General features: G+C 67.6%; 114 protein-coding genes, 3 tRNA genes and 1 other RNA gene (1 of these 118 cut by a window edge). 63 read left to right on the forward strand and 55 right to left on the reverse strand.

The window, feature by feature from the left end; genetic code table 11:
* From EGK76_RS08075 to EGK76_RS08110, 9 genes are all read right to left on the reverse strand, one after another.
* A partial coding sequence (locus tag EGK76_RS08075) for a hypothetical protein (RefSeq protein WP_148087426.1) occupies positions 1-290 on the reverse strand: 290 nt, incomplete at its 3' end.
* The gene (mshL, locus tag EGK76_RS08080) at positions 287-2,002 is read right to left on the reverse strand and encodes a pilus (MSHA type) biogenesis protein MshL (RefSeq protein ID WP_123832388.1); all 1,716 of its coding nucleotides are present in this window, start codon (positions 2,000-2,002) and stop codon (positions 287-289) included. The genes EGK76_RS08075 and mshL, both read right to left, overlap by 4 nt.
* Positions 2,003-2,055: 53 nt before the next feature.
* Positions 2,056-2,841 carry a type II secretion system protein gene (locus tag EGK76_RS08085; protein ID WP_158613467.1) on the reverse strand — a complete coding sequence of 262 codons (786 nt, stop codon included), beginning with the start codon at positions 2,839-2,841 and terminating at the stop codon, positions 2,056-2,058.
* On the reverse strand, positions 2,801-3,418 hold the full coding sequence (locus EGK76_RS15375; protein ID WP_158613468.1) for a hypothetical protein: 618 nt from the start codon (positions 3,416-3,418) through the stop codon (positions 2,801-2,803). The genes EGK76_RS08085 and EGK76_RS15375 overlap by 41 nt, the downstream gene beginning before the upstream one ends.
* Complete coding sequence (locus EGK76_RS08090) at positions 3,415-3,942, reverse strand: hypothetical protein (RefSeq protein ID WP_123832270.1); 528 nt, start codon at positions 3,940-3,942, stop codon at positions 3,415-3,417. Before EGK76_RS08090 ends, EGK76_RS15375 begins: the two co-directional genes overlap by 4 nt.
* Positions 3,939-5,375: a hypothetical protein gene (locus tag EGK76_RS08095; RefSeq protein ID WP_123832271.1), complete on the reverse strand. Its 1,437-nt coding sequence runs from the start codon at positions 5,373-5,375 to the stop codon at positions 3,939-3,941. The genes EGK76_RS08090 and EGK76_RS08095 overlap by 4 nt, the downstream gene beginning before the upstream one ends.
* Positions 5,372-5,920 (reverse strand): hypothetical protein, encoded by a 549-nt coding sequence (locus tag EGK76_RS08100; RefSeq protein WP_123832272.1) that lies wholly within the window; start codon positions 5,918-5,920, stop codon positions 5,372-5,374. Before EGK76_RS08100 ends, EGK76_RS08095 begins: the two co-directional genes overlap by 4 nt.
* 4 nt (positions 5,921-5,924) lie before the next feature.
* A complete protein-coding gene (locus tag EGK76_RS08105) occupies positions 5,925-6,758 on the reverse strand; it encodes a prepilin-type N-terminal cleavage/methylation domain-containing protein (RefSeq protein WP_123832273.1) in 834 nt (277 codons plus the stop codon).
* 154 nt (positions 6,759-6,912) lie between these two features.
* Positions 6,913-7,695, reverse strand: a complete 783-nt coding sequence (locus tag EGK76_RS08110) for a BTAD domain-containing putative transcriptional regulator (RefSeq protein WP_123832274.1) — start codon at positions 7,693-7,695, stop codon at positions 6,913-6,915.
* Positions 7,696-7,946: 251 nt separating this feature from the next.
* On the opposite strand from EGK76_RS08110, the gene EGK76_RS08115 reads away from it, so the two are divergent.
* Positions 7,947-10,562 carry a serine/threonine-protein kinase gene (locus EGK76_RS08115; RefSeq protein ID WP_158613469.1) on the forward strand — a complete coding sequence of 872 codons (2,616 nt, stop codon included), beginning with the start codon at positions 7,947-7,949 and terminating at the stop codon, positions 10,560-10,562.
* Positions 10,563-11,001: 439 nt separating this feature from the next.
* Here EGK76_RS08115 and EGK76_RS08120 read toward each other — a convergent pair.
* Positions 11,002-11,092 (reverse strand) — tRNA-Ser (locus tag EGK76_RS08120).
* A 110-nt stretch (positions 11,093-11,202) separates the two neighbouring features.
* On the opposite strand from EGK76_RS08120, the gene EGK76_RS08125 reads away from it, so the two are divergent.
* The gene (locus EGK76_RS08125; RefSeq protein ID WP_096300431.1) at positions 11,203-11,613 is read left to right on the forward strand and encodes a DUF6165 family protein; all 411 of its coding nucleotides are present in this window, start codon (positions 11,203-11,205) and stop codon (positions 11,611-11,613) included.
* On the opposite strand, the gene EGK76_RS08130 is transcribed toward EGK76_RS08125, so the two are convergent.
* Both EGK76_RS08130 and EGK76_RS08135 read right to left on the reverse strand, forming a co-directional pair.
* The gene (locus EGK76_RS08130; RefSeq protein WP_123832276.1) at positions 11,586-11,984 is read right to left on the reverse strand and encodes a hypothetical protein; all 399 of its coding nucleotides are present in this window, start codon (positions 11,982-11,984) and stop codon (positions 11,586-11,588) included. The two genes, EGK76_RS08125 and EGK76_RS08130, sit on opposite strands and share 28 nt — an antisense overlap.
* The gene (locus EGK76_RS08135) at positions 11,984-13,084 is read right to left on the reverse strand and encodes a glycosyltransferase family 9 protein (protein ID WP_233580235.1); all 1,101 of its coding nucleotides are present in this window, start codon (positions 13,082-13,084) and stop codon (positions 11,984-11,986) included. Before EGK76_RS08135 ends, EGK76_RS08130 begins: the two co-directional genes overlap by 1 nt.
* A 32-nt stretch (positions 13,085-13,116) precedes the next feature.
* Here EGK76_RS08135 and EGK76_RS08140 point away from each other — a divergent pair, with 32 nt between their 5' ends.
* From EGK76_RS08140 to EGK76_RS08185, 10 genes are all read left to right on the forward strand, one after another.
* Positions 13,117-13,887: a 3-deoxy-D-manno-octulosonic acid kinase gene (locus EGK76_RS08140; RefSeq protein WP_123832277.1), complete on the forward strand. Its 771-nt coding sequence runs from the start codon at positions 13,117-13,119 to the stop codon at positions 13,885-13,887.
* Positions 13,887-14,657, forward strand: a complete 771-nt coding sequence (locus EGK76_RS08145; protein ID WP_123832278.1) for an MBL fold metallo-hydrolase — start codon at positions 13,887-13,889, stop codon at positions 14,655-14,657. Before EGK76_RS08140 ends, EGK76_RS08145 begins: the two co-directional genes overlap by 1 nt.
* Entirely contained in the window at positions 14,654-15,676 is a 1,023-nt protein-coding gene (moaA, locus tag EGK76_RS08150; RefSeq protein WP_123832279.1) for a GTP 3',8-cyclase MoaA, read from the forward strand. The genes EGK76_RS08145 and moaA overlap by 4 nt, the downstream gene beginning before the upstream one ends.
* Positions 15,677-16,066: 390 nt before the next feature.
* On the forward strand, positions 16,067-16,582 hold the full coding sequence (gene moaC, locus EGK76_RS08155; RefSeq protein ID WP_123832280.1) for a cyclic pyranopterin monophosphate synthase MoaC: 516 nt from the start codon (positions 16,067-16,069) through the stop codon (positions 16,580-16,582).
* Entirely contained in the window at positions 16,579-16,821 is a 243-nt protein-coding gene (locus EGK76_RS08160; protein ID WP_123832281.1) for a MoaD/ThiS family protein, read from the forward strand. The genes moaC and EGK76_RS08160 overlap by 4 nt, the downstream gene beginning before the upstream one ends.
* 1 nt (position 16,822) lies before the next feature.
* Positions 16,823-17,266, forward strand: a complete 444-nt coding sequence (locus EGK76_RS08165; protein ID WP_123832282.1) for a molybdenum cofactor biosynthesis protein MoaE — start codon at positions 16,823-16,825, stop codon at positions 17,264-17,266.
* Positions 17,263-18,279, forward strand: a complete 1,017-nt coding sequence (locus EGK76_RS08170; RefSeq protein WP_123832283.1) for a gluconolaconase — start codon at positions 17,263-17,265, stop codon at positions 18,277-18,279. The genes EGK76_RS08165 and EGK76_RS08170 overlap by 4 nt, the downstream gene beginning before the upstream one ends.
* On the forward strand, positions 18,269-18,823 hold the full coding sequence (locus tag EGK76_RS08175) for a hypothetical protein (protein WP_096297702.1): 555 nt from the start codon (positions 18,269-18,271) through the stop codon (positions 18,821-18,823). The genes EGK76_RS08170 and EGK76_RS08175 overlap by 11 nt, the downstream gene beginning before the upstream one ends.
* A 100-nt stretch (positions 18,824-18,923) precedes the next feature.
* An RNA gene (ffs, locus tag EGK76_RS08180) (signal recognition particle sRNA small type) lies at positions 18,924-19,020 on the forward strand.
* Positions 19,021-19,617: 597 nt separating this feature from the next.
* Complete coding sequence (locus EGK76_RS08185) at positions 19,618-20,358, forward strand: LysR family transcriptional regulator (protein ID WP_199730885.1); 741 nt, start codon at positions 19,618-19,620, stop codon at positions 20,356-20,358.
* 343 nt (positions 20,359-20,701) lie between these two features.
* Here the strand turns inward: EGK76_RS08185 and EGK76_RS08190 are convergent, their stop codons facing one another.
* The gene (locus EGK76_RS08190; RefSeq protein ID WP_199730886.1) at positions 20,702-22,276 is read right to left on the reverse strand and encodes an amidohydrolase; all 1,575 of its coding nucleotides are present in this window, start codon (positions 22,274-22,276) and stop codon (positions 20,702-20,704) included.
* Between the two features lie 465 nt (positions 22,277-22,741).
* Between EGK76_RS08190 and EGK76_RS08195 the strand changes: the two genes are divergently transcribed.
* The 11 genes from EGK76_RS08195 (at position 22,742) to EGK76_RS08240 (ending at position 32,100) form a co-directional block, all read left to right on the forward strand.
* Complete coding sequence (locus EGK76_RS08195) at positions 22,742-22,939, forward strand: hypothetical protein (RefSeq protein ID WP_123832285.1); 198 nt, start codon at positions 22,742-22,744, stop codon at positions 22,937-22,939.
* A gap of 149 nt (positions 22,940-23,088) precedes the next feature.
* Positions 23,089-24,468, forward strand: coding sequence for a radical SAM protein (locus tag EGK76_RS08200; protein ID WP_123832286.1), 1,380 nt, complete (start codon positions 23,089-23,091; stop codon positions 24,466-24,468).
* On the forward strand, positions 24,465-25,358 hold the full coding sequence (locus EGK76_RS08205) for a hypothetical protein (RefSeq protein ID WP_158613470.1): 894 nt from the start codon (positions 24,465-24,467) through the stop codon (positions 25,356-25,358). The genes EGK76_RS08200 and EGK76_RS08205 overlap by 4 nt, the downstream gene beginning before the upstream one ends.
* Before the next feature lie 7 nt (positions 25,359-25,365).
* The gene (locus EGK76_RS08210; protein ID WP_123832288.1) at positions 25,366-26,031 is read left to right on the forward strand and encodes a hypothetical protein; all 666 of its coding nucleotides are present in this window, start codon (positions 25,366-25,368) and stop codon (positions 26,029-26,031) included.
* A 132-nt stretch (positions 26,032-26,163) separates the two neighbouring features.
* The gene (locus EGK76_RS15380) at positions 26,164-26,313 is read left to right on the forward strand and encodes a hypothetical protein (protein WP_158613471.1); all 150 of its coding nucleotides are present in this window, start codon (positions 26,164-26,166) and stop codon (positions 26,311-26,313) included.
* Between the two features lie 130 nt (positions 26,314-26,443).
* On the forward strand, positions 26,444-27,133 hold the full coding sequence (locus EGK76_RS08215) for a hypothetical protein (protein ID WP_123832289.1): 690 nt from the start codon (positions 26,444-26,446) through the stop codon (positions 27,131-27,133).
* Between the two features lie 42 nt (positions 27,134-27,175).
* Positions 27,176-28,165, forward strand: coding sequence for a hypothetical protein (locus EGK76_RS08220; protein WP_123832290.1), 990 nt, complete (start codon positions 27,176-27,178; stop codon positions 28,163-28,165).
* Between the two features lie 10 nt (positions 28,166-28,175).
* Positions 28,176-29,207 (forward strand): TraB/GumN family protein, encoded by a 1,032-nt coding sequence (locus EGK76_RS08225; RefSeq protein ID WP_123832291.1) that lies wholly within the window; start codon positions 28,176-28,178, stop codon positions 29,205-29,207.
* Positions 29,208-29,255: 48 nt separating this feature from the next.
* Positions 29,256-29,903: a hypothetical protein gene (locus tag EGK76_RS08230; protein ID WP_123832292.1), complete on the forward strand. Its 648-nt coding sequence runs from the start codon at positions 29,256-29,258 to the stop codon at positions 29,901-29,903.
* The gene (locus EGK76_RS08235) at positions 29,866-31,794 is read left to right on the forward strand and encodes an ABC transporter transmembrane domain-containing protein (RefSeq protein WP_233580226.1); all 1,929 of its coding nucleotides are present in this window, start codon (positions 29,866-29,868) and stop codon (positions 31,792-31,794) included. Before EGK76_RS08230 ends, EGK76_RS08235 begins: the two co-directional genes overlap by 38 nt.
* A gap of 30 nt (positions 31,795-31,824) precedes the next feature.
* Positions 31,825-32,100 carry a hypothetical protein gene (locus EGK76_RS08240; RefSeq protein ID WP_123832293.1) on the forward strand — a complete coding sequence of 92 codons (276 nt, stop codon included), beginning with the start codon at positions 31,825-31,827 and terminating at the stop codon, positions 32,098-32,100.
* A gap of 376 nt (positions 32,101-32,476) precedes the next feature.
* Here the strand turns inward: EGK76_RS08240 and EGK76_RS15785 are convergent, their stop codons facing one another.
* The 4 genes from EGK76_RS15785 to EGK76_RS08260 form a co-directional block, all read right to left on the reverse strand.
* The gene (locus tag EGK76_RS15785) at positions 32,477-32,713 is read right to left on the reverse strand and encodes an NYN domain-containing protein (RefSeq protein ID WP_343205621.1); all 237 of its coding nucleotides are present in this window, start codon (positions 32,711-32,713) and stop codon (positions 32,477-32,479) included.
* A 107-nt stretch (positions 32,714-32,820) separates the two neighbouring features.
* Positions 32,821-33,471: a site-specific integrase gene (locus tag EGK76_RS08250; protein WP_123832294.1), complete on the reverse strand. Its 651-nt coding sequence runs from the start codon at positions 33,469-33,471 to the stop codon at positions 32,821-32,823.
* A gap of 400 nt (positions 33,472-33,871) precedes the next feature.
* Positions 33,872-34,219: a DUF6538 domain-containing protein gene (locus EGK76_RS08255; RefSeq protein WP_148087427.1), complete on the reverse strand. Its 348-nt coding sequence runs from the start codon at positions 34,217-34,219 to the stop codon at positions 33,872-33,874.
* Positions 34,220-34,300: 81 nt separating this feature from the next.
* Positions 34,301-34,393 (reverse strand) — tRNA-Ser (locus EGK76_RS08260).
* A 122-nt stretch (positions 34,394-34,515) separates the two neighbouring features.
* Here EGK76_RS08260 and dnaX point away from each other — a divergent pair.
* From dnaX to EGK76_RS08280, 4 genes are read left to right on the forward strand one after another with little or no spacing between them, the layout of a single operon-like run.
* The gene (gene dnaX, locus EGK76_RS08265; protein ID WP_123832296.1) at positions 34,516-36,309 is read left to right on the forward strand and encodes a DNA polymerase III subunit gamma/tau; all 1,794 of its coding nucleotides are present in this window, start codon (positions 34,516-34,518) and stop codon (positions 36,307-36,309) included.
* Positions 36,309-36,629, forward strand: coding sequence for a YbaB/EbfC family nucleoid-associated protein (locus tag EGK76_RS08270; RefSeq protein WP_233580227.1), 321 nt, complete (start codon positions 36,309-36,311; stop codon positions 36,627-36,629). The genes dnaX and EGK76_RS08270 overlap by 1 nt, the downstream gene beginning before the upstream one ends.
* A 25-nt stretch (positions 36,630-36,654) precedes the next feature.
* The gene (gene recR, locus EGK76_RS08275; protein WP_096297725.1) at positions 36,655-37,245 is read left to right on the forward strand and encodes a recombination mediator RecR; all 591 of its coding nucleotides are present in this window, start codon (positions 36,655-36,657) and stop codon (positions 37,243-37,245) included.
* Between the two features lie 38 nt (positions 37,246-37,283).
* Positions 37,284-37,634 (forward strand): histidine triad nucleotide-binding protein, encoded by a 351-nt coding sequence (locus EGK76_RS08280; RefSeq protein WP_123832298.1) that lies wholly within the window; start codon positions 37,284-37,286, stop codon positions 37,632-37,634.
* A gap of 46 nt (positions 37,635-37,680) precedes the next feature.
* Here the strand turns inward: EGK76_RS08280 and EGK76_RS08285 are convergent, their stop codons facing one another.
* From EGK76_RS08285 to EGK76_RS08300, 4 genes are read right to left on the reverse strand one after another with little or no spacing between them, the layout of a single operon-like run.
* Complete coding sequence (locus tag EGK76_RS08285) at positions 37,681-38,169, reverse strand: Slp family lipoprotein (protein ID WP_096297729.1); 489 nt, start codon at positions 38,167-38,169, stop codon at positions 37,681-37,683.
* Entirely contained in the window at positions 38,166-40,106 is a 1,941-nt protein-coding gene (locus tag EGK76_RS08290) for a DUF3488 and transglutaminase-like domain-containing protein (RefSeq protein WP_179948158.1), read from the reverse strand. Before EGK76_RS08290 ends, EGK76_RS08285 begins: the two co-directional genes overlap by 4 nt.
* On the reverse strand, positions 40,106-41,062 hold the full coding sequence (locus EGK76_RS08295) for a DUF58 domain-containing protein (RefSeq protein WP_179948240.1): 957 nt from the start codon (positions 41,060-41,062) through the stop codon (positions 40,106-40,108). Before EGK76_RS08295 ends, EGK76_RS08290 begins: the two co-directional genes overlap by 1 nt.
* Positions 41,059-42,006 carry a MoxR family ATPase gene (locus EGK76_RS08300; RefSeq protein WP_123832299.1) on the reverse strand — a complete coding sequence of 316 codons (948 nt, stop codon included), beginning with the start codon at positions 42,004-42,006 and terminating at the stop codon, positions 41,059-41,061. The genes EGK76_RS08295 and EGK76_RS08300 overlap by 4 nt, the downstream gene beginning before the upstream one ends.
* A 54-nt stretch (positions 42,007-42,060) precedes the next feature.
* Between EGK76_RS08300 and EGK76_RS08305 the strand changes: the two genes are divergently transcribed.
* On the forward strand, positions 42,061-43,923 hold the full coding sequence (locus tag EGK76_RS08305) for a glycosyltransferase family 39 protein (RefSeq protein WP_233580228.1): 1,863 nt from the start codon (positions 42,061-42,063) through the stop codon (positions 43,921-43,923).
* On the opposite strand, the gene EGK76_RS08310 is transcribed toward EGK76_RS08305, so the two are convergent.
* Positions 43,924-44,502: a Maf family nucleotide pyrophosphatase gene (locus EGK76_RS08310; RefSeq protein WP_123832301.1), complete on the reverse strand. Its 579-nt coding sequence runs from the start codon at positions 44,500-44,502 to the stop codon at positions 43,924-43,926.
* Positions 44,499-44,852 (reverse strand): hypothetical protein, encoded by a 354-nt coding sequence (locus EGK76_RS08315; protein WP_123832302.1) that lies wholly within the window; start codon positions 44,850-44,852, stop codon positions 44,499-44,501. The genes EGK76_RS08310 and EGK76_RS08315 overlap by 4 nt, the downstream gene beginning before the upstream one ends.
* Before the next feature lie 134 nt (positions 44,853-44,986).
* Here EGK76_RS08315 and EGK76_RS08320 point away from each other — a divergent pair, with 134 nt between their 5' ends.
* From EGK76_RS08320 to EGK76_RS08335, 4 genes are all read left to right on the forward strand, one after another.
* Positions 44,987-45,505: a YceD family protein gene (locus tag EGK76_RS08320; RefSeq protein WP_096297741.1), complete on the forward strand. Its 519-nt coding sequence runs from the start codon at positions 44,987-44,989 to the stop codon at positions 45,503-45,505.
* A 20-nt stretch (positions 45,506-45,525) separates the two neighbouring features.
* Positions 45,526-45,720, forward strand: a complete 195-nt coding sequence (gene rpmF / locus EGK76_RS08325; protein WP_096297743.1) for a 50S ribosomal protein L32 — start codon at positions 45,526-45,528, stop codon at positions 45,718-45,720.
* 135 nt (positions 45,721-45,855) lie between these two features.
* Positions 45,856-46,839, forward strand: a complete 984-nt coding sequence (locus tag EGK76_RS08330; RefSeq protein WP_096297745.1) for a beta-ketoacyl-ACP synthase III — start codon at positions 45,856-45,858, stop codon at positions 46,837-46,839.
* 80 nt (positions 46,840-46,919) lie between these two features.
* The gene (locus EGK76_RS08335) at positions 46,920-47,711 is read left to right on the forward strand and encodes a serine/threonine protein phosphatase (protein WP_123832303.1); all 792 of its coding nucleotides are present in this window, start codon (positions 46,920-46,922) and stop codon (positions 47,709-47,711) included.
* A 139-nt stretch (positions 47,712-47,850) separates the two neighbouring features.
* Here EGK76_RS08335 and EGK76_RS08340 read toward each other — a convergent pair whose 3' ends face one another.
* Positions 47,851-48,399, reverse strand: a complete 549-nt coding sequence (locus EGK76_RS08340; RefSeq protein WP_123832304.1) for a hypothetical protein — start codon at positions 48,397-48,399, stop codon at positions 47,851-47,853.
* 287 nt (positions 48,400-48,686) lie between these two features.
* Between EGK76_RS08340 and fabD the strand changes: the two genes are divergently transcribed.
* From fabD to fabF, 4 genes are all read left to right on the forward strand, one after another.
* Positions 48,687-49,634 carry an ACP S-malonyltransferase gene (fabD, locus tag EGK76_RS08345; protein WP_123832305.1) on the forward strand — a complete coding sequence of 316 codons (948 nt, stop codon included), beginning with the start codon at positions 48,687-48,689 and terminating at the stop codon, positions 49,632-49,634.
* Between the two features lie 106 nt (positions 49,635-49,740).
* Entirely contained in the window at positions 49,741-50,484 is a 744-nt protein-coding gene (gene fabG, locus EGK76_RS08350; protein ID WP_123832306.1) for a 3-oxoacyl-ACP reductase FabG, read from the forward strand.
* A gap of 131 nt (positions 50,485-50,615) precedes the next feature.
* Positions 50,616-50,855, forward strand: coding sequence for an acyl carrier protein (gene acpP / locus EGK76_RS08355; protein WP_096297753.1), 240 nt, complete (start codon positions 50,616-50,618; stop codon positions 50,853-50,855).
* 151 nt (positions 50,856-51,006) lie between these two features.
* The gene (gene fabF / locus EGK76_RS08360; RefSeq protein WP_096297755.1) at positions 51,007-52,248 is read left to right on the forward strand and encodes a beta-ketoacyl-ACP synthase II; all 1,242 of its coding nucleotides are present in this window, start codon (positions 51,007-51,009) and stop codon (positions 52,246-52,248) included.
* Between the two features lie 258 nt (positions 52,249-52,506).
* On the opposite strand, the gene cysS is transcribed toward fabF, so the two are convergent.
* Positions 52,507-53,874 (reverse strand): cysteine--tRNA ligase, encoded by a 1,368-nt coding sequence (cysS, locus tag EGK76_RS08365; protein ID WP_123832307.1) that lies wholly within the window; start codon positions 53,872-53,874, stop codon positions 52,507-52,509.
* 274 nt (positions 53,875-54,148) lie between these two features.
* Between cysS and EGK76_RS08370 the strand changes: the two genes are divergently transcribed.
* The 8 genes from EGK76_RS08370 to EGK76_RS08405 all read left to right on the forward strand — a co-directional run bounded on the left by EGK76_RS08370 (position 54,149) and on the right by EGK76_RS08405 (position 62,281).
* Positions 54,149-54,520 carry a hypothetical protein gene (locus tag EGK76_RS08370; RefSeq protein WP_342744057.1) on the forward strand — a complete coding sequence of 124 codons (372 nt, stop codon included), beginning with the start codon at positions 54,149-54,151 and terminating at the stop codon, positions 54,518-54,520.
* A 288-nt stretch (positions 54,521-54,808) separates the two neighbouring features.
* Positions 54,809-55,819 carry an N-acetylornithine carbamoyltransferase gene (locus EGK76_RS08375; RefSeq protein WP_096297759.1) on the forward strand — a complete coding sequence of 337 codons (1,011 nt, stop codon included), beginning with the start codon at positions 54,809-54,811 and terminating at the stop codon, positions 55,817-55,819.
* Positions 55,820-55,870: 51 nt separating this feature from the next.
* Positions 55,871-57,076, forward strand: a complete 1,206-nt coding sequence (locus EGK76_RS08380) for an argininosuccinate synthase (RefSeq protein ID WP_096297761.1) — start codon at positions 55,871-55,873, stop codon at positions 57,074-57,076.
* 143 nt (positions 57,077-57,219) lie between these two features.
* Positions 57,220-58,335 carry an acetylornithine deacetylase gene (locus EGK76_RS08385; protein ID WP_123832308.1) on the forward strand — a complete coding sequence of 372 codons (1,116 nt, stop codon included), beginning with the start codon at positions 57,220-57,222 and terminating at the stop codon, positions 58,333-58,335.
* 52 nt (positions 58,336-58,387) lie between these two features.
* The gene (locus EGK76_RS08390; RefSeq protein ID WP_096297765.1) at positions 58,388-59,713 is read left to right on the forward strand and encodes an acetylglutamate kinase; all 1,326 of its coding nucleotides are present in this window, start codon (positions 58,388-58,390) and stop codon (positions 59,711-59,713) included.
* Between the two features lie 10 nt (positions 59,714-59,723).
* A complete protein-coding gene (gene argC / locus EGK76_RS08395) occupies positions 59,724-60,674 on the forward strand; it encodes an N-acetyl-gamma-glutamyl-phosphate reductase (protein WP_123832309.1) in 951 nt (316 codons plus the stop codon).
* A 48-nt stretch (positions 60,675-60,722) separates the two neighbouring features.
* Positions 60,723-62,018, forward strand: a complete 1,296-nt coding sequence (gene argH, locus EGK76_RS08400; RefSeq protein WP_123832310.1) for an argininosuccinate lyase — start codon at positions 60,723-60,725, stop codon at positions 62,016-62,018.
* The gene (locus EGK76_RS08405; protein WP_123832311.1) at positions 62,015-62,281 is read left to right on the forward strand and encodes a YciI family protein; all 267 of its coding nucleotides are present in this window, start codon (positions 62,015-62,017) and stop codon (positions 62,279-62,281) included. Before argH ends, EGK76_RS08405 begins: the two co-directional genes overlap by 4 nt.
* Before the next feature lie 87 nt (positions 62,282-62,368).
* Here EGK76_RS08405 and pgaD read toward each other — a convergent pair whose 3' ends face one another.
* From pgaD to EGK76_RS08435, 6 genes are all read right to left on the reverse strand, one after another.
* Positions 62,369-62,809, reverse strand: coding sequence for a poly-beta-1,6-N-acetyl-D-glucosamine biosynthesis protein PgaD (pgaD, locus tag EGK76_RS08410; protein WP_158613472.1), 441 nt, complete (start codon positions 62,807-62,809; stop codon positions 62,369-62,371).
* The gene (gene pgaC / locus EGK76_RS08415) at positions 62,806-64,065 is read right to left on the reverse strand and encodes a poly-beta-1,6-N-acetyl-D-glucosamine synthase (protein ID WP_096297774.1); all 1,260 of its coding nucleotides are present in this window, start codon (positions 64,063-64,065) and stop codon (positions 62,806-62,808) included. The genes pgaD and pgaC overlap by 4 nt, the downstream gene beginning before the upstream one ends.
* Positions 64,066-64,067: 2 nt before the next feature.
* Positions 64,068-65,957, reverse strand: a complete 1,890-nt coding sequence (pgaB, locus tag EGK76_RS08420; protein WP_123832313.1) for a poly-beta-1,6-N-acetyl-D-glucosamine N-deacetylase PgaB — start codon at positions 65,955-65,957, stop codon at positions 64,068-64,070.
* Positions 65,957-68,002, reverse strand: a complete 2,046-nt coding sequence (gene pgaA / locus EGK76_RS08425; RefSeq protein ID WP_158613473.1) for a poly-beta-1,6 N-acetyl-D-glucosamine export porin PgaA — start codon at positions 68,000-68,002, stop codon at positions 65,957-65,959. Before pgaA ends, pgaB begins: the two co-directional genes overlap by 1 nt.
* A 195-nt stretch (positions 68,003-68,197) precedes the next feature.
* The gene (locus EGK76_RS08430; RefSeq protein WP_123832315.1) at positions 68,198-69,418 is read right to left on the reverse strand and encodes an MFS transporter; all 1,221 of its coding nucleotides are present in this window, start codon (positions 69,416-69,418) and stop codon (positions 68,198-68,200) included.
* Between the two features lie 102 nt (positions 69,419-69,520).
* Positions 69,521-69,597, reverse strand: a tRNA-Pro gene (locus EGK76_RS08435).
* 186 nt (positions 69,598-69,783) lie between these two features.
* On the opposite strand from EGK76_RS08435, the gene cydD reads away from it, so the two are divergent.
* The 5 genes from cydD (at position 69,784) to EGK76_RS08460 (ending at position 77,181) form a co-directional block, all read left to right on the forward strand.
* Complete coding sequence (cydD, locus tag EGK76_RS08440) at positions 69,784-71,562, forward strand: thiol reductant ABC exporter subunit CydD (protein WP_123832316.1); 1,779 nt, start codon at positions 69,784-69,786, stop codon at positions 71,560-71,562.
* Positions 71,559-73,235, forward strand: a complete 1,677-nt coding sequence (gene cydC / locus EGK76_RS08445; RefSeq protein WP_123832317.1) for a thiol reductant ABC exporter subunit CydC — start codon at positions 71,559-71,561, stop codon at positions 73,233-73,235. Before cydD ends, cydC begins: the two co-directional genes overlap by 4 nt.
* 129 nt (positions 73,236-73,364) lie before the next feature.
* The gene (gene hisS / locus EGK76_RS08450; protein WP_123832318.1) at positions 73,365-74,753 is read left to right on the forward strand and encodes a histidine--tRNA ligase; all 1,389 of its coding nucleotides are present in this window, start codon (positions 73,365-73,367) and stop codon (positions 74,751-74,753) included.
* Positions 74,754-74,890: 137 nt separating this feature from the next.
* Complete coding sequence (locus tag EGK76_RS08455) at positions 74,891-76,822, forward strand: aromatic amino acid lyase (protein ID WP_123832319.1); 1,932 nt, start codon at positions 74,891-74,893, stop codon at positions 76,820-76,822.
* Positions 76,819-77,181, forward strand: coding sequence for a hypothetical protein (locus EGK76_RS08460; protein ID WP_096297786.1), 363 nt, complete (start codon positions 76,819-76,821; stop codon positions 77,179-77,181). The genes EGK76_RS08455 and EGK76_RS08460 overlap by 4 nt, the downstream gene beginning before the upstream one ends.
* A 74-nt stretch (positions 77,182-77,255) precedes the next feature.
* On the opposite strand, the gene EGK76_RS08465 is transcribed toward EGK76_RS08460, so the two are convergent.
* Complete coding sequence (locus EGK76_RS08465) at positions 77,256-77,579, reverse strand: tetratricopeptide repeat protein (protein ID WP_096297788.1); 324 nt, start codon at positions 77,577-77,579, stop codon at positions 77,256-77,258.
* Positions 77,580-77,582: 3 nt separating this feature from the next.
* Positions 77,583-78,194: a hypothetical protein gene (locus tag EGK76_RS08470; RefSeq protein ID WP_123832320.1), complete on the reverse strand. Its 612-nt coding sequence runs from the start codon at positions 78,192-78,194 to the stop codon at positions 77,583-77,585.
* On the opposite strand from EGK76_RS08470, the gene EGK76_RS08475 reads away from it, so the two are divergent.
* From EGK76_RS08475 to EGK76_RS08525, 11 genes are all read left to right on the forward strand, one after another.
* Entirely contained in the window at positions 78,186-78,860 is a 675-nt protein-coding gene (locus tag EGK76_RS08475) for a hypothetical protein (protein WP_123832321.1), read from the forward strand. The two genes, EGK76_RS08470 and EGK76_RS08475, sit on opposite strands and share 9 nt — an antisense overlap.
* 118 nt (positions 78,861-78,978) lie before the next feature.
* Positions 78,979-79,281, forward strand: a complete 303-nt coding sequence (locus EGK76_RS08480; RefSeq protein WP_233580237.1) for a YerC/YecD family TrpR-related protein — start codon at positions 78,979-78,981, stop codon at positions 79,279-79,281.
* A gap of 10 nt (positions 79,282-79,291) precedes the next feature.
* Positions 79,292-80,206: an ATP phosphoribosyltransferase gene (gene hisG, locus EGK76_RS08485; RefSeq protein WP_096297794.1), complete on the forward strand. Its 915-nt coding sequence runs from the start codon at positions 79,292-79,294 to the stop codon at positions 80,204-80,206.
* Positions 80,203-81,543, forward strand: a complete 1,341-nt coding sequence (hisD, locus tag EGK76_RS08490; protein ID WP_123832322.1) for a histidinol dehydrogenase — start codon at positions 80,203-80,205, stop codon at positions 81,541-81,543. The genes hisG and hisD overlap by 4 nt, the downstream gene beginning before the upstream one ends.
* Positions 81,540-82,622: a histidinol-phosphate transaminase gene (hisC, locus tag EGK76_RS08495; RefSeq protein ID WP_123832323.1), complete on the forward strand. Its 1,083-nt coding sequence runs from the start codon at positions 81,540-81,542 to the stop codon at positions 82,620-82,622. Before hisD ends, hisC begins: the two co-directional genes overlap by 4 nt.
* Positions 82,619-83,704: a bifunctional histidinol-phosphatase/imidazoleglycerol-phosphate dehydratase HisB gene (gene hisB, locus EGK76_RS08500; protein ID WP_123832324.1), complete on the forward strand. Its 1,086-nt coding sequence runs from the start codon at positions 82,619-82,621 to the stop codon at positions 83,702-83,704. Before hisC ends, hisB begins: the two co-directional genes overlap by 4 nt.
* Positions 83,704-84,303, forward strand: a complete 600-nt coding sequence (hisH, locus tag EGK76_RS08505) for an imidazole glycerol phosphate synthase subunit HisH (protein ID WP_199730887.1) — start codon at positions 83,704-83,706, stop codon at positions 84,301-84,303. Before hisB ends, hisH begins: the two co-directional genes overlap by 1 nt.
* Before the next feature lie 3 nt (positions 84,304-84,306).
* Positions 84,307-85,044 (forward strand): 1-(5-phosphoribosyl)-5-[(5-phosphoribosylamino)methylideneamino]imidazole-4-carboxamide isomerase, encoded by a 738-nt coding sequence (hisA, locus tag EGK76_RS08510; protein ID WP_123832326.1) that lies wholly within the window; start codon positions 84,307-84,309, stop codon positions 85,042-85,044.
* Entirely contained in the window at positions 85,038-85,811 is a 774-nt protein-coding gene (gene hisF / locus EGK76_RS08515) for an imidazole glycerol phosphate synthase subunit HisF (protein WP_096297805.1), read from the forward strand. Before hisA ends, hisF begins: the two co-directional genes overlap by 7 nt.
* Positions 85,808-86,437 (forward strand): bifunctional phosphoribosyl-AMP cyclohydrolase/phosphoribosyl-ATP diphosphatase HisIE, encoded by a 630-nt coding sequence (gene hisIE, locus EGK76_RS08520; RefSeq protein WP_096297807.1) that lies wholly within the window; start codon positions 85,808-85,810, stop codon positions 86,435-86,437. The genes hisF and hisIE overlap by 4 nt, the downstream gene beginning before the upstream one ends.
* 55 nt (positions 86,438-86,492) lie before the next feature.
* On the forward strand, positions 86,493-87,167 hold the full coding sequence (locus EGK76_RS08525; RefSeq protein ID WP_096297809.1) for a GGDEF domain-containing protein: 675 nt from the start codon (positions 86,493-86,495) through the stop codon (positions 87,165-87,167).
* Positions 87,168-87,200: 33 nt separating this feature from the next.
* On the opposite strand, the gene EGK76_RS08530 is transcribed toward EGK76_RS08525, so the two are convergent.
* The 3 genes from EGK76_RS08530 to xseA form a co-directional block, all read right to left on the reverse strand.
* Complete coding sequence (locus EGK76_RS08530) at positions 87,201-88,670, reverse strand: aldehyde dehydrogenase family protein (protein ID WP_096297810.1); 1,470 nt, start codon at positions 88,668-88,670, stop codon at positions 87,201-87,203.
* Between the two features lie 38 nt (positions 88,671-88,708).
* Complete coding sequence (locus EGK76_RS08535; protein ID WP_096297812.1) at positions 88,709-90,358, reverse strand: acetolactate synthase large subunit; 1,650 nt, start codon at positions 90,356-90,358, stop codon at positions 88,709-88,711.
* 196 nt (positions 90,359-90,554) lie between these two features.
* Positions 90,555-91,925: an exodeoxyribonuclease VII large subunit gene (gene xseA, locus EGK76_RS08540; RefSeq protein WP_123832327.1), complete on the reverse strand. Its 1,371-nt coding sequence runs from the start codon at positions 91,923-91,925 to the stop codon at positions 90,555-90,557.
* 338 nt (positions 91,926-92,263) lie between these two features.
* On the opposite strand from xseA, the gene EGK76_RS08545 reads away from it, so the two are divergent.
* Positions 92,264-92,803, forward strand: a complete 540-nt coding sequence (locus tag EGK76_RS08545) for a copper chaperone PCu(A)C (protein ID WP_096297816.1) — start codon at positions 92,264-92,266, stop codon at positions 92,801-92,803.
* A gap of 186 nt (positions 92,804-92,989) precedes the next feature.
* Here EGK76_RS08545 and EGK76_RS08550 read toward each other — a convergent pair whose 3' ends face one another.
* Both EGK76_RS08550 and EGK76_RS08555 read right to left on the reverse strand, forming a co-directional pair.
* Positions 92,990-93,565 carry a response regulator transcription factor gene (locus EGK76_RS08550; protein ID WP_096297818.1) on the reverse strand — a complete coding sequence of 192 codons (576 nt, stop codon included), beginning with the start codon at positions 93,563-93,565 and terminating at the stop codon, positions 92,990-92,992.
* Positions 93,562-94,800: an ATP-binding protein gene (locus EGK76_RS08555; RefSeq protein ID WP_123832328.1), complete on the reverse strand. Its 1,239-nt coding sequence runs from the start codon at positions 94,798-94,800 to the stop codon at positions 93,562-93,564. The genes EGK76_RS08550 and EGK76_RS08555 overlap by 4 nt, the downstream gene beginning before the upstream one ends.
* Before the next feature lie 112 nt (positions 94,801-94,912).
* On the opposite strand from EGK76_RS08555, the gene ispG reads away from it, so the two are divergent.
* Complete coding sequence (gene ispG, locus EGK76_RS08560; protein ID WP_096297822.1) at positions 94,913-96,205, forward strand: flavodoxin-dependent (E)-4-hydroxy-3-methylbut-2-enyl-diphosphate synthase; 1,293 nt, start codon at positions 94,913-94,915, stop codon at positions 96,203-96,205.
* Positions 96,198-96,911 (forward strand): phosphatase PAP2 family protein, encoded by a 714-nt coding sequence (locus EGK76_RS08565; protein ID WP_123832329.1) that lies wholly within the window; start codon positions 96,198-96,200, stop codon positions 96,909-96,911. Before ispG ends, EGK76_RS08565 begins: the two co-directional genes overlap by 8 nt.
* Positions 96,912-97,077: 166 nt before the next feature.
* Here EGK76_RS08565 and EGK76_RS08570 read toward each other — a convergent pair whose 3' ends face one another.
* From EGK76_RS08570 to asnS, 17 genes are all read right to left on the reverse strand, one after another.
* On the reverse strand, positions 97,078-97,635 hold the full coding sequence (locus EGK76_RS08570; protein ID WP_158613474.1) for a DUF2939 domain-containing protein: 558 nt from the start codon (positions 97,633-97,635) through the stop codon (positions 97,078-97,080).
* An 82-nt stretch (positions 97,636-97,717) separates the two neighbouring features.
* On the reverse strand, positions 97,718-98,404 hold the full coding sequence (locus EGK76_RS08575; protein WP_123832331.1) for a DUF2461 domain-containing protein: 687 nt from the start codon (positions 98,402-98,404) through the stop codon (positions 97,718-97,720).
* Positions 98,401-99,870 (reverse strand): exodeoxyribonuclease I, encoded by a 1,470-nt coding sequence (gene sbcB / locus EGK76_RS08580; RefSeq protein WP_123832332.1) that lies wholly within the window; start codon positions 99,868-99,870, stop codon positions 98,401-98,403. The genes EGK76_RS08575 and sbcB overlap by 4 nt, the downstream gene beginning before the upstream one ends.
* A gap of 79 nt (positions 99,871-99,949) precedes the next feature.
* The gene (locus EGK76_RS08585; RefSeq protein ID WP_096297831.1) at positions 99,950-101,329 is read right to left on the reverse strand and encodes an NAD(P)/FAD-dependent oxidoreductase; all 1,380 of its coding nucleotides are present in this window, start codon (positions 101,327-101,329) and stop codon (positions 99,950-99,952) included.
* A complete protein-coding gene (gene kynU, locus EGK76_RS08590; protein ID WP_096297833.1) occupies positions 101,326-102,603 on the reverse strand; it encodes a kynureninase in 1,278 nt (425 codons plus the stop codon). The genes EGK76_RS08585 and kynU overlap by 4 nt, the downstream gene beginning before the upstream one ends.
* 61 nt (positions 102,604-102,664) lie before the next feature.
* Complete coding sequence (locus EGK76_RS08595; protein WP_123832333.1) at positions 102,665-103,675, reverse strand: amidohydrolase family protein; 1,011 nt, start codon at positions 103,673-103,675, stop codon at positions 102,665-102,667.
* A gap of 56 nt (positions 103,676-103,731) precedes the next feature.
* Complete coding sequence (locus tag EGK76_RS08600) at positions 103,732-104,361, reverse strand: hypothetical protein (RefSeq protein ID WP_123832334.1); 630 nt, start codon at positions 104,359-104,361, stop codon at positions 103,732-103,734.
* A gap of 31 nt (positions 104,362-104,392) precedes the next feature.
* The gene (locus tag EGK76_RS08605; protein ID WP_096297837.1) at positions 104,393-104,941 is read right to left on the reverse strand and encodes a 3-hydroxyanthranilate 3,4-dioxygenase; all 549 of its coding nucleotides are present in this window, start codon (positions 104,939-104,941) and stop codon (positions 104,393-104,395) included.
* Positions 104,942-104,945: 4 nt separating this feature from the next.
* Entirely contained in the window at positions 104,946-105,488 is a 543-nt protein-coding gene (locus tag EGK76_RS08610) for a RidA family protein (RefSeq protein ID WP_096297838.1), read from the reverse strand.
* On the reverse strand, positions 105,481-106,155 hold the full coding sequence (gene can, locus EGK76_RS08615; protein WP_096297840.1) for a carbonate dehydratase: 675 nt from the start codon (positions 106,153-106,155) through the stop codon (positions 105,481-105,483). Before can ends, EGK76_RS08610 begins: the two co-directional genes overlap by 8 nt.
* Before the next feature lie 7 nt (positions 106,156-106,162).
* Positions 106,163-107,590, reverse strand: a complete 1,428-nt coding sequence (locus EGK76_RS08620) for an aldehyde dehydrogenase (RefSeq protein ID WP_123832335.1) — start codon at positions 107,588-107,590, stop codon at positions 106,163-106,165.
* 32 nt (positions 107,591-107,622) lie between these two features.
* Positions 107,623-108,432 carry a DNA-formamidopyrimidine glycosylase family protein gene (locus tag EGK76_RS08625; RefSeq protein WP_123832336.1) on the reverse strand — a complete coding sequence of 270 codons (810 nt, stop codon included), beginning with the start codon at positions 108,430-108,432 and terminating at the stop codon, positions 107,623-107,625.
* Between the two features lie 38 nt (positions 108,433-108,470).
* Positions 108,471-109,256: an SDR family oxidoreductase gene (locus EGK76_RS08630; RefSeq protein WP_123832337.1), complete on the reverse strand. Its 786-nt coding sequence runs from the start codon at positions 109,254-109,256 to the stop codon at positions 108,471-108,473.
* Positions 109,257-109,259: 3 nt separating this feature from the next.
* Positions 109,260-109,898: an FMN-binding negative transcriptional regulator gene (locus tag EGK76_RS08635; protein WP_123832338.1), complete on the reverse strand. Its 639-nt coding sequence runs from the start codon at positions 109,896-109,898 to the stop codon at positions 109,260-109,262.
* Between the two features lie 13 nt (positions 109,899-109,911).
* Positions 109,912-110,211 carry a hypothetical protein gene (locus EGK76_RS08640; RefSeq protein ID WP_096297848.1) on the reverse strand — a complete coding sequence of 100 codons (300 nt, stop codon included), beginning with the start codon at positions 110,209-110,211 and terminating at the stop codon, positions 109,912-109,914.
* A 14-nt stretch (positions 110,212-110,225) separates the two neighbouring features.
* Positions 110,226-110,528 (reverse strand): hypothetical protein, encoded by a 303-nt coding sequence (locus EGK76_RS08645; protein WP_096297850.1) that lies wholly within the window; start codon positions 110,526-110,528, stop codon positions 110,226-110,228.
* Between the two features lie 115 nt (positions 110,529-110,643).
* Positions 110,644-110,899, reverse strand: partial view of an asparagine--tRNA ligase gene (asnS, locus tag EGK76_RS08650; RefSeq protein WP_123832339.1) — the 3' portion only. The gene runs 1,142 nt beyond the window's last position; 256 of the gene's 1,398 nt are visible here — the last part of the coding sequence; the start codon falls outside the window, past its right edge — the gene reads right to left on this strand; the stop codon is at positions 110,644-110,646.

Below are 110,899 nucleotides of genomic sequence, written 5' to 3' on the forward strand. Positions count from 1 at the left end.
TCACCCCTTGCGTCGTCTTCGAGCAGGTCGACCAGTGTCAACGCTTCGGCGGGTGCCTCGACGGGCCGTGCAACCGACGGCTGACCGAAATGCTGGGGCTCGGTCGGTGCAGCGACGTTCGTGACCGTAGCCGCGACAAAGGCCAGCGGGGTCGCCAACAGCGCGCCGGTCGCCAGCAATACAGAGCCTCGCCGCCATGACGACTGCCGCGCCCACCACAGCGGCAGCGGCGGGGCGCTGTCCGGCCTCGCGGCGCCCTGTGAGCGCAGTGCGTCGTAGATCAGGCTCATATCACCTTGACTCGCAACACCAGCACCAACTCGCGAGTGCTTTGTTGGGTGCTGCGCGCCCCGAACAGCTTGCCGAGCAGCGGCACGTCCGACAGCAGCGGCACACCGTTGTCGCCGAGGTTCGCGGTCTGGTCGATCAGTCCACCCAGCAGGACCGTATCGCCATCGCGCAGGTTGAGCGTGGTGGTGATGCCCTTGACGTTGATGATCGGTAGCGTGACTGCATTCCCGTTGGGGAACTCCTGGAGTTGCAGGCTGCCTGGCACGACTTCGGTCTGCATGGGATGCACCAGCAGTTCTACTGAGCCGTTCTCGTGCACCATCGGCGCCACCCCGATGACGACGCCCGAGAACAGCGAGTCGGTCTGGATGTCCGATGACGTATTGAAGCCGTTACCGCCGCTGGAGACGTTGGTGGTGGACTTGGTGACGTATCGGATGTTCGAGCCGACGGAGAGGTAGGCCGGACTGCCGTTGCGCACGCGCACACTCGGGTTTGACAACACCTTGACGTTGCCGAAGCTTCGCAGCGCGCTGAGGGCGGCGGAGAAAGTGTCGGTGGCGTAGCTCAGACCCAGGCCGCGACCCACGGTCGAGCCCAGCGTCTGCCCAGGGAAGATGATGTTGCGCGCCTGGTCGCCGAGCCGGCTGTTGCGGTCGTATGGCAACAGATTCGGAGAGGTATCGGTGCCGGGCGTCGGCACGATGCTGCCGGGGCTGCTGCCATACAGACCCGCCACGCGTTCGCGAAGCACCTGCCAGTCCACCCCGTACTGGAAGTTGTCGTTGAGCGAAACGTCCAGGATCTGTGCTTCGACCAATACCTGGCGACGCATTTTCAGCGTGGTGTGGCTGATCAGTTCTTCCACGGCACGGACCTGGGAAGGACGCGCGCGCACGAACAGCGTCCCCGAACCCGCGTCGAGGCTGTAGCGCGCGGTTTCGGGCGGCGGCGGATCGTCGGGGCCGCGTGGCGCTGCGGCAGCCTGGTCGGCCCCCAGGATCACCTGCAGAGAAGCATCGAGCTGTTTGAAGGGGTCGTTGTCCTTTCCAACGCTGCCGGTCATCGTCAGCGTGCCGCGCAGCGACTGGCCACCACCGCTGGCTTCCATGCCCGCGCCGAACACATCGCCACCGGTTGCCAGATCGATGGATGTCGCCGAGTCGAGCATGTCCACGTTGAAGATGCGCTCGCGCATCTGTCCGACCACCAGCGCGCCGCCACGTGTCTCTCCATGGAGGTCGAACGCATCGAGGATGTGGTTGTACACCTCGCGCGCACTGACGTTCCGGAGGTGAAGGTTGGTGCGCTGTCGTTGCTCGAGTACCCGCGGATCGACGATCAGGTTCATTTTCAGCTCGTCGGCGAGCGCCCACAGCAGCTGGCCCACATCGGCATTGAACATGCTGATGCTGACCACGCTGTTCTCCAGCGGGTCATAGACCGGGGCAACCGGTGTGGCATCGGGGGTACGCTCGAATGAGCGCTCTATCTCGGCACGCAGCTGATCCTGTTGATTGGCGAACTTTGCCGATTCCTCGGCAATCAACTGCCGCGTGCGCTCCAGTGCCATGTGCTCGGTGGGCGGCAGTTCGCTGGCGCTGCGCGGCGGCGAATGCGCGCAAGCGGCCAGCGACAGCGTGATCGCGCAAAGCAGTGCGGTCCTTGCGGGGCGGGTGCGCGGGTGGGCGTAGCGGGGCGTGGGCGTCATTTTGGGGCGTGCCTTGGCAGGTGCGATCGCGTCGCGGGTGGAATACGGATGTGTCATCGGCTTGCCGTCAGCAGCCAGCCGAGGAGAGCGGCCGGGCTTTCCGCCACGACCACATCGTCAAAAAGCGGGGTCGTGGGCTGGCCGGGTGCGGCAACGCACAGACCGGTACCGGCGGCGAAGGCGGCATGGATGCCGTCGAAGTTCGCAAAGGTGCCGCCCGCCCCGTCGCGGTTTGTCGCCGGGGCAACCAGGACGAGGGCAGGATTGACCGGGCTGCCAGAGCAGCTCGGGCCAGCGGGATCCGCAGTGAAGTAATGCGGCTGGCTGGTCGTGGTTATCGTTGCGGCGCGCGAGAGCGCGGCTACAAGGCCTCCCGTGCCTTCCAGGTCCGGTACATCCACCGAGGCGCGCCCGGGCGCAACCAGATCCGTGCTCGCCCCGCGGCGCACGCCGTAGCGCAGCCGCGCCCCGCGCTCGGGTATCTCCAGGCCGAGAGCTTCGTAAGGCAACCAGCCGACATTGACGCTCGGACCGCATGCGCCACCGCCGGCTTCACGACCGACATCCCCCCAGGTGGTGGTGTCGGGACACGGCAGGCGGCGGTTGCGCAAGGCGAACGCGCGGAGCGCCAGACGCGCTGACTCGGCGTGCGCCTGGGCGGCATTGTGCTGGCGGGCCTGGGCCACGCTGTCGAAGCTCGATGTCATGGCCAGGGCCAGCACGCCGAGGACGGCCAGTACGACCGCCAGCTCGACGAGCGTGAAACCCCTGGCGCCGCTGATGGGCCGTGCACGCATGTCACTGCGCCCGTCCCGCTGCCGCCGCGCCGACCGGGGCAACGTTGTATTGCACCTGAGCCTGCAGCGCCTGCAACTCCACGATGATCTGGGCGGTGCGCTGATCGCGGAGCGGAGATTCGGGCTGCTGGGTCGACTCGGCCAGCTCCAGCGCCAGCTGCTGCGCGCGCCGGGCAACTTTGAGGTTGTCACGGAGTGCGTCGAGTTTGACGTCGGGCGGGGTCTGGCCACTGGCTTCCAGCGCGTCGAGCTGGACCATAAGGTCGTCCACGGCCTGGACATTCCGCTGCGCCTGTACGCGGATGGTGGCGATGGCAGCGACCGGGTCGGCAAAGTCGGTAGCTGGCATCGCACCGGTCAACGGAGTGAGGCCCACAGCCGAGCCCGCGCCCCCTGGGGTTCCCGACGTGGTCGTCGCGCCCTGCAGCCATGGCGGGGTGTCCTCGGGCGCAGCGGCGGGCGCAGCAGGCTGTACCGCCGCGTCAACCACAGAAGGCGCATCGATCGGAGCAGGTGGCGCGTCCTCGCCAGTCGCGAGGCCGCGCATGGTGAGCACGAGTGCGAGGCCCAGCGCGATTGCTCCGAGGGTCCACAGCAGCGGCCGATAGCGCGGATTCATCGCGCGCCCCCCGCCGTGAATGGCGAGCGCACGCGGCGATCGACCCGCTCGCCGTCCGGTCGCTGCAGGCGCACACCATCCGCATCGATCGAGCGGACGCGTGAGCCATCGTCGAGTCGCGAGCCCACGCGGACATGTTGCCCGTCAACGATCGCGCTGCGGCGGCCATCCGTGCTCATCACCAGGGTGACGTCCAGGGCTGCGGTGGCGGGGCCCGGGCCGATGGCGCCATAGGCGGCCGGCGACGCCATGCCCGGCTCGGACACGGGCTCGATACGGGCCGCTGGTAGTGCCACCAGCGGCTCGCGCGTACCGGGCATGCCAGTCGGACGCATCGAGGCGATCTGCGCCTGCACGCTGCGGTTGCGTTCGATGGACGTGCGCAATCCGATCATTTCCATGGTCTCGTCCGCATCTCCGCCCAGGTGCAGCACGGCCGGCTTGACGACGACCATCGTGGCCAACCACCCGGTCACCGCCAGCCACAGTGCAAGTGCGGCGGCCGCGATGAATTTCGCCTTCATGCCCCGGCCTCCGGCAGCGGCGCGTGTTCGCGCCTGATCAGATAAGAGAAGAACCCACTGGATGCGCGGCCGTTGGCGCCTTCTCCTTGCGGGTCCAGCGGCTGCGGGTCGAAGCCGGCACGTCGCAGACGATCGACAAACGTCGGCACCTGCATGCCTGGAGTACCGCGCTGGGGGTCGACGACCCCGTCCACACGCAGGGTGTAGCCCTGCGAAGCGGGGGCGGCAGCTGCGCCGCCTCTCATCTGGTTCATCGCCGCCGAATCCATTCCAGCGTTGAATCCGGTTGCCACATCGGCCGTCGGCTCCAGCCGCACCCGCAGGATGCGTACCTCGTCGCGCGAGGCAGCGCGCACGAGCGCCAGGCTGGTCGCGGGATCGGCACCTGACTGCAGGCGGGCGGCGCGCTCAACGAACGTCAGAGTCGCCGGAAAGTCGCTGTCCACGCCGGCCTGGTCGGCCAACGCGTCGATGCGCGCCTGCATCTGCGCGATGTCGGCATGCAATTGATCGGCGCGGGAATCGGCCTCACTCGCACTCATCGCCCAGCGGGTCGCCAGAGCTCCGAGTACCAGCGCGAACACCAGGGACGCGGCACTCGCCAGCGGCAGCACGCGTTCGGCGAGGTAGGCCACGCGGCTGGCGACTGGGTTGACAGCAATTGCCGGACTGGCAACCGACTGCATCCAACCGAAGCCGCTGCGATACTCGTGACCGGCTTCGTCCACCACGCGGCGTACGGGTACGGTGTTGATCTTGAGCCCGCTACGCGCCGCGAAGATTTCGCGCAGCGTGTCGTCAGCCCAAGGGGCGTCGTCCTCCGGCTTGCGCACCAGCACCGGGCACCAGCGCATCACCAGCGGTTCCAGCGTGTCCTGCCCACCTGCCACGTCTTCGGCGAACTGCTCGGCCAGTGCGCCGACCGTCATCGCGAGGTCGGTCGGATCGTCGCTGAATGCCAGCGAGGTCCGGTAGAGCATGTCGTGCCGCAGCATGGCCAGCACGGTGATCGAGCGTCCCGACTGCATGACCAGGCCCTGGCCGGGCTTGAGCGCGGCCCATGCCAGCGACGTCGAAGGCACGAGCAGACAATGGTCTGGCTGCCCTTCGGCCCAGGCATAGGTCTGTTGCCAAAGATCCAGCGCAATCGCCGTGAACAGCGTCTGGTAACCGCCACCCATCGTGCGTGTCTTGTGGATCAGGATCTTGCTTTCACTGTCGATCAGGCCGTCCGAACGCAGCCGTTTCTCGATAAGGGCGACCGCATGCGCCGGGCTGCCCTCCAGCGATACGACGTTGCTGACCGCATTACCGAAATCACTGATCACCACCGCGGCGCGCTGCAGTTTGGGACGCACTGCACTGCGTGTCAGGTGCTGGCCATCGAACACCAGCCATTCGTCCTGCTGCTGGATCACACACAATTGGCTCATGGGAGGTTGACTCCGGTGTCCGGAATGGCGGCGACGTCGCGTCCGGTCTTGAACAGCAGGCTGCCGCGCAAGGTCACTGACAGGGGGGCGGCTTGGCGGTCGGTCAAGGTCGGCACGTGGAACAGGCCTTCGTCAGGATTCGTGACCGACAGTTCGAAGGCCTCGGCCCCGAACATCCGGTCGTGCGAGCGCAGCACCGTGGCGAGCAGCGGCAAGGCTTCCTCACGGCTGACCTGGGTCTGCCTCAGGCTGATCAGCCGCTCGCCCCAATCTTCCGGCGACAGCCCCTGCAGACGCGCGGCCTGCAGGAGCTGACGCGCCGATTCGGCGTATTCCACGCGCAGACGCGCCTCCTGTTCCAGCACCTGCGTTTCGGCAAGCAGGCGGTTGCTGTCACCGAGCCGCGCATAGGCTTCGGCCAGGCCGGATCGGGCGTTGACGAACCAAGCTGCAGCGATCACGAGAGCCGTGAGAGTTGCCGCAAACAGCAACAGCGAGGCGCGGCGTGAATCGCGCAGCTGCTGGAACAGCGAGGACGCGTGCATGGTCTTACTGGTTCATTTTGTAGTTGGCGACGACGGTCATGACCTGGTCGTCGTCGGATGCGGTTCCCATCGCTTCGGCGCTGGCCGCCGCGCTCATCGAGCCGGTGTTGTTGCCACCCCATTCCGTGCCGATGGCCGCCGCGGAGGTTGCGCCGCCCGAGGCCGTGGCGTTGCGGGTCAGTCCGGTTACGTACTGGCGGAACGCGCCGTTGGCCGCGTCGGGCTTGCCGTCGATCATCTGGTCCAGTGCGCGTGCAAGGTCCGGCGTAAGGCCGGTGATGATCATCGAGTTACCCGACCCATGCGGGCTTCCGGGGCGGTTCCAACCGAAGCAGACGCGGATTTCCTGAGGATTTCCGTTCGTGTCCAGATACGCGTAACGGTCCTCCTTGCCCTCGCCGCGTCCCGGCGGCAGGGTGATACCCGCCTTGCGCACCATGTCGCGCAGGTCGAAGTCGCTGCCCGACTGGTGAGTACGGCTGAAGCCCGTCGTGGTGGGCACCGGATCGCTGCCCGAGCAGATCATGTCGGGCTCGGCGGTTCCTGTCATGTCACCGCCGGAGAATGTGCTGCCGGTGGCGAAGCTTCGGCCGTTGACCATCAGCTGCGGTGCGGCCTGATTGTCGGCGAAGGGCGCGCCGTAGCGCTGGTGATAGTTGTTGTAGGTCACCACCCACTGATCAATGAACTTCTGTTTGATTCGGGTGTACTCGGCGTTGCGCTGAACGTCGCGTCCGATCATGACCGCGCCAAGGATGACGCCGATGATGACCAGGACGACGGCCATTTCAACCAGCGTAAAGCCGCCCTGCTGGCGGCGGTTGAGTCGTGCTTGCATGTTGGATCCCCTGGAGGTGGCGAGCTGCCGCCGGACGGTCCGGGCGGTCGCAGGGCGGCAACTTAAGCAGGGGGTGTAAGCGGCGCGTAATCGCACCGTAAGAAGATCGTCTTCGGGCCGGGAGAGCTACACCGGCCAGACGTCACGAGGTTGGCTAACCTCTCGAAGCCCGCATCAATTCCGTGTGAAGAGCCCTGGTTTCGGCGCTCGGCGGACATCCCAGCTGGCGCAGCAGGGTGCGCTCGAGCTCGCTGTAGAGGTGCGATGCTTCATGAATCGCGCCATCGCTGGCCAGGATCACCATCAGCGCGCGGTGATGGGCTTCGTTCCAGCCGTCGATTCGGATGATGCGCCACCCCAGGTCGATGGCGTCCTGTCGGCGGCCCAGGGCGAACAGGCGGTCCCGAAGACGACACATCATTCTCAGTTCGCGGCGTAGATAGTGGTCGCGAGTGAACGAGAGCCACTCTTCGAATTCGGCGCTGTCGGCAACCGAGATTCCTTCGAGGAACAGGCCTCGATGACGCCAGCCCGTTTCGAGAAGTCGCTCGACCAGATCGCCTTCTTCGACGATGAGCGGATCCAGCACGTCGATGTCGAAAAGCTCGCAACACTGGTCAGCCGGAATCAAGCCGATCGAGTGCTTGTCTGTACGCAGGACGTCGCATAGTCCGAGCGCCGTGAACACCTGCTGCAGACTGTTAAGGACCTGGCGCAGGTTCGTTCGTGCAGGGGCGCTGGCGAGGTCTGGCCACAGCAAGCCCGCCAACTGCTCCCTGGAGTGGCTTCGGCCGCGCTCCACAGCGAGGTAGCCCAGCAGCGCCCAGCCCTTCCGGTATTGCAGATGCACGTCCACGCCGGTCCGGTCGGGCAGGCTGCCGACGCCGAGTAAGCGGAGATGCGGGATCTGTGGGAGCCCGGAAGATGGAGACTTCATCGCGAGGCATTACTTAGGTTGTGAGCGCGACGCGGGCGCACGATGCCAAGCATACAGCGCGTTCCAGTGGGCGTTCCTGGAGACGCCGGAGAGCCGGGGTTGGTAGCGGCACCCTACGCGAAATGGGGGCGGACCGACAACGCGAGGTCTGAAGGGCGCGGCTAGAATGCCCGGAAGTGCTAGGGGAAGCGGCAATGGGGAGGGATTGGGACGCAGGTCAGGACGCGACCGCAGGTCTACCGGGCGCGGCGGTGCGCCCGGCAATCGCGTTGGATGGCGAAAACGTGGGGCCGTATCGGCTGGTCTCGCTGCTCGGTCGGGGCGGCATGGGAGAGGTCTATGTGGCCACGCAAGAGACGCCGGTTCGGCGGTCGGTCGCACTGAAGCTGCTGCGTGCGCGTCGACTTGACGCGCGTTCCCTGGCGCATTTCGAGATAGAACGTCAGCTCCTCGCACAGATGAGGCATCCGGCGATCGCTCAGATCTTCGATGCCGGTACGACCGCTGACGGGCGGCCGTATTCGGCTATGGAACTCGTCGATGGTTGCACGATTACCGAATACTGCGCACAAGAGTATTTGTCGTTGCGAGCGCGCCTGCACTTGTTCGTGCGGGTATGCGAAGGTGTGCAGCATGCACACCAGAAGGGCGTGGTGCATCGCGATCTAAAGCCCGGCAATATCCTGGTAGCCAAGATCGACGGTCGGGCGCTACCAAAGATTATCGACTTCGGTATCGCGTCGATGAACTCGGGTGGCGCTTCCGAGGATTCCGGCGCCGTGGGCACGCCGGCGTACATGAGTCCCGAGCAGGCGTCGTCAGATGACGTCGATACCCGCAGCGACATCTACTCTCTGGGGGTGCTGCTTCATGAGTTGCTCTGTGGCCGCCGCCCGGACCCGCTGACACCGCATCCTCATCGGCCATCAGAGAAGTTCCTGAAGCTCCCAGCGGCTGACCAGAGAGGCATCTCGGCTGCGATGGCTGTAAAGCCGCGAATGCTGCGCAGAGTGCTGGTGCAGGAGCTCGATTGGGTCGTAGCGAAAGCAACCGCGCGGGATCGTGCGCTGCGTTATGCAACCGCAGCAGAGCTGGCTGATGACCTTCTTCGCTTCCTCGACGGCACGCCAATGGCGGCAGTGCCGCCAAGCCGAGCATATCGGTGGGGCAAATTTGCCCGACGACACCGGGTGGGCATTGCAGTCGCATGCGTGGTGACTCTGGCTCTGCTGTCTGGTCTGGGCATTTCGCTGTACGGATTGGCGCAGGCGCACAGCCAACAATTGCTCGCTGAGGAGCGAGCTCGCCAGCTTGAGGTGGTTTCAAGATTTCAACGCTCAATGTTGGAGGATCTGGACATCGAGGCGATGGGGGCCAGTCTGAGCGCGGCCATGCGTGAGCAGATCGGCCGGCGAGCGCCGGATAACGCTGACGCATCCGAGCGGGTGCTTGCCCAGCTAGGACCCGCGGACCTGGCGCGGAGCATGATCGATACCAGCTTGCTTGCACGTGCCGAACATGCAATCAGTCAGGACTTCTCGCAGCAGGCATTGCTCGCAACCGATCTGCTTGAATCGGTGGCGCGCGTACGCGCCAAACTCGGTATGCAGGTGGAGGCAGCAGGAACCTATGGGATGGTTGCTGAGGCTCTGGAGAGGCTGTCGGGTGCGAGTGCGCCGGCAGCTCTGCAGGCCCGTTTGAGCCAGATCCAGGAGTTGACCCTGGCCGGGAGGGCTCACAGTCAAGCGGCCGCCGACCTGCAAGAGCGGTTGCGTCCAGCGATGGATGCGCTTCGTCCGGAGAACCCGATGAGAATCCGGTTTGATTTCGACGAGGCAGTCATTCAGACCCTTGACGACGAGCAGGCCAGGCGGTCCCGGTTGGACGACCTTCTGGAGCGAAGCACGCGTGCACTTGGGGCCGAAGCAGCCCTCACGATGGAAATCGCAAATAGCTTGGCAATCCATCTCGTGCGTATAGGAGAGCGCAGGGTGGCCAGCGAGATGTTGGAGCGGCTGATGCTGGCGCATGGACGTCTTTACGGGGGCTTGCACCCCAAGACCCGGGAGATCAAGCAGAATCTCGCAATAGTCAGAGTCCAAACGGGAGATAGCGCCGGCGCAATTGCGTTGCAGCGCGAGATTGTCGACGACGACGCTCGTCGTCTGGGCAGCGAACATCCTACGGCGCTGGCTGCGCGGGGCCATCTTGCGAACATGCTGGATGCAGGGGGGCAATCTGAAGAGGCACTCTCCTTGTCCAACGTGCTCGTCCAAGACAACAAACGGATAATGGGTGAAGGCCACGAGCAGACCATTCGCAGTCAGCTCAACAACGCTAGTTTCCTTGCGCGGGCCGGGCGATTCGAGGAGGCGCTGCATCTGCAGACACGGGTCATAGAACTGCGGACTCGTATCCAAGGGGCAGTCCATCCCGACACGCTTTTCGTGATCGTGAATCAAGCCGCCACGATGCATCAGGCAGGTCGAACGGCCGATGCATTGCTTCGGTTGAACCAGATGATTCCCCAGGTCCGTGTTGCGCTGGGCGAAGCGCATCCAACAGCACAGATGGCGCTGGATATCTGCGCGATGATCGCCCGTGAAAGCGGAGACGCTGGGCTGGAGACCGAGTCACTCTCCACGTTGCTTGATTGGCGGTCCCGTGCCCAGGGATCGAGCGATTCGAAGACTGTGGAGACTGCCTGGCGACTTTCGCGGGCATTACGGAAGGCCGGTGAGGGGGGGGCGGCACAGAACGTGTGGAATTCTTACGTCCAGCCGTTGTTGGATCTGACGTCTGGCGCGCGAACGCCAGCACAGCAGCGCTTGGTTGAGGTCATTCTCGATAGCCAAGATGCGGCTTAGCGAGCACTCGCTTGGGCCGCAGCCTCCCAGTTGAGGGCCTTGCGGCGACGTCAGTGATGAAGCTGAGGGTTCTCTCGGCGCATGAAACAGTCTTTACGGTCCGTGCTCGGCGGAGTCCGTGTCCGTCCCGGCGTTATATCTCGCGAAGGCGCACCGCCACCGAGCTGCCCTGCCGGCACGGCCATGGTGCATTGCGTTCCCCATAGTCACCAGCCCATACCGGTAAGGGCGGTATCGAAACGCCCTTGGGTGCACTCGGACAAGTCGCGCGTCCCTGCGCCAGACATGAAGCTGGCTCGCATCACGGCACGTCCTGGCCCCCGGCGTCTTACACGGGGCTGCGCGCATTCCTGCATATGTCGCTCGTCGGGTCCCGCGTAGGGAACAAAAAAAAGCCACCTCGAAAGGTGGCTTTTTTCCGGCCGTTCAGGCCTGTATCTGGCGGAGAGGGGGGGATTCGAACCCCCGAGGCGCTATAAACGCCTGCCTGATTTCGAGTCAGGTACATTCAACCGCTCTGCCACCTCTCCGCGGTCCCGCTCGCCTCGCGGCGTCCGGGGTGGCAATCATACGGGCGCGCCGTGCGGCCGACAAGCGCGGCGTTACACTGGGCGGCCTGTCCGTGTCGCGGGTGCCGCCGATGTCCGAAATTTCAGTCCCTGTCTCCTATGGCGAGCTCCTGGACAAGATCTCGATCCTGCAGATCAAGTCCGAGCGGATGGAGGATCCGGTCAAGCTGGCCAACGTCCGCAACGAACTCTCCGCGCTGGAGCAGGCGTGGATGGCCCACCCCGCGGCCGGCCACGACATCGGCCGCCTGCGCGCCGAGCTCAAGGCCGTCAACGAGCGGCTGTGGGACATCGAGGACGCGGTGCGGGTCAAGGAGCGCGCCGGCGAGTTCGACGACGCCTTCGTGCAGCTCGCGCGCAGCGTGTACTTCGAGAACGACGAGCGCGCCCGCATCAAGAAGGCGATCAATCTGGCGCTGGGGTCGGCCTACGTCGAGGAAAAATCCTATTCCGATTACCGCGGTGGATCCGCCGCGTCCTGACTGCGCGTGGCCGGGCCTGTGCGACGCGCCTTGTGCTCGATGTATTCGTCCATGCGGCTGAGCAGTCTCCACCACTCGCTGCCGTCCTCGCGGAAGGTGCGCACGGCGCCGGCGCGCACCAGGATGCGGCGCAGCTCGTCGTCCTCGAAGCCGCCCAGGTGCTTGCGCAGCACTTCGAACGAACGGTCGGTGTAACCGCGATGGCCGAGGAAATGTCGGGCGGTGTCCTCGGCGGCGAACTCGGTCTTGTGCTCGGTGCGCAGGCGCTCGAGCTGCTGCGCGTGCAGCTGGCGGTTGAGCAGGAAGCTGACCCCGCCGCCGACGACCGCGCCGACGAGGGTGGCGAGCAGGCCGGCGAGCAGGGGATCCATCAACCCGTCTCCAGTTCCGCGCGCCGGCGTTCGAATGCGGCGATCGCGTCGTCCACCGTGACCAGGGACATCACCTCGTCGAACTCGATCTTGGTGCCCCACTTGAGGTCCGCAGCCGGCTTGCCCAGATAGCGGCGCGCGGCATCGTCATAGCGGTCCACGCAGAAGCGGCGGTCCGAATACGGGCCGCTGCGCGCCGGGTTGCTGGCCGCGTGCAGCCCCAGCACCTTGGTGCCCATCGCGTTGGCGATATGCATGGGCCCCGAATCCGGCGTGACCAGCAGTTGCGCGCGCGACAGCAAGGCCGGCAGCTGCTTGAGTGTGTCCTTGCCGACCAGATCGAGCGCCTCGTGGCGCATCGCCGCGAGGATCGCATCGGATGTCTGCCGTTCCAGCTCGCTGCGCCCTCCGCACAGCACCACGCGCCAGCCGGCGTCCGCGGCGTGGTCGGCGAGGGCGGCGTAACGATCGGGATACCAGTTGCGGCGCACGTGGCTCGAACACGGGGAGATCATCAGTACCGGGCGGCCATCGTCGGGCCACTGCGCGCGCGCCCAGTCGAACGCGTCCTGCGGAACCGGCATGTCCCAGACCACTTCGTTCTGGCGCAGTCCAAGCGGCTCGCAGAAGCTGCTGAGCGCATCGAGCACGTGGATGCCGGGGCGGTCGGGGATACGCTGGTTGATGAACAGGCCATGCAGATCCTTCGAGCGCGCGGCATCGAAGCCGATCCGCTGCCGGGCCGGAATGAAGGCCGACAGCAGGTTCGCCCGCGCCGCGACCTGCATCTGCAGCAGGGCGTCGAACCGGCGCGCAGGCCCGAGGCGGGAGCGCAGCTCGCCGCGCACCGCGCGCATGCCGGCCAGTCCGCTCTTCTTGTCGTAGATCACGAAGTCCACGTCCGGCAGGCCGTCCAGCAGCCGGTGCTCTCCCTTGCCGATCACCCAGGTCAGCGCGACCTGGGGCCAGGCGGCCCGCAAGGTATGGATCAGCGGCAAGACATGGGTCACATCGCCGAGCGCGGACAGACGCAGCAGACAGATCGAGCGCGGCCCCCCGCGCGGCGACTCGACTGCGGCAGAGGGGGCGGAACCGGGCAGGGCAGTCGTCAAGGCTTGGTAGACTCGCTTCTATGAGCAGATTCGATCCCGCCGAGAGTCTGACGCCGATTCCGGCGGGCGGCCGCGCGGGCGACCATGCGGGGGAATACGGCGCCATTCTGTTCGACGGCACGCAGCTGCGGCAAGCCGATCCGCGCTGGTTCGATCCTGCGCTGTGGGGCGAGCGGGCGCAGCGGGTCGACGGATCGGGACGCGGCGGCGCGTGGTTCATCGACGCCTCGCACGGCCCCTGCGTGCTGCGCCAGTACCTGCGCGGCGGCCTGGTGGGGCGCTTCAACCGCGAGCAGCACCTGTGGCGCGGGACCGGTCATGTGCGCAGCTTCGTCGAGTTCCGGCTGTTGCGCGAGCTGCTGCGGCGCGGCCTGCCGGTTCCGCAGCCGATCGCCGCGAGCTATCTGAGGCGCGGCCTGGGTTATCGGGCGTGGATCCTGATGGAGCGGCTGGCGGATGTGCGGTCGCTGGCCGATCACATGGCCGATTCGCCTGCCGATGCCCCGCTCGAGCAGACCGGGCGGCTGATCGCCCGGTTCCACCGGGTCGGCCTCGATCATGCCGATCTCAACGCCCACAACATTCTTTTCGACGGCGTCGGCAAGGGCTGGTTGATCGATTTCGACCGCGGGCGCCTGCGCATTCCCGAGACCCGTTGGCGCGAACGCAACCTCGCGAGGCTCAAGCGCTCGTTGCTGAAACTGCGCGGTGCCCGCGAAGTTTCCGCGGTGGAGGCGGATTTCGCGCGCCTGCGCCGGTCCTACGACGCGCTGTGGAGCAGGGGCATCTGATGGCCGGCCGGGAAGAGTGGGTCCTGCGTTTCCAGGGCGTCGGCAGTGCCTCCGCTGTCGCGCTGGGCTCGCCAATGGCCACGATCGAGCGCGATGGCGCGCCATGGCTGACGATCGACTGTGGCGCCGAAGGGCTGACCGCGTACCTGGGCCACTACGGCGAGGCGCCGCGCGCGCTGTTCGTCACCCATGTGCACCTCGACCATGTAGCAGGCTTCGAACGGCTGTTCGTCGACAGTTATTTCGATCCCGCGCGTCGCGGCCGCACCCCGGTCTACGTGCCCGCGTCGGTGGTGCCGCTGCTGCACCGGCGGGTCGGCGATTACCCGAACGTGCTGGCCGAAGGCGGTGCCAACTTCTGGGACGCATTCCGGCTGATCCCGGTCGGGGAGGCGTTCTGGCACGACGGCGTCCGCCTGGAGGTGTTTCCGGTGCGCCACCACTGGCCCGAGACCGCCTACGGCCTGCGCCTGCCGGGAAGCCTGACCTGGAGCGGCGATACACGCCCGATCCCGGAAATGCTCGCGCGCTTTGCCGATCGCAGCGAACTCATCGCGCACGACTGCGGCCTGCTCGGCAATCCCTCTCACAGTGGCATCGACGACCTCGAGCGCGAGTACGCGCCGGAGCTGCTCGCGCGCTGCGTGCTCTATCACTATGCGTCGGCGGCCGATGGCGAGGCGCTGGAAGCGCGCGGCCATCGCATCGCCCGGCCCGGCGCGCGTTTCGCGCTGTCTGCACCGCTGGTGCCGCAGCATCCGGCCCGATGAGCGCGCTCCCCCATCTGCCGCAGGCGCCGCTGGATCGCCTGGGTCGGCCGCTCCACGATCTGCGCCTGTCGGTCATCGAAGCCTGCAACTTCCGCTGCGGCTACTGCATGCCGGCCGATCGCGTGCCCGACGACTACGGCTACGACCGGGCGGCTCGCCTGTCCTTCGACGAGATCGAAACGCTGGTGCGCGGCTTCGCCCGTCTCGGCATGCACAAGCTGCGCGTGACCGGCGGCGAACCGCTGCTGCGAAAGGGGCTGCCGACGCTCGTCGAGCGCCTGGCGAAGGTCCCGGGCATCGAGGATCTGGCGATGACCACCAACGCATCGCTGCTCGCGCGGCATGCGCAGGCGCTGCGGGATGCCGGGCTGCAGCGCCTGACGATCAGTCTCGATGCGCTCGATCCGGCGCTGTTCCGCGAACTGTCGGGCCGGCGCGGCAAGATCGACGACGTGCTCGAAGGCGTCGCCGCCGCCGAGCGTGCCGGATTCGGCTCGATCAAGTTCAACTGCGTCGTGCAGCGCGGCGTCAACGACCACGAGGTCGAGCGCATGGCCGGGCATTTCCGCAACAGCGGTCACGTGCTGCGCTTCATCGAATACATGGACGTCGGTACCTGCAACGGCTGGGACCGCGCGAGGGTGGTGCCGTCGCGCGAACTGCATGCACGTATCCACGCGAGGTGGCCGCTGCGCGCACTGGACGCGAACTATCGCGGCGAAGTGGCGCAGCGCCACGCCTATGCCGACGGCGCTGGCGAGATCGGCTTCATCAGCTCGGTGACCGCGCCGTTCTGCGGCGATTGCCAGCGCGCCCGCGTATCCGCCGACGGCAGCCTGTATACCTGCCTGTTCTCGGGCGACGGGCAACCGATGCGCGGTTGGCTGGCCGAGGGCGAGGGCGCCTTCGCAGCGCGGCTGTCGGAGGCGTGGTCGCGCCGCGCGGATCGTTACAGCGAGTTGCGCGGCAGCGCGCGCGGGTCGCGCAAGCCGGTCGAGATGTTTCTGGTCGGGGGCTGAGCCCGTCGCGGCGCCGCGTCGTACGTGTCTTCCACGCTGGCCGCCTTGCCCGACCCTGGGCGTGCGCTACTTCGCCGAAGCGACAGCCCGATCGCCGAAGCTTTGCGCGGGCCGGCGTCCTGGCTGCCGGCCTCGCCGGAAGCGCACTGTCGGCAGGGCTTGTTGCAGCGTCCGGCGTGTCCCCGGGCGGGCGCGGTGTGTGCGCCGCCTCGCAGCCGGCGTCGTCTACGTCCTTCCGCGGCCACGCATGCTGGCAGTGTTGCGCGCGCCTGATGAAGCGGTTCGTGGCGGGATCTCAAGGGGGCGTCTGCTGTCGCGCCATGGCCCATCAAGGGACGGCCGACAGCGGGGCCGGTAACATCTGGGCCTCCGCATTCCAAGCGCAGGCGCATGGCCCGCAACAGAACACCAGCGCGCACCGCGCTCACCCACATCGATGCCGAAGGACGCCCGACGATGGTCGACGTGTCCGGCAAGGCCACCACGGCGCGCGCCGCGAGCGCCCAGTGCCGGGTGCGGTTTCCGGCGGACATCGCCGCGCAGCTGCACGCCAATGGTCTGCGCAGTGCCAAGGGCGGCATCGTCGATACCGCGATCATCGCCGGCACGATGGCGGTCAAGCGCACCCACGAGCTGATTCCGTTCTGTCATCCGCTGCCGATCGATGGCGTGCGCATCGCGATCGACTGGCATGGCGAACGCGAATTGCGCATCGAATGCACCGTCAGGACGACGCATCGCACCGGCGTGGAGATGGAGGCGCTGACCGGCGCCACGATCGCCGCGCTGACGATCTACGACATGTGCAAGGCGCTTTCGCACGCGATCGTGCTCGGCCCGGCGAAGCTGGTGGGTAAACGCGGCGGCAAGCGCGATGTGGGCACGGTAGCGGGAGAGACGCGATGACCGAGGTACGCCTGCTGTACTTCGCCAGCCTGCGCGACGCCGCCGGACAGGGCGAGGAAGCCTGGTCCACCGACGCGCCCGACCTGCGGGCGCTCTATGCCGAACTGCAGGCGCGTCACGGCTTTCCGCTGCCGGTCGAACAGCTGCGCGTGGCGGTCGACGGCACTTTCGCGCGCTGGAGCGACGCGGTGCGTAGCGGCAGCGAGATCGCCTTCATTCCCCCGGTCAGCGGAGGCTGAAATGGACGAGCGTGATTTCTGGCTGGCCGATGCGCCGGTCGACCTGGTGCTCCTGCGTCGTCGCGTGGAACACGAACGCGCGGGCGCGTTCGCAAGCTTCGAGGGCTGGGTACGCAACCACAACGAGGGCCGGCCCGTGCTGGGCCTGCGCTACGAGTCCTATGTCGCGCTGGCGGAAGCAGAGGGCGCGAAAGTCGTGGCCGAGGCCCGCGAGCGTTTCGCGCTGTGCGCTGCGGTGTGCGTGCACCGGATCGGCGATCTGGCGATCGGCGACATGGCGGTGTGGGTCGGCGTGAGCGCGCCGCACCGTGGCGCCGCCTTCGATGCCTGCCGCTACATCATCGACGAGATCAAGGATCGCGTGCCGATCTGGAAGCACGAGCGCTATGCCGATGGCGACGCGGGCTGGCTGCACCCCGAACCGGTGCGGGGCGATCGGGCATGACGCGCGGCGCGCTGTTGGCCTTCGTGCTCGCCGCGCTGACGACGGGCGCGCAGGCGCAGCCCAGCCTGCTGGTGGGCAACAAATCCGCAGACACGGTGTGGGCGCTGGACCGGGCAAGCGGTGCGCGCATTGCCGAATACGCAACAGGGCCCGCGCCGCACGAGATCGCGGTGTCTGCCGATGGTCGATCCGCCGTGGTGACGACTTACGGCCACAAGAGCGCAAGCCACAGTCTGGCGGTGATCGATCTCGTCAGCGGCAGCACACGCACCATCGATCTCGGTGCTCACGGGCGCCCGCACGGGCTGCAATTGCTCGCCGACGGCACCGCGCTGGTCACCACCGAGGCCAGCGGGGCGCTGCTGCGCGTGGATGTCGGGCAGGGTGAGGTGATCGGTGTCGCCGATGTCGGCGAAGGCCTGGGCCACATGGTCGCGGTCTCCCGCGATGGCGCAGCGGCCTACGTCAGCAAGATCCGTACGGGCACGGTGGTGCGGTTGGACCTGGCATCGATGCGCGCGACCACGGAGCGACGCGCGGGCGCCGGCGCCGAGGGCATCGCCGTGGCGCCCGATGGGCGCGTGTGGGTGACCAACCGCGCGGACGACACGGTGACCGTGCACCATCCCGACTCGCTGGAGTTGCTCGCTACGCTGCCGAGCAGTGGCTTCCCGATCCGCGTCGTGTTCACGCCGGATGGCCGCCATGCACTGGTCACCAATGCGACTGCGGCGACGTTGTCGGTGTTCGATGCCGCGACGCATGCCGCGGTGGCGACGGTCGCGCTCGCGCCACCGGACGCGGCGCTGCAGGACACCTTGCTCGGCAGCGGGCCTTTGCCGATCGGGGCGGTCGTCGATCCGCTGCAGCCGCGCGCCTATGTCGCGATCAGCGGCGCGGATCGGGTTGCCGTCATCGATACCCGCGACTGGCGCGTACTCGCGTACTGGACGACAGGGCGCGAGCCGGATGCCCTGGCCGTCGTGCCCGGAGAGTCTCCGCGTGATCCGTGAGTTCGCGCTCTTCGCTGCGACGGTGCTGCTGACGGCGTGCGCGTCCTCGCCGCCGCCAGCGGTACTGCCGTCGCCCGCTCCACAGGGCGCCGTCGGTGCGTCGCTGATCCAGCCGGCCAGCGGGAGCCGGCGCATGGACCTCGCGCGCAATCGGCGCTTCATCCATCCCAACCTCGAGACGTCGACCTTGCCGGCTTATCCGGCGGACTTGCTGGCGTTGCGACTCGCGCCGGTGGTGGTCTGCGTCGATGCGGTGATCGATGTCGCCGGAATGGTGTCCGCCGCGAAGGTGCGCAGGGATGACGACTGCGCGCCGCCGGTCGGTCTCGATACCGCCGCCTTCGAAGCCTCGGCGCTGCAGGCGGTGCGCAGCTGGAGCTACGCGCCGGCGCTGTTATGCGAGGCGCCGCCGGACTTCGACGGCGACGACGCCTGTCAGGCGGACGACGCGGTGGAGACGCCAACCGCGGTGCGCCTGTCCTATGCGTTCCGCTTCAGCCAGCAGGCGGGTGCGCCGCAGGTGGAGCGAGTGGGCGGGCGATGAGTCGCGGCCGATAGGCGCCGCGCCGCGGGCCTGCTAAACTCCGCGTCCCGCTGAACCGGTGGGGTCGGGCCGATGCCCGACGTGTGTCTCCATGGTGGCCCCGTCGGCCCCTCGCGACGCTAGATCGAAAATCCCGCCAGGGCCGGAAGGCAGCAACGGTATCGGTCGATGCGGGTGCCGAGGTCAGTCGGCGGGGCCATCACCTTGTCTGCAGCCGTGTCCCTATCGCAGGCCGGCATGGATGGGGGTATCGGCGCGGCCCCCTCCGGAACGCCTTCTCTCCGTCTTTGCACGGACTCGCCTCACCGGCCGCAATGCACGTTTGCGCCTGACGCGGCTGAGAGCATCACGCAGTCCGCTCGGTCGTCATCGCACGGGGTTGGATGCCTGATGATCGTCCAGCTCGGGGCAGGTGCTTGAGCCGGCCCGCACGCGCAAGGCGAAGCGCGACAGATGAAAGCGTCGGCGGCATTCGCGTTTGATGAGCCTGCGGAACTCGCCGCGGACGGGTTCCAGCCATGTCCTGCCCACAGCCCCGGATCCAAGAAACACTCATGAGTCCAGGGAATGTCCTGTTCTCGCGGAGGGAGGGCCGCCAGACAGGCAGCTCCCGCAAAACGCTGCTGCGTGGCCGCACATCGCCGGCGCCCGCCTGTCAGCGGCCCTGATGCAATCATGGCCCCCGACCCCGCCGTTGATCGGGGCAGGCCGTCGGCAAATACAATGCCGGTCAAGCCTGACGATGGATAGCGTCACAAGGCGCATATCTGTGGGGCGATATCAGGAACAGCAGAATGGACACCGGGGACCTGAGGGCGTTCGTCGAAGTGGCCGATGCGGGAGGCATCTCCGCCGCCGCCCGGAGGATGGGCGTCTCGAAATCGATCATCAGTTGGGCCCTGAGCAGGCTCGAACAGGATCTCGGTGTCCAGTTGCTGGCCCGTACCACGCGTGGCGCAAGTCTCACCGAGGCAGGGCGGATATTCCGCGGTCATGCCCAAAAAGCGTGCGCGGAGATCGAAGCGGCGCAGGACATCATCCAGTCCCGGGACGAACTTCGCGGTCAGCTGCGGATCGCGGCCCCGCTGACGTTTGGCCCGACCCACATTGCGCCCCTGCTGGCGCGGATGGCACGAGAGCACCCTGATCTGCACATCCACGCGACCTACTCCGACAGTTACATCGATATAGTTTCGGAAGGGTACGATTGCGCAGTAAGAACCGGCTTCCTGAAGGACTCGAGTCTGGTCGCCAGGAGAGTCGCGCCGATCCACAGCAGTCTCGTTGCGAGTCCCGACTACATCCGAACGCACGGTTCCCCGGAGACGGTTGACGAGTTCCTGCGTCATGCGGTGCTGATGCAGGGAACAGAGGCGTGGCTTTTGAACGACGGCGAAGTGATCGCTGTGTACCCTCGCGGAAATTCAAGGCGGATAACGGGGTCGCACTGGCCGCGGCGGCGCTGGCAGGCGTCGGCATTGCCTGGCTGCCGGACAAGATTATCGAGACACATCTTGCGTCAGGGGCGCTCGTGAGGGTGATGACGAAGTTCCCGCCCCCTGTTGCAGGCATGTACGTCGTTCGTCCGCCAGGCCCCCGGCCCTCCCGAAAGCTGCAGCTTCTAACGGATCTTCTGATCGAGTGCTTTGATACATAGCCGCGCGCCCCAGGGAGGCGGCTGGAGCGGCTTGGCAACGGGCATCGCTCGCAACGCATTCCATCGAGGGGCAGTGGCGTCAGCTTCGCGCCGTGGTGGCCGGCGTCGAGCGGACTCGAGCGCGCGCTCGGCGCTGCCCCCGGAAGTTCGATGAAAAGAGCCCGCCCCCAACACGGGGGCGGGGTATCGCGGCGGTGCGCCAGGGAGGCTGCCGTGAGCCGTCAGTCGCCGTAATGGCCGCCGAAGTACTTCATTGGAGACCACTCGGGCAGCGTCGGCGGCAGCCTCGGAGCAAGGTCGGCATAGTCCTGCGCGCCATAGACGATGCGGCCATCGACAACGCTCAGCACGGAAGAAATCGTCTTGATCTCCTCTTCCGGAACGTTGAAGTAGTCCTTGGTGAGCAGGGCGAAGTCGGCGAGCTGGCCGGGGGCGATCCTGCCCATCTCGTTCTCCTGCTGGACAAACCATGCCGGGCCGACCGTGAACAGCGCGAGCGCCTCGGCGCGCGTGAGACGGTTGTCATCGGCCAGGATCTGCGAGCCGGAGACCGACTTGCCCGTGGTCATCCAGCTGATGCCGGTCCAGGGGTTGAAGCTGGACGCGCGGAAAGCGTCCGTGGTCATCGCCAGCGGAATGCCGCTGTCTACAAGCTCCCGCAGTCGTGGCGTGTACCAGGCCTTCTCCACGCCGTAGGTCTTGACGAAGCCATCGCCATGGAGCGCCATCTTCGTGTCCAGGGCAATGCCGCCACCCAGCTTCTGCACGCGCGCGATGCTCGCAGGTGAAATGGTTTCGGCGTGCTCGATGCTCCAGCGCAAACCATCCAGCGGGGTCTTGCGATCGATGCTCTCCAGTGCATCGAGGAACGGCGAGATATTCTCGTCATAGCTGATGTGCATCCGGAAGGGGATCCCGTGCTGTACCAGCTTGGTGAGGTCTTCCACCATCTTCTCGCGCATCAGGTCCGGGTCGATGATGACCGCTGGCCGGTCGAAGTTTTCATGGTCATGCAGTTCCATCCTGAGGAGTTCGCCTGCGCCTTCGTACTCATGGCCGTGCGCCATCGTCGGATGCAGGTTCTGTCCGGCACTGATGGGTGCCCGTTGTGTGACCGCCTTGATATGCGCGTCTACCAGGCTGGCGCTGCTCTCGTCGCCGAACTGGAGGTCGATGAACGGGAAACGGACGTTCAGGCGATTCTCCTTGATCAAGGCCTGTATCGGGGCGTGCCCATCGGGAAATCCAATCAACGCAGCCGCGTCGACCATCGAGGTGACGCCGAAGCGGTTGAGGTCGTTGATGGCATTGGTGATCGAGCTCACCTGCTCATCGAAGGAGGCCTGGGGGACCATCGATTCCAGCGAGATGAAGGTGAACGTGTAGCCATGGACGATGCCGGTGTAGTTGCCGTCGGCGTCCTTCTCGAATTCCGTCCCTGGCAAGGCCGGAAACTTCGCGGTTCCCACGCCGAACGCGTCCATGGCCAGATTGTTGAGAAAAGCGCGGTTGTAGGCGTACTGGACGATCAGCGGCCTGTCGGGGACTGCGCTGCGCAGCTCGTCCAGGGTGGGGAACCGGTTCTCCTCGAACTGATAGGGCGACCAGCCGCCGATGACCTTGACCCACTGTCCTTCCGGCGTGCGCTTGGCCTGCTCGCTGAGCATTCCCAAGGCATGACTGAGAGTTGGCACCCCGTCCCATCTGACGACGTAGTTGTAGCCGCGCTCGTTGAGGATGTGGGTGTGGGCGTCGTTGATGCCGGGAATCAGGCGCTTCTGGCCCGCGTCGATCACCTGGGTCGTGTCGTTCTGCAGTGCCAGAACGCGAGCCCGTCTACGGCTGTCAGCTCAAAGCCGAGCTCGATGGCATTAATTGGCCGATCTGATCAGCGAAGAAGATCGGCATCCCTCAGGTCGACGGCGCGGGCGCTGTGGTCGAGAGCTTGGAGCGAGCGCTAAAAAACTTGTTCCTGAACAGTGGCTCGTTCACTTCGGCGAAATGACGCCTGTCCAACTTAACTCCGCCATTTTTAATTCTTCGGTAGGAAGTTTCCTACGATTCAACGGATAGATGTCTCACCTCGCGCCTCCTTCTCGGAGGGTCATGATGCATGAGCCGTTGTAGCGATTGATTTGAGGTCAACTTTAAGCGTGGAGCGGATTCAAAGAGCTGCGTAAAAATAATCTTGACTTGCTCTTTGTGGGTTGGATAGCGTTCTGCGTGCTGCGATTTCGCAGCTATGGAAAAAGGATAATCCTATGAAAACGCTGATCCCCGAGCCGATAATGGCTTCCGCCAACGCAGCCCTGCCTTTCGAAGCTCCGGCCTCGGGAGACATTCTCCCGGGCGTGCGCACGATCGACTCGATTGCCGGCTCCTCGCTCCAGGTTGGACCACACGGCCAGGCTGCGTGGTGGGATCGCTTCTGCGGCGATAGCGAACAGCAGGCGCGCTAAGTTGTAAGTCCCCGGCTGGTGGTTCAGCCGGGGATCTCATGGACAGCGCTTGAAGTGTGCTCGGTCGCAGCCGCGCAGTCGATAGCAGGCGCGACTGCGCGCGCATATGTTTGATTTTGAAACACGGACTGATCTTAGAAGGAACTAGGATGCTGATCGATTTGGCGGAGCCGCGACGCCGCGGCGTGAAGCCAGCGCTGCGCGCGCGTGACATCAAGTTGGTGGCGCTCAAAGACGAGACGCTCGTGATCGACCGCATGTCGGGACGGTGGCTACTTTCGCAGGTGGAAACGGCTGGCCGTATCAAGAAGTACCTGGGCAATCTGGAACGCCGGAATGACCTTGATGTCGAGCGGACGCTTCGCGACGCAGGCCTAGGTGAGGAGGTTGCTGAGCAACCAGACGGGCCGCTCAGCATGCTGATACTGAAGCTGACGAGTGCCTGCAATCTTGGGTGCCTGTACTGCTACGACTATGATCCAATCCACAAAGCGACAGTTGCCGATCGCAGTGCCTTTGAGCGCGCGATATCGCAGGCTTTCGATGTGTGCGGGGGAACGCTGCAGATCATTCTGCACGGCGGCGAGCCGACCTTGGTGTGGCCGCTGATCGAGAGTCTTGTCGAGTTCGCCGAGCGTGAGGCGGATCGCCGTGGCTACTCGGTGTCATTTGGTGGTCAGACCAATCTCACGAAGCTCAACGATCGCATCGTCCAGTTCTCTTCGGATCACGCAATCGCATGGGGCATATCGATTGATGGACCACCTGAGATCAATGATCGTTACCGCGTCACTCATCGCGGTCGCGGCAGCCATTCTATCATGCAGACGCACATCGAGGAGTGGCCTGAGTTCGTGTCAAAGTGTGGCGCGATCTCGACCATCACTTCCGCGAATGTCGGTCATTTGGTAGAGGTCGCGCACTACGTCAAGAGTCTTCGGATACGCGCATGGGACTGGACGCTGTTTCAACCCTCCGGCCGAGGCACTATGGGCTCGAGTTCTGCATTTGCATTTGACCTTGGGACATTGCTGGAAGGCTGGAAATCGCTCTACGAATCAGCGCTGGATGGCCAGTTTGATGGCTTCGCGGTACGGCCTGTTCTGAAATATCTTTACAACTTCCTCTATGGCGCGGGCGGCTACATGTGTCTGCGCTCAAAGTGCGGCGCGGGTCGTGAACTGGCCTCCATCTCCGCAGATGGAACTTGGCAGGGGTGCGATTGCATCGACCGGTCTCATCCCTGCGGGGAAGCGGGAAACGTGCGCGACACCGATCTTGCCTCCGTCCGTGCAGGCCCCATTTTCGAAGCGCTTAGATCGCGTGATCTTTCAGATGCGCCTGAGTGCGGCAGCTGTCCTTGGTATGCACTCTGCGGCGGGACATGTCTTGCCTACGGACAAGATCTCAACGACAAGTCGCTTCTGCACTGCGCACTCGCGCAGTTCGCATACAAGTCGATCGCCCAGGATTTCTCGTCAGACCCCTCGCGCGTGCTCCGCTACCTGAATTCTGTGACCGCCCGATGAGTGCTTCGCCGGATGCCTTTTCCCATTGGAGCCGCTCTTTGGCGCATCCCGCTGGACGCGCCTTGCTGGCCGGCTTTTCGGATGATGCGATTGCATGCGTTGCGAGCAGCCTGGCCTCGGACTCGGGCAATGCTGAGAACTCGATAATCGAGTTGGCTCTGGCCGCTGTTGGGGGCGCATCTGGCGCGCGAACTGAGGACGCCTACGCGCACAAGCTTACTGCTATAGCTCGCGAAGCGAGATGGCAGTGCGAGCAGGGCGAGGCAATACACTTTCAGGTCGAGGGGCGGGAGTGGCTTTCCGAGGTGAAGGAGCATGGCGTGCTGATTGTTATGCCCATGCAGGTGTGCACGTCCGATGCCATTGCTGCGGTTTCCAAGTGCTTTCCTGGCAGAGAGGTTGTCTTCTTTGGGGAAGGTGTGAGTGCGGCCACTTATCCGTGGATAGATCCTCCCCCAGTATTCGCAAGCCAAGGTATGGATGGTGTGCGCCAAATTCTTCGAGTGCTCAGCACTGGCGGGGTGTTTTGTACCTATCCCGACTTCGTCTACCAGGGGCGCGGGGCATTGCACTATTTGCTTTTCGGGCGAAATCGCTCAATGGCATCAGCCATGCTGAGCATGGCGATGAGAACGCGGGCGGTGCTATTGCCCGCACAGGCTCGCCTCAGCATGGAGTCGATGGAGATCAAGATCGAAGAGCCGCTTGAAATCGGAACTCAGATCACAGGAGAAGCGGGCCTGCGGCAGCTTGTCGGCGTCGTGGGTGGGATCCTCGAGGCGCAGATCGCGCAGAATCCCGGGAGCTGGTTGCTGTTGAACAGCCTAGTCGCTGCGTCGCCTCAAATGGCGGTGGCCGGGCGGTCGAGCCAAGCGGCGGCCCGATACTGAGCGAGCGATGTCAAAGCGCGAGGACAATGCAGCAGCAGATATTTGGTGGGCGGCGGGCACGGCGCTCCTGCTAAACGCATTGATTGGGGCGGGCCTCTACCACGCTGCATGGTCGCCGATCAAGGCGCCTGAATCGCCGGCGGCGCTTCAAGTCGTGTACTGGGTTGATGCCCGGATGCCGGATGGCCACGTGGCGGTGCCGAAAGCGTCCGTGCAAGTCGTGCCGAAAACCGCGAGTCCGCGTGAGAGCGTCGCGGCCAGTGAAGTTCCGCATCAACTCCCGAAGAGGGAGGCTTCAACTGCGACCGTCGACCTGATGGGAACGGATTCACACTCACCGGAAGCGGGTGAGCGCGTGCCAATGCTTGATCTGACGCTGCGAGAGTCGATCTCCTTCGCCTCGCCTGGGCTGAAAGAAGATGTTCCTTGGGAGCGGCCGGAAGAGAAGGGAGCGGAGCCGACTCGGTTTGACCAATCGTGGGCTCCTACGGAGAAGTCCATCCAACACGATCTTGCGTATCGATCCCGAATCGCCGGCCACCTGCTCGGAGCAGTTGGTGCTCTAAGAGAGCCTTGCACGAGGCGTGAGCGCCAGCGAATGGAGGAAAAGTGTCACGGCGCGCAATACAGGGGCGACTTCGAAAGCCGAGTTGAGGAACTCTCGCGTCGCTAACTAGATTGTCGCGAATTGCCTTGGCCGGTTGTAGGAAAATACCTAGCGCCGAAGGATGTTGACTTTTCCTTCACCCGGGGAAACCATGTGACGCGCCCATGGTGGGCGCATGGATTATCAAGGAGTAGATAAATGAACGAAGTAATCATGATCGCCGACCAGGTTGGCAACGCCATGCAGATTGGCTCGTCGGTCGTCGATTCGTTGGACAGCCTGGTGCAGATTGCCGGTGCCGACGGTGAAAACATCACCTGCGAAGTCTCGCGTTGCGAGTGGGCCTGATTTACTAGCAGCGCGCACGCCGAGAACTCTGTTCTCGGCGTGTTGCTCTTGCGGCGATCGCTTGCGGTTGGAGGGGTGCCCCTTTGATGGTTCACGCAGTGCGAAAGCGCGATGGGATGGAGCCCTTACATTGAGCGTTCTGCAGAAATCCGATTCCGAAAGCCGCTCGAGCGTTGCCTTCGCGCGTCCGGGCATTTATCTGGTGCCCAGCACGCCCAAGCTTATGCGGGAAGCGCTTGCCGCGCGCCGATCCTCTGACGAAATTTTGATCGTTGGCGACGCTGCGTTCTTTGCAAAGTCGATCCATGACCTGGCAGAAGGGGACGTGCTTTCTCCCTCTCGCTTCTTGAAGTTCGTCGACGCCGAGCGCCGCAGCCTGCGCGTGCTGTCTTTCACAGATCAGCTTGTTTCGCCCGAGTTTGCTTCGATTCTGGTTAGCAGGCGCGGCGAACTGGAGTTCTACTCGGCGTTCGAGCGCGTCGCCGCGGCGCGGCATCAGTTGCCGCTCTTCCAAATGAGCCACGAAGCGTCCGGGGACGAAGATGACGGGACGCGCGGCTATGGCGATGCGGAACATGTTCTTGCTCAGATTTCTCGATACCTGGACATCTGCGCGAAGCTCGGCGAAGAGTGGCGCGCGGCCGATCTACAAGAGTTTCGGCGGCCTGCTTATCGAATAGCCGCTGCGAAGCGTCGCCTTCGGGTCTATGCCTCCATCGCGATGGCTTCTTGCGAGGACAGTGGCGGAGAGGATATGAGCGCCGAACTGCTGCGGCCGATCTTCGATGCACGCGCGCAGATCGCGCGGCTTTCGCCATAGGCAGACGGGGCGCTGCGCCGCTTTTGATATCAGGGACCTAGTATGGCTACTTTTCGGTACCGGGCGCTAGTCGCGCTCTCGGGAATTTTTGGTCTGATCAAGCGTCGGAACAGCCTTGTCGAGCGAGCGCTGGATATCCGATTTTCATCGGGCTCTTACAAATCACTGGACGCTTCTTGCCAGTTCCAGGGCGTTTCAATTGGCGAGTTCTACAAGTGGAAATGCGTTCAATGGGCCGCGATGACCGAGGCGCTTCGCGCGGACGAGACGGAGGTCTTGAAATTTTTGAGGTCCCACGATCAGTCCTCTTATGCAGCGCTCGATGAGGCACTTGAGCAGCCTATGGGGCTTTTGGTCGCGACGCCGCATTATGGGCACTTCCTGGTGGCGATAGCAGCGATATCGGATTACGTGGCCGGGCGCAAGGTCGTTAACATATTCTTTGATCCGCCTGAGAAACATGGCGCAAATCAGGATTTCGCCGATTTTTGCGAGAAAATGTATGGCGGGAAGGATTCGGTGAATGTCATATTCAACAACCGAAATGGGCTGGTTCGTGCTATCAGGGCCCTTCGAAGGGGGGAGCTTGTCATTATCATGCCGGATGTCTTCGACAATATAGAAGATACGTTCGAAGTCGAATTTCTCTCTCGGTCGCGAAGCGTTGCGCTGGGAACGGCGTCGCTGGCGCGCATGACCAATTCGGCCATTCTGCCCATGGTCTCCAAGTTCGTGAAGGGTGGGTGTTTCAACTCGCAGTTCGGCCGAGTTATCTTCGACGAGCCATTCGAGTTCGCAGCTGACCGTGTCGTCCAATCGCATTGCGACTACAAGGTCACGCGGCGCATCTTCGGGCAGTTCGATGAGCTTATCGGTCGAGATGTGCTTCCGTGGCAGTACGTACGGGATCACTTCAACTCGCCACCTCCCCTCCCATTCATCCCGAAAGACAAGCTTGGCGAGTACTTGGGTATGTTTTCGTCCGACCCACGGGTGCGCGTTGATTTGAGCGCTCCTATTTTCGTCGATTAAGCGCGCAACAATGCGCGCACTCAGGGAAAATCTTGTGATTAGACACATCATGTTGCTCGCCGTGCTTACGACTGCATTGGCTTTATCGGATCACGCGTTGGCCCAGGACGATGGGGATGTGGTGGATCTGGACGTCGTGCTTGTGAGCGGCGCTCGGCCTGCACCGGGTCTGTGGCGAGCCGTCAAGGGCGAGAAGACGCTGCTGATCATGGGCACCTTGACCCCAGTGCCTCGCGGTCTGATCTGGCACGCTGATGCTGTGCGAGAGCAGATTGCAGGGGCCGACGTGATCTTGGGGCCGCCCGGGATTTCTGTCGGCACGAACGTGGGCCTCATCCAAGGTGCTTTGGCACTGCCGGCCTACCGCAAGCTTCGGCGAAATCCCGATGGCAAGCAGCTGTCGGACATCCTGACGCCGGACCAGTACGCCCAGTGGTCTCGCCTCAAGCAAACCTACATCGGCCGAGATCGTTCGGTTGAGCGGCTCAGGCCTGTCAATGCCGCGACGGAACTCTCGGACGCCGCGATCAAGCGGGTTGGGCTCGTCAGCCAAGATCTCATCCAACCGGTCGTCAAAGAGATCGCGCGGGATGCGGGTATTGAGATCATCCCCACCACGATGCGGATTGTCGTCGAGAACCCACGTGAAGTGCTCGCAGAGCTCAATGCTGGAAATCTAAACGATCGGGACTGCCTCGTGCGCACGATGGAGCGGCTTGATTCAGATCTCCAGAACATGGCGGAGCGTGCAAATGCCTGGGCAGATGGCGACGTAGCAGCACTGCGCTCCATGACGCATATCAACGATCGCGCCGCCTGCACGCAAGTTCTCGCAAGCACGAAGCTCGCCGCTCAGGCGGGAATTACCGATGTCAATGCGGCCGTTACGCAGAAGTGGTTTGCCGAGCTTGATCAAGCGCTCTCTGGGCACAATACGATCTTCGCAACCTTGCCTGTTGCGCGCGTGCTGGAGGAGGGCGGTGTGCTCGCTGAGCTTGAACGGAGGGGGTTCACTGTGCACGCGCCAGGCGGGGGTGAGTGAGACTCTCTAACTGGCATCCACTGCTAGAAGCATCGAAGAGCTGCGCGGGTGAATGATCGGTGGATCAAAACGTTTGCCCTTGGTGGCACCTGCCTGCTTTACATCGGCGTGTTCGTAATCCTCAATAATCTGGACCTGCTCTCGTCCGGCCGGTCGGGCGAGACTGCAGCTCGAGCGCTTGAAGTTGTCTATGTGGTCCGGCTGCGCCCGGAGGAGCTCGCCTCGGATCAGCGCGCTGAGCCGAGCGAGCCTTTGGACGCCCCTTCGGTTTATACGCGCGCGAGGCAAGCAGCCGTGCGCCAAAGCCCCCCCAGCGTGGACGTCATCGTTGTCGATGTGCCGCGGGGTTCTGAGCAGGCGAATCCGCCTCGAAGCGACAGCCCCCGGGTGTCTGCCGCTTCACTGCTCAATTCGGTTCAAGCCGCGCCGATCGTTTACGCCGAGCGTCAGCCATGGGATCGAGATCCAGCGCTTCGGCGCACTGCAACGCGTGAGCGGTTTCGCATGCGAGAGCAGGTTGCGATCGAGGACGTGGTGCGAGAAGTGTCGCGGTTTTTGGGCTTTTGGCCGCCAGGCTATACGGATAGCCCGTGTCCGGGTCTTCGTGTTGTGCTGAACGAGGTAGTGGCGCGACCTGATGCGGATCCGGAGTTCGTGCGTGAAATCGCCTTGGCAAAAGCGAAGTTCTGTGACTGATCATCGTTCCCAGGTGGCGCCTATGCATCGCGGATCGATGGGTGCGGCGAATGCTGATCTGCCGGGGGACGGCGGCAAGCAGAACGTGCCTGGGCAGAACGCGGAATCGGAGGAGGTTCGGCCCAAGATCGATGTCGATAGATCGCGGCCACGCTACAAGGTTTTGGATCTGGCGCGGCTTGCGCCGTTCATTACCGAGCATCGCGCACTTCTCGTGGGCTGGCTTCTGACGCTTTTCGCCTCCACCGGCGCGATGCTCAGCATTCCTGCCGCGATTAGACGCGTCGTCGATACAGGTTTTGAAGAGGCGTCTCAGATCAACCCGGCCTTCACCGCATTGCTAGGGGTTGCACTATTCTTGGCCGCGGCGACTGGTTTGCGCTTTTACTGCATCGTGCTTTTGGGCGAGCGTGCAATTGCAGGGCTCCGGCGACACTTTTACGCTCACCTGATCCATCTGGATCAGGCGTTTTTCGATCGACGGACGAGCGGTGAACTGATTTCGCGTCTGACAGCTGATACTGAGCTTGTGCGAAGCGTCCTCAGCGCCAGCTTGCCGGTCGCCGCGCGCAACGCCGTCATGCTTTTTGGGAGCGTCGGCCTGCTGCTTGCAACAAGTCCGCGACTGACAATTATCACCCTGGTCTGCATCCCGCTTTGCGTAGCGCCTCTTCTGATCGGCGGCAAGCTGCTTGGGCAGGCATCCACGGCGAGTCAGGACCGTATTGCGGAGTCGAATGCGGTTGCTGTGGAGACATTGGCTGAAATTCGAACCGTCCGCGCCTACGCTCGCGAAACCTGGGAAGTTCGCCGGTTCTCGTCAGCGCTCGGGAGCGCAGTGGAGGCCGCACGGTCGAGAGTCGCGCTACAGGGCGGCCTGACTGGCGTGGGCATGGCTGCTGTCTTCGGGACCCTCATCACCGTGCTGTGGATCGGCGCGCATGACGTAGGCGCAGGTCGGATCACTGCGGGTGAACTCAGTCAATTCATGCTCTACGCGTTCTTCGCCGGCACGGCCGTTGCTGCGCTTGGTGAGGTTTGGGCCGACCTCCAGCGCGCCGCAGGGGGGATGAGCCGCCTCTCTGAGATTTTGGATGAACGCGAATGCGTGCGTGAGCCGACGGTTCCGACCACCCCCTCGCTGGACGTTCGGGAAGGCCTTGATATCAGTATCGAGAATGTTTCATTCGCCTATCCAACCCGTCCCGATGCGTCAGTGTTGAAAGATCTTTCAGTGCGTGTTTCGGCTGGCGAGACTGTGGCTATTGTTGGCCCCTCTGGCGCAGGAAAAAGCACCCTTCTCAGTCTTCTTCTCAGATTCTATGATCCGGATGACGGGCGGGTCATGATAGATGGCGTTGATATCCGAAGTGTGGCGAGCAGCAATCTGCGAGGTCGGACGGCGTTGGTCTCACAGCATCCAGGCATATTCGCGGACACGATCCGGGAAAATATTCGCTATGGCCGACTTGACGCGAGTGATGATGAGGTGCGCCGTGCTGCCGATCTCGCGCATGTTTCGGAGTTCGCGCTGGCTTTTCCGCGAGGGCTGGACGAAGTGATCGGTGAGCGAGGCGCGAAGCTCTCAGGCGGTCAACAGCAGCGCGTCGCCATCGCGCGGGCTCTTCTGCGCGATGCCCCTATATTGCTTCTTGATGAAGCGACATCGGCGCTCGATTCTCAAAGCGAACGCGTTGTGCAAGAAGCGTTCGAAACGCTCAGGAAGGGTCGAACCACGGTTATCATCGCGCATCGGCTGGCGACTGTGATCAAAGCAGATCGCATCGTCGTGCTTGATAGTGGGCGCGTCGTCGCGCAAGGCACGCATTGTGAGTTGATTGAACGCGGCGGTCTCTACGCTGATCTTGCAAAAATGCAGCTGCTGAATTGAGCGCGGCGACGTAGCTATATTCTGACGGCGGTGTCAGGAATTGCCGACCTGTTCGCGAAGAGAGGCGCGCAGGGCAAGATTGGAGCCTTGCTTCGGCTGCTCGAGCAGGATCCTGGAAGCCTCGTAACCTTCTTGTCAGGATGTGGTGGACATGGCGGTCCCCAAGCGGGACTGGCTGCTGAGCTGCGTCATGCGGGCATCGATGTTCAAAAGGGCTGCGCACTGCTTGAGAAGCTCAACGCCCTCAACGCGCATCGGTATCCGATCAACCGTATCGCTTACCAGTTTGCGAAAAGCCTGTTCTGATCGGATCAAAAGCTGCCCCGAGCGTTTCTGCTCCAAGGTGGCAAGGCGCCCGTCCGCGGCCGACACATGGCCGCCGCGGAGAGCCTCTAGAGAGTCTGCCCTACAGGCGCACTGGCGCTGAGGTCGCGGCGGAGGGCTGCTGTGCGCGTCGGCCAAGCGAAGGTGCGAGCGTTGCTCGATCCAATCAATCAGGCGCTGCTCAAAGAGCGCATGGTCAACCACGCAGACATCGTGCGCGAGCCTCGTTCCTTCGAGCATCCAGTCTTTTTCGATGGCATTCTTTCTTGACGCCAGCATCCGGCCACAAAATGCGCGCCACAGGCGCTTTGGCGGCATGACTTTTCTACCGCTTTTCGCCCATGCATAGAAGGCAGCTTTAGCGTGATCTGACGTATCGCAGAGCGATGTCTGCCGTGTTTTTCTTGGATGCGTATTGATACTGGAGGCAAGGCGTGAAGGCTTGGCGCACAAGCACCTCTTGCCAGCGACTCGCTAATGTCCCGGTGTTCCCGTAGGCCCGGCGAAGTACCACACGCCCAAACTGCGCGCCCATTAAAAGCGCGTGGTCGACAATGTCGGGCGGGACGTTATCGCAGTCGACGAGCACGGCCACCGAGGATTCAAGTGAGGGATTGCCAGAATGCGAGGACCTGCGAGTGCGAAGGCTACTTAGGGTGGGAGATCAGGTGATCTCGATGCGCGGTTGGTAGTCCAGCGCGCTCAGTCCAAGCGACGAGAACTCCGCTGAGCGCACGCCACTCGGCTTCTCGCGCGGGGTGAACTCGCGGGAGTAAACCGCGTGGTGCTCGTCATCGAGCTCATGGCCCACAAGCTGCGCGCGCATTTCAGACGCGACACCTGCCCCTCGCAGCTCTTCACGCTCTTTCGAAATGAGTGGAAGCCGCGCTTGGCCTTTGGCCATCCTGGTCCGACCTTGGCGAGATAGTTCCCCATCGCCTTGGTGATCCAGCTGCCCCGGCCGTTGACGGCGTCTTCCTTGCCGTTCGGGAAGAGGTCGCGCCCATTCTGGAGGACCATGGTCTTCACATAGTCCAGGAAGCCAAGGTCCAAGAGGCGCGGGTGGATCGGCACGACGCGGCGGCTCGACACGGATTTGAGGCTCTGGTGCTCGCCCTCATCCGAAAAACTCAGGCACGGCACGCCGGCGAGCTCCATGACGTCGAGCACGCGGAGCTGGCCAATTTCGGGGACCCGGGCGCCGGTGTAGAGGCCCAAGAGGCAGGGCCAGCGGGTGTGGAGGGGAAGCGTCCCGAAGTTCTCGGGGGCGAAGAGGATCCCGACTTCCTCGCGAGTGAAAGCCTTGAATCCGAATTTTTTGCGTTTGCGCTTCTCGTTGGCGGTGTAGGACACGTGCCCCTTCGCGGGGTTGTCCCCGGGCGGGTAGTGGCCGAGGCCATTGCCCACGCGAAGAAGCCGTGTTTGCCGCCGATGTAGCTCTGCTTGTTCGTCAGAGTTGGGGTCGCAATCCCGTCGTCCCGGAGGAACTGATACCACTTCGCGAGATCGGGGCGCGCGAGCGTGTGGAGCTGGCGCTTCTCGCCAATAAGCGCACCAGATCGATTGCGGCCGTCTTGATGCTGAGGGTCTTCTTGGTCGTGCTAGATGCGATCGAGCGCAGCCACGCCGGCTTGGCCTGCTTCATCCTCAGCGGCTCGGCCACGGCAGGCTGCGCAATTGGCGCCGCGGCAGGCGGGGGGGGCTGGCGCAGACAGAGCGGCGCTCGGCTGGCGCAGGTGATCAATCCGTTCGATCAGGGCGTGCGCTTCCATCGCGCGGCGATGGTCCTCGGCGTCCGTGCCTGGACGCGGCCCGAGGCCAGGTCGATTTCGTATCGCGACAGACCACCCTCGGCCACATTCGCCAAGATGTCCTCAATGCTTGGTCCCCGCGGCATCCGCTGCCACCCGAAATGCTCGAAGGCCCGAGCATAGCGCTCGGCCAAGATCAGCGCGTGCTGCTGGGCCGCGCGATCGCACTGCGTGCGCAGCGCATGCTTGACGACCTTGCGGCCGAGCAGGACTTGAAGGCGGCTCGGCACGCGCAGGCGAAAGACGAAGCGGCCTGAGGCATTCTTGATGAGGTAGTGCGGAATTCGCATCGGCTGTGTCCCAGCCGGTGTCCCATCAGAAATTCCGAATCCAAAGAAAAAGCCCTTGAAAATCAAGGGCTTATCTTGGTCTGGCGGAGAGAGGGGGATTCGAACCCCCGAAGCGCGGTTTAGACGCTTACACACTTTCCAGGCGTGCTCCTTCAACCACTCGGACACCTCTCCTGAACTGGAACCCGTGCAGCGCCGGGCGCTGCGTTGCGACGCCGAGGCGACGCGGGCCGGCCATTCTATCCGCCGACGCGAGCAGTCACAAGGAACGTTTTGGGCCGTGGCAGAATAGGGCGATGTCCTATCTCGTCCTCGCCCGGAAGTGGCGCCCGAAGCGGTTCGCCGAACTCGTCGGGCAGGAGCACGTGGTCCGTGCGCTGACCAATGCGCTGGAGACCGGGCGCGTGCACCACGCCTTCCTGTTCACCGGCACCCGCGGGGTCGGCAAGACCACGATCGCGCGCATCTTCGCCAAGAGCCTGAACTGCGAGGCCGGCACTTCGTCCGATCCCTGCGGCGAGTGCGAGACCTGCCGCGCGATCGACGCCGGCCGCTATATCGACCTGCTCGAGATCGACGCTGCCAGCAATACCGGTGTCGACGACGTGCGCGAGCTGATCGACAACGCGCAGTACATGCCCTCGCGCGGCCGGGTGAAGGTCTACCTGATAGACGAAGTCCACATGCTGTCGAAGTCGGCGTTCAACGCGCTGCTCAAGACGCTGGAGGAGCCGCCGGGCCACGTGAAGTTCCTGCTGGCCACGACCGATCCGCAGAAGCTGCCGGTGACCGTGCTGTCGCGCTGCCTGCAGTTCAACCTCAAGCGCCTCGACGAGCAGCAGATCCAGGGCCAGATGACCCGGATCCTCGAAGCGGAGGGAATTGCGGTAGAGCCGGGTGCGATCCGGCAGCTGTCGAAGGCTGCCGATGGCAGCTTGCGTGACGGGCTGTCGCTGCTCGACCAGGCCATCGCCTACACCGGCGCGGGCGGCGAGGGTGGTGCGCTCGGCGACGCTGCCGTGGCGACAATGCTCGGCAGCGTCGATCGCACGCGGGTCGGTGCCTTGCTGTCGGCGCTCGCCGAAGGTGATGGCAACGCCCTGCTTGGGGAGGTCGCCACGCTGGCGGAATTCTCGCCCGACTGGGGCGGCGTGCTCGATGCGGTCTCCGAAGCGCTGCACCGGATCCAGGTGCGGCAGCTGGTGCCCGAAGTCGCAGTCCAGGGCGAAGGGATCGACATCGATGCGATCGCCTCGGCCGTGCGTCCGGAAGTCGTGCAGCTCTGGTACCAGATGGCGCTCAACGGCCGCCGCGACATCGGTCTTGCGCCGAGCCCGCGCGCCGGTTTCGAGATGACCGTGCTGCGGATGCTCGCATTCCGTCCGGCGGAAGGCGCGGCAACAACACCCGCAAGCGGTGGCGTGTCGCGGGCCACCGGACCGGCCGCTGCGCGCGCGGCACTCGGCGCGCAGGCGGCATCGCACTCTAGCCACGTCGCCGACGCCGTACCGGCCCGCAGGCCCGAGCCGGAACCGGCGCCGGTTGCGCGCCCCGTCGCAAAGGTCGTCGTGGAAATGGCGCCGACGCCCGCCGCTGCCACTGCGCACCCCGAGCCGCGTGAGCGCGCCGCGTCACGCCCCCAGGCCGTGTCCGCGCCTGCGGCCAGCACGACGTTGCGCTCGCTCGATGCCGATGGCTGGCTCGACCTCGTCGCCGAGCTGCCGTTGCGTGGCCCGGTGCGTGAACTTGCGGCGAGTGTCGCGTTCGTCGCGCTCGAAGGCGCGGTCCTGCGCCTCGCGCTGCCCGAGTCCGACGCTCACCTGAAGGCGCCGATCATGGTCCATCAGCTGTGCGAGGCCCTTGCCGGTCCACTCGGTGGGGCGCCGCAGATTCGCTTCGAGACGGCCATCGCCGCGAGCGAGGTCGCACCGACGTTGCACGAGCGCAATGCGCGTGCGCGCGAGTCGCGACAGTCGTCGGCCGAGTCCAGTTTTCTTTCCGATCCGGACGTGCAGCGCCTGATGTCGCAACAGGGCGCGAAGCTGGTTCCGGACTCCATCCGCCCCTACGACGAACAAGGATTCCAATGATGCGTGGAAACATCGCCCAGTTGATGCAGCAGGCGCAGAAGATGCAGGAGAACATGCAGCGCGTGCAGCAGGAGCTCGCCAGCCTCGAGGTCGAGGGCAGCGCGGGCGGCGGCATGGTCGCTGTCACCCTGACCGGCAACAAGGAGTGCCGCAAGGTGCGCATCGATCCTTCGGTGCTGTCGGACCCGGAGATGACCGAGGACCTGATCGCCGCAGCCTTCAACGATGCCTCGAACAAGATCGACGAGGAGTCCAAGGCGCGGATGGCGGGTGCGACGGCGGGCATGCCGCTGCCGCCCGGCATGAAGCTGCCGTTCTGATCCGCATCCAGCCGACGGAGCCCGCGTGCCGCTGCTCGAACAGCTGATCGACGCGCTGCGCGTGCTGCCCGGTGTCGGGCAGAAATCCGCGCAGCGCATGGCCTACCACGTGCTCGAGCGCGGGCGCGAGGGCGGCGCGCGGCTGGCTGCGGTACTTGCCGAGGCGGTCGAGAAGATCGGCCACTGCCAGCGCTGCCGTGACTTCAGCGAGACGCCGGTCTGCCCGACCTGCGCAAGCGCGGCGCGCGACGTGCAGACGCTGTGCGTCGTGGAAACGCCTGCCGACCGGCTCGCGATCGAGCAGGCGACCGGCTACCGCGGTTTCTATTTCGTGCTGCAGGGCCGGCTGAGTCCGCTCGACGGGATCGGGCCGGGCGAGCTGGGCCTGGACCTGCTCGGCGCGCGCCTGGCCGAAGGCGAGGTGCGCGAACTGATCATCGCGACCAATCCCACGGTTGAAGGTGAGGCGACCGCGCACTTCCTCGCGCAGATCGCGCGCCAGCACGGCGTGCGGCCGAGTCGACCCGCGCACGGCCTGCCGCTCGGCGGCGAGCTGGAATACGTCGACCGGGGCACGCTGTCGCACGCCTTCGGCAGCCGCGCCGAAGTGACCTGACCTCGGGCCGCAGTGCGCGGCCGCATCCGGAGCCTCCCATGCCGACCCTCTTCCACAAGATCATCCGCCGCGAGATTCCTGCCGACATCGTGTTCGAGGATGCGAACGTGATCGCGTTCCGCGACATCGCGCCGCAGGCGCCGGTCCATGTGCTGTTCGTGCCCAAGCAGGACTTCGCCACGCTCAACGACGTGCCGGCCGATGCGCCGGAGATCGTCGGCCGCCTCGCAGTCGCCGCGGCGCAGTACGCCAAGGCCGAAGGGTTCGCGCAGGACGGCTACCGCATCGTGATGAACTGCAACGGTGACGGCGGCCAGACGGTGTTCCAGATCCACCTGCATCTGCTGGCGGGCGCGCCGCTCGGGCGCTTCGGCACGCCGGCAGCCTGACGGTTGGCGCCAACCCGGCCGCGTGTGTGAACGAAGCCGGTGCGGCTTACCAGTAGCCCCACCATGGCCACGGCGCCGGTCGGGTGATGACCTCGACCCGCTCGCGTACCGGCCACAGATAGACGACGTCGGCATCGATGCGCGGGAAGCGGTAGTCGTACTCGCCGATCCGGCGGGTGTCGTAGCCCGCGATCCGGCCGGTAAAGGTGACTTCCCGATTGACGGTGAACACTGCCGGGTCATAGAACCCGGGGCGGCAGGCGATGAACCGGCCACGGGTGTCGTTGCTGGTCCAGTAGGGTCGCCCGCCCGCGGTCAGTCGCGTGGCCATCATCTCGAAGCAGGTGACGTCCGGCCCGGGCTCGAGCTGCAGGATGACGCCGCCCCAGCGCACCGCCGCGCCGGTGTAGTCACCAAGGATGGCGTTGTGGGGCGTCAGCGTTTCGACGTACTCGCCCCGCAACGGTTTGGGCTGCGAGGCGCAGGCGGCCAACGCCAAGGTGGCGGTGAGCACGGTGAGGAGGCGGGCAGTCATTGGCGGGTCTCCGGGGTGGGACGGTGCGCGCGCAGCGCCGTGATCAGCGTGGCGTCCGACGACGCCGGAGCGTAGCGGGCCGCGACGAAGCGGCGGGTGAGGGCAAGCAGCGCGTGCTCGCCCGGATGCGCGGCGAGTACCCGCTCCGCCCAGGCGAGTGCCGGCTCGTGGCGGGCGCGGCCCAGGCCGCGGCGCGCGTAGCGACGGTCGAGCCGATGCCAGGCGCGCAGCAGCGGGTCGCGCTCGTACTCGCTGCGTGCGATCCACCAAGTCATCCAGCCCAGCGCAAGCGCCGCGCACAGTGCGAACAGCGCCGCCAGCCCGCCGGTTTCCATGCGCTCCAGGCCCACCCGCTGGAGCATGCGCTGCTGGCGGGCGGCATCGAAGCCGAGCACGAAGTCGTTCCAGCCGCGCAGCACCCAGTCCCCCAGGTCCGCGATCGGCAGCACTGTCTCGCCCGCACCGCCGCCGCCGAGGCGGTCGGCGAGCGTGTCGTAGATGCGTTCCGGCGCGACGGCGGCGGTCGGATCCACGCGTACCCAGCCGCGCCCCTCGAGCCAGACCTCATTCCATGCATGGGCATCCATGCGCCGCACGATCCAGTAGTTGCCATAGCGGTTGCGGACGCCCCCGGTATAGCCGGTGACCACGCGGGCAGGGATGCCGGCTTCGCGCATCAGAATCGCAAACGCTGAACTGAAATGTTCGCAGAAGCCGGCGCGCTGCTCGAACAGGAATTCGTCCACCGCGTGCCGGCCGGCCAGCGGCGTGGTGAGCGTGTAGGCGAAGTCGCTGCGGATCCAGGCCAGGGCGCGCTCGACCAGGGCGCCGTCGTCCGCGGTTTCGGCGCGCCACTGCCGGGCAAGCGCACGCGTGCGCGGATTGAAGCCCTCCGGCAACTGCAGCGCGAGCTGCCGCATGGCAGCGGGCAGGTCGGCCTCGAAGCGTACCGGCGGCGCGGAACGCAGCTGCCACCGCGTCACCCGGTCCAGCTTGCGCTCGCTGGTCAGCGTGTGCTCGTGCGCGGCGCGCATGCCGTCGGGCAACGCCAGCGGCATCTCGAGCGCCACCAGCAGGTTGCGCTCGGTGGGCTCCAGCGCAAGGTCGTAGTCCCACACCGTCGCGCCGTGTTCCACCGGCGCCGGCGGCGCCGCACGCAGCCACGACGAGGCGGTCCACGTGCGTCCGTCGTAGTGCATCAGCGTCGGACCGCGCCAGTACATGTCGCGCGGCGCGGGTTCCGGGCCTCGGAAGCTGGCACGCAGGGCAGGGGCGTCGTCGGCGAGCAGGTCGATCCAGTCGCCCGGCGACATCTCGTCCGACAGCCCGGGTCGCGCGGTCGACAGGTCGGGCAGACCCCACAGCGGCGTGGCCAGACGCGGGAACAGCCAGAACGCGGCGAGCGCAAGGGGCAGTCCGATCGCGATCAGGCGCATGACGGCGCTCAAGCGGGCAAGCGGGCGCACATCCCCCGCCGGCAGTCCCGACTCCTGCTCCGACAGGCGCAGCAGTGCGGCAAGCACGAGAGCGGCGCCGAGCAGTCCGAGGACCAGCGACACCGGTCCCTGGTCCAGCAGGAAGGTCGCGAACGGCGCGAACAGGGCGAACCCGAGCAGGCTGCGGGCATCGCGGACGGTCCGCAGCTCCAACGGTTTGATCGCCAGCATGCCGGCGAGCAGGGCGCAGGCGGTGTCGCGGCCGAGGTGCAGCCCTCCCTGGGCGACAACCACGCCAAAGACCGCGAGCGCGAGAACGGTCCGCAGCCACCCGGGTGCCGCGCCCCGCGTTGCCATCAGTGCTGCGGTCATGGCGGCGCCGGCGATGATCACCGGCAGCGGCATCGGCAGCTGCAGCAGCAACGGCAACAGGCATGTGGACGCCGCCAGCAGCGCCGCGCGGCGCCCGGGCCCATCGAGCGGCAGGCCATGGCGGGCCATCAGCCAGCCTCCGGCAGCAGTGCCAACGCGCGCAGGCAGGCATGGCGATGCGCGGCGCCGCGGTCGGGGCCGATCGGCTGCGCGCCGGGCAACTGCAGCCGGTAGCGCAGGGCCTGGCGCTCGGCTTCGTCGACCCAGCGCGCGAGGCGGCGGATCCGCGCTTCGTGGTCGAGGCCGCCGAGCCGTCTCCAGTCGAGCGTGACATCGTCTCCGCGGGGGCGTTCGAGCTCGCGCACGATCAGCACGTCCCGGCGCGCGGAGGCCTTCCACGCGATCGTCCGCGGTGCATCGCCACTGCGCCAGTCGCGCAGGTGATGCAGTTCCTCGCCGGCCGGGTCGAGCCGGGGCTCGGCTGCGTCGCCACCGTTCGATGGCAGCGGCGGTCCGACGGGCTCGGGCGCGGGATAGACCAGAAAGCGCGTCTGCGGCCACACCCAGGACCAGGCGCGTGCCAGTCCCAGCGGACGCGACGTGCTGATGCGCAGACGCGGCGGGGTCAGCCAGCCGCGCCGCACCGTCGCCAGTGCGACCGTGGCCTCGCCGCCGGTGTCGTCGAGCGACAGCGTCGCGGCCGAGCCTTCGATATCGACCCGCAGTCCGCGCCGTTCGCGTCCCGGCGGCGCCTCGACATGGACGTGCAGGGGCATCGGCAGGCCCGCGGCGACCGGCTCGCCCTGTATGGCCCGCACTTCCATGGCGCTGAGCTGCAACTGGGTCCACAGCAGGCTCGCCAGCGCCGCGCCGACCAGCAGCAGGCACAGCAGCAACGCCGGGTTGTTGTTGTAGTTGAGGGCGCCGATCGCCATGGTCCCGAGCAGCGCGGCGACGAACGCACCGAAGCCGGTGGGCAGGATGTAGATGCGCCGACGCTCGAGGCGGACCGGCAAGGGTTCGGGATGCCGCGGGCGCACCCAGCCCTGGATGCGGCGGAGCAGGCCGGTGAGGGCGGGCATCAGTCGACCGGGACCGCCTGCAGGATCGACGCCGCCAAGTCGCCGCCGCCGGCATCGGCCTCGGCCACGAGGCGATGGCTGGCGATCAGCGGAAACAGGGTCTGCACGTCCTCGGGCACGACGTGATCACGGGCCTTCAGCAGTGCCAGCGCCCGCGACGCGCGCAGCAGCGCCAGCCCGGCCCGCGGCGACAGCCCCACCCGTACGCCCGGATGCTGGCGGCTGCGTGTGAGCAGCGCCTGCACGTAGTCGATCAGTGCCGGGCTGGCGTGGATCGCGGTCACCGCGTCGCGCAGGGCGCGCAGGTCGTCCGCGCCGAGCCGCGGCAGGGCCTCGGCGATCAGCGCGCGGCGGTCGCTGCCGGCAAGCAGCGCACGTTCGGCGTCGCGGTCGGGATAGCCGAGCGTGAGCCGCAGCAGGAAGCGGTCGAGTTGCGAATCCGGCAGCGGATAGGTCCCCGAAAGATCCACCGGGTTCTGCGTGGCGATGACGAAGAACGGATCCGGCAGCGAATGCGTGGTGCCATCGACGGTGACCTGCTGCTCGGCCATGGCCTCGAGCAGCGCGCTCTGCGTGCGGGGCGGCGCGCGGTTGATCTCGTCGGCAAGCAGCACGTTGGTGAAGACCGGCCCACCGTGGAACTCGAAGCGCCGCGCGCTTCCCTCGTAAACCGAAACCCCGACGACATCCGACGGCAACAGATCGGAGGTGAACTGCACGCGCTGGAATTCCAGGCCGACGGTCGCGGCGATCGCGTGCGCCAGCGTGGTCTTGCCAAGGCCGGGCAGGTCCTCGATCAGGATATGGCCGTCGGCAAGCAGCGCGACGAAGCTCATCGTCACCGCGGTCGGCTTGCCCAGCACCAGCTGGTTGACCTGGGCGATGGCCAACGACAGAGCGTCGCGTCGCGCGTCGGTTAGCATGGCGGGCGTCGTCGGATCGGGCATTCGGAGCTCCTGCGGCGGTCCCCCCGGAGTGTAGCGAGGTCAGGTTCAATGCGGATGCAGATGCGCACGGTGTTCGTCGTGCTCTGGTCGACGATCGTGTTGCTGAAACTGGCGATCGCCGCGCGGCTGCCGCTGTTCGTCGACGAAGCGTTCTACTGGCTGGAAGGGCAGCATCCGTCCTGGGCCTATTCCGATCTGCCGGGGCTGACCGCGTGGCTGATCCGTCTGGGGACCGAAGTCTTCGGCGATGGCCTGCTCGCCGTGCGCCTGCCTTTCATAGCGATCTCGGCACTGGTCCCATGGCTGGTGGTGCGCCTGACCGCGCGCGAGTTCGATACCGAAGCGGCCTGGATTTCCGGCTGCGCCGCCTTGCTGATGCCGTTGCTGGGATCGCTCGGCGTGATGGCATTGCCCGATGCGATGCTCGCCCTGGCCACGATGCTGTGCCTGGACGCCGGCGTGCGCCTGCTGCGCGGCGTGACCTATGGCGGCGCGCTGCTGCTCGCGCTGGGACTCTCGCTCGGTGCACTGAGTCACTATCGCTTTATCGCCGTGATCGGTGTGGGCATGGTGGCACTGCTGCTGATCGCCAACGGGCGCGAGGCCCTGCGCGATCCCCGGGTATGGATCGCCATCGCCGCGGGAGCTGCGGCGTGGATCCCGTTGCTGGTGTGGAACGTCGACAATGCCGAGGCGGGCCTGCGCTTCCAGATGGTCGATCGCCATCCCTGGACGCTGCATGCCGACGGCTGGCAGTTCCTGGTGATCCAGGCGGTGATGGTCACCCCGTTGCTGTTTGCGGCGCTGCTGGTCGCCGCGTGGCGTCTGCGCCGCGCACCCGACGACGCAGCGCGGTTCCTTGCCCTGTGCGGCGGCCTGCTGCTGCTGGCGTTCTTCGTGCTGGGCTTCGTGGCGGACACCGAACGCGCGAGTTTCCACTGGCCTCTGCCCGGGTATCTCGCGCTGTTGCCGCTGGTCGGCCTGGTGTTGATGTCGTGGCCACGCTGGTTGCGCGTGGCGACCTGGGTCACGCTGGCGCTCGGCTTCGTCGGCGTGGTGGGCTATTACGCCGCGGTCTCGGAGCCGGCGGTGCGCGAGCGCAGCGCCGGCCTGAAGTGGTATCCCGCCAACTTCGCCGGTTGGGACACGCTGGCCGAGGCTGTCCGCGAGGAGCTGGCGACGATGCCGGCCGACACGGTCCTGATTGCCGACAACTTCAAGATCGGCGCCGAGCTGGGCTTCGCGCTCGGCGATGCAAACATCCGCGTGCTCGATCATCCGCTCAATCGCCATCACGGCCGCGCGCCCCAGCTGCAGCTGTGGGATCTCCAGCTCGATGGTCGCGACGAACTGCAGGGGCGCCCCGCGCTTATGGTCATCGGTGCCAACGACGTCAAGTTCAGTGCACTGCTCCAGCGTTACCAGGCGGTCTGCGCGCGGATGGGCGAGCTGCCGGTATCGCGCGTGGTCAACGCCGATCGCGGGGCGCAGCGTTTCATCCTCGCGCGCCTGGGAGCGGCTGCGCCCGCGGCCACCGGCGATTGCGTGCTGCCGGCGGTGGCCCATATCGACGCGCCGCTCGCCGGAGCGCGTGTCGATGCGCCGTTTGAAGTAAGCGGCTGGGCGGTCAAGGACGGCAGCGGGGTAGCGGAGGTGGTCATCACGATCGACGGTGAGCCCGTGGCGCGCGCCCGCTATGGCCTGCCCAATCAGTGGGTTGCCGAGCGTTTCCTGCGCGGGGCGTCGCGCGATCCGGCGCAGCCACGCATCGGATTCACCGCGACGATCGATCCCGCGACGCTGGCGCCGGGTCGGCGCTGGCTGGGAATGGAGATCATCGGCGGCGACGGCTCGGTCGAGCGCTGGGCGGAGCAACCGGTCTGGATCGCGCCATCCCGACCGGCGTCTGCGCCCTGATCAGGGCAGGGCGTAACCCGCCACGCGCAGCAGTCGCGCCGTCGCGATGAGCGGCAGGCCGATCAGTGCGGTCGGGTCTTCGCTGCGGATCGCATCGAACAGCGCGATGCCCAGGCCTTCGCACTTGAAGCTGCCTGCGCAGTCGAACGGCTGCTCGGCGTCGACATAGCGCGCGATCTCGCCAGGCCCGAGTTCGCGGAAGACCACTTCGGTGCGGTCCTGCGCCTGCAGCGGCGGCTGGCCGTGGCTGACGATCGCCAGGGCGGTATGGAAGATGACGCTCTGGCCCGACATCGCCGACAGCTGGGCGATCGCGGTGGCGCGGTCGCCGGGCTTTCCAAGCGGCCGCCCGTCGAGCGTGGCGACCTGGTCCGATCCGATCACCCAGGCGCCGGGATGGCGCGCCGCGACGTCGACCGCCTTGGCCAGCGCAAGACGGCTGGCGAGCGCGTCGGGGCGCTCGCCATGCTGCGGCGTCTCGTCGACGTCCGGTCGTTCGCAGGTGAAGGGCAGGCGCAGACGCCCGAGCAGGTCGCGGCGGTATGTCGAGGTGGAGCCGAGGATCAGCGGCCGGCTCACGCAACGCCGCCTTCGATCGCCGAGGTCAGGTCGGCCAGATGACGGTCGATGCGCGCCTGGGCCTGTTCGATCGATACACGCATCGCATCCAGGGCGGCCACATCGGCAGACCCGCCGTGCTGCTGCAGCCACAACCGCTGACGCAGCATTTCCTGGAGCGCCTCGCGCACCGGATCGCCCCCCGCCGTGCCCAGCCGCGCGCGCACGGTCCGCAGCCGGGCCTCGAATGCATCGGCAGCGTCGAGGACGCGCGCGAACGCCAGGCGGCGCCGCCGCCGGGCATGGCGCCAGAGCAGTACAATGGCGAGCGCCAGCAGGGTGGCCAGCGCCAGGCTCGGGATCGGTGGCATGCCTTGGGCTCCTGCTGGCGGTCCAGTCTGCCCGCGAGGACACGGCTGCGGCAATGGTTCCGGTCGACCGCTGCGCCGCCTCGTGCAGCGCCGGTTTGACAGGCCCCCATCACCTCTTTAACATTCGGCGGCTTATGTCCGCGAAAATGCCCGAGTTGGTAGACGCTTGGCGCATGGTCGCGAGCAGCATGCGCCTTGACGGGCGCCTGCCGCTGGCGTCCCTGACGCGCCTGCGCGAAGTTCTGGCCGATGCCGATGGCGACGATGTGATCTGCTCGATCGAGTTCGGTCGCGACGCGCTGCAGCAGCCGTATGCGCTGCTGCGCGTGCAGGCCGGGTTGCCGCTGATCTGTCAGCGGACGCTCAAGCGCTTCGTGTTGCCGCTCGATATCGAGCAGCGGCTGGGTCTGATCCGCGACGAAGCGGAAGAGGCCGGTCTGTTGCCCGACTACGAATCGCTGCTGCTCGAGGGCGACGGCTCGCTGGCGCCGGCGGCGCTGGTGGAGGACGAACTGATTCTGGCAATACCCGCGATTCCGGTCGCACCTGGCTCCGAAGCGGTCGAACGCGACTGGCCGGTGTCGACCGAAGAAGAGACACGCGTCAACCCGTTCGCGGCGTTGGCGGGTTTGAAGAAAGATCGAAACAACTAGAACCTGTTGGAGCAACTCCCATGGCTGTGCAGAAATCCCGCGTCACCCCGTCCCGTCGTGGCATGCGTCGCGCGCACGACAAGCTGAGCGCGAAGCAGCTGTCGACCGATCCGACGACGGGTGAGACCCATATCCGTCATCACATCACCGCCGACGGCTACTATCGTGGCAAGCAGGTGATCCAGCCGAAGACGCGCGTCGTCGAGGAAGATTGATTCCTGCTGTCCGGCGCTGCGGCGCCGGGCGCTCGATGCACTGGCGCAGCTGCCGTCCCTGACGGGCGGCTGCGTCTGCCGTCGGCACAGACGCCGCTTCACGATCACGCGCACGACGCGAAGGCCGCCCAGCAGATGACCAGCGAACGCATCTATTCCCGCATTGCCGGTACCGGCAGCTACCTGCCTGAAAAGGTGCTGACCAACGACGATCTGGCCAAGTTCGTCGATACCAGCGATGAGTGGATCGCGTCGCGCACCGGCATCCGCGAGCGTCATGTCGCCGCCGAGGGCGAGACCACCAGCGATCTGTCCGTGCACGCCGCGACGCGTGCGATGGAGGCGGCCGGCGTGTCGGCTGCCGATCTCGATCTGATCATCGTCGGCACGACGACACCCGACATCATCTTTCCGTCCACCGCCTGCCTGCTGCAGGCGCGACTGGGCGCCAACGGGTGCGGCGCGTTCGACGTCAACGCGGCCTGCTCGGGCTTTCTCTACGCGCTTTCGATCGGCGACAAGTTCATCCGCTCGGGCGATGCGAAGACCGTGCTGGTGGTGGGGGCCGAGACCCTGACCCGCATGGTCGACTGGAGCGAGCGCACCACGGCCGTGCTGTTCGGCGATGGCGCCGGCGCCGTCGTCCTCAAGGCCGACAGCGAGACCGGCATCCTCAGCACCCATCTGCATGCCGACGGCGCGAAGAAGGAGTTGCTGTGGAATCCTGTGGGCGTGTCCGCGGGCTTCCGCGACGACCAACCCAACGCCGGCGTGCGCATCCAGATGGCCGGCAGCGACGTGTTCAAGTACGCGGTCAAGGCGCTCGATTCGGTGGTCGAGGAAACGCTCGAGGCCAACGGTCTTGATCGCCACGATATCGACTGGCTGATCCCGCACCAGGCCAACCTGCGCATCATCGAAGCCACGGCCAAGCGCCTGGACATGTCGATGGACCGCGTCATCGTGACCGTCGACAAGCACGGCAACACCTCCTCGGGCTCGGTGCCGCTGGCGCTGGACGAGGCGGTGCGTTCGGGTCGCGTGCAGCGCGGCCAGCTGCTGCTGCTGGAGGCCTTCGGCGGCGGCTTCACCTGGGGCTCGGCGCTGCTGCGCTACTGAGTCCCGCGTGCGGCGCCGGTCGGCCCCGCAAGTGATTCCACTTCGCGGACTTCGCGTCCGCACGACACGGAGGCTCCCACATGGGCGTCGAATCCATGGTCGTGGCCGGGCGCGATGCCTGGCTCAAGGCGTACGCCGACGGCGACAGCCGCCAGTTCGGTCTAGGCATTCTCGATGCGATCGCACGCGGGCTCGATATCGGCGCGCTGCGTCCGCCGCCGCATCCCGGTGGCGGCGAAGCCAAGCAGATCGAAGCACGCCGCCTGGCCGAACTTGGTGCCCAGGGCGTGCGCGTGCCGCGCGTGCTCGGTGAGGGCGCCTCCACGCTGTTGCTGAGCAATCTGGGCGACACGTTCGCCGCGCAGTTGCGTGCTGCCGATGGCGATGCCGCGCGTATCGATGCACTGACGTCCGCGGTGATCGACGCGATTGCCGATGCGCATGCGCGCGGCGCCTATTTCGGTCAGCCGCTGCCGCGCAACATCACGCTCGACGCCAGTGGCCGCGTCGGTTTCATCGACTTCGAGGAAGACCCGCTGGAAGTGATGTCGTTGCCGCAGGCGCAGGCCCGCGACTGGCTGATGTTCGCGTTCGGCATGGCGAAATACTATGACGGCCGCACCGATGCGCTCGCCGATATGCTCTCGCGCGTGATGCGGCGCGAACCGGAAGTGGCCGCCCATGCGGGCCGCGTCGGGCGATTGAAGGGTTTCGCGCAGCGTATCGGCTGGCTCGGCCGCTCCGCGCGCCACGTCGCGCATTCGATCCTCGTCGTGCGCGCGGCGACGCTTTTGCCGATGCTGCTCGTGGCCGCTGTTCTTTGGGACTGGCTCGAAAACGGCGAGATCGAACTGCTGCGGATGATGTTCTGAGCCGGAGCAGGCGCATGCGTACGACTTTTCCGGCGAAGGGCTCGGGCAAGCGCTCGAGCCCTTCCGGCAGACGCAGCGTCGTCATCCTGGGAGATACCACTCGGAAGGGGCGTGGCAGCAACCACGCCCTGGCGTGCTGTCAGGTGGCTGGAGTGACCGATAGTGCTTTGCCGAGGTTGCAGGCCTGGGGCGATGTGCTGCCATGCACGATGGTCAGCGCATAGTCGCCGGGCTCCACATCCTGCAGCGACACGTCGATGTTGTAACCGGACAATCGCGCTGATTCGCTTGAAAGCGCGGCGGCCACGTCAGGACGCTCTACGCCCGCAGGCAAGGCTCCCGAGTAGCTGCGCGGGGTTCCGGTCAGCACCAGCAGTGCGTCGCCGGGTACGCCGTTCGCGGCATCTGCAATCCATCCCGACATGGAGACCTGGGTTCCGGTTGCGACGCTGGTGCCAGCCGACGGGCCGCCGTTTACAGCATCCAGCGCGCAGTTACCACCTGGCGTTGTGGCAGCAGCGACATAGTCCTGCAGCGAAACCGGCACGGCGGGGGCGGACACGGTCGCGGAGTCCGTTGCCGCAACCGCCGCAGTGTCTGTGGGGGAGGGTTCGGGTGCCTGGTTATTGCAGGCTGCCAGCAAGCTGGCAGCAATCAGCAGTGACGTCACTCGCTGGGCAGAGGTCATGGGATGCTCGGTAGATGCGGGAGGTGTGGGGTGAATGCGCAGAATACTCCCGCGTGGGGTGAAAGCCGCTTTCCGTTGCGCTCGACGCGGTGTACGCCGGGCCGCGTGGGGCGGCGGCGCTCCGGCATCCGGATGGCGGGGGGGCATGAGGCAGCGGCCATCGTGTTCGGTGGCCGCATCGGATTGACGAAAGGAAGGACGTGGGAGGCCCCCGCATACGCCCCGGTACAGACAATGTCGCAGCTTGGCATTTATCATCGGTGCCTGTTCTACGGCTGGAAACGCGCGTGACCGCATCCCAACTCGCATTCGTCTTTCCGGGGCAGGGCTCGCAATCGCTCGGCATGCTCGGCGATCTCGCGGCGCATCATCCGATCGTCGTCGACACGTTCAACGAAGCCTCGGAAGGCGCGGGCGTCGATCTGTGGACGCTCGCGCAGCAGGGTCCGGAGACGCAGCTCAACCAGACCGAGTACACCCAGCCTGCGCTGCTCGCCGCCGGCGTCGCCGTGTGGCGGGCGTGGCTGGAGCAGGGCGGCGCGACGCCGGCGGCGCTGGCGGGCCACAGTCTGGGCGAGTACACCGCGCTCGTCGCTGCAGGTGTTCTTTCGCTGACCGATGCCGCGCGCCTGGTGCGCCTGCGCGGGCAGCTGATGCAGGACGCGGCGCCCGCCGGCAGCGGGTCGATGGCGGCGGTGATCGGCGCCGAGGACGAGTTCGTGGACGAGGTCTGCCGCGACGCCTCGGAGGACGAGTCGGTCGTCGTGCCAGCCAACTTCAACTCTCCCGGCCAGATCGTGATCGGCGGCCACGTCGCCGCGGTCGATCGTGCGATCGCGTTGCTTGGTGAACGCGGCGTGCGCAAGGTCGTGAAGCTCGCGGTCAGCGTGCCGTCGCACACGCCGCTGATGCGCGACGCCGCGGACCGCCTCGGCGAGGCGCTGGCGACGGTGACCTGGAGCGAGCCGCAATTGCCGGTCGTGCAGAACGTGGACGCGATCGTCCACGAGAACACCGTGGCGATCCGCGACGCACTGGTGCGCCAGCTGTATCTGCCGGTGCAATGGACGCGTTGCATCGAAGCGCTGGCTTCGCGGGGAGTGGTGCGGATCGGCGAATGCGGGCCCGGCAAGGTGCTCTCGAACCTGACGAAGCGTATCGACAAGTCGATCGAGACGCGTGCCCTCGGCGCGCCGGACGACTTCGACGCCGCACTGGCCGACTGGCCGGCCTGACCCGGATTGAACCGTCGCACCGGGTGCGCGTGTCGGCGCGCCCGGTATCCTCGTCGGCGCGCGCCCGGTCGGCCGCGGTAGAACCGAATCCTCTGGAGCAACTCCCATGAACACCCCCCTCTCGGGCGAAATCGTCCTCGTCACCGGCGCCAGCCGCGGTATCGGCGCTGCAATCGCCGACACGCTGGCCGCGCAGGGCGCGACCGTGATCGGTACCGCGACCACCGAAGCGGGCGCCGCGAAGATCGGTGAGCGGCTCGCCGCCCATGGCGGGCATGGCCGCGTCCTGGATGTGGCGGAGCCCGGCGCGATCGAAGCGCTGGTCGAAGCGATCGCCGCGGAGTTCGGCGCGATCAGCATCCTGGTCAACAACGCCGGCATCACCCGCGACAACCTGCTGATGCGAATGAAGGAGGAGGACTGGCAGGCGATCCTCGATACCAACCTCACCAGCGTCTTCCGCAGCTGCAAGGCGGTGATGCGCGGCATGATGAAGGCGCGCCGCGGCCGGATCATCAACATCGCTTCGGTGATCGGCGTGACCGGCAATGCCGGCCAGTCCAACTACGCCGCGGCGAAGGCCGGGATCATCGCGTTCTCGAAGTCGCTGGCCAAGGAAATCGGTTCGCGCGGGGTCACCGTCAATGTGGTCGCGCCCGGCTTCATCGCCACCGACATGACGCGTGACCTGCCGGAAGAATCCAAGGCCGCGCTGACCGAACGCATCGCGCTCGGCCGGCTTGGCGAACCCGATGACATCGCCCAGGCGGTGGCCTTCCTGGCCGGTCCCTCGGCGGCCTACATCACCGGCGAAACCCTGCACGTCAACGGCGGTATGTACATGCCCTGAGACGGGCTGCGCCGACATTTTAATTCAGAGGGCAAGCCGTTGAATGGCAAGGGCTTTGATGGTGGTACGCCCATCGCCCGGCTTTCCCTTACACTATCCACCGAAACTCGCCTCCCCGGAGCAAACGACCCATGAGCAACATCGAAGAGCGCGTCAAGAAAATCGTCATCGAGCAGCTGGGCGTCAAGGAAGAAGAAGTCAGCAACAGCGCTTCCTTCGTCGACGACCTCGGTGCCGATTCCCTCGACACCGTCGAGCTGGTGATGGCGCTGGAAGAAGAATTCGAGTGCGAGATTCCGGACGAAGAAGCCGAGAAGATCACCTCGGTGCAGCAGGCGATCGACTACGTCAAGGCGCACGCCAAGGGCTGAGCCCGCGCGCGTCTGCCCGCCCCGCTGGCGGGTCGCGCCACGGTTCCGGTCGCGTTGCGGCCGGACCGACATGTTCCAGCACGAGGCCGCCTAGCGGCCTCGCGCGTATTGGCGGCGAGCACTGCCGCTACCGACTTCTCAGGAGTTGAAAATGGCCAAGCGCCGCGTCGTCATCACGGGCATCGGCATCCTCTCGCCACTGGGCAACGACCTGGCTTCGAGCTGGGACGGCATCGTCAATGGCCGCTCGGGCATCGGCCCGATCACCCACTTCGACGCTTCGAACTTCGCCACGCGCATCGCGGGTGAAGTGAAGGGTTTCGATGCGACCCAGTGGATCGCGCCCAAGGACGTCAAGAAGATGGACCCCTTCGTCCACTACGGCGTTGCCGGTGGCCTGATGGCGATCGCCGATTCGGGCATCGATATCCGCCAGTCGCCCGATGCCGAGCGCATCGGCGTGGCGATCGGCGCGGGCATCGGCGGCCTCAAGGGCATCGAGGAAACCGCGGTCAAGTACCACGAAGGCGGCCCGCGCAAGATCTCGCCGTTCTACGTGCCTTCGACGATCATCAACATGATCTCCGGCCAGGTCTCGATCATGACCGGTGCCAAGGGCCCGAACATCGCCGCGGTCACCGCATGCACGACGGCCACGCACAACATCGGCCTGGCGATGCGCATGATCCAGTACGGCGATGCCGATGTGATGGTGGCCGGTGGCGCCGAGTTCGCGACCACGCCGACATCGGTCGGCGGCTTCTGTTCGATGAAGGCCCTTTCGACGCGCAACGATGATCCGACCGGCGCCTCGCGTCCGTGGGACGTTGGCCGCGACGGCTTCGTCATGGGCGACGGTGCGGGCGTGCTGGTGCTGGAGGAGTACGAGCGTGCGAAGGCGCGTGGCGCGCGGATCTACGCCGAGCTTGCGGGCTTCGGCATGAGCGGTGACGCCTACCACATGACCGCGCCAAGCGAGAACGGCGAGGGTGGCGGGCGTTGCATGCGCGCCGCGATCAACGATGCCGGCATCGATCCCTCGCAGATCGGCTACATCAATGCGCACGGCACCTCGACCCCGGCCGGCGACCTGGCCGAGACGATGGGCATCAAGGGCGTCCTCGGCGAGCACGCATCGAAGGTGATGGTCAGCTCGACCAAGTCGATGACCGGCCACCTGCTCGGTGCGGCCGGTGGCGTGGAGGCGGTGTTCTCGGTCATGGCCCTGCACACGGGCGTGATTCCGCCGACCATCAATCTGGATACGCCGGACGTCGGCTGTGATCTCGACTACGTGCCGCACACCGCGCGCGAGCACCAGGTCGACTACGTCATGTCGAACTCGTTCGGCTTCGGCGGCACCAATGGCTCGCTGGTGTTCCGCCGCGTCTGACGGCAGCGCCTGCCCCATGCAGAAAAGGCCCGCGCAAGCGGGCCTTTTTCTGTCCGGTCCCTTGTGGCTCGGCGACGGCGACGGCGACGGCGAGGTCGCGCGGGCCGTGACGACGCGGCGGCGCGCGGAACGCCGGCTGTGTGCTGTCCGGCGCGTACTTTGGCGGTGCGTGTGTTCCGGGTTTCGCGGAGCTGCCGCTGGATGGTCACCGCACGCAGTGACCCGGCGTGTACCGGGTGGCGCGATCGGAAGACCCGATCAGCCGCGTTTCCAGCGCACGCCCTGCGGCGTGTCCTCGAGCACGATCCGCTCTGCCGCAAGCTGGTCGCGGATTGCATCGGCGCGGGCGAAGTCGCGGGCCTGCTTGGCGGCGACGCGCTCGTCGATCAACGCCTGGATGCGCGCATCGTCATCATCGCTGGCGCCCCGGGCGAACCAGTCTGCGGGCGCCTGCTGCAGCAGGCCCAGAGCGAGCCCGGCGCCCAGCAGTTCGGCCTTGAGGGCCGTGCGCGCCGACGCGTCGCTGGCCTTGCGCGCCTCGCCGGCGATGCGCGACAGCTCGGCCAGCGCCGCCGGCGTGTTGAGGTCCTCATCGAGCGCGCTTTCGATGCTGGCCGGAATGCGCGCCGCGGCGTCGACGTCGCCCAGATCGCGCAGCGTGCCGTAGAGCCGGTCGAGCGTACGCACCGACTGCTCGATCAGCCCGTCCGACCAGTCCAGAGGCTGACGGTAATGCGCAGACAGCAGGGCATAGCGCAGCGCTTCGGGCGGGTGCGCGCGGACCAGGTCATGGACCCGCTCGATGTTGCCGATCGACTTGGACATCTTGCTGCCGGCAAACGTCAGCATGCCGTTGTGCAGCCAGACCTTCGCGAACGGCGCGCCGCCGTGGGCGCACTCGCTCTGCGCGATCTCGTTCTCGTGGTGGGGGAACTGCAGGTCCACGCCGCCGGCATGGATGTCGATGGTCGGGCCCAGATGCGCAGCGGCCATCGCCGAGCATTCGATGTGCCACCCGGGCCGGCCCGTGCCCCAGGGTGATTCCCAGCCGGGCAGGTCGGGCGTGGAGGGTTTCCACAGAACGAAATCGCCCGGATCGCGCTTGTACGGCGCAACCTCGACGCGCGCGCCGGCGAGCATGTCCTCGGTGTCGCGGCGCGAAAGCTTGCCGTAGCCGTCGAAGCTGCCGACCGCGAACAGCACATGGCCCTCGGCGGCGTAGGCGTGGCCGCTTTCGATCAGGCGCTCGATCATCGCGATGATCTCGCCCATATGCGCCGTGGCGGCGGGTTCGATGTCCGGCGGGGCGATTCCGAGCGAGGCCATGTCCTCGCGGTAGGCGGCGGCAAAACGGTCGGTGATCGTCGAGATCGGCACGCCCTGTTCGCGCGCGGCGGCATTGATCTTGTCGTCCACGTCGGTGATGTTGCGCGCGTACTTCAGCGCGCCATGCCGGCGCCGCAGGAGGTCGGCCAGCACGCCGAACACGACCGGTCCGCGCGCGTTGCCGATATGCACGTAGTTGTAGACCGTGGGTCCGCAGACGTACATGGTCGGGCAGGCGGGATCCAGTGGCGCAAACGGCTCGACGCGTCGCGTGAGGCTGTTGAAGAGATGCAGGGACATGTCGCGCTCGCCGGGGAAACCGCACGATTCTACCGGCGGTCGGGCCGCCGCGCCCGATTCCGCCGGTGCGCTCGCTGGCGCGCCACGGCTGCGGCCAGGCAGGCGCACGACAGCGCCGATTCAGCCCGGGGACGGGGGGGCGGCCTACACTGGCCCGGTGTCCAATCCGTTTCGCGCCCACCTCTGCCCAAGCGCTGCACTGCCTGTCGTGGCGGTGCTGATGGCGTGTGCGTCGCCCGCGTTCGCGCAGGGCGCCCCCCCGGAAAATGCGCGGATGGAGTATGCCCAGGTGCTGCGCGCCGAGCCGGTCTACCAGACCCTGCGCGCAACCAGCATGGTCGAGCGCTGCGAAGCGACGACCCCGGTGAATGCCGACGATCAGCGGCGCGGGGTCGCGCGCTGGGTGGGCGCGGTCAAGGACGTGCTGCGTTCGGACGAGGATCTGGTGGAAGAGGTCGACCGCTCGGCAGGTGGCAATTGCCGCATGGTGCCGATCGAGCGCGAGTTCCGCCGGCCGATCGCCTACGACGTCGACTATGTGCACAAGGGCGTCAAGTACCGCTCGCGGTTGCCCTATGACCCCGGCAACCGCTTGCGCGTGCGGGTATCGGTGACGCCGGTGGTGCCGCCGGCCAGCGAACGTTGAACCGCAGCGTCGTGGCGGTTGCAGCGCAGCGCGCTGCGTGCGAGGATGCGCGCCTCATGAACGCCCTTCGCACCGACGCCGACATCCTGACCTCCGCCCGTATGGCGTCTGGCATGACCTCGCGCGCGCGTCGACCGGAAGCCCACATCTTCCCGGGTTGATCGAACGCGCGTCGCTTGTGCGAGCTGTTCTGCAGAAACCCGGCCGATGCCGGGTTTTTTCGTTTTCCGGAACTCCGATCCGCCGCGTCAACCGATCCTTCCTTCCATCGCCTCCACGAGATTCCCGATGACCGCGATCCGACACTTCCTCAACACGCAGGACTGGTCCCGACCCGACCTCGACGCCCTGCTGGCCGACGCCGCGCGCTTCAAGCGCGAGAAGCTCGGTGACGCGCTCAAGGGACGTTCGATCGCGCTGGTGTTCTTCAATCCGTCGATGCGCACGCGCACCAGCTTCGAACTCGGCGCCTTCCAGCTCGGCGGCCACGCCATCGTGCTGCAGCCGGGCAAGGACGCGTGGCCGATCGAGTTCGACTTGGGCACGGTGATGGACGGCGACACCGAGGAGCACATCGCCGAGGTCGCGCGAGTGCTCGGCCGCTACGTCGACATGATCGGCGTGCGCGCGTTCCCGAAGTTCGTCGACTGGTCGGTCGACCGCGAGGACCGCGTGCTCAGGGCCTTCGCGCACTACTCGCCGGTGCCGGTGATCAACATGGAGACCATCACCCATCCCTGCCAGGAGCTCGCGCACGCGCTGGCCCTGCAGGAGCATTTCGGCACGTCCGATCTGCGCGGCAAGAAGTACGTGCTGACCTGGACCTATCACCCCAAGCCGCTCAACACCGCGGTCGCCAACTCGGCGCTGACCATCGCCACGCGCATGGGCATGGACGTGACCCTGCTGTGCCCCACGCCCGATTACGTGCTCGACGAGCGTTACATGGACTGGGCTGAAGCCAACGTGGCCGAGAGCGGGGGCTCGCTGCAGGTCAGCCACGACATCGAAAGCGCCTATGCGGGTGCGGATGTGGTGTACGCCAAGAGCTGGGGCGCGCTGCCGTTCTTCGGCAACTGGGCGCCGGAGAAGCCGATCCGCGACCGGTACAGGCACTTCATCGTCGATGAGGCCAAGATGGCGCTGACCAACAACGGCGTGTTCTCGCACTGCCTGCCGCTGCGCCGCAACGTCAAGGCGACCGATGCGGTCATGGATTCACCGCAATGCATCGCCATCAACGAAGCCGAGAACCGCCTGCACGTGCAGAAGGCGGTCATGGCGACCCTGATGCGCTGACGCACGCCGCACCCGAAACCGAATTTTTCCGCATCCCCACGGACCATCTCCATGACCAGCGTCAATACCTCGCGCGACATCGTCCTCGCCTTCTCCGGTGGCCTCGACACCAGCTTCTGCGTTCCCTATCTCAAGGAGCAGGGCTGGACGGTGCATACCGTCTTCGCCGACACCGGCGGCGTGGATGCCGAAGAGCGCGCCTTCATCGAACAGCGCGCGGCCGAACTGGGCGTCGCCAGCCATGTCACCGTCGATGGCGGTCCCGCGATCTGGGAAGGCTTCGTCAAGCCCTTCGTCTGGGCCGGCGAGGCCTACCAGGGCCAGTACCCGCTGCTGGTGTCGGACCGCTACCTGATCGTCGATGCCGCGCTCGCGCGCGCCGCCGAGCTGGGCACCAACGCGATCGCGCACGGCTGCACCGGCATGGGCAACGACCAGGTGCGGTTCGATCTGGCGGTCAAGGCGCAGGGCGACTACCGCATCGTGGCGCCGATCCGCGAGATCCAGAAGGAACATACGCAGACGCGCGCCTACGAGCAGGCCTATCTGGAGGAGCGCGGCTTCGGCGTGCGCGCCAAGCAGCAGGCCTACACCATCAACGAGAACCTGCTGGGCCTGACGATGTCGGGCGGCGAGATCGACCGTTGGGAAGCGCCGGGCGAGGGTGCCCGTGGCTGGTGCGCGCCGCGCGCCGAATGGCCGGAGGCACCGTTGCAGGTCAAGGTCCGTTTCGAGCAGGGCACTGCGGTCGCGCTCGACGGCGAAACGATGCCCGGTGCGCAGATCCTGGCCAAGCTCAATGCACTGTTCGCGCCCTACGGCGTGGGCCGCGGCGTCTACACCGGCGACACCGTGATCGGCCTCAAGGGCCGCATCGTGTACGAAGCGCCGGGCCTGGTTTCATTGCTCGCCGCGCACCGCGCGCTCGAAGACACCGTGCTGACCAAGCAGCAGAACCGCTTCAAGCCCGAGGTCGCGCGCAAGTGGACCGAGCTGGTCTACGAGGGCTTCTTCCACGATCCGCTCAAGGCGGATATCGAGGCGTTCCTCGCCTCCTCGCAGGCGAAAGTCACCGGTGAAGTGGTGCTGGAAACCCGCGGCGGCCGCGTCGATGCGGTGGCGGTGACCTCCCCGCACATCCTCAACGCCAAGGGCGCCACGTATGCGCAGTCGGCGGACTGGGGCGTGGAAGAAGCCGAGGGCTTCATCAAGCTGTTCGGCATGAGCTCGACGCTGTACGCGCAGGTCAACCGCTGAGCGTCGAGCCCCTCTCCCTCTAGGGGTTGGGGTGAGGGCCGCGCGGCCGTTCAGGGCGCGTGCGCCCGAGCACGCTCATCCGCTCCTTCGTGCCGCCTTCTCCGCAGGGAGAAGAACTCACCCGTCCAGAACTCCGTGAACCCATGACCGATCTGCTCGCCACCACCCTCGACCACCTCCAACAGCTGGTGTCCTTCGATACCCGCAATCCGCCGCGTGCGATTCCGGCCGAGGGCGGGATCTTCGACTACATCCGCAGCCGCCTGCCGGGCTTCGAGGTCGAGGTGATCGACCACGGCGCCGGCGCGGTGAGCCTGTACGCGGTACGCGGGACGCCGAAGGTGCTGTTCAACGTGCACCTCGATACCGTCCCCGACTCCCCCGACTGGAGCGCCGATCCGCACGTGATGCGGCGCCTCGAAGATCGCGTGGTCGGTCTGGGCGTCTGCGACATCAAAGGCGCCGCGGCGGCGCTGATTGCAGCGGTCAACGCCGGTGACGGCGATGCGGCATTGCTGTTCTCGTCCGACGAGGAAGCCAATGACCCGCGCTGCATCGCCGCGTTCCTCGCCCGGCGGCTGGACTTCGATGCGGTGATCGTGGCCGAGCCGACGAACTGCGAGGCCGTGCTCGCGCATCGCGGTATCAGTTCGGTGCTGATGCGCTTCGCCGGCACCGCCGGCCATGCGTCAGGCAAGCAGGATCCGGCGGCCAGCGCGCTGCATCAGGCGATGCGTTGGGGTGGCCGTGCGCTGGACCATGTCGAATCGCTGGACCACGCGCGCTTCGGGGGGCTGACCGGCCTGCGCTTCAACATCGGCCGGGTCGAGGGCGGTATCAAGGGCAACGTCATCGCACCGGCCGCCGAGCTTCGGTTCGGGTTCCGGCCGCTGCCGTCGATGGATGTCGACGGCCTGCTGGCGACATTCGCCGGCTTCGCCCAACCCGAGGCCGCCCATTTCGAAGAGACCTTCCGCGGGCCGAGCCTGCCGTCCGGCGCGGCTTCCGATGGGAGTGCTGCCAATGCCGAGGAGCGGCGCCTCGCCGCGCGCGACATCGCCGATGCCTTCGATCTGCCGATCGGCAATGCGGTCGATTTCTGGACCGAGGCGTCGCTGTTCTCGGCGGGTGGCTACACCGCGTTCGTGTTCGGGCCGGGCGACATCGCCCAGGCACACACGGCCGACGAGTTCGTCACCTTGGCGCAACTGCAGCGCTACGCCGACGCCGTGCACCGGATCATCAACGCACCGGCCTGAGCCGGCCGACCTGTTTTTCCCCATTCGCCGTCCCATCCACACAAGCCGACCCGTGAACATTCCCGCGACCCACGTCCAGACCCGCCAGACCATCGTGCGCCTGCTCTCGAGCATGGCCAGCGCGAAGGAGATCAGCCAGTACCTCAAGCGCTTCTCTCAGCTCGACGCCAAGCGCTTCGCCGTGGTCAAGGTCGGGGGCGCGGTGCTGCGCGACGAGCTCGACGACCTGACGTCCTCGCTGTCGTTCCTGCAGGAAGTCGGCCTCACCCCGATCGTGCTGCACGGCGCGGGCCCGCAGCTCGATGCCGAACTTGCCGCGGCCGGCATCGAGAAGCAGACCGTCGACGGCCTGCGCGTGACCACGCCCGAGGCGCTGGCCATCGTGCGCCGCGTGTTCCAGGCGGCGAACCTGCGCCTGGTCGAGGCCCTGCAGCGAAATGGCGCGCGTGCAACCTCGATCACCGGCGGTGTATTCGAGGCGACGTATCTCGACCAGGCGACCTACGGCCTGGTCGGCGAAGTGAACGCAGTGAACCTCGCGCCCATCGAGGCCAGCCTGCAGGCCGGTTCGATCCCGGTGATCACCAGCCTGGGCGAAACCGCGTCGGGACAGATCCTCAACATCAACGCCGACTTCGCCGCCAACGAACTCGTGCGCGAACTGCAGCCCTACAAGATCATCTTCCTCACCGGCACCGGTGGCCTGCTCGATGCCAACGGCAAGGTCATCGATTCGATCAACCTGTCCACCGAGTACGACCATCTGATCGAGCAGCCATGGCTGCATGGCGGCATGAAGGTCAAGATCGAGCAGATCAAGGCACTGCTCGAAGGGTTGCCGATGGCGTCGTCGGTCTCGATCACGCGGCCGGCCGACCTGGCCAAGGAGCTGTTCACGCACAAGGGCTCGGGCACCCTGGTCCGCCGCGGCGAGCAGGTGCTGCGGGTGACCGAATGGTCCCGGCTGGATCTGGCGCGGTTGAAGTCGCTGATCGAATCGAGCTTCGGCCGCGAACTCGCGCCGGACTATTTCGAGCGCACGCCGCTGCTGCGCGCCTACGTCAGCGAGAACTACCGCGCCGCGGTGATCCTCACCGAAGGCGACGGGATGGTGTACCTGGACAAGTTCGCGGTGCTCGACGACGCGCAGGGCGAGGGCCTGGGGCGCGCGGTATGGAACGTGATGCGCGAAGAGACCCCGCAGCTGTTCTGGCGGTCGCGCCACGACAACGCGGTGAACATTTTCTACTACGCCCAGTCAGACGGCTGCATCAAGCAGGAAAAGTGGAAGGTGTTCTGGTACGGGCTCGACGGCTTCGAACAGATCCAGCGCTGCGTCGCCCATTGCGCGGCGCGCGTGCCGACGCTGGTCGGTTGAGGGCACTGCAATGACCCAGAAGAAGACCATCGGCATCGTCGGCGCGCGCGGCCATACCGGCCGGGAGCTGATCCGCCTCGTCGCCGCGCATCCGGGCCTTGAGCTCGCATTCGTGTCCTCGCGCGAGCTGGGCGGCCAGCGCGTCTCCGACCACAACGACGGGTGGCAGGGCGACCTGCGTTTCGAGAACCTCGACGCCGATGCCGTTGCGGCAAAGCGTGCCGATGCGGTGATCCTCGCGCTGCCCAATGGCAAGGCCGCGCCGTTCGTCGCCGCGATCGATGCGGCCAAGCCGGACACGGTGATTGCCGACCTGTCGGCCGATTACCGCTTCGACGCAGGCTGGTACTACGGACTGCCGGAGCTCACCCGCGGCCGCTACGCCGGCCAGCGCCGGATCAGCAATCCCGGCTGCTATGCGACCGCGATGCAGCTGGCGATCGCGCCGCTGGCGAGCCGGCTGGCCGGTCCGCCGCAGTGCTTCGGGGTTTCCGGATATTCCGGCGCCGGCACGACCCCGTCGGACAAGAACAACCTCGAGCTGCTGGCCGACAACCTGATGCCTTACGCGCTGACCGATCACGTGCACGAGCGGGAGGTGTCGAAGCAGTTGGCGCTGCCTGTCGAGTTCATGCCGCACGTCGCGCCGCATTTCCGTGGAATCACGATGACGGTGAACATGTGGCTGTCGTCACCGATGTCGCGCGATGCGGTCAAGGCGCTGTTCGAGACGCGATATGCCGACGAACCGCTGGTCGAGGTCATCGACGATGCGCCGTGGGTCAGCCGCATCGCCGGTCGCCACGGCGCGCAGATCGGCGCGTTCACGATGGCGCCCGGCAACGGACGTGTCGTGGTCGTGGCGACGCTCGACAATCTGCTCAAGGGCGCGGCGACGCAGGCCATGCAGAACCTCAATCTCGCGCTGGGCTTCGACGAGCTCACCTCCATCCCGCATTGATCCTCCTCCGCAGGCGTGCGCGCCTGCGGATCCGAAACGGAATCCGACATGAGCACTCTCCTGTGGCAGAAGCCCGGCGTCGCCGTCGACACCAAGATCCAGGCGTTCCTCGCCGGTGACGACGTCATCCTCGACCGCGAGTTCTTCCTGCACGACATCGCTGCGAGCGCCGCGCATGCGCAGGGCCTGCAGCGCGTCGGCATCCTCTCGGCCGATGAACTCGCTGGCCTCGAGCGCGAACTGGCCAGGCTGGCCGAGGATTTCCGCAGTGGCGCCTTCGTACTCGACGAGCGTTTCGAGGACGGGCATTCGGCCATCGAGGCGCGCCTGACCGAACGTCTCGGCGATGCCGGCCGGCGCATCCACACCGGCCGCAGCCGCAACGACCAGGTGTTGGTCGCCACGCGCCTTTGGCTGAAGGAAAAGCTGGAGCGGCTGGCGACACTCTCGCGCGAGATCGCGAAGGTCGCGCTCGACCGCGCCGAGGCCGAGCGCGCGCTGCCGATCCCCGGCTACACCCACATCCAGCGCGCGGTGCTGTCCTCGGGCGGCATGTGGTGGTCGGGCTGGGCCGAGGCCTTCATCGACGATGCGGTACGCGCACGCGACACGCTGGCGCTGATCGACTGCAATCCGCTCGGCACCGCCGCGGGCTATGGCGTGAACCTCGCGCTCGACCGTGACCACACGACCGCCGCGCTCGGCTTCGCGCGCCTGCAGGTCTCGCCGGTCTATGCCCAGCTCTCGCGCGGCAAGTTCGAACTGGCCGCGCTCGAAGCGCTGGGCAGCGCGACACTGGACCTGCGTCGCCTGGCCTGGGACCTGTCGCTGTTCACCAGCGCCGAATACGGTTTCGTCGCGCTGCCCGCGCAGTACACCACCGGCAGCTCGATCATGCCCAACAAGCGCAATCCCGACGTCGTCGAGCTGATGCGCGCTACGCATGCCAGCGTCGCCGCGGCGCGCACCGAGATCGAGCAGCTGCTGTCGCTGCCGTCGGGATACCACCGCGACCTGCAGAGTTCCAAGGGCGCGATCTTCCACGGTTTCGGTCGCGGCCTGGCCGCCCTGGAACTGCTGCCGGCGCTGCTGGCGAACCTGGAATGGCGCGAGGATCGCCTGCGCGCCGCGGTCGATTCGGGCATGTACGCCACCGATGTCGCCGTCGAGGCTGCGATTGCCGGCGTGCCGTTCCGCGAGGCCTACCAGGCCGCCGCGGCCAGCACCGATACGGCCGGGCAGGGCCGCACGCCGGAAGGCAGTCTCGCCGCGCGCACGTCACCGGGCGGCGCGGCCGACCTGCGTCTGGACACGTTGCGCGCGCGCTGGGCTGCGCTGGCATGACCACGACGGTGCGCTATCTCGTCATGGCAATGCGCCGGCCCGGCTTCGATGCAGCGGTCATCGCACCGCACCGGGCCTTCCTCGAAGACCTGCGGACCCGCGGCCTGCTGGACATGGCCGGCGGCTTCGCCGACGGAAGCGGCGGCGCCTATGTGCTGCGCAACATCGAATCGCTTGCGCAGGCCCAGGCGATCGTGGCCACCGACCCACTGGTGCTGCAGGGCGCGAGCGATCTCACCGTCCGTGCATGGCACGTGCACTGAGCGAGCACTGTCCGAACGTGGCGGGTGCACGGCGGGTGCCGCGTCCCCTGCAGGTCCGTTCCAGCGCGCAGCGTTTCGCGCGCTCGATCAGCTGTCCGTCTGTACCGACACCGCTCGTGCGTCGTCGTCCACGACCACCCGCATGATCCGTCCGTCGCGCAGCTTTGCCGCCAGTTCCGGCGTGGCCCCCAGTGCCAGGCGTACGTCGTCGTCGATGATGCTGGCACGGCGCTGGCGGCGGTCGGTCTTCGAGAAGCGGGCGCGGTTGTATTCCGCCCAGCCGATCAGCAGGACGGCACAGACCACGGCGATCAGCGGTAGCGCCAACAGCAGGAACGGTTCGACCTCGTTCTGGTTGAGGTAGAGCCGCATGTACGCGGTTCGCGCGCCGACGTACCACGCCACCACGGTGATGAGCGGCACCCAGAGCCATACATAGAGTGTCCATGCGGCGGCAGTGAGCGCGCCCGATGCAAAGCGTTTGCCGGGGCCGCGACTCGGGCTGTGGTCGATGATGGGCGGGGTCATGCGGTGGCGCCTCGGTCGGGGCTGGTCCATACCGCGCGTTGGCGGCGTCGCAGCAGGGTGCGGGGAAGGGCGACGACAGCGGTCAGCATGCCAAGCATCCAGAACGCGATCGGGTACCAGATGACCCAGTAGAAGTGCCGGGCCATCTTGTCCTCGTAGCGGCGCTCGATGATCAGGCTGGTCGCAAACTGCAGCATGCAGACGAAGGCGAGCACCACACCATGCCAGCGCGGCAGGATGGATTCGACGTGGATGGCGGGCGGCAGCTGGATGAATTGCCCCACCAGCCACAGCACGATGATCGTCAGCATGACGTAGGCCCAGGTCAGGCTCAGCAGATACTCGAGCAGGATCCCCCACATGCGTCGCTTCTTCCACGCGAGTACGTCGCGCCCGTGGCTGAGCAGCACTTCCACGCCGCCACAGGCCCAGCGCAGGCGCTGCGCCCACAGGCCGCGGATGGTTTCCGGCATCAGGATCCAGCACAGCGCATTGGGCTCGTAGCGGATATCCCAGCCGGCCAGCTGCAGGCGCCAGGAGATGTCGATGTCCTCGGTGACCATGCGGTCGGACCAGAATCCGACGTCGTGCAGCGCTGTTCGCCGGAACGCGCAGATCACGCCCGAAATCGTGAACAGCCGGCCGTAGGTCCGCTGCGCGCGCTTGATCAGGCCGACGATCGCGGAGAACTCTCCGATCTGCATGCGCCCCATCAGTGTGGTGCGGTTGCGGATACGGGGGTTGCCGGTGACCGCGCCTACGCGCGGGCCGTCGACGAGCTGTCCGACCATCCAGCGCACCGCGTGCGGATCGAGGACGGCATCGGAATCGACGCAGACCAGATAGTCCGAGGTCGCCGCGAGCGTGCCCATACGCAGCGCATTGGCCTTGCCCTGGTTCTGCGACAGATGGATCACGCGCAACCGCGGATGGTCGGCGACCAGTGCAGCGAGCAGTTCCGGCGTGCGGTCACTGCTGCCGTCGTCGATCGCGATGATTTCGAAGTCAGGGTAGATCTGCGCCGACAGCGCGGTGATCGTCTCGACGACATGGTCCTGCTCATTGAAGCAGGGGACCAGGATGGATGCGAACGGGGCAGACGCCAGCGCTGGCGGTGCGTCCGGCCGCGGCTTTTTCCGTTCGCGGCGCAGGTAGTAGTACACGCCGCCGACGATCCAGAAGCACGCCATGACCATGGGATAGAAGAAGGCGAAATTGAACAGCCAGCGGATCCACGGAAGCGATGTCCAATCCATGTTCAGCGCTCCAGGTAGGGGAAGGCACGGGCGGACATCGCGTCGCGTGCGTCCTCGAGCGGTGGTTGCTCGCCGATGAAGTCGTCGGGGTAGTAGCCCAGATGGCGGACACCCAGCGCCTGCAGCATCCGCGATTGCGCGCGCAGGGCCGCGCCGGGCAGGGGCGCAGGCCCGCGCCAGTCCACGGTCTGCAGCTCGAACAGCGTTCTCTCCGCCCCCCCGGGAACGCGCAGCACCGCGGCCGCGAGCGTGTGCAGCCAGGCGTGGGCTCCACCGGCGTTCTCCATCTGGGGCATCGCCATCAGCGCGGTGACGTCGTAGGCGGCGAGAAAGGGCTCGAGCCGCTGCGCGAACCAGGCTTCCGACACGGGCTCCAGCACCGGCCGCGCAAACAGGTTGCGTGCGGTCATGAGCTTCGGCCGCCCGCGCTCGGCCGCGGTCCTGAGTCTCATCGTGAAATCGATCAGGGCCTGTGTGCGCGCGGCAGGAATGCCATCGCCGTAGGCGGGGATCTCATCGTCGCGCAGGTAGGCATCGTCATGGAACAGCAGACCGTCGAAATGGCTGCTGGTCGCGAGTTCGGCGTAGATATCCGAGACGATCTCCAGGGTCCGCGGATCACCGGGGTCCAGGCGCGGAATCTCGTTGTCGCCGGTCGCTGCGATCTGCAGCTCGCGCTGCAGATCCGTGTCGGCCAGCTTGAAGCCGAGCACCGGCATCCAGGCATAGACACGCACCTGGGCACGCGTGCGCAGCTGCCACGCGACGCGGTTGAACAGGTCGGCGCGCATCGGCATGTGCCGGCTCGGGAAGTACACAGCTTCGGCGGCGCCGTCGCCGTCGGGGTCGGCGAACGCCTGCAGCCACACGTGGCTCGGGCCGATGTCGTGGATGCGCTGCACCAGCACATCGACGTTGCGCGCCAGCTGCGCCGGGTCTTCGTCGTAGACGTAGTCCAGGTCGACCTGGATCGCGCGCATGCCGTCGAGCGACAGGTCGCGGCGCAGTTCTCCGGCCAGATCGCGCACGTCGGGGTTGCCGTGGATCAGCAGGCGCGCGAGGCTGGCCAGGGACGCCTGGTCGGCACTGTCCTCGCCCTGCAGGCCCAGATCGGCTTGCTGCGCGCGGCCTTCGAGATCGAACGACAGCGACATGCCCAGCGCGGTGGCGATGCCATTGGCGGGATCGTTGTAGGCCGCGTAAGGCCACACGATCACCCGTGGTGCCTGGCCGATGTTGCGTTCGATCAAGGCGCGGCTGGTCTGCAGGTCGGCTTCTATGCGCGCGCGCCAGGCGGCGTCGCTCTCGTAGACGTGGCGCTCGCTCCAGACGCGCGTGACCGCGGCCGGCGTCTGGTTGCCGAACGGATTGCCGGGCACGCCGCGATGCAGGTCGTGACTATGCGACCCGATCTCGACCAGCCCGCTGTCATGCATCTGGCGCAATTGCGCCCAGGTGAGGAAGTCCTCGGTCGTCAGATCGGATGGGCCGTAGGGCACCCGCTGGTCCGCCGGCAGTTCGACCCAGCTGGTCACTGGGGCGACCAGCGCGGGCCAGTTGTAGGCACGCAGCAACGGGAATGCATGCGTGTAGACGCTGCGCAAGCCATCGTCAAAAGTCAGCAGCACGGCCTTGTCCGGCAAGGTGCCGCGTCCGGCCCGCGCATCGATGACCGCCTGCACGCTGACCGCCTGGTAGCCGTGTGCCCGCAGCCAGTCCAGGTGCTGGGCGAAATTGGTCGTGGACACCGCATAGGGATCGGGATCGCCCTTGGGCGCCACGTCGTCGCGGATGTCGTGATAGCTCAGCACCAGCAGCGAGGCCCGGGATGGTGACAGGGCCGACAGCAGCGCCAGCAATCCGGCAGCGAGCCAGCCGCGTGCGGACGACATCATCGGGCACCTCCCCAGCGCAGTTCGATATCGAAGGCGACGCGCTGCTCGCGCAGGCCGTCATAGACCGGACGCGACCATGCCACGCCGTATTCCAGCTCGTGTCCATCGCGCCGCCACAGGTGGCGATAGCCCAGCGACGGCACCCAGTGCGTACCCGCGTCACGCTGCCAGTACGGGCCGGCCAGCAGCTCGATACGCTGCTGGAACGCGGTCTCGTAGCGCCGCCAGGTGATGTGGTCCAGGCGCAGGCCGAGGTGCGCCGACGCGTCGCGTTCGGGATTGAAGTAGCCCACCGTGTCGCCGCGCGAGCTCCGGCTGGCATAGACCGACAGCAGGCCGTCGACCATCAGGTGCGGTCGCGTCATCAGGCGCTGCGCGGCACCGACGCCGAGCTGGTCGCGCGTGTTGCCGTCGTCGTAGCGCAGCCGTGACAGCCGGCCCTGCAGCGCGAAGGTGTCGCTGGGCACATAAGACGCGGTAAGCGTCGCGCTGTCGGCGTCAATGCCCAGACGCCGGGCCTGCAGCGAGGTGTCCTGAGCGTTGCGCGCGAGTTCCACGCCGGTGCGCCAGGCATCGTTGAAGCGCCAGTCTGCGCCGAGTGTCCACGTCGCGCCGCTCGATGCGCCACCGGCTGCGCCGACCGTCGCCCATGCACCGAGCCTGTCGTGGCGATACCAGGTGCCGACGCCGGCGGCGCGATGCCGGACGCGGCCATCGATGAAATCGGCCCAGTCCTCGTGTGCGAACACGCCGGCCCGCCAGCGGTCGTCGATCAGCGGCGAACGCACTTCGAGCGCCCAGCCGCCATCGCGACTGCCGAACGGCGAGATCAAGGGGTCGGCGCCATCGCGCTGGCGGCTGCGACCACGGCGCGCCGACAAGGTTGCCTGCACCCCGCGGTGGCGGTCGAGATCGCGTTCGACACGGTCCAGTCGCGGGTCCTCGGGATGCGCCTGCCGCAGCGTGGCAACTGCCGAGCGCGCCTCCCCGATGCGATCGAGCGCGGACAACGCAGAGACCTGGCCGGCGAGTGCGTCGCGGGCGCCCGGCGTCATCGTCAGTGCCATCCTGTAGCGTTCCAGCGCCGCGCTCGGTCGCAGCCGGCGCGACTGCACGGCGCCGTATGCGGCCTGCAGCCCCGGATTGGCCGGTCCAATGCCGGTGAGTGGCTGCAGCATCGCCTCGGCGCGCGCATGGTCGTTGGCATAGGAATGCGCCAGCGCGTGGTTGAGATCGGCGCTGTAGCGGTCCCAGTTCTGGTACCCCGCGGCAGCGCCGGCCTGGCGTGGCCAGGCGGCCTGCGATGCGGCGAGGGTCTCCATCAGCGGCAGGGCGCGGTCGAAGCGCTCGGTCTCGATGAAGGCGTAACCGAGCAGGATGCGGACGTTGACGTCGTGCGGCTTGTGCGCGACCGCGGCCTCGAGCACGGGGATCGCGTCGGCCGGTCGGCGCAGCGCGAGCAGCGAATCGCCAACGGTGCCGAGGATGTACGCAGGAACCTCGATACCGTCATCGAGCAGTGCCTGGTAGCCGTCCACGACCGCCTCGTGCCGCTGCAGGTGGTTCAACGCCGACAGCGCATCCACACGCAGGCGGGTGGCTTCCCAGGTCGTGGCGCGCGGAGACTCGCGCTGCATGCGCTCAAGGGCGGCCAGCGCTGCCTGGCTTTCCGCCAGTCGCGCGGCCGGGGTTTCGGGCTCTACGCGCCCCCAGCCGATGGCGCGGGCGAGCGCATCGCCCTGGATGCGTTCCCGCTCGAAATCGGCAAACAGTTGCGGACGCTGCGCCATCGCCTCGGCCGCGAGCGCCGACGCGCCCAATGCGTCCAGGGCGAGGACCCGCTGACGGAAGGCGTCGTTGTCGCCGGCGTCGGCAGCCAGCCGTCCCTGCGCTGCACGCAGCGCGATCGTGGGGCTGGGGGCGGCATTGTCCGGATCGGCCGCGGCAGGTGCCTCGGCCGCCAGGACAGGCGGAATCGACGAGCACAGGGTGGCGGCAAGGACATGCGGAAGATACGCATGGCGCAACAGGGCGAAGGGCACGAAGGGGGCATCCGGAAGAGGGCGACGTCGAATCGCACTCCTCTGCGCTCCGACCGCACGCATCCTGTTGTGACGTACGTCAAGGATTCGTGTGTGGATCCTGTTAATTAATCTATTATTCAGTCGTGTCCGCTGCACGAGGTACGCCCTGCAAGGGCCTGGCCGGGCGTGGCTGGTGCCACGTATCCGCAGCGCTCAGCGCTCAGCGCGGTGCCAGCTGTCCTCGAGGACACGCGGCTGGCAGGCCAGCCAGCCACCTGTCAGCAACAGGCCGACCACCAGGTACAGCATCGCGAACGGCCAGTGCCAGCCACCGGTGGCGGCATGCAGCACACCGAACAGCAGTGGCCCCGCGCAGCTGAGGGCATAGCCGACGCCCTGCATGAAGCCCGAGAGCGCCGCCGAACCGGCGGGCGAGCGGGTGCGCAGGTTGATCAGGGTCAGGCTGAGCGGGAAGGTGCAAGTACCCAGACCGATCAGCATCACCCACACCACCGGGGCGGCGAGCGGGGCGAGCAGCAGCCCGGTGAAGGCGACCACGTGACAGGCGGCGCACAGGGCCACCAGGACGAAGGGATTGCGCATCCGCACGGCGATCGAGGGCATGGCCAGGGCGCCGATCAGCCCGAAAGCGGCGAACATGGCCAGCATCGCACCGCCGAACGCCGGTGATGCGCCGGCCTGGCTCAGCAGCAGCGGCAGCCAGGTGAACATTGCATAGGTGATCAGCGAGGTCGTGCCGAACATCAATGCCATGCCCCAGGCGATCGGTGAGCGGCTGGCCCGGCCCGGTGGCGTCGTGGTGGGCCCGGCCACCGGCGCGGGCGCCGCCAGCGCGTCCCGATGGTGCAGCAGCATCCACAGCCACGGCATGGCCGCGGCGACCGCCGTGACCGCCCAGGCGCCCATCGAAATGCGCCAGCCCAGCGCATCGGCGACCGGCACCGCCAGCAGCGCCGGCAGCATCGTGCCGAGCTGCAGCACGGTGATGTAGAGCGTGCTGACCGCGCCGACGCGGTCGGGGAACCAGCGCTTGACCAAGGGAGGCAGCACGACGTTGCCGATGCCCATGCCGGCGAGCGCGATCACCGCCCCCAGAGCCAGCACGGCCACGTCCTGTGCCAGCGATCGCACCACCAGCCCCGCTGCGGCCAGCGACATCGCCAGCAGTGCCGTGCGTTCCAGTCCGATGCGGCGGGTGAGCGCCGGAGTGGCCACGCCGAACACGGCGAAGGCCGCGGTCGGCAACATCCCGAGCAGGCCGGCCGTCGCCGCGCCGAAGCCGAACGCGGAGCCGAGCACGTCGAGCAGTGGGGTCAGTGACGTCACCGCGGTGCGCAGGTTGAACGCGGACAGTGCGATGCCGACAAGCACGAGCGTAGGCAGCAGGCGCGGCGCGGTGGGGCGGAACGTCATCGCGGCACGACACCGTCGAAGGCCGCGAACCGGGCGCGGCCGGAAAACGAAAAAACCGGCACGAGGGCCGGTTTTCGATATCACCTGCCGCATTGCTGCGGTTGGTCGGGGAGACAGGATTCGAACCTGCGACCTCTACGTCCCGAACGTAGCGCTCTACCAGACTGAGCTACACCCCGAAGGTGAGCCGCGCATTCTACTGATGCCCCCCGGATGAGGGCAAGCACTTCCTGAAAGAAAAAATCAGCGCCGGATGTAGACGGGCGCTGTGGGCCACGTCCGGCGCGGCGGCCTGCGATAATGACGCCCTGCGATGCCGGCCTGCGGTGTCCGCGTTTTTCGGATTCCGCGATGACTTCTCCAGCATGAGCCCCTCCTTGCCCGCCACGGACGTTGCAGCGCAGCGTCGTCAGCGCGGCCGCTGGCTCGACGCTCGGCTCGCACCGTTTCGAGGCCGCCACCGTGCTGCGTCCGCCTGCATCGTCCTCGCGGGCTGGCTGTGGATCCCGCAGGCCGCGGCGATCGCCTGGGCGCTCGATGCGGTGTTGTTCGCCCATGCCGGTCTCGCCGCATTACCCGCGCCGCTGGGCCTGCTCGCCGCGACCCTGATCGCGCGCCCGCTGCTGACCTGGATCGGCCAGCGGCTGCAGGCGGACGTAGTCGAATCGGTGCTCGCGCAGCTGCGGGTCGGGCTCGCCCGGGCGGCGGCCGATCGCGGTCCGCTGTGGTTGCGCGGTCAACGCAGCGGCGCACTGGTCGCGCTGTCGACCGGGCATGTCGATGCGACCGCCGGCTATTACGGCGGCTATCTCACAGCGCGCGCAGAGACGATGGCCGTGCCGTTGGCGATCCTCGTCGCGGTGTTCGCGGTCGACTGGATCGTCGGGCTGGTGCTGTTGCTGACCGCGCCGCTCGCCCCGTTCTTCATGATGCTCATCGGCATGGGCGCTGAAAACGCCGGCCGCCGCCAGCTCGCCGCGCTCGCCCGCGCCGGTGCGCACTTTACAGACCGCCTGCGCGGACTCGATCTGATCCGTGTCTATGGTCGCGGCGAGGCCGAGCTCGCCCAGGTCGGCGAGGCCACCGAAACCATTCGCGTGCGCAGCATGCGGGTGCTGCGCATCGCCTTCCTGTCGTCGGCAGTGCTGGAGTTCTTCGCGTCGGTCAGCGTCGCGCTGGTCGCGGTGTACTTCGGATTCACCTATCTGGGCATGTTGGACCTGCGGGGCGAAACGCTGAGCCTGTCGACCGGTCTGTTCTGCCTGCTGCTGGCGCCCGAGTTCTATGCGCCGATGCGGCGGCTCGCGGCGAACTACCACGATCGCGCCAACGCGCTGGCCGCAGTCGCTGAAATCGAGGCCACATTCGACGGGCTGCCGGAAATCGATGCGGAACCGCTCGCGTCCCGGCGCATGGACGCGGACCCGGCCGAGGGACAGGCAGTACCCCGGCCGTCTGCCTCTCCAGCGTCTGAGCCGCCCGGCGACCAAGGCGCCAAGGCGCGTTCCCCAGCTCGACCGCTGGTCAGCGTCGCCAATGTCGTCCTCCGTCACCCCGGCGCGCGCGCGCCGGCATTGCAGGACGTTTCGCTCCAGGTCCCCGCCGGCGGTCGCCTGGCCCTCGTTGGACCGAGCGGCTCGGGCAAGAGCACGCTGCTCGACGCACTGGCCGGATGGCTGCCAGCGGAGACCGGTCGCATCGACGTCGCGCCAGGCACGCGCATCGCGCTCGCCAGCCAGCGGCCCTGGCTGTTCCACGGCAGCATCGCCGACAACCTCCGCATCGGTGCGCCCGATGCGAGCGACGTCGAACTCGCCGAGGCGGCGCGCGTGGCCCAGGTGACGCGGTTCGCTGCGCGGCTGCCCGATGGCTTGGCGACGCTGATCGGCGAGCGCGGCTTCGGGCTGTCCGGCGGCGAGGCGCGACGCGTGGCTTTGGCGCGGGCCCTGCTGCGGCGTCCCCGTCTGCTGCTGCTCGATGAACCCACCGCGTTCCTGGATCCCGGCACCGAGGCCGACCTGCTCGCCGCGCTGGATGCGTATCTGGACGAGTGCACCGTCATCGTCGCGACACACAGCGATGCCGTCGTCGCCTGGGCGGGTGCGTCCTGGCAGGTGCCGTCGCCGACCGGGGCCGCGCCATGAACGACCAGGACCTGGCCCGGATCGGATCGACACGGGAGCTGCTGCGCGCTCATCGGCGTGGCGTGCTGTTGGCGGTCGGGCTGATGCTGCTTACCCTGGCCGCGGGCATCGGCCTGCTCGGCCTGTCCGGCGGCTTTCTGACTGCGGCCGCGCTGACTTACGGCACGCTGGGATCGTTCAACTTTTTCTCGCCCTCGGCCGGGATCCGCGGGCTGACCCTGGCGCGAATCGTCTCGCGCTATCTGGAAAAGCTGCTCGGCCACGACACCATGCTGCGGATCGCGCGCGATCTGCGCAGCTGGTTCTTCGCGCGCGCCCTGAGGCTGAGCCCTGCGCAGCTGGGGCGCCTGCGCACCGGGGACCTGCTGGCCCGACTGCTCGATGACATCGATGCGGTCGACGGCCTGCTGCTGCGCGCGACCGGGCCGTTGCTGGCACTGCTCGGGATCGGCCTGCTGGGCCTGGGCGTCGTGGCCTGGCTGCACCCACCCAGTGGCGTCTGGCTGGCACTGGTCGCGGGCGCGCTGGCCCTGGTGGTGCCGGCGCGTGTGGCATGGCGACGCGAAGCCGTGGAAGCCGAGCGTGCACAGCGCCGCGGCGCCCTGCGCGCGCGCCTGCACGAGCTCTACGAAGGCCGCAACGATCTCGCCGCGCTGGACGCCACTGCCGCGTGGCTGGCGCGGGTTGCGGACGACGCCGACGAAGTCGCGCGGATCGAGCGCGCGCGCCGCCGCCGGCTGGCCGATGCGCAGGTCCTGCACGGCGGCATCGCTGCGGTCGGGCTGCTGGGCTTGTTGTGGAGCGTGGCGACCGGCGTCACCACTGCCGGCCTGCCGGCCCCACACGCCGCGGCGATCTTCTTCATCGCCATCGGCCTGTTCGAGGCCTGGGCCGGCGCCGGTCTCGCGTGGCAGGCGCTGCGGGCCGCGCGCGCTTCGATCACCCGGCTCGATGCCGTTGCCGGCGCCGCGCCGGCGGTTGCCGATCCGCCGGAGCCTGTCCCGGTACCGGAGCGCGGCGCGCTGCGGTTCGAGGACGTGACTTTTGCATGGACGGCCGAGGCACCGCCGGTGCTGGATGGGCTCGCGCTCACCATCGCCTCGGGCGAGCGCGTCGCGATCAGCGGCGACAGCGGCGCAGGGAAATCCACGCTCAGCGCGCTGGTGCTGCGCAGCGCCGACGCGCAGTCGGGCCGGGTGACCTGGGGTGGCGTGGACCTGCGCGCGATGGCCCAGGCGGACTGGTATGCGCGCATCGGCTGGTTGCCGCAGAACGCGCCGGTCTTTGCCGGCCGCGTCCGCGACAACCTCGGTTTTGGCGCCCCGCACGCCGACGACGCGGCGATGTGGGCGATGCTGGCCCAGGTCCGGCTGCGCGCCTGGGCCGAGCGTATCGGCGGCCTCGATGCCTGGATCGGCGAGTCGGGCGCGACGATGTCGGCCGGCCAGGCCCGTCGACTCGCACTGGCGCGGGCGCTGCTGCGGGATGCACCGCTGATCGTGCTCGACGAGCCGACCGAAGGCCTGGACCACGACACCGCCGACGGGCTGCTGCGTGAACTGCCGGACCTGCTGGTCGGGCGCAGCCTGCTGCTGATCACCCATGGCACGTTGCCGCCGGGCCTCGTCGACCGCCATCTGTGGTTGCGCGACGGGCGTCTGCACGACGCATGAATCGGTGTGGACGGAGCGGCGGCCGTGCACGCCCTCGCGCGCCGCCGTAGTTCCAGAGGCCACCGCGGCGCGCGCCGGGGACCGACTAGAATGTCCACCTCCATCCGCATCACGACAAGAGCGCCCCGCATGATCAAGCCCCGGACCCCGCCCGGTGTCATGGAACTGTTGCCGCGCGACCAGATCGCGTTCCAGCGCATGCTCGATACGATCCGGCGCACGTTCGAAGGCTTCGGATTCCTGCCGATCGAAACGCCGGTGTTCGAACTGTCGGAGACGCTGCTGACCAAGTCCGGCGGCGAGACCGAGCGCCAGGTGTACTTCGTGCAGTCGACCGGCGCGCTGGCCAAGTCATCCGAAAACGGACAGGCCGAGGGATTGCCGGAGCTGGCGCTGCGCTTCGATCTGACCGTGCCGCTGGCGCGCTACGTCGCCGAGCACGAACACGATCTCGCATTCCCGTTCCGCCGCTACCAGATGCAGCGCGTCTACCGGGGCGAACGCGCCCAGCGCGGCCGTTTCCGCGAGTTCTACCAGTGCGACATCGACGTCATCGGCAAGGATTCGCTGTCCGCACGCTACGACGCCGAGGTGCCGGCGGTGATCAGCGCGGTGTTCGCCGCGCTCGACATCGGCGAGTTCACGATCCAGCTCAACCACCGCAAGCTGCTGCGCGGATACTTCGAAGGGCAGGGCATCGACGATGCGCGCCAGATGACCGTATTGCGCGAGATCGACAAGCTCGACAAGCGGGGCGAGGACGCAGTGCGCGCGACCCTGACCGGCGAGGGTTTCGGCCTGTCGGACGAGGTCGCCGAGCGCCTGCTCGCGTTCTCGCGCGTGCGCTCGACCGGCCACGAGGATGCGCTGGCCAGGCTCGACGCGCTCGGCGCCGGCACCGCGCTGTTCGAGGAAGGCCGCAATGAACTGCGTGAACTGCTGGCGCAGCTGCGCGCACTCGGCGTGCCGGAATCACGCTACGCGCTGAACCTGTCGATCGCGCGCGGCCTCGACTACTACACCGGCATGGTCTACGAGACCGTGCTCGACGCGCATCCGCAGATCGGGTCCATCTGCTCGGGCGGCCGTTACGACAACCTCGCCAGCCACTACACCAGGTCGAAGCTGCCGGGCGTCGGCATCTCGATCGGCCTGACGCGTCTGTTCTGGCAGCTGCGCGAGGCCGGTCTGGTTGCGACCGCCGACAGCTCGGTCGACGTGCTGGTCACGCTGCTCGATGATGCATCGTTGCCCCATGCGCTTGCGCTGTCGCAGCGTCTGCGCGGCGCGGGCCTCAACGTCGAAACCCAGCTCGAGCCGCGCAAGCTGGCCAAGCAGATGCAGTACGCCGACCGCGCCGGTATCCGCTTCGTGGTGATCCGCGGCGAGGACGAGGCCGCGAAGGGCGTGGTCGCGGTCAAGGACCTGCGCCGTGGCGAACAGTTCGAGGTCGCGGACGATGATCTGTCGCGGACGTTGCTGGTCGAGCGCGAGCAGGCGAGGTCGATGCCGCAATGATGCGCTGCCGGGTGATCGCGGCCGGGCCCGTGATGGTGATGCGTCCGGTCATCGGCGTCGGCGCGCGGTAACGCGATGGTGGGGACGTGCCCGGCGCCTTGGATGCGGGCAATCGTGACTTGCAAGGGAGACGCACAATGAAATCCATCCGCCTCGACGGCCGCTCGCTGACGCGCGCGCAACTGGTCATGGTCGCGCACGGCGCGCCGGTCGCGCTCGACGACACCGCACTGGCCGGCGTTGCCCGCGCCGCCGACTTCCTCGCCGAGCAGGTGCGCCGCGAGGAACCGATCTACGGCGTCTCCACCGGATTCGGCAGCAATGCCGACCGCCTGCTCGGCGCACGACCGCTGCGCGACGACCTGCCGGGCGCGACGCCCTCGGGGCGTTCGCTGCACGAGGAACTGCAGGTCAACCTGATCGTCACCCACGCGGTCTGCGTCGGCGAGCCGCTGCCTGCGGACGTGGTGCGCGCGATGCTGTGCATCCGCATCAACACGCTGCTCAAGGGTCATTCGGGCATCCGCGTGCAGACCTTGCAGGCGTTGGCCGCACTGCTCAATTCGGGCATCGTGCCGGTGGTGCCGGCGTTGGGGTCTGTCGGGGCGTCCGGCGATCTCGCGCCGCTGTCGCACCTGGCGATCGTGCTGCTCGGCGGCGGCGAAGCCTTTGTCGACGACGAACGGATGCCGGGCGCCGAAGCGCTGAAGCGCGCCGGTCTCGAGCCGGTCACGCTCTCGTACAAGGAAGGCCTGGCGCTCAACAACGGCACCGCGCAGATGCTCGCCACCGGCGTGCTCGCGCTGCAGAAGCTCGACGCGCTGCTCGATACCGCCGATCTCGCCGCGGCGATGACGATCGACGCCTTCGCCGGGCGCCTGGGCGCGTTCGATCCCGAGGTGCACGCGCTGCGTCCGCATCCGGGCCAGGTCGAAGTGGCCGCGCACCTGCGTGAACTGCTCGCCGGTTCCACGCTGGCCGACATCCCGTATCACCTGGTGCCGCGTTTCAGGCCCTGGCTGCCCTCCAGCTGGGACACCGCCGAGGCCCAGGCCCTGCGCTTTGACATCGGCTGGGACTGGGTGCCAAGCGACCAGCGCCATGGCCGCGAGAAGTTCTACACGCGTTTCCGCCCGTTCCGTGGTGGCAAGAAGCACCAGCCGCAGGACAGCTATTCGCTGCGCTGCATCCCGCAGGTGCACGGCGCGGTGCGGGACGCGGTGGAGCAGGCGAAGCGCGTATTCGAGATCGAGCTCAACGCGGTCACCGACAACCCGCTGGTGTTCCCCGACCGCGATGCCGAGCATGTCGAGGAGAAGGTGTTCTCCGCCGGGCATTTCCACGGCATGCCGCTGGCGCTGGCGATGAGCTACGTCAAGGCGGCGATCCCGGTGCTGGCCTCCATTTCCGAGCGTCGCCTCAACAAGCTCGTCGACCCCTCGACCAACGACGGCCTGCCGGGCTTTCTGATCGGCAACGAGGATGCGACCGAGTCGGGCTACATGATCGTGCAGTACACGGCGGCAGCGATCGTCAACGATCTGGCCACGCGTGCGCATCCGGCCAGTGTCTATTCGATCCCGACCAGCGCGAATGCCGAAGACCACGTATCGATGGGCACCAACGAAACCCGGCATGTGCTGTCGATGGCCGAGGATCTGGGCAAGGTGCTGGCGCTGGAGATCTACACCGCCGCGCAGGCGCTGGACCTGCGCGTGGACATGATCAACGCCGCGCGCGATCTCGCGCGGCGTGGCGATGCCGAAGCGCTGGCGGCGAAGGTGCAGGGCGGTCCGGCGTCCGATCGTCCGGGCCGCGGTGCCTTCGTCGACGAGGTCGAAGGCCTGCGTGCCGAGCTCGCCGCGTGCGAGCCCTTCCATCCGGGCGGGGTCGTCGCCGAGGCGCATGCGATCGTGCGCGAGGCCATCCCGTTCCTCGACCGCGACCGCGCGCTCGACGGCGAAGTTGCCGCCGCAGTGAGACTCGTCGCCGACGGCGCGCTGCTCGGGGTATTGCCCCGCTGGCGCGCACCGACCTCCAGCCCGGTGGGCGAGGGGCGCGCCCCTTGAACCTGTCGCTGCATTTCGGCTGGCTCGGCGTCCTGGAAGCGGCGCTGATCGCGCTCGCCGTCGGCGCGCTGTGTTACCTGCTGTTCCACTGGATCGGCGCGCGCAACCGCTGGGCACATGGCCCGGCGATCGGCTGGGGGTGTCTGCTCGCGCTCGGCATTGCTACTGGCATCGACGCCTGGCATCTGTTCTACATGGGCGTGGTGCGGCTGGAATCGCCGGTGTATGCGCGCATCGCGCTGCAGAAGATCCACGACCCGAACTTCCTCGCTGCCCGGGTGTTCATGTCGTCGGTGGGTGCGTTGTCGGGTGTCGCCCTCGCGTGGATGGCGATGCACGCGCGCAAACGCGCCGACTGAGCCGGACGCAACCGCAGGATGGGTAGAGCGCGGCGAAATCCGTCATCGCTGTCCTCTGGCGTTGTTCGTCCCGCTCAAGCGGCGGGCTGCCGACCGTGCTCGATCCGCCGCAGGAACACCGTCATCTCCTTCGACGACTGCACATCGCCGCGCCGCGCCGCCGCATCGAGCCCGGCGCCCCACGCCGCTTCCGCCTCGTCTTCGTGCCCCGACGCCAGCAGCGCCTTGCCGAGCAGCTTCCACGCCGCCGAGTAATCCGGGCCGTGCCGCGTCGCCGCCGCCAGATGCGTCGCCGCCGCGTCCACGTCGCCTGCCTGCAGACAGGCATTGCCCAGTCCGAAGCGCAGCAGTGCATCGTCGCGCCCCGCATCGAGCAGCGCCTGCAGACGTTCGCGCATGGGTCACCGGTGTCCGGAAGTCTCCTGCGGATTGTCGCCCGCGGATGGGGCGGCGCCGGTGGAACGCAGCAATCCGGCGCGCACGAGCATGGCGTGCACCGCGTCGCGACTGCTGCCGTCGCGCTGCCAGCCTTCGTAACGCTCGACCAGTGCGCCATCCCGAAACGCCAGGAAATGCGGAGTGGCGTCGAACGAGGAGATGGGCCACTGACCGGCGTCGACGGCGATGTGGATCGGTGTAAGGGGCCGGCGGCGGTTCCAGTCGCGGAGCATGGATGCTTCGGCGATTGCAGTCGGCGCCATGAGCCAGGTCGCGTGCCGCGCGAACAGCGGGCCGAGTTCGGGATCGTCCGGAATCGCCGCGGCCGCAGCGTTGCTGAAACCGCAGCCAGGGGAAGACACTACGACGATGCGGGTTCGAAGGTCGATCGCTTCCAATTGAAGGGTGGGGGCAGCAGCGTCGTCGTCGATGATCTTCCAGATGCCGACGTCGCCTTCGGTGAGCGCGTACGACGTGTCCAGATGCGGGACGGGCGGCAGCGCCAAGTCGGACAGACTCGCGGTGAAGGCGCGTGCTTCTTCGATGCGGCCGCTGCGGAGCAGGGCGTGCTGCATGTCGCGGTGATCGTTGCGTGTGACGAGTCCGTGCGATTGCAGTCGCCCATGCAGGACCCTGGCCGCATCGACGTGCGTATCGCGACCGGTCGACTGCGCAAGTCCCATCGCCGCGCGATGCAACAGACGCAGATCCTCGCCTCCGGTGGAGGCCGATGTAACCTCGTTCGCAATCAGTTGTTCGATGTTCGCAACCGCCGTATCGCCGTCGACAGCATCGGGCGAGGCGTCCTGCCAGTCGCGATACGCCGACACCATCGCATCCGTGGGTGGCGCAAGGCTGCCATCGGCGCGCGCTGCGCGCAGGCGCACCGCCTCGTCGGGAGCGAGGCCGGGGAAAGGATAAGTGTCCTCCAGCAGCAGGCGTTGGACTGCCAACGCTTCCTCGCTGGTCAGCTCGGCAAGCAGGATATCCACCGGCAGGGTATGCAACCCGCGCGGTCCGAATCTGAGCGAGTCGAGAAACAGCGCACGTGCGTACGGTGGCATCCGGTCCAGCGGCGATGCGTTGTGCGCGAGCCATTGCTCAAGTGCCGCGGCAGTCGTGAAGGGCGGTGTCGCATCCGTTCCGGCAGTACGTGCGGGCGCGGCCAGAAGCAGGGCGAGGCTGAGGACGAGCGCTGTTCGGTACATGGCGATCCTTCGCGCGGGCAGTCGCGCGATTGAAGCATGTTGCGTGTCGCGTGGCGCCGCCGGTTTGACATCGGCCCGAATTGGAGTAACGTGATAGCACGTTATTACATTGATACGTTTATCCGCGCCCGTGAAGCAACGCCCCGAACCCCTGCCGGACCACGAAACCAGCGCATCGCTTGCGTCGCTCGCGCGCGCTTTTGCCGCGCTCGAGACGGCTGACGAGGTGGCCCGCTTCCTCGATGACCTGTGCACGCCGGCCGAACTGGAGGCGCTGGTCGACCGCTGGCGCGTGGTGCCGCTGCTGCAGCAGGGCGTGCCGTATCGGGAGATCCACGAGCGCACGGCGGTCAGCGTGACCACGGTCGGCAGGGTCGCACGCACCCTCGATCGTGGCGCCGGCGGCTATGCGATCGCCGCGCGCCGCGTCGCCGGCACCAACGAATCCCCCTGAGGTCATCCCCATGAGTCCTGTGAACGGCGGCGCCACGCGCGACCGCCTGCGCATCGCCATCCAGAAGTCCGGCCGCCTGAGCGAGCCGGCGCGCGCGCTGCTGGCGTCCTGTGGCCTGTCCTGGCGCGAGAGCCGCGACAAGCTGTTCTGCTACGGCGAGACGCTGCCGGTCGATCTGTTGCTGGTCCGCGATGACGACATTCCGGGCCTGCTCGCCGATGGCGTCTGCGACTACGGCATCGTCGGTCGCAACGTGCTCGATGAAGTCGGCGCCGACCGGGCGCTGCGCGGCCTGCCGCAGGTGTCGAAGGCCGTGCGCGGCCTCGGCTTCGGCGGCTGCAGGCTCGACATCGCGATTCCCGAATCGACCGAATGGACCGGGCCAGCGCAGCTGCAGGGCAGCCGTATCGCGACCAGCTACCCGGGCCTGCTGCAGCAGTGGCTCGATGGCCAGGGCGTGCAGGCGACGATCGTCAACCTGTCGGGCTCGGTCGAGATCGCGCCGCGCCTCGGCCAGGCCGACTTCATCTGCGATCTCGTGTCCAGCGGCGCCACCCTGACTGCCAACCAGCTCAAGCCGGCGGTGACGCTGATGACCAGCGAGGCCGTGCTGGCGGGTCCGATCACGCCTTTTGCCGACGTGCGCGGCGAGCTCGCATCGTTGTTGCTGCGCCGGCTCGATGGCGTACTGCGGCTGCGCGACAGCCGGCTGGTGATGTTCCAGGCGCGCCGTGATGGCGTGGACGCGCTGCTCAAGCTGCTGCCCGATGCCGAAGCGCCGACGCTGCTGCAGGTCGACGGCAGCGACCGCGTGGCGTTGCAGGTGCTCTGCCACGGCGAGATGACCTGGCCGCGCCTCGAGGCGCTGAAGCAGGCCGGCGCTGCCGGCGTGATGGTGCTCCCGGTGGAGCGGATGCTGGCATGAGCGCCCCGACTTCCACGACTGCCATCGACACCGCGATTCCGGCGATCATCGACTGGTGCGACGCCGATGCCGACGCGCGCACCGAGTTGTTGCGCCGGCCCACGCAGGCCGTCGCCGCGCAGACGCGCAGCGCGGTGGCCGACGTGCTCGACGATGTGCGCGCCCGCGGCGATGCCGCCTTGCGCGAGCTGACCCAACGCTTCGATCGCGTCACCCTCGACGACTTCGAGGTGGGTGCCGATGAATTCGCCGCCGCCGAAGCGGCGGTGCCCGAAGCGTTGCGCGAGGCGATGGCCAACGCCGCCGCCCGCATCGAGCAGTTCCATGCGGCCGGCATGACCACCGGCTACAACGTCGACACCGCCGAGGGCGTCAACTGTGCCCGCATCGTGCGGCCGATCCGGCGCGTCGGCCTGTATGTGCCGGCCGGCACCGCCCCACTGCCTTCCACCGCGCTGATGCTCGGCGTGCCGGCGCGCCTGGCGGGTTGCCGGGAGGTGGTGCTCTGCACCCCGCCGCGTCCGGATGGCAGCGCTGATCCCGCGGTGCTCGTCGCTGCGAGGCTCACCGGTGTGCACCGCGTGTTCAAGCTCGGCGGCGCGCAGGCGATCGCGGCGATGACCTTCGGTACGGCGCGCGTGCCGGCCTGCGACAAGCTGTTCGGGCCGGGCAACAGCTTCGTCACCGAAGCCAAGCAGCAGGTCGCGCAGTCGGGCACGGTCGCCATCGACATGCCTGCCGGTCCCTCGGAGGTGCTGGTAATCGCCGACGCGGGCGCCGATGCGGCCTTCGTCGCCGCCGATCTGTTGTCGCAGGCCGAACACGGCCCGGATTCGCAGGTGCTGCTGCTGTCCGACGACGACACCCTGCTGGAGAGGGTGCGCGCCGAGCTGTCGACGCAACTGGCGACCCTGCCGCGGGCGGACATCGCCCGCCAGGCGATGGCGCGGTCGCGACTGCTTCGCGTGGAAACGCTCGAGATCGCGTTCGAGATCAGCAACCGCTATGCGCCTGAACACCTGATCCTGGCGCTGCGCACGCCGCGCAACTGGCTCGATCGCGTAGAGGTCGCCGGCTCGGTGTTCCTCGGCGACTGGACGCCCGAAGCGCTCGGTGATTACTGCAGTGGCACCAACCACGTGCTGCCGACCGGCGGCGCTGCCCGCGCCTGGAGCGGGGTCAGCGTGGCGAGCTTCCAGAATACGGTCAGCGTGCAGTCGGCGAGTGCCGCGGGCATCCGCGCGATCGGTCCGGATGCGGTGACGATGGCGCGCGCCGAAGGTCTCGACGCGCACGCGAACGCGGTCGCCTTGCGCCTCGCGAAGGCGGCGGCATGAGCGGCGTGCTCGATCTGGTCCGCGAGGACCTGCGCGATTTCGCCGGCTACGCATCGGCCCGCACCCAGCGGCTTGAAGGCGAGGTCTGGCTCAATGCCAACGAGGCGCCGCTGCCGAACCCGGGCGATGCCGACGGCCGGTGCCGGCGCTATCCCGCGCCGCAACCGCCCGAACTGCAGGCCCGCCTGGCGGAGGTCTACGGCGTCGGCACCGACCAGCTGCTGATCGGCCGCGGCAGCGACGAGGCGATCGATCTGCTGGTGCGCGCGTTGTGCGTCCCAGGCCGCGATGCGGTACTGGCGACGCCTCCGGTGTTCGGCATGTATGCCGTCAGCGCCCGCCTGCAGGGCGCCGATTTCATCGAAGTGCCGCTGGTCGATGGCGCAGACGGATTTGCGGTCGATATCGACGCGGTCCGCGCAGCGGCGCTCGCGGGCCCGGTCCGGCTCGTCTTTCTCTGCTCGCCGTCCAACCCCACGGGCGGCCTGGTGCCGCTTTCCGCGGTCGCCAGCCTCGCCGTCGCGTTGGCGGGGAGCGCGGTCGTCGTCGTCGACGAGGCTTACGTCGAGTTCGCCGACGCCGATTCCGCCGCGACCCTGCTCGGCGCGCACGAGAACCTCGTGGTGCTGCGCACGCTGTCGAAGGCGCACGCGCTTGCGGCTGCGCGCATCGGCGTCGCGATCGGCCATCCCGATCTGATCAAGGTGCTGCGCCGCTGCCAGGCGCCGTATCCGGTACCGACGCCGTGCGCCGATCTGGCGCTGGCCGGCCTGTCGCCAGCGGCGCTGGGCGTGACCCGGGCGCGGACCGCCGAAACGATCGCCGAGCGCGAGGCGCTGGCCGCAGCGCTGGCGACCACGCCGGGCGTGCGCCGGGTGTATCCATCGGCCGGCAACTATCTGCTGGTGCGCTTCGTCGATGCCGATCGCGCGTTCGCCGCGCTGCTCTCGGCCGGCATCGTCGTGCGCGACCAGCGCGCGGCGCCGCAACTGGGCGACGCGCTGCGCATCAGTCTCGGCACGCCGGTGCAGAACGCGCGCGTGCTCTCGGCCCTGCAAGCTCTGGAGATCGCGGCATGAGTGCGCGCGGCAAGAAGATCCTGTTCGTCGATCGCGATGGCACCCTGATCGAGGAGCCGGCGGATTTCCAGATCGACGCGTACGAGAAGCTGCGCTTCGTGCCCGGCGTCATTCCGGCGATGCTGCGCCTGCGCGATGCCGGCTACGAGTTCGTCATCGTCACCAACCAGGACGGCCTCGGCACCGACAGCTACCCGCAGGCAAGCTTCGACGGCCCGAACGACCTGATGCTCGGCATCTTCGAAAGCCAGGGCATCGTGTTCCGCGAGGTGCTGGTCGACCGCAGCTGGCCGGCCGACAACGCGCCGACGCGCAAGCCTGCCCTGGGTCTGGTGATGCATTACCTGCGCGACCGCGGCATCGACCTCGACAACTCGGCCATGGTCGGCGACCGTGATACCGATATCCAGTTCGCCGACAACCTCGGCATCCGCGGCTTCAAGCTGCGCACCGCGCAGTTCGGCGGCGAGTGGGATTGGGCGGGTATCGCGCATGAACTGTGCGACGCGCCGCGCCGCGCGACCGTCGTCCGCAATACGAAGGAGACCCGCATCCGGGTCGAGCTCGATCTCGACGCCGCGGCGGACGCGCGCGTATCGACCGGCCTGCCGTTCTTCGACCACATGCTCGACCAGATCGGCAAGCACGCCGGCATCTCGCTGGTCGTACAGGCCGAGGGCGACCTGCATATCGACGAACACCACACGATCGAGGACACCGGCATCGCGCTCGGCCAGGCGCTGCGCGAGGCGCTCGGCGACAAGCGCGGTATCGGGCGTTACGGCTTCACCCTGCCGATGGACGAAACGCTGGCGAGCGCGGCGCTCGATTTCGGCGGGCGGCCGTACCTCGTGTTCGACGGCAGCTTCGTGCGCGAGCGGGTAGGGGACATGCCGACCGAGCTGGTCGAGCATTTCTTCCGCTCGGTCTGCGACTCGGCTGCGCTGAACCTCAACCTGAAGGTCGAAGGCGACAACGACCACCACAAGGTGGAAGCCTGCTTCAAGGTCTTCGCCCGCGCGCTGGGACAGGCCGTGCGGCGCAGCGGCGACGCCTTGCCCAGTACCAAGGGGACACTGTGATGCGCGTCGTCATCGTCGATGCCGGCGGCGCCAATACCGGCTCGGTTCGCTACGCGTTCGAGCGCCTGGACATCGACGCGGCCCTGGTCACCGATGCGGCCAGCATCCGCGCCGCCGATCGGGTGATCCTGCCCGGGGTGGGCACCGCGGCGCAGGTCATGGCGCGGCTTGCGCAGCTGGATCTCGTCGAGGTGTTGCGTACGCTCGAGCGGCCCTTGCTCGGCATCTGCGTCGGCATGCAGCTGTTGTTCGATGCTTCCGAAGAGGGTGAGGTGGCCGGTCTCGGCGTGCTCCCTGGACGGGTGTCGCGACTCGCTGGCGGCCCCGGCTTGCGGGTACCGCACATGGGCTGGAGCACGCTGCGCGCGCTACGCGCAGATCCCCTCATCGAAGGTATCGATGGCGAACAGGCGTATTTCGTCCACAGCTATGCCGCGCCGGTGACCGACGACTGCGTCATGGCCGGCGACCACGGCCAGGCCTTTGCCGCCGTCGTGCGACGCGGCCATATCGCCGGCACCCAGTTCCATCCCGAGCGCTCGGCCGGCATCGGCGCGCGCGTGCTGCGCAACTTCCTTTCTCCTGCGTTCGAGGCCTGAGGCATGTCGTCGTTCACCGTCTATCCCGCGATCGACATCCGCGACGGTCGTGTCGTGCGTCTGGCGCAGGGCGACTACGCGCAGGAAACCCGCTACGGCGACGATCCGCTGGCGCAGATCGAGGCCTATGCCGCAGCCGGTGCGCAGTGGCTGCACCTGGTCGATCTCGATGCCGCGCGCGAAGGCGGTTACACGCTGGCACCCCTGCTCGCGCGCATCGCCAGCATCACCGGCCTGCGCGTGCAGACCGGCGGCGGCGTGCGGTGCGAGGACGACGTGCGGCGCATCCTCGATGCCGGCGCCGAGCGCGTCGTCGTCGGCTCGCTGGCGGTGCGCGAGCCGGCGCAGGTCATCCGGTGGATCGAGGCCTTCGGCGCCGGGCGCATCACCGTCGCACTCGACACCCGCCAGGGCCTCGACGGCGTCTGGCGCCTGCCGGTGCATGGCTGGACCGAGACCGCCGACGCCACGCTCGACGTGCTCGCCGTGCGTTACGCGCAGGGTGGCCTGCGGCACCTGCTCAGCACCGACATCGCCCGCGACGGCATGCTGTCGGGTCCCAATCTCGATCTCTACGCCCACCTGAAGGCGCTGGCGCCCACGCTCGATGTGCAGGCCTCGGGCGGCGTGCGCGAGCTCGCCGACGTGCGCGCGGCAAGGGCCGGTGGCTGCGGCGGCATCGTGCTCGGCCGCGCCCTGCTGGAAGGCCGGCTGGACCTGGCCGAGGCACTGGCATGCTGAGCCGGCGCATCATTCCCTGCCTCGACGTGCGCGAGGGTCGCGTGGTCAAGGGCGTGCGGTTTCGCGACCACGTCGACATGGGCGATATCGTTGATCTCGCACTGCGCTACCGAGACGAAGGCGCCGACGAACTGGTGTTCTACGACATCTCGGCCAGTCCGCAGGGCCGCTCCGTCGACCGCGGCTGGGTGGGGCGCGTGTCGCGCCTGATCGACATTCCGTTCTGCGTGGCCGGCGGCATCCGCGATGTCGACACCGCGCGCGCGGTACTGCATGCGGGCGCCGACAAGATTTCGGTCAACACGCCGGCGCTGGAACGTCCTGCACTGATCTCCGAACTTGCTGATGCGTTCGGCGTGCAATGCGTGGTCGTGGGCATCGATTCGATCCGCGAAGCCGACGGGCAATGGCGCGTGCGCAGCCATACCGGCGATCCGGACCGCACGCGCGAGCTGCCCATCCGTACGCTGGACTGGATCGCCGAGGCGGTGCGGCTGGGTGCCGGTGAGATCGTGCTGAACTGCATGGACAACGACGGCGTACGCAGCGGTTACGACATCGCCCAGCTGCAGGCGGCACGCGCGGTCTGCCCGGTGCCGTTGATCGCATCCGGCGGGGCGGGCGAGGCCGGACACTTCGCCGCCGCTTTCCTGGAGGCCGACGTCGACGGCGCGCTTGCGGCGAGCGTGTTCCACAGCGGCCGCATCCACATCCCTGCGCTCAAGCGCGAACTGGCCGACCAGGCCATCGACGTCAGGCTCCAATGAAAGATCCGCAGAACAACACGACGGCCATCGCCCCCACCATCGACGCGCTTGACTGGTCCAAGGGCGACGGCCTGCTGCCGGTGATCGTGCAGGACGCTGCCACGCTGCGCGTGCTGATGCTCGGTTACATGGATCGCGCGGCCTATGCCGCCACCCTTCAGCAGGGGCTGGTCACGTTCTACAGCCGCAGCAAAGGGCGGCTGTGGACCAAGGGCGAGCAGTCCGGCCACGTGCTTGAAGTCGTCTCGCTGGAGACCGATTGCGACGCCGACACCCTGCTGGTGCTGGCGACGCCGCGCGGCCCCACCTGTCATCTGCAACGCGCAAGCTGCTTTCCGACCGCGCCTGCCGGCGTGCTCGCCGAACTCGACGCGCTGATCGAGACCCGCGAACGCGAGCGTCCCGAAGGCAGCTACACCACGCGCCTGTTCGACGGCGGCATACGCCGCATCGCGCAGAAGGTGGGCGAAGAAGGCGTCGAGACCGCGCTCGCCGGCGTGGTACAGGACGACGAGGCACTGCTCGGCGAAAGCGCCGACCTGCTGTATCACCTGATCGTGCTGCTGCGCGCACGCGGTCTGTCGCTGGCGGACGTGGAGGCGGTGCTCCGTGCGCGTGGCGGATGACTTGCAGGTCGGGGCCCGAGAGTCGTGGAGCCCGACGTCCCAGCCGAGGACTGGCATGGCCTCGGTGGGTTACTGGGCCCACAAGACCAAGCGTCTGCAGGTGCACCCCAAGCGGATGACCGAGATCGATGCGCTGACGGGCATATGCAACCGGCAGCACTTCTCCAAGCGCGCGAATGCGGCGCTCGTGCAGTGCCAGCGCGCCGGCGAGACTGCAGCGCTGCTCATGTTCGACCTCGACCACTTCAAGCAGGTGAACGACTGGTCGGGGCACGCCGCCGGCGACTGGGCCCTCCAGCAGGTGGCGGAAGCGGTGCGGCCGATGTGCCGCAGCGTCGACGCATTCGGCCGTCTCGGCGGAGAGGAGTTCGCGCTGTTCCTGCCGGGGTTCGACGCCGCCGCGGCGGTCCGTGTCGCCAACGACGTGCAGGCACGTTTCATGGCGATCAATGGCGCTTCGAAAGGCTATGCCTTTCGGATCACCGCAAGCTTCGGCGTGGCCGAGCTCGGACCCGGCGGCGACGATCTGCCCACGCTGATGCGTCACGCCGACCAGGCCATGTATGCGGCCAAGCGGGGCGGGCGACGGCAGGTACGGGTATTCGATCCCGCGATGGCGGCCGAAGACGGTCTCGCGGACCCGCGCGACCGAGCACGTGGCGTAGCCAGGGAGCACGCGCCGGCGCAGGCCGCCGTGCTGGCCGAAGCCACGAGGCGCGCGACCGCCTGACGCCGTCGGCCGTGAGCGGGCCGAAACGCCTGCTCAGGCAGGGTCGCGGATCACCAGCAGGCGTTCCTCGGTCATGTCGCGGATCGCGTACTTGACGCCCTCGCGGCCGATACCCGAGTCCTTGATGCCCCCATAGGGCATGTTGTCGACGCGGAAGCTCGGCACGTCGCCGACCACCACGCCACCGGCCTCGATCCGGTCCCAGGCGCGCATCGCGTTGGCGAGGTTGGCGGTGAACACGCCGGCCTGCAGGCCGAAATCGCTGTCGTTCACCCGGGCGATGGCCTCGTCGAAGCTGTCGACCGGTTCGAGGATCGCAACCGGGCCGAAGACTTCCTTGCGCTGCAGGTCGGCATCGCGTGGCACCTGTTCGAGCAGCGTCGCCGGGATGATGTTGCCCTCGCGCTTGCCGCCTGCGATCACCTTGGCGCCGCCCTTGCGCGCGGCTGCGATCCAGGATTCGATGCGGTCTGCCGCGTCGCTGTCGATAACCGGGCCGACGAACGTGCGTTCGTCGCGCGGGTCACCGCTGCGCAGCCCGCCGATCGCCTTCTTGAGCTTGCGCCGCAGCGCGTCGTAGACAGTGCGATGCGCGTAGATGCGCTGCACGCCGATACAGCTCTGGCCCGACTGGTAGTAGGCCCCGAACACCAGGCGCTCGACCACCTTGTCCAGCGGCAGGCCGGGGTCCTCGTCGACGATGCACGCCGCGTTGCCGCCCAGTTCCAGCACGACCTTCTTCTTGCCGGCGCGCGCCTTGAGATCCCAGCCGATCAGCCCGCCGGTGAAGCTCAGCAGTGCGATGCGCTCGTCCTCGGTCAGCGCGGCAGCGTCCTCGTTGCTGCACGGAATCACCGAAAACGCGCCCTTGGGGAGGTCGGTTTCGGCCAGGATCTCGCCGATGATCAGCGCCCCGACGGGCGTCTTGGCGGCGGGTTTCAGCACGAAGGGGCAGCCGGCCGCGATCGCCGGCGCGACCTTGTGTGCGACCAGATTCAAGGGGAAGTTGAAGGGCGTGATGAAGCTGCAGGCACCCACCGGAACGCGCTTGACCATGCCGCGATAGCCGCGGGTGCGTTCGGAGATCTGCAACTCGACATACTCGCCCTCGGTGCGGGTGGCTTCGCCCGCCGCGATGCGGAAGGTGTCGATCAGTCGCGTGACCTCTCCGCGCGCGTCCTTGATCGGCTTGCCGGCCTCGATGCACAGCGCGAGCGCGAGTTCTTCGAAGCGCTCCTGGAAACGGCGCACGCAATGCTCGAGCACGTCGCGGCGCTTGTCGGGCGGAAAGTCCGCCATCGCGCCACGGGCCTTGTGCGCGGCGACGATCGCCTTGCGGATTGCGGTGGCATCACCCATCGCCACGCGCGTGGCGACCTTGCCGCTGTACTTGTCGCGCACCTCCAGATCGGTGTTCGCGGCGACCGCGGCATTGGCGAGGTAGTAGGGATAGCTGGGGGCGAGCCCGGTGGGCGTGCGAGCGGCGGTCTTCTTCGTAGCCATGGGGCGCTCCGGAATCGAGGGGTAGGGATGCGCGCGGATCAGATGATCGCAGCGCTGCGTTTGGGAATTTCGGTATTGAGCAAGGCGTCGTCATCGCCGTAGTCGATGGCGAGGTCGATCAGGTCCACGCCGGGGGTGTCCAGCGCGATGCGCAGGATCCCGGCAAACGACGCGGCGCTGTCGGGACGGTGGCCACGCGCGCCGTAGCTCTCGGCATAACGCACGAAGTCGGGATTGTCGTAGTCCATGCCGTAGACCGGGTAGTCCTCGTGCTGCTGCTTCCACTTGATCATGCCGTAGGCATCGTCGCGCAGCACGATCACCACGAGGTCGAGCTTGAGGCGCACCGCGGTTTCCAGTTCCTGCGAATTCATCATGAAACCGCCGTCCCCGCAGACCGCGACGACCTTGCGATCCCGATGCACGAGCTTCGACGCGATCGCCGATGGCAGGCCGGCGCCCATCGTGGCCAGTGCGTTGTCGAGCAGCAGCGTGTTCGGCTCGCGGCAGCGGTCGTTTCGGGCGAACCACAGCTTGTAGAGGCCGTTGTCGAGGCAGACGATGTCACGGGGATCGAGCGCGTCGCGCAGCGTCTTGACCAGGTGCGGGCCGTGCACGGGAAAGCGGTCGTCGCCGGCGAGCCGCGCGATGTCCTCGCACAGCGCATCGCGCACCCGGTCGAAGAACGCGAAGTCCCAATGCGGCTGGGGCGCATCGAGGGCTTCGGCGAGTTGCCAGACCGTGTTGGCGATGTCGCCGACCACTTCGATCTGCGGGAAATACACCTGGTCGACGACCGCGCTGGCGTAATTGACGTGGATGACCGTGCGCTCGCCGCGATGCATGAAAAACGGCGGCTTCTCGATCACATCGTGGCCGATGTTGACGATGCAGTCCGCCGCATCGATCGCGCGGTGCACGAAATCGTGGTCCGACAGGGCTGCGGTGCCAAGCCACAGCGGATGGGTCTCGTCGAGCACACCCTTGCCCATCTGCGTACTGAAGAAGGGGATGCCGAGCCGGTCGACAAAGGCGCGCAGCATCTTCGCCGTGGTCTTGCGATTGGCACCCGCGCCGATCATCAGCAACGGATGCCGCGCGCTGCGGATCGCCTCGGCGGCCACCGCGACGGCCTTGTCCTCGGCCAGCGGCCGTCTCGTGAACGGCGCGGGGAGCAGGCGGGCGTCGGTCTCGTCGCCGGCGACGTCCTGCGGCAGTTCGATGTGGACCGCACCCGGGCGCTCCTCCTCGGCGCGCCGGAACGCATCGCGCACGCGCGCGGGAATGGCGTCCGCGGAGACCAGTTGCTGGGTCGATTTGGTCAGCGGACGCATCATGTCGACAATGTCGACGATCTGGAAATGGCCCTGTTTGCTGGTGCGGATGGGCTTCTGCCCGGTGATCATCAGCATCGGCATCGCGCCTAGCTGCGCGTAGGCGGCGGCGGTGACGAGATTGGTCGCGCCGGGGCCGAGGGTCGACAGACATACGCCGGCATTGCCGGTCAGGCGGCCATGGGTCGCGGCCATGAAGCCTGCGGCCTGCTCATGCCGGGTGAGCACCAGCTCGATGGCCGAGGCGCGCAGGGATTCGAGCAGGTCGAGGTTTTCCTCGCCGGGAATACCGAAGACGTGGGTGACGCCTTCGGCTTCGAGGGCCTGTACGAACAGGTCGGATGCCTTGGTCATCGTGCGACGCTCCCTCGTGACGTGACGGCGCAGCATCTCATCGATGGCGTCAGAGGAGAGTCGGGCAGCTGGAACGCTGCATCCGCCGGCCGCGTGTCGGGGAGCGGTGCCTGCGTCCCGTCGGAAACCCGCCCACGGCAGGCATTCTCGTGGCGGCGCACAGCGGCAGGCCGTCGCCCCGCACCCTGCGTCTACGTTACGTGCCCGGTGTCGACCGGGTGCCGGACTCCGCAGTCGCTGCTTCGACGCGTGCGTCGATGCTGCCGTCGCCGAGGCGGATCCGGAGCGCATCGCCCGGGCCGACTTCGTCGACGCGCCGCACGATGCGGCCGTCGTCGCGCTGCACGATGCTGTAGCCACGCGCGATCGTCGCCAGCGGGCTTACCGCTTCAAGTGAACGGGCCAGACCGCGCAGATGCAGTGCATCGCGCTGCAGCCGTCGCGCCAGCGCGGGGCGCAGACGCGGGGCCAGCGCGGCCAGGCGTTCGCGCAACTGCAGCAGGCGGCGCTGCGGGGAATGCGCGCGCAGCACCGCACCGGCATGGCGCAGAGCGGCCTCCCGTCGCTGCAGCTGCCGGCGCATACCCTGCTGCAGGTTGCGCATCGCCTCGTCCTGGCGTCGGCGCAGCGCATCCAGTCGCGCCTGCGGGCGCTGGGCCTGCAGGCGCAAGGCCGCGCGATCGAGGCGCTGGAAGCGCGCCTGCATCGCGCGCATCTGCGCATCCTCGACATGACGCTGCAGGCGACGCACGCGCGTGAGCAGCTCGGTCCGGTCGGGCACCAGCAGTTCCGCGGCCACCGACGGGGTCGGCGCGCGCAGGTCCGCGGCGAAATCGGTCAGGCCGAAATCGGTCTCGTGGCCGATCGCCGAGACGATCGGGACCGGGCACGCGGCCACCGCGCGCGCAAGCGCTTCGTCGTTGAACGCCCACAGGTCCTCGAGCGAACCGCCGCCGCGCGCCAGCAGCAGCACGTCGTAGCGGCCGCTGGCACCGGCGCGCTCGAGCATCGCGACGATCTTCGGCGGCGCGTCAGCGCCCTGCACCGGGACCGGCAGAACCTCGACTTCGACCAGCGGCAGGCGCCGCGCCAGCACGCTCAGCACGTCGCGCACCGCCGCGCCGGTCGGGGAGGTGATCACGCCGATGCGTCGCGGGAACGCCGGCAGCGGGCGCTTGCGGTCCGCGTCGAACAGGCCTTCGGCCTGCAGGCGCGCTTTGAGCGCATCGAAGGCGCGGCGCAATGCGCCTTCACCGGCTTCTTCCAGTGAATCGAGGATCAGCTGGTAGTCGCCGCGCGCCTCGTACAGCGTGACCCGGCCACGCGCTCGCACCAGCATGCCGTCGCGCGGCGCGAAACGCAGCCACTGGCTCTTGGGCTTGAACAGCGCGCAGCGCACCTGCGCGCGTGCGTCCTTGAGGGTGAAATACATGTGTCCCGATGCCGGGCGCGAGACGTTGCACAGCTCGCCTTCGACGACGACGTTCGGGAAGGTGTCCTCCAGCAGCCCCCGGGCCAGGGTGTTGAGCTGGGTCGGGGTGAGCACATCGGGTCGGGCATCGAGCATCGGCACAGGATACCCGGGGCGGGTGGACCCCAGCTGCGGCAGCGTGTCGCATTGCCGGCCCGGCGCTGCGCATCCACGCTTGACGGCATGCCCCCCGGAGCCCGCATATCGCATCCCGCTGGTTGCTTCCGCCGTGCCTGCCGGGCCCGGGCGGCCTGGGACGGCCGGCATGCCGGTACGCCGGGTCGGCGTGGCATCCACGGCGGGCATGCGCTGTCCACGGACAGGGCCGCCCGCGGCGGGCCACATCGATCGGGTGCGGCCTGCGCGCGTGGGCGCACGCGGCGATAATCGATCCCCCATGCCGACTCCCGAGCGGCGCCCCAAGGAGTATTCCGATGTCACGAACGACCGTTCTCGCTGCGGGCCTGGCCACGCTTGTCCTCACCGCCTGCCAGCCCGGCGCCGAACAGGGCGGCGACCAGCGGCCGCCCCATGCGACCAGCGATGGCGACGCCGCTGCGGCGGTGGCCGAAGGGGTGCATGTCAGCGACGCGTGGATCCGCGAAACCCCGCCCACGGCGGCGGTCGCGGGCGGTTACGTCACGCTCAAGGCAACCTCGTCGGACCGCCTGGTCTCGGTGGATACCGAGGCAGCGGAGTCGGTGGAGATCCACGAGATGCGCCATGACGGCGGCATGATGCGCATGCGCGAACTGCCCGACGGCGTGGAACTTCCGCCCGGTGCGGAGATCGTGCTGCGTCCCGGCGGCAACCACCTGATGTTCATCAATCCGGTCGAGCCGATGCGCGCCGGCCAGACTGTCGAGGCAACGCTGCACTTCGCGCATGCGCCGACCCAGACCGTGGTCTTCGAGGTGCGCCCGCTGGCCGCCGAGACGGCTGCGCCGGACACGCAAACCCCGCCCGCGCAGTAACCCTGCCGCCCGGCCGGAGAAGCGCCGGCCGCGGCCTGCGCCGCACCGGCCGGTTCCCTGCGTCGCGTCGGGGCCGGGGCACGCCCGCGGTGGCGCAGGTTCCGCGCGATGCGTGCCTGGCAGCGGCCGCGCGGTGCACGCATGCCGCCGCCCTGCCGCCAGTGGTCGCTCCGTCCCCGCCCGTGCTCAGCCGTCGCCGGGTGGCCGTCGCTCCGGCCCCGGCCGCTTGGCGAGCTTGCGTTGCAGCGAGCGCCGGTGCATGCCGAGCAACCGCGCGGTCGCCGAGATATTGCCGCCGGTTTCGGTCAGCGCCTGCTGGATGTGCTCCCACTCCAGCCGGTGCAGCGGGATCATCGTGGGACTTTCCAGCGTGTCCTCCTCCTCGCGCTCGGGCCCCGGCGCGCCGGGCGCGGGTTCCGTGTCGAGCAGGATGCGCTGCAGCGTGTCGGCCGACACCGGCTTGGGCAGATAGTCGTCGGCGCCGCGCTTGATCGCTTCCACCGCGGTCGCGATGCTCGCGTAGCCGGTGACCAGCAGAATGCGCATGTCGGCGCGGATCGCCCGCAGCGGCTCGATCAGCGACAGTCCCGAGGCTTCGCCGAGCTTGAGATCGACCAGGGCGAAGTCCGGCGTCGTGCGCGCGGCGATGTCCAGCGCGGTGGCCATGTCGGCCGCGATCTCGCAGTCGATGCCGCGTCGGGTCAATGCGCGCCGCAACGCTTCCAGGTACAGGGTGTCATCGTCGACCAGCAGGCCCTTCATCGAATCGTCTCCGTCGGAGTGCGGTCGCCTGCCTCGACGGGGATGCGGAAGTGCACCCGGGTGCCGCCGCCTTCGGCTTCCTCCATGTCCAGTTCGCCGTCGAGCTGCTCGATCACCGCGTGCGACAGCGCCAGGCCCACGCCCAGGCCGTCGGGCTTGCCGCTGCGGAAGAGCACCGGCAGGAACGGCGCCTGGGCATCGAAACCGGTGCCGTAGTCGCGGATCGCGCCGTCGAGCATGCCGGTCTCGATCTGCAGATGCAGGTCCACGCGGTTGCTGCCATTGCCTTCGCTGGCATCGGCGGCGTTGTTGAGCAGGGCCAGCAGCAGGTGGCCGATGGTGCGGTCGACGCGCTGGTGCACATCGACGTTGCCGCTGCGGCTCAGCGCGATGGCCGGGCGGACCAGCTGCCAGTGTTCGAGCACGCGGCCGATGTCGACCCGGGTGCTGGCGGAGGGATCGGCCGGATCGGCGAGCGAGCGTACCCGGTCGCGGCAGGTGTCGACGAGGCGCCGCAGCGTCGCCACGTCCGCCGCGCCGTCGCCGGCCATGTGGCTGGTGTCGAGATCGTCGAGCAGAAGGGTCATCGTCGCGAGCGGAGTATTGAGTTCGTGGGCGACCGAGGCAGCGTGGGTCGCCAAGGCCAGGATGCCTTCGTTGCGGACGAAGCGGTCACGCAGGGCGGCGAGTTCGCGCTCGCGGCGGTCGCGCGCGGCGGCCAGTCGGATCATGAAATACGACACCAGGCCCACCGACAGGAAGAAGTTCACCGCCATCCCGGCCAGATGCAGGTTGTAGTGGTCGTGCAGGTGCGGCAGGGGCTGTCCGAAACTGATCGCGAGCATGTAGCCGCTGACGCAGGCCAGCGCAGCGGCGATCGCCCAGGCCCGGGGCAGGGCCATCGCGGTCAGCGCGATCGGCAGCAGGAACAGCGAGGCGAAAGGATTGGCGATGCCGCCGGTCCAGGCCACCAGCCAGGCCAGCACCGCAGTGTCGACCAGCACGTGGGCGAAGGCCTCGGCCGGCGTGGCGTCGCGGCTCTGGGTCAGACGCACGTGGACCAGCACGTTGAACGCGGCCAGCAGCAGGACCGGGCCCCATAGCGGCCAGCGCGGCAGGTCCATCTCGAAGCCGTGGGTGACCCACAGGATGGTCAGCGACTGCCCGCCCACCGCGAACCAGCGCAGGCTGTACAGGGTGCGGAGCAGGGCGGTGGCGGGCGGCTGGGGCTGCATCGCCCGCCATCCTAGTCCAGCGCGGCGCGGCCCGCTGCGGCCATTGGTCGCATTCGCGCGCGGTTTCGGCGCGCGTCACCGTCAGTCGGACGCGAACCGCTAAAATGCACGCATGTCTGCCCAGCCCACGCCCGATTCCCCCATCTGCCTGTCCGATCCCGCGACATTGCCCGCCTTCGGCGCCGCGCCCCGTCGCGGCACCCGTCAGGTGCATATCGGTGGGGTCGCGGTGGGCGGGAATGCACCGATCGTCGTGCAGTCGATGACCAATACCGATACCGCCGACATCGCCGGCACCGCCAAGCAGATCGGCGAGCTCTGGCGCGCGGGCTCGGAGCTGGTGCGCATCACCGTCAATAATCCCGAATCGGCCGCGGCAGTGCCGCGCATCGTCGAGCGGCTGGCGATGCAGGGCATCGAAGTGCCGATCATCGGCGACTTCCACTACAACGGCCACCAGCTGCTGGCGGGCGAGCCCGCCTGCGCGGAGGCGCTGGCGAAATACCGGATCAATCCCGGCAATGTCGGCTTCGGCAGGAAGCGCGACACGCAGTTCGCGCAGCTGATCGAGTTCGCGATGCGCTACGACAAGCCGGTGCGCATCGGCGCCAACTGGGGGTCGCTCGACCAGTCGCTCGCGGCGACGCTGATGGACGAGAACGCCTCGCGCGCCGAGCCCTGGGATGCAGGCCGTGTGCTGCGCGAAGCCCTGATCCGCTCGGCGGTCGACTCGGCCGAACGTGCTGTCGAACTGGGCCTGGCGCGCGAGCGCATCGTGCTCAGCGCCAAGGTCAGCGGCGTGCAGGAGCTGGTGGCCGTCTATCGCGACCTGGCCGCGCGCTGTGATTTCGCCCTGCACCTTGGCCTGACTGAGGCCGGTATCGGCAGCAAGGGCATGGTCGCCTCCAGCGCCGCGCTGGGCATCCTGTTGCAGGAAGGCATCGGCGACACCATCCGCATCTCGCTTACCCCGGAGCCGGGTGCGTCGCGGACCAAGGAGGTCGTCGTCGCCCAGGAACTGCTGCAGACCATGGGCCTGCGCGCGTTCACGCCGATGGTCACCGCGTGCCCGGGCTGCGGCCGCACGACGTCCGAGTTCTTCCAGGAACTGGCGGGCGTGGTCCAGGACCACGTGCGCGGCAAGATGCCGGAGTGGAAGATCACCCACCCGGGCGCGGAGAACATGACCCTCGCGGTGATGGGCTGCGTGGTCAACGGGCCCGGCGAGTCGCGTCACGCCAATATCGGCATCTCGCTGCCGGGTACGGGCGAAGCGCCTTCGGCGCCGGTCTTCATCGACGGCGAGAAGGCGATGACCCTGCGCGGCGAGAACATCGCGCACGAGTTCGTGGCACTGGTCGACGACTACGTACACCGCAACTACGGCCGCGGCGTCGATGCCTGACGGCGGGAGTGCCGTCGCCGAGGGCTCGCGCGAAGCCGGCGGTCTACTGCGTCGCCACGGCTGGAAGTTCCTGCTGCTGTTCGCCGGCGTGATGCTGCCGATGTGGGGCTTCATGGAGCTCGCCGACGAGGTCCACGAGTCGGAAGTCATCCCGTTCGACGAGCCGATCCTGCGATTCGCGCAGGAGGCCGCGCGCGATGGCTACACGCGGGTGTTCCTGTTCTTCTCCCAGATCGGCTACGCCAGGGGCGTGGTGCCGGTCGACATCGGGCTGGTTCTGGTGCTGCTGGCGATGAAACGCTGGCGCGACGGTCTGTTCGCCGCAGTGGCGACGGGCGGCTCGGCGCTGTTGAACATCGCGACCAAACACCTGTTCGCGCGCGACCGGCCGAGCCTTTGGGAATCGATCGCGCCCGAGGCCACCTACAGTTTTCCCAGCGGCCATGCGATGGGTTCGATGACGCTGGCCGCGGTGCTGATCCTGCTGGCCTGGCCGACCCGCGCACGCTGGTGGGTGATCGCCGCCATGGTCGTGTTCGTCCCGATGGTCGGCCTGTCGCGCGTGTATCTGGGCGTGCATTACCCCTCCGACATTCTCGCCGGCTGGGCTGCGGCGTCGGCGTGGGTGGTCGGGGTGTACCTGGTGATGTATCACCGGCCCGGTTGGGGCGCGGGCGCCAGGGACCGGCAAAAGCCCGCTGGGTAGCACGGGCAGCGCTCCGCCGCAGTAATACCGCGCGGCAAATCTTCGCTTGCACTGGAGTCTGGTGGGGGCGAATCGGGCGAAGTGTCTTTTCGTCCTGCCGCGCGCGCGCTCGTCCACTGGGTGCTTCGTAACCGCTCCCCGCGCTGCCGAAAAGAGAAGCGAAAGCTCAGCCGCCTGCCGACGCCACGTCCTGGAGGGGCAGGCGGATATCCGAGAGCTTCCATTGCAGCCCCCGCCGGGTCAGCACGAACTCGATCGGCCGGCTGCGGTCGTCGCGAACAGTCACAGTGAAACGCGACGGTGAGTGGTAGCGGTAATGCGCATCCTCGAGTGGATCGCCGGCCTCGGGATCCGGGCCCGTCCGCATCGGCGATGCGCCGCCGGCCAGGTTCCACAGTCGTTGTCCGCGCATCAGCGTGCTCAGGCCGACCGGCGTCACCATCATGTCCACGCCGGCGCCCGCGGCGCTGCCCGCGACGCGCAGGCCGATCGCGCCGAGCAGACTCAACTGCAGTCCGGGCCCCGCTTCGCGGACCACCGCGTCGGCCAGTTGCACACGCAGGCTCTGACGCAGCGCCGGGAAGTCCACGTGCCGGGAGAGTGCGCGCGAGTCCTCTTCAAGCACCGCGTCGCGGATCGCGTGCACGGTCAGGAACGGGCCGGCTGCCACATAGCCGGCCAACAGCACGAACACTGCACAGAGTATCCAGACGAGACGCTTCATGGTTGCCGGGCTGCTGGAGACGCAGCGATTGTCGGCTGCCATGGCGCAGTCGCCGCTGAACGCATCGGGCGCGCGGCGATGCTCAGAACTCCAGGTCCAGCGCCGCGCACAGGTAATCGACGAACGGGCCGAGTGTCACCAGATCGGCGGCGATCGTCTGCCGCAGCTGCGGCCCGGTCATCGTGGCGTCGTCGAGCGTGCGCCAGAACACCCAGTTCTTGTGCTTGAGATCGTCGATGTACTCGAAGTCGGCAGGAAAGCCGTGCGGCGGACGCACCAGCATCTCGCTGGTTTCGAATTCGAAGCGCTTGCGGAGCCGGGGATCATGCGCCGCGCGCTTCCAGCTGCCCGGGTTGTCGACGATGAACTGCCTGAGCTTGCGCTGGGTGGGCGGTTCGGGATGCCACAGGCCGGCGCCGACGAAGCTCTCGCCCGGCTGCAGGTGCACATAGAACGAAGGCGCCGGCAGTTCGCGCCGACGCACATGGAACAATCGCGCACCCTGCCATTGCTTGTAGGGCGACTTGTCGTTGGAGAAACGCGCATCGCGGTAGATGCGGAACAGCGAACCCCCCTGGGTACGCGGATCGGCGCGGAATTGCGTGCTCACCGCGGCAAGGTCGGGTTGCAGATCGGTGATCAGCTGCAGGAAGGGCTGGCGCACATGCGCTTCATAGTCGGCCTTGTGCGCGGCGAACCATGTCTTGTCGTTGTTGCGGGCCAGGCCGCGCAGGAAGCGGAAGCTCTTGTCGCTGAAGTACGTGGTCATGCAGGCGCCGGGACAGGCGGATCGGAAGGTAGACGCGTGGCGAGGCCATGGCCCCAGTCGACGAGGGCGTCGAGCAGGCTGGCCCGGCGCGGATCGTGCGGATTCTCGGCGCGCAGCGTTTCGATCTGCGTGAAATAGCCGGCGAAGTCCAGCTCCGACTGGGTCGTGCCCGGGCCGAGGCGCTCGCAGCGATAGGCGTCCCAGCGCAGGCGCTCGTCGGCGCTGAGCGTGCCAGGCCAGTTGCGCGCGCGGTAGCGCATCAGCAGCGCATCGAAACGCGGATCCTCGAAGCCGAAGTCACGCGAGCCGAGCTGATCGGGCGGCGTCGCCCGGACCTGGGCCATGCGGCGCTTGTCGCCGTCGCCGGGAAAGCCGTCATAGAGGGCTCCGTCCGGATCGCAGGGCTCGAAGGCGCGTTCCACTGTGAACACCCGGCGGATCTTCTCGGCGAGCGCCGGACCTGCCGCGCGCAGCCGCGCTGCACGCCGCTCGATTTCAAGCGGCTCGATGCCGAGGCGCTCGAAATCCACGGGCCGAAGATGCGGCCAGGCCACGAGGGCGGGGCAGCGGTTGCTGTGCACTTCCTTGAGCGGGATGCGCGCCACGCCCTCGGGCAGATCCTCGCGCCGTGCGAACACACGCGAGGCGATCGTATCGGCGTCGAGATCGAGCAGCCAGTCCGGGTCGCCGTCGAGGTCGAACGCGATCACCCGGCTGTCGTAACGCGGGTGGCGGGCGAGCGGCAGCACCGCAGCGGCGCACATCCGCGCCGCCGGGTAGCGTTGCGAGACGTGCAGGACTGGGGTCATCGCGATGGTGTCGAGCATCGAGGCCGCGTGGCGCTTGTCGCGCAGCTTCGCCGCGTAATCCCATAGGCGCGGCTGCGCGTTGCGGAACAAGCGCGCCAGGCCGATCAGTGCACGCACATCCGACAGCGCCTCATGCGCGTCACCGGTGCGCACGCCGTTGGCGGCCGCCAGGTGCTCGAGCTTGAACGAGGTCGCTCCGTCCTCGCGCGTCGGCCAGACCAGGCCTTCGGGACGCAGCGCGTGCCACAGCCGCATGACATCGAGCAGGTCCCACCGCGAATTGCCGCTGCGCCACTCGCGCTCGTAGGGATCATGGAAATTGCGGTACAGGCCGAAGCGGACGAATTCGTCGTCGAAGCGCAGCGAGTTGTAACCCAGCGTGCAGGTCTTCGGCCGTGCCATCTCCTCCTGGATTCGCGCGAACGCCTCCGCCTCGGTGAGGCCGTGGGCAAGCGCATGCTGCGGCGTGATACCGGTGATCAGCGTCGCGACCGGGGAGGGCAGCAGGTCGTCGGCCGGGCGCACGAAGAAATCGATCGGGACGTCGATCTCGTTGAGATCGGCGTCGGTGCGGATCGCAGCGAACTGCGCGATGCGCGTGCGGCGCGGGTCGGAACCGAAGGTTTCGAGATCGTAGAAAAGGAAACTGTCGGTCATGCGTGTGGCAGCCGGTGGGTCGCCCTGGCAGGCCGGGACGGCGGCACGGGCCCGGGATCAGGGAAGGAGGAACGTGCGCTCACGCGGGCACGTCCTCGAGCGGCGTCAGTTGCGCGAGCACTTCGGCATCGATCGCGTTCCAGTCCAGCGCCGCGAGTGAGGCATGGCCGGCGGTGGCCCGTTCGAGGATGCCGCGCTGGACGTCGGTGCGGCGCATCGCCAGCGAATAGGGGATGCGCATGAAGGTGACCATGGCGTAGTGCGGCACGAAGCGGCCGGGGTGACGGTCCTGCAGCGCGAGTTCGAGCTCGCGCTGCAGCAGGTAGTCGGCATCGTCGACGCGGTCGCGCATCTCCAGGTAGTTGTCGAGCGCCATGCGCTGGATCGCCGCGGCATCGGGTTTGCGTTCGGCCTCGAACGCGGCGAACGCGGTCGCGAGGTCGGCGTTCGCATCGAGGTGTCCGGCCAGCGCCACACAGTCCTCGAACGCGCAATTCATGCCCTGGCCGTGGAACGGCACCATCGCGTGCGCGGCGTCGCCCAGCAGTACTGCCCGGCCGTCGAGATGCCAGCGCTCCAGATACAGCGTGGCCAGCTGGCCGACCGGGTTGCCGGCCCAGTCGCGGTCGAAGTCGGGAATCAGGGCCAGCGCGGACGGAAAGTCGCGTTCGAAGAACGCGCGCGCCGCATCGACATCGCCCAGCTGGTCGAACGCCGGCCCGCCGTCCGCGCCGGCCTGGTGCGGCAGGAACAGGGTGACGGTGAAGGTCTTCTCGTCGTTGGGCAGCGCGATGCACATGTAGTGCCCGCGCGGCCAGATGTGCAACGCATTGGGTTCGATGCGGAAGCCGCCGTCGCCGCGTGGCGGGATCTCGAGTTCCTTGTAGCCGTGGTCGAGGAAATCGCTGCGCTGCCCGAGATCGTGCACGCGGTGCATCGCCGCGCGCAGCGCCGAACCCGCGCCATCGGCGCCGACCAGCGCCTGGAACGGCACTTCCCGCGTGCTGCGGTCGCGCGGATCACGGAAGACCGCGCGCCGCGAATCGAAGTTGACGGAGTCGAGGCCCGCATCGAAGTGCAGCCGCGCACCCGCCGCCTCGGCCAGATCGAGCAGCACGATGTTGAGGTCGCCGCGGTGCACCGACCAGATCACCTCGTCGTCGTCGCGACCGTAACGCTGCAGCACCGGCTCGGTGTCGCCCACATGCACCATGCGGCCGCGCATCATGATCGCGTGGCGCATCACCGCGTCGTCCGCATCGGCGGCGCGCAGGGCATGCCGGCCACGTTCGGCCAGGGCCAGATTGATCGAACGGCCGCCGCCGTAGCCCTGCACGCGGGGATCGCCGCGCTTCTCGTACAGATCCACGTCCCAGCCGCGACGCCGCAGCAGGATGCCGAGCAGGGCGCCGGCCAGGCCCGCGCCGATGATCGTCAGATGGCGCGCGGGTGCGTTCACGCGTCGCGCCAGCGGGCCACGGTGCGCACGAAGCGCAACACGTCGGCATGGGTGTTGTAGAGCGGTGCGGGCGAAATGCGGATCACATCCGGCTCGCGCCAGTCGCCGAGCACGCCGTTGTCGGACAGGCACTCGAACAGGGCGCGGCCCTGCTCGCGGCCACCCCGGACGCGCAGGGACAGCTGCGCGCCGCGGCGTGCGACATCGCGCGGCGTGACGATGTCGAGCACGTCGTCGAGCTGGCTGCGGATCAGCGTCTCCAGATAGCCGGTCAGCGCTTCCGACTTGGAGCGCAGCGCGGGCATGCCGGCCTCGGTGAACAGATCCAGCGAGGCGCGCAGTGGCGCGAGGCCGAGGATCGGCGGATTGCTGAGCTGCCAGCCTTCGGCACCGGGCGTGGGCTGGAAGTCGGGTCCCATGCGGAAACGCGTCGCCGCGTCGTGGCCCCACCAGCCGGCAAAACGCGGCCGGTCGGTGATCGCGTGGCGCGCGTGGACGAACGCGCCTGCCACGGCGCCGGGGCCACTGTTGAGGTACTTGTAGTGGCACCACACCGCGAAGTCGGCGTCGCTGTCGTGGAGCTGCAGCGGCAGGTTGCCGGCTGCGTGCGCAAGATCGAAACCCACCACGGCACCCGCGGCATGGCCCAGCCGGGTGATTTCCGCGAGATCGAAGGCCTCACCGGTGCGGTACTGCACGCCCGGCCAGAGCACCAGGGCCAGGCGATGGCCGTGCTCCTCGATCGCGGCGGCCACCGCGTCGATGCCGAACAGGCCGTCGGCGCCGGGCTGCACTTCGATGAGATCCGTGTCGGGGTCGAATCCATGGAAGCGCACCTGCGACTCGAGCGCGTAGCGGTCGGACGGGAACGCGCCGGCCTCCATCAGGATCGCCGGGCGCTCGGCGGTCGGGCGGTAGAAGCCGACCATCAGGAAATGCAGGTTCGCGGTCAGCGAATTCATCGCGACCACTTCCTCCGGCTGCGCGCCGACGATCTCGGCCAGCTGCGCACTGAGCAGGCGGTGATAGGTCATCCACTGCGAGTTGCCGCGGAAGTGGCCCTCGACCGCCTCCATCGCCCACTTGTCGAGCACGTCCTCGACCTGCGCGCGCGCGCCGCGCGGCTGCAGGCCGAGCGAATTGCCGACGAAATAGGCCTGTTCCACCTCGCCGAAGCGCGGCAGATGGAACTGCGCGCGGAAGCGCTGCAGCGGGTCGGCGGCATCGGCGGCGGCGGCGTAGTCGTCGGAGAACAGGGTCTGCGGATCGGTCATGGAGTTCGTTCGGTCGGAAGGCCGCGCAGGTGCGCGGCAAGAGGGGAGCGGGGGCCCGCGGTCACGCGAAGCGGCCGGGCGACAGGCCCAGCCACTCGAGCGCTGTGCCGTGATACAGCCGTGCGCGCGAGGCGTCATCGAGCGGGATTTCCTCGATGCCGGCGCCGGGCACCTGTTCCCCGAGCGGGAACGGATAGTCGGTGCCGAGCATCACGCGGTCCGTGCCGCAGGTGTCGAGCAGGTACTGCAGCGCACGCGGATCGGCCACCCAGGAATCGAAATACAGCTGCTTGAGATACCCGCGCGGATTGTGCGGGTTATCGGTAGCGACGAGGTCGGGGCGCATGTTGAAGCCGTGTTCGATGCGGCCGATCGTGTACGGGAAACTGCCGCCGCCGTGCGCCATGCAGATCTTGAGCCTGGGCAGCCGCTCGAGCACCCCGCCGAAGATCAGGCAGCAGGCCGCGCGCGACTGCTCGGCCGGCATGCCCACCAGCCACGGCAGCCAGTACTTGGGCATCGACTCGCTGCCCATCATGTCCCAGGGATGGACGAGGATCGCCGCGCCGAGGTCCGCCGCGGCCTCGAAGAAGGGAAACAGTTCCGGCGCGTCGAGATTCCAGTCGCCGATGTGGCTGCCGATCTGCACGCCCTGCAGGCCGAGCTGGTCGACGCACCGCTCCAGCTCCTGGATCGCCAGCCGCGGCGACTGCATCGGCACCGTGCCGATGCCGGCGTAATGGCGCGGATGCGCCGCGACCGTCGCGGCCATGTGGTCGTTGAGCGACTGGTGCAGTTCCAGCGCGGGCGCAGGCTTGGCCCAGTAACTGAACATCACCGGCACGGTGCTGATCACCTGTACCTGCACGCCGAACCGCGCGTAGTCGTCGATGCGCTCGCGCGCATCCCAGGTCTTGGACCAGATCTCGCGGAAGAAGCGCCCGTCCTTGTAGATGCGGTGGCGACCATCGGCGGTGTGATGGATCACCGGGAAGCGCGCATCGCCATACTTCGATGCCAGATCGGGCCAGTCGCGCGGCAGATAGTGGGCGTGGATGTCGATCTTCAGCATGGTCGCCATCCTAGACGACCGGCCCGCGCCGATCACGCCGCAGGCGCACAGCCGGTTCAGGGCGCGGAGGTTTCGCCCGGGCGACGTTCCTGCCGCAGCTGCTCGATCGTCGGCGGGTCGGGGTGGACCTGCTGGCCCATCGCAGCCGCCATCTCACCGATTTTGGCTTGCGCCTCGGCCAGCGGCGGCACGCCCATGCGTACTCGCTCCGCATCGTCGACCGCGCCGTCGGCCACCGGATACAGGAACAGGCCGGCCTCGTCGCCGTGGAACTGGGTGCCGAACCACTGCGGTTGCAACTGGGTCGTCATGATGCGGTCCCATGACGCGGCGACCAGCCAGCGGTAGCGGATTTCGTCGGGGTCCAACGTGGAGGCGAGCGTCGAAAGCGCGTGCGCGATGCGGATGTCTTCCAGGCCGTTGCCGTGCTGGAACACCATTGCCGCGTGATAGTGGTCTGCTGCAGTGCGCAGCGCACCCTCGCGCATCAACACGAGTACGCGCGCGCGCCGTGCGGCATCCTCCCGGTACACCACCGACCAGTCGATGTTCGCCGCGTCCGCGCGTGCCTGCTGATCCTCGCGATGGATGGATGCGAGTTCGGCGTTGTCGGCAACCTGCGCCTGCGCTGGGGCCAGCATGACGAGCAGGACGCACAGCAGCAGGATGGTCGGGCGCTTGGTCATATGCGGTCTCCAGTCCCTGGATCGGCAGGTGTCAGGTGATGTCGGCCAGCGTGTCGGGATCGGGATCGTAGCGGACAGGGCGAGGGTTGAGGTGGCCGCAGGCCTCGCAGCTGCGGTGCTCGATCGAGCCGTAGAACAGGTCGAACACCGGCGGGAAATCCTGCTCGATGTCGTGGAGATGGAAATACCGCTCGAACAGCTTGTGGTTGCAGCGTTCGCAGAACCACAGCAGGCCGTCCTGCTCGTGCGGCAGGCGCTTGCGCTCGATGACCAGGCCGATCGAATCGGGGCCGCGCTGCGGCGAATGCGGCACCTTCGGCGGCAGCAGGAAGGTCTCGCCGGCGCGGATCGGAATATCGCGGACCTGACCGTCCTCCTGGATGCGCAGCACCATCTCGCCTTCGAGCTGGTGGAACCACTCCGGGCCTTCCTCGTAGTGATAGTCGGTGCGTGCGTTCGGGCCGCCGACCACCATGACGATGAACTCGCCGTCGTAGATGCACTTGTTGCCGACCGGCGGTTTGAGCAGGTGGCGGTGCTCGTCGATCCACTTCTTTAGGTTCAGCGGTCCGGGGATCATCCGTTCACTCCTGTGGCGCGTGTGGCGGGGAGTTGGGGTGGCCGGCGTCCGCTGCGCTCACCCCATCATCGGCTGCGCCGGTGGTCCCCGCCTCTCCAGCAGGGCGCGCGAGGGGCATCGGTTCGCGACCTGAGGTTGCGATGCACTTCATCTCGATCGCGATCGGCGTCGGCAGGGCGTCGATGCCAAGCGTCGTGCGGCAGGGCGCGGTGGCAGGATCGGGGAAATACTCGGCCCAGATCGCGTTGTAACCGGCGAAGTCACCGGCCATGTCGGTGAGGTAGACGGTCACGTCGACCAGGTCTTCCCACCGCGCGCCGCTGGCCTCGAGCACCGCGCGCACGTTGGCGAACACGGCGCGCGTCTGCGCGGCGATGTCGTGTGCGACGACGCTGCCCCGATCATCGAACACGTTGCCCGGCACCGAATCGCTGGCCGGATCGCGCGGACCGATGCCCGACAGGAACAGCAGCCCGCCGGCGCGGCGTGCATGCGGATAGCGCCCGACCGGGCGCGGCGCGGCCGAGGCCTGGATGGCCTCAGTCATCGCGGCGGCCGCGGGCGACCACGCGCGCGATATCCGCCACCGCGGCGTCGTAGGCCGGGCCGATCTCGGCGTGCGAAGCGACGTCCATGCCGAGTTCGCGCACGCGGCCGTCACCCAGCGCGTAGACCCAGCCGTGCACGGCGAGCTTCTGCCCGCGCGCCCATGCGTCGCGGATCACCGTGGTCTGGCAGATGTTGAGCGCCTGCTCCACGGCATTGAGCTCGCACAGCCGAGCATGGCGCAGGTTGATGTCGTCCACGGCGGCCAGCAGACCGGCGTGTTTGTGATTGACGTCGGCCACGTGGCGCAACCAGTTGTCGACCAGGCCGACCCGCGCGCCGGTCATGGCCGCGTGCACGCCACCGCAGCCGTAATGGCCGACCAGCAGGATGTGTTCGACCTTGAGCACATCGACCGCGAACTGGATCACCGACAGCGCGTTGAGGTCGCCATGCGACAGCACGTTGGCAACGTTGCGGTGGACGAAGACTTCGCCCGGATCCAGGCCGAGGATCTGGTTGGCGGGTACGCGCGAGTCGGAGCAACCGATCCACAGGTACTTCGGCGTCTGCTGGTTTTCCAGCCGGTGGAAGAAATCCGGGTCGTCGCGCACCGCGCGCTCGGCCCAGTCACGGTTGTTCTGCAGCAGCTTGTCGAGTTCGCCCATTGCGTGATTATTCCAGAGACAGGCCGATGTTCTTCGGTTCGGTGAAGAAACGCATGGCTTCCACGCCACCCTCGCGGCCCAGACCGGACGCGCCGGTGCCGCCGAATGGCGTGCGCAGGTCGCGCATCAGCCAGGTGTTGATCCAGACCATGCCCACGCGCAGCGCAGCCGCCAGACGGTGGGCGCGGACCAGGTCGCGTGTCCAGATCGACGCCGACAGGCCGTAATCCCCGGCATTCGCCAGGGCGAGGGCCTGCGCGTCGTCGTCGAAGGGCTGGAGCGTGACGACGGGGCCGAAGATCTCCTCGCGGTTGGTCGCGCAGTCCGGGCCGAGGCCATCGATGACCGTCGGCGCGACGAACCATCCCGGCCGCGCGAGCGCGTGGCCACCGCAAAGCACATGGCCGCCTTCGGCGCGCGCGCGTTCGATCGCGGCGAGCACCTTGTCGAAGTGCGCCTGCGACACCAGCGGACCCATGCGTGCATCGGAATCCATCGGATCGCCGACCCGCAGGGCCAGCGCCTCGGCGACGAAGCGCTCGCGGAAGGACTCGTAGATGCCACGTTCGACCAGAATGCGAGAGCCGCACAGGCAGATCTGCCCGCTGTTCTGGAACGCCGAGCGCACCAGGGTGCCGAGCTGCGTCTCCCAGTCGCTGTCGGCGAAGACCAGGGTCGCGTTCTTGCCACCGAGTTCCAGCGATGCCTTCTTGAGCGCCGCGCCCGTGCGTGCACCGATGCGTCGGCCGACTGCGGTACTGCCGGTGAAGGACACCGCGCGCACGCGCGGATCGTCGACGAGGGCGTCACCGACGTCCGCGCCGGAGCCGTGCACCACATTGATCACGCCCGGCGGGAAGCCGATCTCGCCCGAAAGCTCCGCCAGCAGGGTCGCGCTCGCCGGCGTCACTTCCGACGGTTTGGCGACCACGGTATTGCCGGCCGCGAGCGCCGGCGCGATCTTCCAGGTGAACAGGTACAGCGGCAGGTTCCACGGCGAGATCGTCGCGACCACGCCCAGCGGCGTGCGCAGCGTGTAGTTCAGGCCCGCCTCGCCGTGATGCGATTCGCTGGCGAACTGCGTGGCCGCGTGGGCGAAGAAGCGCAGGTTGGCCACGGCGCGCGGAATCTCCGCATCGCGTGCCAGCACGAAGGGCTTGCCGCCGTCGCGCGCTTCGACATGGGCAAAGTCGTCGATCCTCGCCTCCAGCGCCGCAGCCAGTCGCTCCAGCCAGGCCGCGCGCGCGCTGTTGGACAGGGCGGCCCAGGCCGGCGCCGCGCGGGCCGCGGCGGTGACCGCTGCGGCGACATCGTCGGCGCCTCCGGCCGCGACTTCGGCATAGACGCGGCCGCTCGCCGGCTCGTGCACCGGCAGCCAGCGGTCGCTGCCGGGCGCGCGCGCCGCGCCGTCGATCCAGTGCATCAGTCGTTGCATGGACGCCAGCTTACCCGAGCCGGCGTTGCCGCTCAGTGCTGGCAGGCGGGGCACCAGTAGAGTCGGCGCGCGGCCAGTCGCTCCTCGACGATGGTGCCGCCGTCGCGCGGACAGGGGTCGCCCTTGTGTTCGTAGACCTCGAAGCCGAACGTCGCGCGGGTCCGCGCGAGATAGTCCTTGCCCGGCGGCAGGATGTCGCCGTGCTTGGCGCGATACGCGCGCCGCGGTACGTCCAGCAGCGCCTTCGCCAGCCGCCGGCGCTCGGCGGCCGTCAGGTCGCGCAGGATGCGGTAGGGCGACAGGCGCGCGTGGTAGAGCACTTCCGAGCGCAGGTAGTTGCCCATGCCGGCGGCGAAACCCTGGTCGAGCAGCAGCACGGCCAGCGTGCGTCCGGCGAAGCGCGGGGTGTCCATGTGCGCGAGCAACCCGGCCGCATCGACCGCCGGGTCGAGCACGTCCGGGCCGAGCTTGGCGAGGTAGGGCTGCGCGTCGAGCTCGTCGGTGCGCCACAGCGAGATGGAGGGGGCGGCATACAGCGCCGCCACCCCGCGCGCGGTCACCAGCAATACGCGTGGGCGGGCGCCATCGGGCAGCGCGTCGACATCGTCGACCAGACGCCAGAATCCGAACAGCTGGCTGTGGGTATAGAGGGTCCACCCGCTGGAGACGGCCGTCAGCAGCGCCTTGCCGCGCGCTTCCACTGCGAGCACCCGCTTGCCCTCCAGCAGGCCGCGCTTGCGTTGCAGCCTGGGATCGATGAAACGCACCTGCGTGAGTACCTCGTCGACCAGCAGGGTCGACAGGCGATCGGCAAGTTCGTGGGTTTCGGGACCTTCCGGCATGGCCGCATCGAAGCAGCGGCGGTGTCGCGCCGTCGTGACTAGATCGAGGCCATCCGCCCGCCGTCGACCGGTAGGCTCACGCCGGTGACATAGGCCGCGGCCGGCGAGCACAGGAACGCGATCACTCCAGCAGTCTCGGCGGGTTCGGCGAAGCGTCCGGCCGGCACGTTCGCCCGCATCGAGGCCAGCACCGCTGCTTCGTCCTGACCCGTGCGGCGCACGCGGTCGGCGACGATCTGGTCGATGCGGCCGGTACGCGTGTAGCCGGGCAGCACGTTGTTGACGGTGATGCCTTCGGGCGCGAGCTCGCGCGAGAGCGTCTTGGCCCAGCTGGCGACCGCGCCGCGCACGGTATTGGATACGCCCAGACCGGCGATCGGCTCGCGCACCGAGGTCGAGACCACGTTGACGATACGGCCCCAGTGGGCAGCGCGCATCGCCGGCAGCACCGCCTGCACCAGTACCTGGCCACCCAGCAGATGCCGGCGGAACGCCGCTTCGAAGGCGTCGAGGGGCGCTTCGTGCGCGCTGCCACCGGCCGGCCCGCCGGTGTTGTGGATCAGGATCTGGGCCGGATGCGCCGCGACGTGCGCCGCGACGGTCGCCTGCAGATCCGCGGTGCGGTCCATGTCCACGGCCAGCAGGTGGTGGCGCTGGCCATGCGCCGCGGGCAGCGCATCGCGGACGATCGCCAGCGCATCGGCCCTGCGGGCGAGCACGGTGACGCAGGCCCCAAGCAGGGCGAGCTCATGCGCGGTCGCGCGGCCGATGCCCTCAGAGGCCCCGCAGACGAGGGCGTGGCGGCCGGTGAGATCGAGATCCATGGGTCAGGGCTCCGGCTGGATGTGGGAGGTCAGACCGCTCCGCATCAGCGCAGCGATCGCGCGCGCGTTGTCGCCGGGGCGCGATTGCAGTGCCTCGACGACCGCTGCGCGGTTCGCCTCGGGATGGTTCTGGCTGAGCTTGCGGGTCAGTTCGGTGGCGTGCACGCGCACGCGGAAGCCGACAATCCCGCGTAACTGCGCGCGTTCCCGCGCATCGGTGTGGTCGTAGCGCCAGTCGCCGCCGGTCTGGGTTTCGAAACGGAGCGCGGTCCGCGCGACCAGATCGCCAAGCGCGTCTTCGTCGTCGAAGCGTTCGAAGCGGCCGCGCAGATGGGCGACGACGTAGTTCCAGGTCGGGACGCGCGCACGTTCGCCCTTGTCGGGGTACCAGCTCGCCGACAGGTAGGCGTGCGGGCCCTGCACCAGCACCAGGACGTCCTCGCCCGCTTGCGCCTGGGGATTGGCGCGGGCCCAATGGCCCTCGAGGACGAGGTTTCCGTCCTCGCGCCGCGCGAGCACCGGCACATGGCTCGCATCCGGGGCGCCATCGCGCACCGTGACCAGCGTGACGAAGGGATGTGCGTCCAGCAGCGCATCGAGACGCGCGGGATCCGGGTCGATGAAGGCGCGCGATGTGCTCATCGATCGGTACAGGTCAGGCGCGGGCGCCGAGCACCTGCACCATGCGGTCGCGCAGTTGCGCGTCGTCGTCGGCCTGCGGAGGCGACAGCGTCTCGAGCGAGAAACCGCGCATCTGCGCGTCTTCCTCGTCGAGGCCGGCCCACTCGACGAACTCGGCGTCGAGCAGCATGGCGCGCGCGGTGTCCTCGCTGTCGTAGGGCAGGGTCCTGCCGTCGCTGTCGAACACCTCGGCGGTGCCGGCCTCGAGCACGCGCAGGCGCGCCCAGATCACTGTGCGGCCCAGCGAAGCGATCCACCACTGGTCTTGGGTCATGCGAAAAACTCCGGTCAGGGGGCGATCGACCACAGCCACAACAGGGCCGAGGCGGACAGCGCGCCAAGGATCACCAGTAACGAAATGCGTGCGGGCGTGGCAAGACCGGTGAAGCGGCCGTCGCGGACCTCGTAATAATGGCCCCCCAGCAGCCAGCGCAGCGCCGCCGGTTGCAGGAACGCACCTTCGCCGAAACGGGCACGGACCTCGGGGTGACGGTCACGCAGATGGACCAGCGACAGCGGCCAGAAGATCACGAACGCGGTGAAACCGCCGATCGCGACGCCGAAGAAACACAGGGCGAGGAAGAGCGTCATCCGCGCACCCGGCCCCGCGGCGCGGATGCCGGGGGGCGTGCCGTCAGCGCGCCAACGCACCACGGGCTTCCGCCAGGGGCGCCGGCCGCCAGTGCGGGAGCGCGGATCACGGCCGTCAGTACTCCGCCTGACCCGGTGCCCGCGGATAGGGAATCGCGTCGCGGATATTCGACAGCCCGCAGACGTAGACGATCAGTCGCTCGAACCCGAGGCCGAAGCCGGCATGCGGGACGGTTCCGTAGCGGCGGAAGTCCCGGTACCAGCCGTAGTGTTCCCGATCCAGCCCGAACTGGTCCATGCGTGCGTCGAGCACGTCCAGGCGCTCCTCGCGTTGTGCGCCGCCGATGATCTCGCCGATGCCCGGCGCCAGC

Origin of the sequence: Luteimonas sp. 100069, assembly GCF_003813845.1 — a bacterium.
Lineage (GTDB): Bacteria > Pseudomonadota > Gammaproteobacteria > Xanthomonadales > Xanthomonadaceae > Luteimonas > Luteimonas chenhongjianii.

Excerpts from the sequence above, each read along its gene's own strand:
- EGK76_RS08545 (WP_096297816.1), top strand. The coding sequence starts at position 92,264 with ATGTCACGAACGACCGTTCTCGCTGCGGGCCTGGCCACGCTTGTCCTC.
- EGK76_RS08280 (WP_123832298.1), top strand. The coding sequence starts at position 37,284 with ATGCCGACCCTCTTCCACAAGATCATCCGCCGCGAGATTCCTGCCGAC.
- moaC (WP_123832280.1), top strand. The coding sequence starts at position 16,067 with ATGGCCCGCAACAGAACACCAGCGCGCACCGCGCTCACCCACATCGAT.
- hisF (WP_096297805.1), top strand. The coding sequence starts at position 85,038 with ATGCTGAGCCGGCGCATCATTCCCTGCCTCGACGTGCGCGAGGGTCGC.
- pgaD (WP_158613472.1), bottom strand. The coding sequence starts at position 62,809 with ATGACCCCGCCCATCATCGACCACAGCCCGAGTCGCGGCCCCGGCAAA.
- moaA (WP_123832279.1), top strand. The coding sequence starts at position 14,654 with ATGAGCGCGCTCCCCCATCTGCCGCAGGCGCCGCTGGATCGCCTGGGT.
- fabF (WP_096297755.1), top strand. The coding sequence starts at position 51,007 with ATGGCCAAGCGCCGCGTCGTCATCACGGGCATCGGCATCCTCTCGCCA.
- hisA (WP_123832326.1), top strand. The coding sequence starts at position 84,307 with ATGTCGTCGTTCACCGTCTATCCCGCGATCGACATCCGCGACGGTCGT.
- EGK76_RS08610 (WP_096297838.1), bottom strand. The coding sequence starts at position 105,488 with ATGACTGAGGCCATCCAGGCCTCGGCCGCGCCGCGCCCGGTCGGGCGC.
- hisC (WP_123832323.1), top strand. The coding sequence starts at position 81,540 with ATGAGCGGCGTGCTCGATCTGGTCCGCGAGGACCTGCGCGATTTCGCC.
- EGK76_RS08330 (WP_096297745.1), top strand. The coding sequence starts at position 45,856 with ATGACCAGCGAACGCATCTATTCCCGCATTGCCGGTACCGGCAGCTAC.
- EGK76_RS08220 (WP_123832290.1), top strand. The coding sequence starts at position 27,176 with ATGGCTACTTTTCGGTACCGGGCGCTAGTCGCGCTCTCGGGAATTTTT.
- argC (WP_123832309.1), top strand. The coding sequence starts at position 59,724 with ATGACCCAGAAGAAGACCATCGGCATCGTCGGCGCGCGCGGCCATACC.
- EGK76_RS08370 (WP_342744057.1), top strand. The coding sequence starts at position 54,149 with ATGGAGTATGCCCAGGTGCTGCGCGCCGAGCCGGTCTACCAGACCCTG.
- EGK76_RS08575 (WP_123832331.1), bottom strand. The coding sequence starts at position 98,404 with ATGACCACGTACTTCAGCGACAAGAGCTTCCGCTTCCTGCGCGGCCTG.
- EGK76_RS15380 (WP_158613471.1), top strand. The coding sequence starts at position 26,164 with ATGAACGAAGTAATCATGATCGCCGACCAGGTTGGCAACGCCATGCAG.
- hisG (WP_096297794.1), top strand. The coding sequence starts at position 79,292 with ATGAGTCCTGTGAACGGCGGCGCCACGCGCGACCGCCTGCGCATCGCC.
- kynU (WP_096297833.1), bottom strand. The coding sequence starts at position 102,603 with ATGACCGATCCGCAGACCCTGTTCTCCGACGACTACGCCGCCGCCGCC.
- hisIE (WP_096297807.1), top strand. The coding sequence starts at position 85,808 with ATGAAAGATCCGCAGAACAACACGACGGCCATCGCCCCCACCATCGAC.
- ispG (WP_096297822.1), top strand. The coding sequence starts at position 94,913 with ATGTCTGCCCAGCCCACGCCCGATTCCCCCATCTGCCTGTCCGATCCC.
- EGK76_RS08640 (WP_096297848.1), bottom strand. The coding sequence starts at position 110,211 with ATGACCCAAGACCAGTGGTGGATCGCTTCGCTGGGCCGCACAGTGATC.
- EGK76_RS08430 (WP_123832315.1), bottom strand. The coding sequence starts at position 69,418 with ATGACGTTCCGCCCCACCGCGCCGCGCCTGCTGCCTACGCTCGTGCTT.
- EGK76_RS08385 (WP_123832308.1), top strand. The coding sequence starts at position 57,220 with ATGACCGATCTGCTCGCCACCACCCTCGACCACCTCCAACAGCTGGTG.
- EGK76_RS08200 (WP_123832286.1), top strand. The coding sequence starts at position 23,089 with ATGCTGATCGATTTGGCGGAGCCGCGACGCCGCGGCGTGAAGCCAGCG.
- EGK76_RS08405 (WP_123832311.1), top strand. The coding sequence starts at position 62,015 with ATGACCACGACGGTGCGCTATCTCGTCATGGCAATGCGCCGGCCCGGC.
- argH (WP_123832310.1), top strand. The coding sequence starts at position 60,723 with ATGAGCACTCTCCTGTGGCAGAAGCCCGGCGTCGCCGTCGACACCAAG.
- EGK76_RS08605 (WP_096297837.1), bottom strand. The coding sequence starts at position 104,941 with ATGATCCCCGGACCGCTGAACCTAAAGAAGTGGATCGACGAGCACCGC.
- EGK76_RS08375 (WP_096297759.1), top strand. The coding sequence starts at position 54,809 with ATGACCGCGATCCGACACTTCCTCAACACGCAGGACTGGTCCCGACCC.
- EGK76_RS08145 (WP_123832278.1), top strand. The coding sequence starts at position 13,887 with ATGGCCGGCCGGGAAGAGTGGGTCCTGCGTTTCCAGGGCGTCGGCAGT.
- EGK76_RS08095 (WP_123832271.1), bottom strand. The coding sequence starts at position 5,375 with ATGAGCCAATTGTGTGTGATCCAGCAGCAGGACGAATGGCTGGTGTTC.
- EGK76_RS08125 (WP_096300431.1), top strand. The coding sequence starts at position 11,203 with ATGTCCGAAATTTCAGTCCCTGTCTCCTATGGCGAGCTCCTGGACAAG.
- EGK76_RS08570 (WP_158613474.1), bottom strand. The coding sequence starts at position 97,635 with ATGAAGCGTCTCGTCTGGATACTCTGTGCAGTGTTCGTGCTGTTGGCC.
- EGK76_RS08470 (WP_123832320.1), bottom strand. The coding sequence starts at position 78,194 with ATGCAGCACGCCCTGCTCCGCAGCGGCCGCATCGAAGAAGCACGCGCC.
- EGK76_RS08340 (WP_123832304.1), bottom strand. The coding sequence starts at position 48,399 with ATGACCTCTGCCCAGCGAGTGACGTCACTGCTGATTGCTGCCAGCTTG.
- EGK76_RS08555 (WP_123832328.1), bottom strand. The coding sequence starts at position 94,800 with ATGCAGCCCCAGCCGCCCGCCACCGCCCTGCTCCGCACCCTGTACAGC.
- hisS (WP_123832318.1), top strand. The coding sequence starts at position 73,365 with ATGATCAAGCCCCGGACCCCGCCCGGTGTCATGGAACTGTTGCCGCGC.
- EGK76_RS08090 (WP_123832270.1), bottom strand. The coding sequence starts at position 3,942 with ATGAAGGCGAAATTCATCGCGGCCGCCGCACTTGCACTGTGGCTGGCG.
- cysS (WP_123832307.1), bottom strand. The coding sequence starts at position 53,874 with ATGTCCCTGCATCTCTTCAACAGCCTCACGCGACGCGTCGAGCCGTTT.
- EGK76_RS08285 (WP_096297729.1), bottom strand. The coding sequence starts at position 38,169 with ATGACTGCCCGCCTCCTCACCGTGCTCACCGCCACCTTGGCGTTGGCC.
- EGK76_RS08635 (WP_123832338.1), bottom strand. The coding sequence starts at position 109,898 with ATGAGCACATCGCGCGCCTTCATCGACCCGGATCCCGCGCGTCTCGAT.
- EGK76_RS08225 (WP_123832291.1), top strand. The coding sequence starts at position 28,176 with ATGCGCGCACTCAGGGAAAATCTTGTGATTAGACACATCATGTTGCTC.
- EGK76_RS08455 (WP_123832319.1), top strand. The coding sequence starts at position 74,891 with ATGAAATCCATCCGCCTCGACGGCCGCTCGCTGACGCGCGCGCAACTG.
- EGK76_RS08170 (WP_123832283.1), top strand. The coding sequence starts at position 17,263 with ATGACGCGCGGCGCGCTGTTGGCCTTCGTGCTCGCCGCGCTGACGACG.
- rpmF (WP_096297743.1), top strand. The coding sequence starts at position 45,526 with ATGGCTGTGCAGAAATCCCGCGTCACCCCGTCCCGTCGTGGCATGCGT.
- hisD (WP_123832322.1), top strand. The coding sequence starts at position 80,203 with ATGAGCGCCCCGACTTCCACGACTGCCATCGACACCGCGATTCCGGCG.
- EGK76_RS08630 (WP_123832337.1), bottom strand. The coding sequence starts at position 109,256 with ATGGATCTCGATCTCACCGGCCGCCACGCCCTCGTCTGCGGGGCCTCT.
- hisB (WP_123832324.1), top strand. The coding sequence starts at position 82,619 with ATGAGTGCGCGCGGCAAGAAGATCCTGTTCGTCGATCGCGATGGCACC.
- EGK76_RS08535 (WP_096297812.1), bottom strand. The coding sequence starts at position 90,358 with ATGACCAAGGCATCCGACCTGTTCGTACAGGCCCTCGAAGCCGAAGGC.
- EGK76_RS08130 (WP_123832276.1), bottom strand. The coding sequence starts at position 11,984 with ATGGATCCCCTGCTCGCCGGCCTGCTCGCCACCCTCGTCGGCGCGGTC.
- EGK76_RS08335 (WP_123832303.1), top strand. The coding sequence starts at position 46,920 with ATGGGCGTCGAATCCATGGTCGTGGCCGGGCGCGATGCCTGGCTCAAG.
- acpP (WP_096297753.1), top strand. The coding sequence starts at position 50,616 with ATGAGCAACATCGAAGAGCGCGTCAAGAAAATCGTCATCGAGCAGCTG.
- EGK76_RS08160 (WP_123832281.1), top strand. The coding sequence starts at position 16,579 with ATGACCGAGGTACGCCTGCTGTACTTCGCCAGCCTGCGCGACGCCGCC.
- EGK76_RS08165 (WP_123832282.1), top strand. The coding sequence starts at position 16,823 with ATGGACGAGCGTGATTTCTGGCTGGCCGATGCGCCGGTCGACCTGGTG.
- EGK76_RS08290 (WP_179948158.1), bottom strand. The coding sequence starts at position 40,106 with ATGGCCCGCCATGGCCTGCCGCTCGATGGGCCCGGGCGCCGCGCGGCG.
- EGK76_RS08205 (WP_158613470.1), top strand. The coding sequence starts at position 24,465 with ATGAGTGCTTCGCCGGATGCCTTTTCCCATTGGAGCCGCTCTTTGGCG.
- EGK76_RS08270 (WP_233580227.1), top strand. The coding sequence starts at position 36,309 with ATGCGTGGAAACATCGCCCAGTTGATGCAGCAGGCGCAGAAGATGCAG.
- pgaB (WP_123832313.1), bottom strand. The coding sequence starts at position 65,957 with ATGTCGTCCGCACGCGGCTGGCTCGCTGCCGGATTGCTGGCGCTGCTG.
- EGK76_RS08105 (WP_123832273.1), bottom strand. The coding sequence starts at position 6,758 with ATGCAAGCACGACTCAACCGCCGCCAGCAGGGCGGCTTTACGCTGGTT.
- EGK76_RS08140 (WP_123832277.1), top strand. The coding sequence starts at position 13,117 with ATGAGCAGATTCGATCCCGCCGAGAGTCTGACGCCGATTCCGGCGGGC.
- mshL (WP_123832388.1), bottom strand. The coding sequence starts at position 2,002 with ATGACGCCCACGCCCCGCTACGCCCACCCGCGCACCCGCCCCGCAAGG.
- EGK76_RS08380 (WP_096297761.1), top strand. The coding sequence starts at position 55,871 with ATGACCAGCGTCAATACCTCGCGCGACATCGTCCTCGCCTTCTCCGGT.
- pgaC (WP_096297774.1), bottom strand. The coding sequence starts at position 64,065 with ATGGATTGGACATCGCTTCCGTGGATCCGCTGGCTGTTCAATTTCGCC.
- EGK76_RS08565 (WP_123832329.1), top strand. The coding sequence starts at position 96,198 with ATGCCTGACGGCGGGAGTGCCGTCGCCGAGGGCTCGCGCGAAGCCGGC.
- EGK76_RS08320 (WP_096297741.1), top strand. The coding sequence starts at position 44,987 with ATGTCCGCGAAAATGCCCGAGTTGGTAGACGCTTGGCGCATGGTCGCG.
- fabG (WP_123832306.1), top strand. The coding sequence starts at position 49,741 with ATGAACACCCCCCTCTCGGGCGAAATCGTCCTCGTCACCGGCGCCAGC.
- EGK76_RS08255 (WP_148087427.1), bottom strand. The coding sequence starts at position 34,219 with ATGCGAATTCCGCACTACCTCATCAAGAATGCCTCAGGCCGCTTCGTC.
- cydC (WP_123832317.1), top strand. The coding sequence starts at position 71,559 with ATGAACGACCAGGACCTGGCCCGGATCGGATCGACACGGGAGCTGCTG.
- EGK76_RS08465 (WP_096297788.1), bottom strand. The coding sequence starts at position 77,579 with ATGCGCGAACGTCTGCAGGCGCTGCTCGATGCGGGGCGCGACGATGCA.
- EGK76_RS08625 (WP_123832336.1), bottom strand. The coding sequence starts at position 108,432 with ATGCCGGAAGGTCCCGAAACCCACGAACTTGCCGATCGCCTGTCGACC.
- xseA (WP_123832327.1), bottom strand. The coding sequence starts at position 91,925 with ATGCTCGATGCCCGACCCGATGTGCTCACCCCGACCCAGCTCAACACC.
- sbcB (WP_123832332.1), bottom strand. The coding sequence starts at position 99,870 with ATGACCGACAGTTTCCTTTTCTACGATCTCGAAACCTTCGGTTCCGAC.
- EGK76_RS08300 (WP_123832299.1), bottom strand. The coding sequence starts at position 42,006 with ATGCCCGATCCGACGACGCCCGCCATGCTAACCGACGCGCGACGCGAC.
- EGK76_RS08185 (WP_199730885.1), top strand. The coding sequence starts at position 19,618 with ATGGACACCGGGGACCTGAGGGCGTTCGTCGAAGTGGCCGATGCGGGA.
- EGK76_RS15375 (WP_158613468.1), bottom strand. The coding sequence starts at position 3,418 with ATGAATCCGCGCTATCGGCCGCTGCTGTGGACCCTCGGAGCAATCGCG.
- EGK76_RS08110 (WP_123832274.1), bottom strand. The coding sequence starts at position 7,695 with ATGAAGTCTCCATCTTCCGGGCTCCCACAGATCCCGCATCTCCGCTTA.
- cydD (WP_123832316.1), top strand. The coding sequence starts at position 69,784 with ATGAGCCCCTCCTTGCCCGCCACGGACGTTGCAGCGCAGCGTCGTCAG.
- EGK76_RS08550 (WP_096297818.1), bottom strand. The coding sequence starts at position 93,565 with ATGAAGGGCCTGCTGGTCGACGATGACACCCTGTACCTGGAAGCGTTG.
- EGK76_RS08620 (WP_123832335.1), bottom strand. The coding sequence starts at position 107,590 with ATGCAACGACTGATGCACTGGATCGACGGCGCGGCGCGCGCGCCCGGC.
- EGK76_RS08315 (WP_123832302.1), bottom strand. The coding sequence starts at position 44,852 with ATGCCACCGATCCCGAGCCTGGCGCTGGCCACCCTGCTGGCGCTCGCC.
- hisH (WP_199730887.1), top strand. The coding sequence starts at position 83,704 with ATGCGCGTCGTCATCGTCGATGCCGGCGGCGCCAATACCGGCTCGGTT.
- EGK76_RS08645 (WP_096297850.1), bottom strand. The coding sequence starts at position 110,528 with ATGACGCTCTTCCTCGCCCTGTGTTTCTTCGGCGTCGCGATCGGCGGT.
- EGK76_RS08100 (WP_123832272.1), bottom strand. The coding sequence starts at position 5,920 with ATGCACGCGTCCTCGCTGTTCCAGCAGCTGCGCGATTCACGCCGCGCC.
- dnaX (WP_123832296.1), top strand. The coding sequence starts at position 34,516 with ATGTCCTATCTCGTCCTCGCCCGGAAGTGGCGCCCGAAGCGGTTCGCC.
- EGK76_RS08195 (WP_123832285.1), top strand. The coding sequence starts at position 22,742 with ATGAAAACGCTGATCCCCGAGCCGATAATGGCTTCCGCCAACGCAGCC.
- EGK76_RS08525 (WP_096297809.1), top strand. The coding sequence starts at position 86,493 with ATGGCCTCGGTGGGTTACTGGGCCCACAAGACCAAGCGTCTGCAGGTG.
- can (WP_096297840.1), bottom strand. The coding sequence starts at position 106,155 with ATGGGCGAACTCGACAAGCTGCTGCAGAACAACCGTGACTGGGCCGAG.
- EGK76_RS08530 (WP_096297810.1), bottom strand. The coding sequence starts at position 88,670 with ATGGCTACGAAGAAGACCGCCGCTCGCACGCCCACCGGGCTCGCCCCC.
- EGK76_RS08210 (WP_123832288.1), top strand. The coding sequence starts at position 25,366 with ATGTCAAAGCGCGAGGACAATGCAGCAGCAGATATTTGGTGGGCGGCG.
- EGK76_RS08600 (WP_123832334.1), bottom strand. The coding sequence starts at position 104,361 with ATGACCAAGCGCCCGACCATCCTGCTGCTGTGCGTCCTGCTCGTCATG.
- EGK76_RS08305 (WP_233580228.1), top strand. The coding sequence starts at position 42,061 with ATGCAGATGCGCACGGTGTTCGTCGTGCTCTGGTCGACGATCGTGTTG.
- EGK76_RS08595 (WP_123832333.1), bottom strand. The coding sequence starts at position 103,675 with ATGCTGAAGATCGACATCCACGCCCACTATCTGCCGCGCGACTGGCCC.